The organism is Actinomadura miaoliensis (assembly GCF_039536785.1).
Lineage (GTDB): Bacteria > Actinomycetota > Actinomycetes > Streptosporangiales > Streptosporangiaceae > Spirillospora > Spirillospora miaoliensis.
Window position 1 is genome coordinate 193,435 of record NZ_BAAAZG010000047.1, and the last position, 112,890, is coordinate 306,324.

Consider the following 112,890-nt stretch of genomic DNA (forward strand, 5'->3'; position numbering starts at 1 on the left):
GGGCACGGCCGGTGCGGTTCCGGTGCGTTCGGTCGCCTCGGCGATCGCACGGGCGGCCGCGTCCCGCTGCGCGCGGCGCATCGGGGTCAGCACGGCCCGTGTCTTCTCGTCGCGGGCTGCTTGGGCGGCGAACTCCAGGCCCAGCTGACCGCGCCCGGTGTCCCCGACGATCCGCGCGGTGATCGTGCGGGCGACCCGGTCGATCACCGTGGCGGGGTCGCCGTCGAGCTCGGCGGTCACGGTGGCCAGTTCGTCCTCGGCGCCCTTGCCGAGGATCGCTCCGAACAGTTCCCGCTTGCCGCCGAAGTTGGAGTAGACGGCGCCCTTGGTGAAGCCGGCGGCGTGGGCGATGTCCTCGATCCGCGCGTCGGCGTAGCCGCGTTCGGTGAACACCCGCACCGCCTCGGCCAGCAGCCGCCGCCGCACCTCCTCACGTGGCACCCGCCGGGCGGGCCCTGGGCTGTCGGTCATGGCCGGAGTGTAGCATACTCGAAGTATTGAATACTTTCGGTATCGAATCGGGGGAACCCTGTTGAGCACCTCTCATCGCCGGCCCCTGGCGCTCACCGTCGGCGCACTGCTCGCGCTCGCACCGCTCACCGGCTGCGGCGCCTCCGCCGACGACGTCGAGCCGGAGCGGCGCGCCTTCGGCCCGGTCGGCGGCCGCCTCACGATCACCAAGGACCGAGGCGACCTGGACCTGCGGCCCGCCGACGTGGACGAGATCCAGGTGACCCGCTGGTTCGACCGGTGGGCGCTGATCGGCGGCAAGCCGGCCGCGACCTGGGAACTCAGGGGCGACCGCCTCACCCTCGCCACCGACTGCGGCAAGCTGGTCGGCGGCTGCGCGGTGCGCTACCGGATCCTCGTCCCCAAGAACCTCGCGCTGAGCGTCGAAGGCGAGAACGGCCGCATCTCGGCCACCGGCTTTGCCGCCGCGCTGAACATCCGCAGTTCCAACGGCGCGATCCGGGTCACCGGTGCCACCGGACCGCTGGACCTGCGCAGCGACAACGGCGAGGTGCGCTCCTCCTCCACCAGGTCGGAACGCGTCTCGGCCGCCGCGCAGAACGGGAAGGTCGATCTGTCGTTCGCCGCCGCGCCCCGGCAGGTGACCGTGACCACCGACAACGGCGAGGTCGCGATCGCGGTGCCGCGCACCACGTACAAGATCACGACCACCACCGAGAGCGGTGACGTGCGCGCCGGCGTCCCTGTGGACCCCGCCGCGCCCCGCTCGCTCGCGGTCCGCACCGGCAGCGGCGCCATCACCCTTGACACCGCGACGGGCGGCTGACCCCTGGCGCTCGATACCCAAAGTATTGAATACTTTGAGTATCGAGTTCGAGCGGAGGCGTCTCAAGTGCGCAAGAACCACATCGACTGGTTGAGGAACCTCGGAATCCTCTTCCTGTTCCCGTACCACGCGGCCCGGGTCTTCAACGAGGACGCCTCGTTCTACGTCAAGGGGGAGGTGAACGCGGCGGCGTCCGTCCTGGTCCAGCTCTCGTACTGGTTCATGCCGCTGCTGTTCCTGCTCGCGGGAACGTCCAGCCACTACGCGCTCCAGCGCAGGACGGCGCGCACGTACGTCGGCGAACGGGTCTCCCGCCTGGTGGTGCCGTTCGTCTTCGGGGTGCTGGTGGTCGTACCGCCGCAGGCGTACTTCGCGAAGCGGTTCCACCGCGGCTACGAGGGAAGCTACCCGGAGTTCCTCCGGAGCTACTTCACCGACTTCTCGGACTGGTCGGAGTACGAGGGCGGCATTTCGCCGGCGCACCTGTGGTTCATCCTGTTCCTGTTCCTCATCTCGGTCGCGCTCGTGCGGCCGATGGCCAGGATGGTCGCCTCCGGTCACTCGGCCGGCTGGATGCGGCACCCGCTGCTCATCGTGCTGCCCGCCGCCGGCGTCGTCGCGCTGTCCCTGCTCCCGGACGTCGCCGGAAAGAACATCTTCGTGTACGCCGCGTACTTCCTGCTGGGCTTCCTCATCGCGACCGACGACGCGATCATGGCCACCATCCAGCGGTGCCGGCGGCTCTACCTGTCCGCGGCGGGCGTCGGCGCGGCAGGCGTCCTCGCCGACCCGCACGCGCCCGCCCTCCTGGGGGAAGCGTGGAAGCAACTGGCGTGCTGGGTGACGCTGCTGGCGATGCTCGGCTACGGCCACCGGTACTTGAACGGGACGTCCAGGTTCATGACGTACTTCAATCCGGCGGCCTTCCCCGTCTACGTCCTCCACCAGACCTATCTGGTGATCGTCGCGTACTACGTGCTGGGGCTCGCGGACGGCGGTGTCGTCCCGTACGTCCTGATAATGACCCTGTCGTTCGCCCTGAGCATCGCGACATACGACCTCGTCCGCAGGGTCAACCCGGCCCGCGCCGTCTTCGGCATGCCGCGCCTACCGCGCCGGGAGGTCAGAACCGCAGGCCGCTGATCTCGTCCGTCCGTACTCCAGGCCGGAAGCGAGGACGGCGACGCGGCACGCGCCGCCGTGTGCTGTGACCAGGCTCATCGCTCCTCCCCCCGGGCGAGCGAGGAACGCCTCGCAGCCGACCGCCGGCCGGGACCACCTAGGTGACCGGCTCCGCGCGCCGTCGGCGCCACCACGGGCGGGACACCAGCGCGGCCAGCACGGCACCGAGCGTGTTGATCAGGACGTCGTCGGCCGACGAGACCCGGCCGAGGTCCAACGTCCACTGGGCCGTCTCGATCGCGACCGAGCCGGCGCACGCGATCACGCCGACCGCCGTCGCACCGAGCCGCCACCGGAGCGGAAGGAAGAACCCGAGCGCCGCGAACACCAGCAGATTCCCGACCACCTGCACCACGGCCGTGTCGGCGGACCCCCGGAGCACGTCGTACAGATCGACCAGCGGCACCAGGCGCACGCTTCTCGGCTCCGAACCCGGGGTCATGACCATCCACAGCCACGGCAGGGTCCCGGCGATGAGACCGACCTCGGCGATCGCGCCCAGCCACCGGCCGCCTCGTCCGCGGTGCCCCGCCGTCGCGCGCCACCACACCACGGCGGCGCACAGCGGCAGCCCCAGGACGGAGACGACGATGACCTGCCCCCAGCTCTGCCACACCTGTGCCACAGGCTGATGATCGCGCATCGCATCCCGCCGACGGCATGCCGTCAGCGAGCGGTAAGGCGCCTGACACCGCCGCTCAACCCGGCCTCCCGCCGCGCGAAGGCCACCACTTCGCCTCGTACTCCTGCCCGTCCCGCACGGTGAGAGCCGCCGCCAGGGTCAGCGCGGCGTCCCTGGCGTCGTCGGGGTCCATGACGTCCTCGGCGTCGCCGAGCAGTTCCCCGGACGGGTGAAAGCGGAACTGCCACCGGCGGCCGGTCTCGGCCGTCCGCACGCACACCACCAGCAGGGTCGGCCCCATCTGTGCGGGGTCCCAGCAGCGCAGCAGCGCCGGACGCAGGGTGTAGTCGATGATCCGCGCCCGCATGCCCACGTCGTCCAGCGCCCCCGCCAGCGCCAGCAGCTTGACCCTCCGCAGCCGGCGCGCCTCCTCAGAGATCACTTGTAGCCTCCAGGTGATCGTGTCGTCACTTTCCGTGAACCGCCCTCAAGGCTGCTGGCGCGGACCTAAGGTCCGGAAGTACGTGAGCAGATACACGCCCGCGGTAGATACGAGGAGCCCCCCATGGAGCCCGAACAGCGCGATTTCGACCCCAAGGGAAGCTGCGCCGCCGCGTTCGTCCAGCGCATGCGCCGCTACCGCGAACGCGACGGCCTCAGCCAGGCCGAGGTCGGCGCGGCCTGCAACGTCTCACCCAAGACCATCTCCGCCGTCGAGAACCTCCGCCGCCTCCCGACCCTCGACGTCAGCGTCAAACTCGACCGCCTCCACGAGACCGACTACTTCGAAGAGCAGTACTGGCACGTCATCCGCGAAGCAGGCCTGTCACTCACGTATCGCAACTACTCCGAACAGGAGGCCCAAGCCGACTCCATCCGCGTCTACGAGCCGCTGAACGTGCCAGGCCTGTTTCAGAACGAGCAGTACGCCCGGCTGGTGCTGAGCACGGGGCAAGGCCCTGAAAACCTGGACCGGGCGGTTACCGCTCGGATGGGCCGCCAGGACATCCTCCACCGTGAGGACCCTCCGTTCATCACCGCGTTGATCAGGGAAGCGGCGCTTCGTGAGCCGGTCGGAGGCCCAGAGGTGATGCGCGAACAACTCGCCCACCTGCTCAAGATGGCCCGCGAAGCCCGCAATACTGTGCGAGTCATCCCCATCGGCGCTCCCGTCTACGTGGCCAGTGGTTTCACCGTCCTCGGCTTCGCGGAAGGCAATGACGTCGCCTTCGTGGAGGGTGCGGAGGGGCTGGGGCAGGTGGTCGTACGGCCTATCGACGTGCACCGCCTAGCGGTACGCTTCGACATGATCGGGGGTGAAGCACTCCCGGTCGGCGAGTCCGAGATGCTGATCACATCCATTCTGGAGGCGCTATGAATCGCCCCGTCCCGCACTGGCGCAAGTCCAGCTATTCGGGCGATAACGTCAACAGCAACTGTGTCGAAGTCGCCGCTCTACACGCGGTGATCGGCATCCGGGATTCCAAGGACCCCGACGGCTCTCACCTGCACCTCACCCGCTCCGCGTTCGCTGCTCTCCTCTCGGAGATCAAGTCCGGCGTCCGCTGAGGTTGCGCGTCCGGCCGTCCTGTGCATTCGCTGAGCAGCCGTTAAGCGGGAGCGGAGCGTGTTCGGAGGAGTACGGTCATTGTCATGATGGTGGCTGTGGTGCCGCCGAGCAGCATGATCGTCGACAGGGACGTGCGGTCCACGATGATGCCTCCGACCATGGCGCCGGTGGAGAGCGTCGCCTGAAACGACGCCGTGAACAGCACGGACGCGGCCTCCGGTGCGTGGGGGGCCGCCTTGGCGAACCACGTCTGCGAACAGACCGGAACGGCGCCGTAGCCGACGCCCCACACGATCAGCAGCGCGATGGCACCCGCGTCCCATTGCCCGAGAAGAGGAAACATCAGCGTGGCGAAGGCGATGAGACCCCCGGCGATACCGAAGGCCGCGTGCGGGTGACGGGCGACGGCCGCACCCGACAGAAAGTTGCCGAGGATTCCGGCGACGCCGTAGGTCAGCAGGAACACCGTGATCAGCCCCGATGACACATGCGTGACCCGCTCAAGGAAGGGCGTCACATACGTGTAGGTGCCGAAATGCGCCATGACGACCAGAAAGGTCACCAGCAGCGCGAACCGGGTGCCGACGTTCCGGATCATGCCGCGCAGCACGTCGAGCCGGGTGGCCTGCTCGGCGGGCAGCGGCGGCACCAGCACGGCGAGCGCGATGAGCACCGCCGTGGACAACACGCCCATCACCACGAAGCTGACCCGCCACCCTGCCAGGTCCCCGATCAGCGTCCCCAGCGGCACACCGAGGACCGACCCCAGCGGGACGGCAGAGAAGATCACCGCGGTCGCGCGGCGCGTCGAGTCTGCGGGCACCAGCCGGTCCGCCAGCCCGGCGCCGATCGACCAGAAGCCGCCGATGACGATCCCGACCAGAACACGCGAGACGAGCATCGCCCAGTAGTTCGGGGCGGCGGCCGCGATGAAGTTCGCCGACGCCAGCAGGAACATGCAGGCGCACAGCATCAGCCGGCGGTCGACCCGCGCCGTGGCGACGGTGACCGTGGGGGCCGCGACCGCCGCCAGGTATCCGGGCATGGTCATCATCAGTCCGGCGGTCCCGTCGGAGACGGTGAAGCCGGAACCGATGGACGTCAGCAGCCCGATCGGCAGGATTTCGGTGGTGACGATCGAGAAGATTCCCATCATCACCGAGAGCACCGCCGCCCAGCCTGTCGTTGACGAGCGGGACGACGTGGCGGTGCCGACTGTGGACATCGATTCCGTCCTGTGAGTGAGGAAGCGCCAGTGGAAGTGCATCCCACCCAACAGTCGTCACCGGCGAAGATCTGGCGGGTTCGCGCCGTCATCCTGCCCGCCGAAGGATGATGTCGCGTTCCCGCGAGCCGGACGTCCAGTCACTGCCCCGCGACGATCAGGCCGCGTCCCGGATGTCCACGGAGACCCGATCGGTTCCACCCTGCGCGCCATCCCGGCCGGCCGTTGCCGACCGGCCTTGGGATCGCCCTGCCGAGTGGAAACTGCATGACACGTATGACTTGTCTCGCTCGTCACCCGGTTTGCGTTGGTCGCAAGGCGGCGGCCGCCTCACCGAGGCGAGTGCGGGTCATCCGCTGGTGCCGCTCGCATCCCACGGCCGCGCTCGATGGGCGGGATCGAGCACGCGGGCGGCGCCTGCGTGCAGCAGGCCGACGACCTCGGCGGAGAGCCGGACGCCCGGGACACCGTCGGCGCAGCGGAATGCGGTCCGCCTCCGGGACGTGGAGCGGTTCTCCCGGACCTAGCCACCGACGGCGATGCCGAACCCGCCGTACACAGCGCGGACCTCGGTGCGGGCCTCAGCCGAGCCGAGCGTGACGCCGAACGGTCTGACCAGCGCGGCCGGTGATGGCCGAGGCCGCCGATCTGCGCGGCCCGGCCGACCTGCTCGGGTTGCTGGTCAAGGCGAGCCCCAAGGTCAGAGGGCGCTGCGGCGACAGAGGTCGAGTGCTGCGTCATGCCAACGGTTCTGCAAGCGGGCTTCGCCGGGATACTTTTCGGCGAGCGCCCGCAGCAGGTCGGCCGCCGCCTCCGCGTCTCTTGTACGGACTGGGCCCCACGTGACGCGTTTCAAGGTCGGCACATCCTGGGCAAGGCTTGCTGATTACGCTCACCTTGCCCACCGCGGGGAGAACTCCACATGGAACTGGTTCCAGCCGTGCTCCACCAGATCCTGCCAGTCGTAGAAACTGCGGCAGACGTGGTAATTGCAGCCGCCGGGCAGGTAAAGCTCCGTCGCGGCGCGGGGCGGCCCGTCGGTGGTGACGGCGAAGATGTGCCGTGCCGCCTCCCGGAACGCCGTCGTGCCGCCCGTCAGGAAAAGGGTCTCCGCGTAGACGGCCTGGCGAAGCAGGGTGCCGTGCCTGGGATGGCTTCGTTCTGACGGGTCGAACTCGTGGTCGGCCGGTAGGTCTCTTGCCGGGATGCTCGCGGTGCGCAGCTCTCGGGGAGCGTTTCCCGCGTTGATGCGCTCGCGCAGTTGCTTCCATCGCGAGGGCCGGAACTGCACCGCGCGATGCGCCAGTACGAGGTCGAACGGCTTCTCGTTGTCCCAGCCGATCCCGGGAGCAGTCGGGGTGGTGCGCATCGGCAGGTAGATCAGGGATCGCGGGGATCGGGCCGCGAGCAGCATCAGGGTGCCAACGCGTCGGCCGTCCGTCCGGTCCACGTACATCTCGTACCAATGTGGGGCCTTGTAGAGCGCCCCGTTCTTCAACGGTCTGGCCGGTCGGATCACCCGGAAGGCCGTGCCGTCGAGCCGCCCGCGCTGGACAGTGACCTTGAGCTTCAGGTCGTCGCGCGTGAGGGCGGCTCGCGAAGCAGCCATCCAGTCGTCTCCTCTTATATTTCGGGCTCCCCATCGGCATTGTCTCGATCATGGGCGAGGAGGACCACTCGATTAACAGCGGGCGGCCCCAGGTCGAATCGAACGTGCGGGGAGTCGCCGCGTTGGACGGGAGCCGTGTCGTCGCGTCATCGTACGATCAGGCGGTCAGATGAGGAACGGAGCGGGGATGAGAGGCAGAGGGCTGTTGCCTGGGCGGTGTGATGTCTGCCGTGGCTGGACCCGTGGCGCCCACGAGTTTCCCGGCTCCTTTCTGATGGTCAATACGTCGGCCGGCGAGCGGGTCGCGGTGTCGCGGCGGATATGCGGCGGCTGCTGGCAGCGGCACCTGGATCTGGAACCGGCCAGAGAAGAAGAGCGGCGGCGGCACGGCAAGCGGGTCGACGGTTACCGGCGGTGGCTGGAGAAGGCTCCGAATCGAGTTCCCGCCGCCCCCGACATGACGCCTGACCCGGTTGAACAGCATTGGACGCCGCTGGCGACACCGCCGCGGCCGGGGCAGGAACCGGCGGGGCGCCCCTTCGAGGATCTCGTCCTGGAGCGAACCGTGTGGTCCGGAGCCGGCACCGAACACTGGGTCATGGAGATCGATGTCGCCGCGGCCGACTTGGCGCTGCACGAGTCGCGCGGTGCCGGCCAGTTCCTCCAGGGGCCGAGCCTCGACGACGAACTGGAGGTCGGTCCGCGGCGCGGTCACAGGGATGCGCTCAGGATGCTGTACGGGTTCGACGGCGGGACCCGCCTTGAGTATCGAGGCAGCGTCTTCCGCGTCGACTCGGATCGGATCCTTGTCGAGTGGAAACTGCATGAGACGTATGACCTGTCTCGCTGATCCGTGGCCGTCACCCGGTCGCGCTGGTCGCAAGGCGGCGGCCGCCTCACCGGGGTGAGCGCGGGCCATCTGCGGGTGGCGCCCACGGCCGGGCACGATGGACGGGATCATCACGGGGCCGGGTGGTGGGGCAGGCGGGCTCACACCTTCAACAGCTTCAGGGCCGTCAGACCGGGGGGTCTGACGGCCCTGTTCGGCCGGGTCATGGTCAGGCCTTGTTGAAGGTGTTCTTGGCCCAGAGGTAGGAGACGGCGGCGATGCCGGCGCACCAGGCGGTGGCGATGGCGGCGCTGTTGCCGATCGGGGTGCCGAGGAGGAGGCCGCGGACGGTCTCCATGATCGGGGTGAAGGGCTGGTACTCGGCGAACCAGCGCAGGACGGTGGGCATGGAGTCGGTGGGGACGAAGCCGCTGCCGAGGAAGGGCAGGAAGACCAGGGGCATCGGGGCGTTGCTGGCGGCCTCGGGGGTCGGGGACTTCAGGCCGAGGGCGACCGCGAGCCAGGTGATGGCCAGGACGAAGAAGGTGAACAGGCCGGCGGCGGCGAGCCATTCGACGGGGGTGGCGTTGGGGCGGAAGCCGATGGCCAGGGCGATGCCGATGACGACGGCCGTGCCCAGGAGCTGCTGGATGACGCTGGCGACGACATGGCCGGTGAGGACCGAGGCCCGGGAGATCCGCATGGTGCGGAAGCGGGCGATGATGCCCTCGGTCATGTCGGTGGCGACCATGACGGCGGTTCCGGTCGCGGCCGTGGCGGCCGCCATGAGCAGGATGCCGGGGACGACGTAGTTGACGTAGGCGTCCCGACCGCCGGGGCCGCCGCCCAGGCCGTTGCCGAGGGTGCCGCCGAAGACGTAGACGAACAGCAGCAGGAGGATGACGGGCGTGATGACCAGTTGCACGGTCATCGACGGGTAGCGGATCAGGCGCTTGAGCTGGCGCCGGACCATGGTGGAGGAGTCGCGTGCGGCGAGGGTGAGGGTGCTCATCGGAGGGCCTCCTTCTGCTGCTGGCCGGTGAGGGTGAGGAAGACGTCGTCGAGGTCGGGGGTGTGGACGCTCATCTCGGCGACGTCGATCGAGCGTTCGTCCAGCAGGGCGAGCAGTTCGCGGACCGCGCGGACGCTGCCGTCGCTGGGCACCTGCAGGGTGAGCGCCTCGGGGCCGGCGGCTTCGGCGCCGGCCCCCGCGCCGACCAGGTGGCGGGCCGCCTCCAGCTGGTGCGCGTCGGCGAAGGTGAGCTGGATGTGGCCGCCGGGGATGAGCCGCTTGAGCTCTTCGGCGGTGCCCTCGGCGATCAGCCGCCCGTGGTCGAGCAGGGCGATCCGGTCGGCGAGCTCGTCGGCCTCCTCCAGGTACTGGGTGGTCAGGAAGATCGTGACGCCGCCGGCGACGAGGTCGCGGACGATGTTCCACATGGAGCGGCGGCTGCGCGGGTCGAGGCCGGTGGTGGGTTCGTCCAGGAAGATCAGCCGCGGGTCGCCGACCAGGGTCATCGCCAGGTCCAGCCGGCGCTGCATTCCGCCCGAGTAGGTGGCGGCGGGCTTGCCGGCCGCGTCGACCAGGTCGAACCTCTCGAGCAGCTCCCTGGCCTTCTTCCTGCCCTCGCGCTTCGGCAGGTGCTTGAGGTCGGCCATGAGGAGCAGGTTCTCCTCGCCGGTGAGCAGCTTGTCGACGGCCGAGTACTGCCCGGTCACCCCGATCGCGCCGCGCACGTCGTCGGCCTGACGGTTCAGGTCGTATCCCGCGACCCAAACCTCGCCGCCGTCCGCCCGGATCAGCGTGGACAGGATCTGCACGGTGGTGGTCTTGCCGGCGCCGTTGGGGCCGAGCAGGGAGAAGATCGTTCCTTCGGGGACGGCCAGGTCGACGCCGTCCAGCACGACCTTGTCGCCGTCCTTGCCGCGGTAAGACTTGCGCAGCCCGTTCGCCGCGATGGCCAGGTTCGTCATGTGCTGCTCCTTCAGAGGCTGCGGGCGGCGATGTCGCCGTAGGAGGTGGTGGCGTGGATGTCGAGCTCGGCGGTGCCGTCGTTCTTGAGGGCGTTGGTGACGCGGCCGTGGCCGGTGCCGGCGTCCAGGGAGGCCGAGACGCCGGGGGCGGCGCCGACCGAGATGTCGCCGGACTGGGTGCGGAGCACGACCGTGCCGCGCACGGCCTCGGCGATCCGGATGTCGCCCCGCTGGGTGCTGATCTCCGCGGGGCCGCCCAGCCGGCCGACCTCGACGTCGCCGTCGGTCGCGGTGAGGCGGACGCTCGCGGCCTCGTCCAGCTTGATCTGGTGGTACGCGCCGTCGAAGGCGACGTCGCCGAGGCGGCCGACGGTCCGGAACTCGGCGCTGCCCGCCTTGCCCTCGACCCGCGAACCGGCGGGCAGCTGGATCGTCACCTCGATGGCTCCGGAGGGGCCGAGGTACTGGTTCTTCGCCGAGCTCTCGATCCGCAGGACCCCGTCGGCGTACTCGATCCGGGTCTGCTCCGCGGCCTTCACGTCGCGGCCCTTGGAGGCGTTCGCGGGCAGGACCTCCACCGCGGTGTCGGCCCGGTCCGCGGCGATGACCTGGATGCGCCCCGCGGGGACGTCCAGGACGGCGGTGATGGGGGCGGGGGTGTCGAAGCGGTGCATCGTGCTCTCCCTTGCGCTTGCGGCTCGTTTTTTCGAACGATGGAAACGCTACGTTGCTTTCCAAATCTCTACAACAACGACTTTGCATTGGAGTGACGTCTATGCAGGTCAGAGCGTGGAAATCATTGCAACGGTCTATCGTTTAACGCAACGACAGGCCTGTCGATCGTTGCAATGCAGTGAAGGTGAACGCTATGGTGCAGGCGTCAGGGAACAGCGAGCGGCGCCATGGAGCACCCGTGGGGCATGAAGGGGGTCGTGATGCCGGGAGGCAGGCTCACCCAGCAGGAGCGGCAGCAGATCGCGGCGGGGCTGGCCGACGGCCTGGCCTACGCCGAGATCGCCCGCCGTCTCGACCGGCCGACCTCCACGATCACGCGTGAGGTGATGCGCAACGGCGGCCCCACCGCCTACCGCGCCGACCTGGCTCACCACGCCACCCAGCGCCGCACCCGCCGGCGCGGGCCCGCCTCCACCCGAGGGGCGCAGTCGGCCCCCCTGCCGCACGGACGCGACGCCGAGGCCGTGCGCGAGTTCGAGGAGGTTCTCACCACCGTCTTCATTGCCTCGGGCATGCCGAGGATGACGGCCCGGGTGCTGGCCTGCCTCTACACCACCGACTCCGGCAGCCTCACCGCCGCCGAACTCGTCCGGCACCTCCAGGTCAGCCCGGCGTCCGTCTCCAAGGCGATCACCTTCCTGGAGGAACAGGACCTCGTCCGCCGGGAACGCGACGAACGCCGCCGCGAGCGCTATGTCGTCGACGACGACGTCTGGTACCAGTCGATGATCGCCAGCGCCCGGTCCCTCGCCCAGGTCGCCGAGACCGCACGGCAGGGCGTCGGCATCCTCGGCCCCGGCACCCCGGCCGCCGCCCGCCTGGAGGGCGCCGCCCGTTTTCTCGACTTCGTCGGCGAGAACACCGTCCGCGCCGCGGAGCAGGCCCGCGAGGTCCTCCACACCAGAGCCGCCACGAACGCGGAGGCGTCGCCCAGTTCGGCCGGCGGCCAATAGATCAGCTCGCTCGCGGCCGGGTGGGGCACGTTCGCCTCGAAGAGCCGCAGGTAGTAGTCGGTCTCCGGACCGGCGGCGGGGTCAGGCGCCGTGGTAGGAGAAGGGCGCCCACAGGTAGGGGGTGCCGTGGCTGATACCGCCGGGGGCGCGGAGTACGAGCAGTTCCCAGCAGCGTTCGGCGACCGGATGGGGAAGCCATGACTGCGGGTCGGCCATGAGGCGGGCGAAATACTCGGTCTTGGCGCCGTCGGTCGTGGTGCGCAGCCATTCGACGGCGGCGGCCCACGCGTCGGCGGGAGCTTTCCCCTGGATGCGCCAGGCCTCATAGAAGGCGATGCTGAACAGCAGAGCGCCGTCGTCGGGCACCCGCCACATCGTGGCGAGCACCCCGGCGGCGCCCGCGTGCAGCAGGCTGGTGGGCAGGCCGACGACCTCGTCGGGGAGCCGGACGCCCGGGACACCGCTGGCGCAGGCCGTCAGCATCACCAGCCGAGCGACGAGCCGGTCGGCCGACAGGTCCCGTGCGGTGAGCATCTCGCCGCCGGTCAGGACCAGGCCGCTGTCGAGCGGGGCGAACGGGGCGGCCAGCCCATGACAGGCCAGGTGCAGCACGTCCGTGTCGGCGGCGCGGCGGCGGACCTCGTCACGGGTCGCCGACTCCCGTTCCAGCGCCGCGTCGGGGTCGCCGAACAGCGCCGCCACGAGGTCGGCCTCCAGCCGCGCCGCCGCCAGCGGCGGCAGGCCGGTGCCCGCCGGGTCGGCGACCGCGAGGGCGCGCTCGGCGCCGCGGGTGCGGGCCCGGCCGGTGGCGACGCGCAGTGCCAGGGCGCTCGGGCTGTAGGTGGCCGTGATGCCGGTCATCGCCGCGGCCGCGTGCAGCGGGAGCTGCGCCAGGTGTCCGACGGGGACCAGCACGACGCGGGCGGTGCCCGGCAGGTGCTCGGCGAGGACGTCGAACACCGTGGCGCGCAGCCAGTGCACGATCTCGTCGACGAGCGCGGCGGCGGCCCCGTGGTCGGGGGCGGCGTCGGGGTGGGAGACGTCGAGCAGGGCCGAGACGCGGGTGATCGACTCCTCTTCGGTCAGGTCGGGCAGCCACACGGGGGTGACGTCGTCCGGGCCGCGCGAGACGAGTGCCAGGCCGCGTTCGGCCGTGGCGGTCACGTAGATCACGGGTGCGCCTGGGGCCGCAGTGTCCGGATCCGGCGGAGCCGGGCGCGGGAAGTCCCGGTGGCGCGGGTCCGCGCGGATCTCGGCCAGAACATCCTCCAGCTTGCGGTGGGCGACGGCGAGCCGGTCCGACAGGTCGATGCGGCCCGGGACGACGTCGTCCGGCTCCTCCGCCTGCAGCACGGCGATCCGCCGGGTGACCGCCTCCCAGCGGTCGGCGACGTCGTGGCGTCCCGCTGCGCGCAGCTCCGCCACGTCGGCGTCCGCCAGCTCCAGTGCCTGCGCCAGCAGGACCGCCCGGCCGCGTTCCAGCACGGCGACGGCCTGCGCCGGGTCACCGGCGTGCACGTGGGCGACGGCGGCCCGCGTCGGCACACCCACGGCTTCACGCAACCAGCCTTCCTTGTTGCCGCGCAGCCGTTCCCCCCGCACCGCGATCGTCAGCGCCTCCATGCACCGCGCGTAGGCCGCGCAGGCCTGCTCCCACCGGCCGCCGGCGGCGTGCGCGTTACCGAGGAGCTGCGCCCCCAGCACCGTCCCCTGCCAGGGCGGATCGGTGCGCAGCAGGTCCTCCAGGGTCCGCACGGCCTCCTCACGCGGCGCCGCGTCTTCCGTGAGCCGGTGCTTGAGGAGCAGCGCGCTGCACATCGGGACGGTGTACATGGCGCGGAACACCGAGTTGCCCACCCGGTCGAGCGCCCGCCGGAACGCGCCGACCGCCTCGTCCAGGACGGCGGGGTCCCGCCGGGCCTCGCCGAGCGCCTGCAGGGCGTTGGCGAGATTGAACACCCGTCGGGGCCAGTAGGGGGAGGACTCGGCGGTCGTCTCGGGCGCCTCCCGCAGGACCGCCACCGCACGGCGCAGGTCGTCGTCCCCGTCGGCCACCAGCATGTAGCGCTGCAGGAGCGCGTTGCCGAGATTCGTCAGGCGGCGTGCACGCTGGTCGGCGGCCCGCTCGTCCCCGCCGCCGGAGCCCTCTCCTACGGCGGCCTCGTCCAGCAGCGACACCGCCAGATCGGCGTTGCGCACCTCGCCGGTGACCCGGGCGCGGAGCATCAGACGGCTCGCCAGGCTCATCGCCACCGCACGCCAGTTGAAGCCGTGGCGGACCAGCAGATCCAGGGCGCGCTGCGCGGAGTCGATCGACCGGTCCAGGTCGCCGAGGTCGCCCTCCGCGACGTAGCGGTCGCTGTAGAGAACGGCGAGCTGCTGGAGCCGGTGCGCGCGGACGACCCGGTCGCTGCCCGCGTTCCCCTCGGCGAGCGCGACGGCCCGGCGGAGCGTCGCCCGGTCGCCGGTCAGCTCGTAGACGAGCCGGAGAGTGTCGACCCATTCCAGGACCAGAGCGGGACGGACCTGTCCGGACGGTTCCAGCTCCGCGCCCTCCTCCAGCGCGTCCATGCTGCGGCGCAGGTCGGTGGGGTCGCCGTCCGCCCGGTAGCGCTCCCGGTAGGCGCGGCCGATCAGCAGCAGCGTGTAGGCGTGGCGGTCGACGTCGGTGCGCGTGTGGTACCGCTGCGCCTCGTACGCGGCGCCCAGCGCGTCGCCGTGACTCGCCGAGCCCAGGCGCGCCTTCTTGGACACCAGGTCGGCCAGCAGCAGCGCCAGCAGGCCGCGGCTCTCGACGTCGTCGCCCGCCGCCTCCACGGCCTCGTCGATGGCGGCCTCGGCGCGGCCGACGTCCATGGAGAACTCGGGGATGGCGGCGACGAGGTTGGTGACCAGTTCGAGCCGTGGTCCGAGGGCACGGGGGTCGGTACGCACGCCGCGCTCGCGGAACTCCAGCAGGCGCTCCAGGTCGGCCTGGCCGCGCGTCAGGTCCCAGCGGGCCTCCAGCAGGTGCCCGTGCGCTGCACGCAGCGCGTCGGCGAGTCCGCCGCCGGACGGCCCGGCGGTCAGGCGGGCGGTCAGGTCCAGCGCGTCGTCGATGACCTCCACCGAACGGGTGCGGCGGGCGAGTTCGGCGGCCACCTCCCCGAACTGCGTCACGGCCATCTCCCGCAGCCCGGGCGCGTCGCCGGCCGCCGACGCGGGGTCGACCACCTGCTCCAGCAGCCCCACCGCACGTCGCAGCGGATCGGTTCCGCCGCCGCCCGCGACCGCGTGCTGGTACAGCAGCACGGCGAAGTTGAACAGGTCGATGGCGCGGCGGTGGTACGGCGCTCCGCCGGCGAGCGCGGTCTCGAAATGCCGCACGGCCCGCTGGAAGTGCCGCTCGTCCCGCGTCTCGATGTAGAGCGCGAAGCGCAGCTCCCCGGCGAAGCCGTACGCCCCCGCTCGCATGCCGGGATCGGACGGGCCGCGCAGCGCCGCCACCGACTCGGCCATGACGGCCGCGACCGCGAGCTTCTGCGGCGTCCCGCCCGAACGGAACCGCTCGGCGAACTGCGACGCGGACTCGGAGAGGGCGTTCACCGCCTCTTCGAGGGTGCCCACGGACGCGAACACCACCGCCGTCCCCTCGGTGTGGCACTGCCGCAGGAGCGCGGCGTGCGACCCGCCGGACAGCCCGAACGTCTCGAGCAGCTCGGCGACGGCGGGTTCGGCGAGCGGCGGCTGAGCCTCGATCAGCGCCCAGGCCCCGCCCATGTCGGCGACGTTCAGGAACGCCGCGACGACCTCGGCCACGTCCTCCTCCGCGGACGCGGCCGCTTCGTCCACGGCGGCCCGCGGCCCTGCCACGGCCGCGCGCCGGGCCACGGACTGGCGGCGCGCGGCGCGCACGGCGGTCAGGTCCTCGCCCGCCGAGCGCGCCGACATGATCCGGTGGGCGAACCCGCTCCACGCGTCCTCGTCGAGCAGTACGGGATGGTCGTTGAGGACCGCGAGCAGTTCCTCCTCGCCGTCCGCGTCCAGCAGCCGGTCCACCGCCTCCTGGACGCCGGGCCGCACCAGCGGCTCCAGCGTCGTCAGGTCGAGGATCCGGCCCGTGGCGCTCTCCTCGGCGAACCGGCGGCGGAAGTCGAGGGCCGCGTCCAGGGACGCCGGGTCCAGGCCGCCGTCCCGTCCGACGGCGCGCACCACCTCGTCGGCCACGGGCTCACGCAGTTCCGGACGCTGCTGGAGCAGTGACGCCCGCTCGTCGTCGTTCGCCGCGGACAGGTACTCGCGGGCGGCCCGCTCGGCGAGCGCGCGCACGGCGCCCGACTCGCGGCACCGGGCCAGGAACGGCCTGAACCGGCGGACCCGCTCGGCGGTCTCCTCGTCGTCCTGCATCGCCGCAAGCTCCTCGATGACCTGCGGCATGCCGTGGTGAAGCAGCAGGGGACGCTCCGCGATGACGCCCATCCAGTCCTCGCGAGGGGTGGTCACGAACTCGGCGAGCTGGTCCACGACGTACCCCACGTCCTCCGTCAGCCCCTCGCCGGACTTGGCGATCTCGTAGGCCAGCAGGGCACGGTCGAGGCGGACGCGCAGACCGTCGCCGTCTCCTTCGCGGGCGCGTACCAGCAGGTCGCGGTGCCATGCGAACACGTCGCGCATGGTGGGGTCGCCCGGCCCGGCCTCCTCGATCAGCTCGGCCAGGACGTCCAGGGCCGCGTCGGTGAGCAGCACGGGGTGCCGTTCGGCCAGCCGCACGGTGGCGCGCCAGCTCTCGGCGGCGCACATGTCGACCACCAGGTTGCGCAGCCCGCCGACGACCTCGGCCTCCGCACCGCACGACATCAGGTCGCCGTTCCCTTGCTCTCGACGTTCGTCTCGAACAGCAGGTGCTCGGGGGCCAGCCCCTGCCACACGTACCGGGTGACCTGCTCTCCCTGCGCCCGCTCACCCTCCGGGCCGATGGGCAGCGGCCACCGGAGCGCCTGGTAGAGGCGGGGACGGAACAGGTCGAACGCCGCCTCCACCAGGTCGCCGTAGGTCTGCGCGGCGCCGAGCAGCCACCCGTAGTAGACCGCGACCGCCAGCAACGGGCCCAGCGGAAGCGCCCACCAGGCCAGCGGGGTCCAGACGACGATCGCCAGGCTCCACCACACGGTGTGCGCCGCCATGTCCATCTCGGCGCGGCCGCGCGCGATCTCCGACCGCACCCGGTCGTCCAGCAGCAGCCACAGGTGCGGCCAGCACGCGACGGTGTCGAGCCCGTGCTTGGCGCCGGGACGCAGCTCGGCGGCGCGCAGCCGGTTGCCGAACCGGGTCGGCATCGTCTGCTCCAGCGTGCCGGGGGCGTTGCGCAGCCTGAGCTGGAGGCGCGCCAGTTCGTCGGCCTCGCGGGCGGACAGCCCGCCCGCGAGGCGCCGGGCCTCCAGGCGGCCGGCGCGCCGCTGGTCCTCCGTGCGGCGGCGGTGCAGGCGGCGCCGCAGCCGGTCGCCCCGGCCGCGCGGCCAGTAGCCCTCCAGCAGGCGCGTCAGCGGCACCGACAACCGCTGCGTGACCAGCGCCGACACGATGATGGCGAGCGCCACCACCACGACGGCCGTCAGTTGCAGCACGGCCGGATGCTTGGCGAAGTCGGTGCCGAGCCGGGTCAGCCCGCCGGAGCGTTCCCGGCTCTCCCGCCACGCCCACGCGGCCAGCCCGGCGAACCAGAACACCGCCACCGGCGTCAGCAGCCGGGCCATCGCCTCGCCCGTCAGCCGTTCGCCCGCCTTCTCCCAGACCTTCGACAGCATCAGCGGCCCGCCATCTCGACCTGACCCGTCATTCCGTCACCGGCTCGTAGGGCACCTCGTCGTCCGGGCACGACGGCACCTCGTCGAGCACGCTGAAGCGGTACCACTCCTGGCCGCAGCGCGGGCACGCGTACCGGACGGCGGGCAGCCGTGTTCGCCCCGGGTGCGGCTGGAACGTCCGGTACTTCGTGGGCACGTCCAGGGCTCGGCGCATCCACTCCCGGGTGGCGTCGTACCCCGACAGCAGGCGCAGCACCGGCACCTTGACGGATTCGCCCGCCCTGCCCCGCTCCAGCAGCGCGCCCAACTCGCGGTCGAGTTCGGGGGCGGCGTCCCCCACGAGCTCCGGAAGGAACCGGCGCAGCGCCTCAGCCGCCCGCAGCACGTCCTCGTCCTCCACCGCCCCTCCGCTCCGTCCTCGGTGATTCACCCCACCCTGAGGCCCATTCAACCGCGATTGGTGACATCCCCGGCGTGCGCCGCGACTTTTCTGCTTTCGCGACACGCGGCATGAACCGAATCGGCCGGCCGGTTCTTCGGTCGTGGCTCACGTGGTCGCCTGCCGGGGGACCGGAACCGGGTTGTTGTCGCCCTTCGCACGCTGATTTGATCGCGTGGTGGCGCGGTGCCGAGAACGTTCGGAAGCGAAGTGGGGGGTGCCATGGGCGGCGGCGACCTGCCCTCGTCGGAGAACACGCGGGAACGCATCGCTGAGCTGGTGACCTGGCCGGTGGTGCGGAGCGAGTCGCCGGAGAGCGTGGCGCGGCGGCTGTCGGATGTCCCCGTGGACGCGCTCGTCGACGTCGTCGTCGATGCCGGCGAACCCGGGTGGCGCAGGCGGGCCTGCGCGCAGGCGTTGCTGGGCCGCGTCACCGTCGATCGCGCGATGGGACTGGTGGATCGTGTCCAGGGCAGCGACCTCGGCGGTGACCTGCGTGCGGCATTGCTCGACATCCTGAGCGTGTCGGGCCGGCCGGGCTCGGACGAGGTGTTCCGGTGGCTGCGGGAGCAGGAGGCGAGCCTGCGTGAACGGTGGCCGTACGGCTTCGCCGACAAGGTGCTCGCTGAGCGCGCGAGGCTGGGCGACATCAGCGCGGCACGCCCGCTCGCGGTACTGGCGGCGGAGCCGTGGCGGCATAGGCGCGTGGCCGGTGAAGAGTCGATCGACGCGCTGGTCGAGGCCCATGGCCTTCCCGCCGTCCTCGCCGAGTACGGGGCCGACTCGCCCGAGACGCTCGCGACCCGGGGATCGTCGGTGGCCGAGCGGCTGCTCGGGCTGAGGCTGCTGTGGCGGCGAGGCGGCGACATCACGGCTTCGCTGGCCGACGACTCCGTCCTCGTCGCCAGGGCGGCGTACGAGCTGATGGCCGGGACCTCCGGTGACGACGACGCGCTCCTGGCGATGGTCGAGGAGCGACGGCCGGGACACCTGTGGGCGCTGGCGGTGCTGCATCGGCGCGGCCATGACATCCGGGCCGCCTGGGAGGCGCTCGGCCCGCCCCGCGTCGAGTTGCCGGGGGTGCCGTCCGACGTGCGCAAGGCGATCCTGCGCGAGTACACACCCGGCCAACGGGGCACGGACCCGCGCTGGCTGCTCGAAGCCGCATGCCTCGAACCGGAGGGCGCCGACGAGGACGTGCTCCGGCGTGCCGTGGACGAACTCGACGCCGCCGGGCTGCGGCCGGAGAAACCGCGCCCCGCGGCCGAACATCAGGGTGTGGGGTCAGGCACCTACCACGTCATCGCCACCACGGCGGGGAAGGTCAGGGTGAGCACGCTCGGGCCCTTCTTCTCCCTGATCGGTGAGCACGAGGACGCCAGGGTGATCACGGCCATGCGGGCGGCGGGGCTCCGGCACATCGACGGCGACCTGGCGGCGACGCGTTTCACCGGGCTCCACGTCTACTACTTCGGCGCCCGCGAGCCCCTCGACGTGGGCACCCTGCTGTTCTACTGGCAGGACTAGAGGTCGCCTGCACTCGTTGACGGGCATCCGGCCGAGACGCCGACCGGTGGGGCGGGGTGGGTCAGCCGACCGTCATGGTGACGGTGCCGGGGAGCGCGGCGAAGGCGTCGCGGAGGCGGGCGGCGAGGTCGTCGCGGTCGGCGGGGCCGGGACGGGACGTCCAGCCCTCCAGCGCGCAGTGGAAGGCCGCGACACTCATGTCGATGGCCAGCCGAAGCCGCAGGTCGTGCTGGTCGGACAGGTCGAAGCGCTCGCGCAGGGTCGTGATCGCGGCGCGGCTGGTGCGGTCGCAGAACTGCAGGCCGTGGGCGTTCATGGAGGGGGTCCGGTCGGCCAGGCGGCGGCTGAGCAGGACGCGGTCCGTCCAGCCCTCGGCGGGCATCCGGTCGAGCGCCGCCAGCAGCGCGTGCTGCAACAGCGCCAGGAGCGGGCCGCGCTCCAGGGGGCGGGTCCGCAGTTCGTCAAGGAAGGCCGTCCACAGGTCCTGGGTGGGCGCCATCGCCACGTCTTCCTTGCTGTCGAAGTAGCGGAAGAAGGTCCGCTTGGACACCTCGACGGCGGCGCACAGGTCGTCCAGCGTCGTGCCGTCGAACCCGTTCGCCGTGAACCGCTCCAGGGCGGTGTCGATCAGCGCCTGCCGGGTGCGGAGCTTCTTGCGTTCGCGCAGCGGCAGCTCACTGGGGATCACGGTGCTCATCGCCCCCGAGTGTATCTCCCGGCGGCGTTCGCCTCCTGTAGGCTTTCGCCACTCAGTGGCATTTACCCCTCGGTGAAGGCAGGATTCTCATGCGTGCATTGATCGTGGACCGTTCCGCGCCCGGCGGCCTGCGGGTCGGTACGGCGCCCGACCCCGTACCGGCTCCGAACCAGGCGCTGATCAGGGTGACGGCGACCTCCCTCAACTACGGCGAGGTGGCGTTCGGCATCGCCGGGGCCCCGGAGGGGACCGTTCTGGGCTGGGACGCGGCGGGCATCGTGGAACGTGCCGCCGCCGACGGCTCCGGCCCGGCCGCCGGGACGCCGGTGGTCACGCTCGGCGCCGACGGCGCCTGGGCCGAGCTGCGCGCCGTCGACACCGATCTCATCGGAACGGTGCCCGCCGGTGCCGACCTCGGTGCGATCAGCACCGTCCCGGTGGCGGGCGCCAGCGCGCTGCGGGCGCTCCGCCGGATCGGTCCGATCCTGGGCAGGCGTGTGCTGGTCACCGGTGCGACCGGTGGAGTGGGACGGTACGCCGTGCAGCTCGCCCACCAGGGCGGGGCCGAGGTGGTGGCCTCCACCGGCGACCCGGCGGCGCACGGCGACGGCCTGCGGGCCCTCGGCGCGGACGAGGTGGTGTCCGGCCCCCACGAGGTAGCCGAGCGGGTGTACGGCGTGGTGGACATGGTGGGCGGCGACCAGCTCGTGGCCGCCTACGAACGGCTGTCCGAGGGCGGCACTCTGATCGCCGTCGGCCACTCGACCGGCGGCGGCGAGAACTTCCCCTTCGGCGCCCTCTTCGGCAACGAGGGACGGCACGACCGCTCGATCGTCAGCTTCTACCTGCTGGACGAACCCGGCCTGGCGTCCGACCTGGCCTGGCTCGCCGCCCGGGTCGCCGCCGGCCGGCTGGACCCGCAGATCTCCTGGCGCGGCTCGTGGGACCGGGCCGCCGAGGCGGTCGAGGCCCTGCTCGGCCGCCGCCTGCACGGAAAGGCGATCCTGGAGATCGAGCCGGGCTCGTAGGACGCAGCTCCGCACGACACGAGGCCGCCCGTCCGCTCGGCGGGGCGGTCTCGACTCCGGCTGCCGCAAGCCCGGCGCAGTGGCGCGGGGCGTGCAGGCCCGGGAGGCGCCGGAAGCGGGGGGGGTGCGCCTGGTCAGTGGCCCTTGTAGACCGGGGGGCGCTTCTCACGGAAGGCGCGGGTGCCCTCCTTGGCGTCCTCCGAGCCGATGACGGGCCAGCCGAGTTCGTCGGAGATCTTGAGGGCCTCGGACTCGGGCAGGTGCTCGGTCTCGCGGTGGACGCGGAGGATGGCCTGGACGGCGAGGGGGCCGCAGGCGGCGATCTGGTCGGCCAGCTCGCGGGCGGCGGCCAGGGCGCCGCCGGGCGGGACGACCTTGTTGATCAGCCCCATGGCGAGCGCTTCCCGCGGGGTGACGGAGCGGCCCGTCAGCAGGAGGTCCATGGCGTGGGCGTAGCCGATCTGCCGGGGGAGGCGGATCGCCGAGCCGCCCATGGGGAACAGGCCGCGGCGCGCCTCGTACAGGCCGAGGGTGGCGTCCTCGGCGACGACGCGCAGGTCGGTGCCGACGAGGAGTTCGGTGCCGCCGGCGACGGCGTAGCCCTCGATGGCGGCGATCAGCGGTTTGGTGGGCCGGCCGTCGCGCAGCAGGCCCTTCCAGTGGAAGTCGGAGATCTGCCGCATGCGCTCGGCGACGCGCGGGTCGGACGGCGGGGCGCCCATCGCCTTCAGGTCGGCGCCCGAGCAGAAGTGGCCCTCGGCGCCGGTGAGGATGCCGACGCGGACCTCGGGGGTCTCGGAGATGTAGGTCCAGGCGTCGGCGAGGCCGACGAGCATGGTCGAGCTGAGCGCGTTGCGGGCCTCGGGCCGGTTCATGGTGACGGTCACGACGTGGCCGTCCTGCTCGACCGTGCAGTGCTCGGTGGAGATGGGCAGCATGGTTCCCTCCTAAACGAGAACGGATTCTAGTAACAAGATCGGCGCACCGACAGGGCTTGCTCGGACAAATGAGAACGTGATCTACTTTTTCCGCCGGGCGTCCGCGTCCGGAGAGATCCGAGGCGATCACCGAGGGAGAACCGATGGGATCGTTGGGCTTCTGGCGGCTGGCGCAGGCCGATCCCGGGTGGGTCGCGGCCGTCGACCCGGACGGCACCGAGTACACCGCCGGTGAGCTGCTGGCCCGGGCGAACCGGCTCGTCCACGGGCTGCGCGGGCTGGGGCTGGGCAAGGGCGACGGCGTGTGCGGGCTGGTGCCCAACGGCGTGGACGGCCTGGTGCTGTACCTGGTGGCGCTGCAGGCGGGCTGGTACTACACGCCGGTCAACTGGCACCTGACGGGCCCGGAGATCGGCTACATCGTGGCCGACAGCGAGGCCAAGGCGTTCTTCGTCCACGAGCGGTACGCGCGGGAGGGCGCGCGGGCCGCCGAGGAGGCCGGGCTCGACCCGAGGCGCAGGTTCGCGTTCGGCGACGTGCCGGGGTTCCGGTCCCATGAGGAACTGGTGGAGGGGCAGCCCGACAGCCTGCCCGACGACCGCAGCAACGGCGCCACCATGCACTACACGTCCGGGACGACCGGGCGGCCCAAGGGCGTGCGGCGCGCGCTGGCCGGGATGGACCCGGACGACAGCTACGAACTGCAGACGTTCCTGCTCACGCTGTTCGGCATGGGGCCGGGGCGTCCCGCCGGGCAGCCGCCGCAGGCGCACCTGGTGACCTCGCCCAACTACCACACGGCGGTCACCCAGTTCGGCGGCAGCGCCCTGCACATGGGGCACACGCTCGTCTACATGGACCGGTGGGACGCCGAGGAGTGCCTGCGTCTCGTCGAGAAGTACGCGATCACCAACACGCACATGGTGCCGACGCACTTCAAACGGCTGCTGTCGCTGCCGGAGGACGTGCGCGGACGGTACGACGTGTCCTCGATGAAGTGGGCGATCCACGCGGCCGCGCCGTGCCCGGTGCCGCTCAAACAGCAGATGCTCGACTGGTGGGGCGACTGCATCTGGGAGTACTACGCCGCCACCGAGGGCGGCGGGACGATCGCCAGTCCGGAGGACTGGCGCAAGCACCCCGGCACGGTCGGCAAGGCATGGCCGATCAGCGAGCTGCTGATCGTGGACGACGACGGCAACGAGGTCCCCCCGGGGACCCCAGGCACGATCTACATGAAGATGGCCGGGGTCGAGTTCGAGTACAAGGGCGACCGGGAGAAGACGGAGAAGAACCGCCTGCGCGGCTTCTTCACCGTGGGCGACATCGGGTACCTCACCGACGACGGATTCCTGTTCCTGTCCGACCGCAAGGCCGACATGATCATCTCCGGTGGCGCCAACATCTACCCGGCCGAGATCGAGAACGAGATCATCCTGCATCCCAAGGTCGCCGACGTCGCCGTGTTCGGCATCCCGGACGAGGAGTGGGGCGAGCAGATCAAGGCGGTGGTCGAGCCGGCCGAGGGCGTCGAGCCCGGTCCCGGGCTCGCCGAGGAGATCCTGCGGTCCCTGGAGGGACGGCTGGCGAAGATGAAGTGGCCCAGGTCGATCGACTTCATCGACGCGATGCCGCGCGAACCCAACGGCAAGCTGCTCAAGCGCAAGCTGCGCGCCCCGTACTGGGAGGGCCGCGAAAGTGTCATCTGAGGCCAATCACGTTCTGGAGTTCCCCGGCGGTTACACGCGGTCGGTGGGGCCGGTCATCGGACGGTTCCTGACCGAGCTGCGCGACGGCCGCCTGGTGGGGGTGCGCACCGCGAACGGCCGGGTGCTCGTCCCGCCCACCGAGTACGACCCGGACGACGGTGAGGCCGTGACCGGCGAGTTCGTCGAGGTCGGGCCCGCCGGGACGGTGAAGAGCTGGTCGTGGGTGCCGAGGCCGCGCGCCACGCACCCGCTGGACCGTCCGTTCGCGTGGGCGCTGATCCAGCCGGACGGCGCCGACACCGCCCTGCTGCACGCGCTGGACGTGGGCGTGTTCGAGGAGGGCGCCGACCCGCCGCGCTTCCTCAAGACGGGCATGCGCGTGCGGCCCAGGTGGCGAGGGGAGCGCACGGGCGCGATCGGCGACATCGAGTGCTTCCGCCCCGAGGTCACGATGATCAACGCGCCGACGCGGCTGGAGTACCGGCTGCGCGCCGGCCGCGCCCTCGACCGGTTCCTCGAAGGCATCGCCGAGGGCCGCCTCCTCGGCCACCGGTGCCCGGTGTGCGGGCAGGTCATCGTGCCGATGAAGGGCATGTGCCCGCGCGACGGCGTGCCGACCACCGAGGAGGTGGAGGTCGCCGACACCGGCACCGTCACCACGTTCGCCGTCAACAATCTGCCCGACCCGCGCGCCCCCGAGGTGCCGTTCGTGTCGGCGTACATACTGCTGGACGGCGCCGACCTGACGATGCTCGCGCTCGTCGCCGGGATCCCCGCCGACCAGGTCCGCATCGGCATGCGCGTCAAGGCCGTGTGGCGACCGCGCGAGGAGTGGGACAAGACCATGGCCAACATCAGGTGGTTCGAGCCCCTCGACGAGCCCGACGTCCCGTTCGAACGCATCAAGGACTACGTGTGACCCGCGGCCGGGAGGCGAGGCCATGAGCAGCGAGTGGCCGCGCGGCGGCTGGACTGAGGAGCGCAGGGAGCGAGGGACGAGCGACCGGAGCGACGAGGGAAGCCGTCGTGTGAAGCCGGCCGCGAGCCGCCGAGCGGAGGCGAGGCCATGAACACCGAGATCGCGGTGGTCGCGTTCGTGCAGACGCGGCATTCCGCGCAGGACGACGGGCTGGCCGAGGTGGAGATGCTCGCGCCCGTCATCAGCGAGATCAAGGAGCGGACGGGCCTGAACCGGTTCGGGTTCACCTGCTCGGGGTCGTGCGACTACCTGGTGGGGGCGCCGTTCTCGTTCGTGTCGGCACTGGACGCGGTGGGCGCGTGGCCGCCGATCTCCGAGAGCCACGTGGAGATGGACGCGGCGTGGGCGCTGTACGAGGCGTGGGTGCGGCTGCGGCACGGCGACGTCGACACCGCGCTGGTGTACGGGTTCGGCAAGGGCAGCCAGGGCGTCCTGCCGGAGATCTTCACTCAGCAGCTCGATCCGTACTACCTGGCGCCGCTGGGCGTCGACCAGGTGTCGCTGGCGGCGGTGCAGGCCCGCGCGTACCTGGAGCGGGCGGGCGCCAAGGAGGACGACCTGCGCGCCGTGGCGGCCAGGTCGCGGGCGGCGGGCCGCGACAACCCGTACGCGCTGCACCTGCCCGACCCGGGCGACGAGGGCTACGAGGTGGCGCCGCTGCGGCCGTCCGACGTCGCGCCCGTCACCGACGGCGCGGCGGCGATCGTGCTGGCGGCCGGCGACAAGGCGCGTGAGCTGTGCGAACGCCCCGCGTGGATCACCGGCATCGACCATCGCGCCGAGGCGCACTCGCCGGGCGCGCGGGACCTGACGCGGTCGGAGTCGACACGGATCGCCGCGCGGAAGGCGGGCGCGGACGGCGTCCAGGTCGCCGAGCTGCACGCGCAGTTCAGCCACGAGGAGCTGATCCTGCGCGAGGCCCTCGGCCTGGACGACTCGGTGGCGGTGAACCCGTCCGGTGGGGCGCTGTCGGCGAACCCGGTGATGGCGACGGGCCTGATCCGCATCGGCGAGGCCGCCGCCCGTGTTCACGACGGGACGGCCACGCGCGCGCTCGCCCACGCCACGTCCGGCCCGTGCCTGCAGCAGAACCTGGTGTGCGTCCTGTCGGGAGAGAGCAATGGGTAACCCGTGTGCCGTCATCGGGGTGGGCCAGACCGCGTACAAGACCAAGCGGCTGGACGTGTCGGTGGCCGGGCTGGTCCGGGAGGCGGCGCGGCACGCGCTCGACGACGCGGGGCTGACGTGGAAGGACATCGACGCGGTCGTCATCGGCAAGGCGCCCGACCTGTTCGAGGGCATGGTGATGCCCGAGGCGTACCTGGCGGACGCGCTCGGCGCGCACGGCAAGCCCATCATGCGGGTGCACACGGCCGGGTCGGTGGGCGGCAGCACGGCGATCGTCGCGGCGAGCCTGATCCAGGCCGGGGTGCACGACCGGGTGCTGACGGTGGCGTGGGAGAAGCAGTCGGAGTCCAACGCCACCTGGGCGCTGACCGTCAACACGCCGTTCTCCACGTCGCTGGTGGTGGGGGCGGGCGGTTACTTCGCCCCGCACATCCGCGCGTACATGCGCAGGTCGGGCGCGCCCGACCACATCGGCACGCTCGTCGCCGTCAAGGACCGGCTGAACGCGCTGAAGAACCCGCACGCGCACCTGAAGATCCCCGGCATCTCGCGGGAGATGGTCGAGTCCACGCCGATGCTGTGGGAGCCGATCCGCTACCTGGAGACCTGCCCGTCGTCCGACGGCGCCTGCGCGATGGTGCTGGCCAGTGACGACGCGGCGAAGGCCGCGCCGAACCCGCCCGCCTGGGTGCACGGCACCGCCATGCGGTCCGAGCCGATCTTCTTCGCCGGACGCGACACCGTGAATCCCCAGGGCGGCAAGGACTGCGCCGCCGACGTCTACCGGCAGGCCGGGATCACCGACCCGCGCCGTGAGATCGACGTGGCCGAGGTGTACGTGCCGTTCTCCTGGTACGAGCCGATGTGGCTGGAGAACCTGGGCTTCTGCGGCGAGGGCGAGGGCTGGAAGCTCACCGAGTCGGGCGCCACCGCGCTGGACGGCGACATCCCCTGGAACGCCTCGGGCGGCGTGCTGTCGTCCAACCCGATCGGCGCGTCCGGGATGATCCGGTTCGCCGAGGCCGCGCTGCAGGTGCGCGGCATGGCCGGGGACTACCAGGTGGACGGCGCGCGCCGCGCCCTCGGGCACGCCTACGGCGGCGGCGCCCAGTTCTTCGCGATGTGGATCGTCGGCTCCGACAAACCCTGAACCGCCCCGCGGGAGGCGCCCCGATGGAGTTCAACTACGCCGATCTGTTCGAGGGAGTCGCCGACGCGATCGGGGAGCGCGTCGCGCTGGTGTGCGCCGGCCCCGACGGGGACGGTCCCCGCCTCACGTTCGCCGAGCTGGACGCGCACGCCAACCGGCTCGCCCACCACCTGGAGTCGGCGGGGGTGCGGGCGGGGCAGCACGTGGGCGTCCAGCTCTACAACTGCCTGGAGTACGCGGCCGCCATCCTGGCCGCGCTGAAGATCCGCGCCGTGCCGATCAACGTCAACTACCGGTACGTGGAGAACGAGCTGCTCTACGTCTACCGCGACTCCGACATGGTGGCGCTGCTGTACGACGTGGAGTTCGAGGAGCGGGTGGCGGCGACCGTCCCGCGGGTGCCGGCGCTGCGGCACCTGATCGCCGTCGGCGGCCCGCCCGGTGTTTCCGGGGCGGTGGCCTACGACGAGGCGTTGCGCGGCCAGCCGGAGACGCGCGGGTTCCCGCCGCGTTCGGCGGACGACACGTACATCATCTACACCGGCGGCACGACCGGCATGCCCAAGGGCGTCATGTGGGGCATGAAGGACATGCTGCTGGCGTTCTACAACCCCACGCAGCCGCGTCCGGACCGTCCCGAGGACGTGGTGGAGCAGGCGCGGGCGGGCGGCCCGCTGGTGATGATGCCGGTGGCGCCGCTGATGCACGGCGCCGCGCAGGTGGCCACGTTCATCGGCTGGTTCATGGGCGCCACCATCGTCTACCTGCGGCGGTTCGACCCGGACGCGGTGTGGCGGACGATCGCGCGGCAGAAGGTGAACTCGCTGACCGTCACCGGCGACGCGATGGCCCGGCCGATGGCCGACGCGCTGGCGCGCGGGTCGTACGACACCTCCTCGCTGCTGGCGTTCGTGTCGACCGGCGCGATCCTGACCGGGGCGGTGCGCGACCGGCTCGGCGAGCTGCTGCCGGGGGTCGTCATCATGGACCGGTTCGGGTCGACCGAGTCGGGGTCGACCGCCGAGGCCGTCGCCGGCTCCACGCCGGAGAAGGGGCTGCGGTTCTCGGCGGACGTGGACGACCTGGCCGTGCTGGACGACCGGCTCGAACCCGTCAAACCGGGTTCCGGTGTCATCGGGCAGGTCGCGCGCACCGGGTACATCGCGCGCGGCTACTACAACGACCCGGAGAAGACCGCCCGCACGTTCCCGGTCGTGGACGGCAGGCGCTGGCTGCTCACCGGCGACATCGCCACCGTCGAGGCGGACGGCAGCATCGCGGTGTTCGGACGCGGCTCGCAGGCCATCAACACCGGCGGGGAGAAGGTGTTCCCGGAGGAGGTGGAGGCCGTCCTCAAGGGGCATCCCAAGGTGTTCGACGCCGTCGTCACCGGCGTCCCGGACGAACGCTGGGGCAGCCGCGTCGCCGCCGTCGTCCAGCCGTACGGCGGCGAGCGTCCGACGCCCGAGGAGCTGGACGCGCACTGCCGGACGAACCTGTCCGGTTACAAGGTGCCGCGCACGTACGCGTTCGTCGCGGAGATGAAGCGTTCGCCCGCGGGCAAGGCCGACTACCGTTGGGCCCGGCAGGTCGCCGAGGCGGCCGACCGGTCCCCCTGATCCGGTCGCGCGCCGCGTGTAACGGGGATCCGCCGAGCGACTAGGATGGCGTCACAGGAGTGACTCTGAACAAGAGTCTCTCGCTATCAGAGTTTTCCGGTGGATGAGGTGAGGGCGTGTCGACCCCGGAGCGCGACCGGCTGGAGCGCGAGCTGCAGGAGGCCACCCAGCGCAGCACGATGTGGACGGTGCTGCTGCACCACGCCACCGCGTCCAAGGCGGGCCTGAACGTCACCGACGCGCAGGCCATCAACGCGCTCGTGCTGGACGGCCCGCAGACCCCCGGACGGCTCGCCCAGCTCATGGGCATCACCACCGGCGGCGCCATCACCGCCGTCATCGACCGGCTGGAGAGGGCCGGCTGCGTCAAGCGCACCCGCGACCCCGACGACCGCCGCCGCGTCATCGTCGAGCCGGTGCCCGAGAACGTGGCGCGCTTCTCCCGCTACTTCGAGCCCATCGCCCGCCACTTCGGTGAGCGCGTCGAGAACTGCTCCGACGAGCAGCTGCGCTTCCTGCTCGACTGGGTGCGCGGCATGAACGCCACCATGCCGGACGTCGTCGACGAGATCCGCCGCCTGGAGGACTAGCCCGAGGGACTAGCCCGAGAACCGGCCGGCGATGCGGCCGCGCAGCAGGTCCATGAGGGTGGCGTGCACGTCCTCCAGCGGCCGGCCCGGCTCCAGGGTGCGCCAGTGCAGCGCGACCGTCAGCACCATGCCGAACACGGCGGCCGCGGCCGTTTCGACGTCCAGGTCGGCGCGCAGGTCCCCGGCGGCCACCGCCGAGCGCAGCACGTCCGCGACGACCCCGATGGCGCGTTCGCGGATCAGCAGGGCGGCCTGGTGCCAGGCGCCGCCGCCCGACCGCCACGCCTCGGCGATCAGCAGCCGGGCGAACGGCTCGTGCTCGCCGATGAACGCCAGCTCCGCGCCGACCACCGCCTCCAGGGCGTCCAGCGGCGCCCGGCCCGCGGCGGCCTCGCGCAGGCGGGCGCCCAGCCGGTCCACGCCGTAGTCCAGCAGCGCCGTGAACAGCGCCGCCTTGCTGCCGAAGTTGTAGTAGACGGTGCCCTTGGCGACACCGGCGCGCTCGGCGATCTGGTCGACGGTGGTCGCGGCGAAGCCGTGCTCGGCGATCAGCTCGACCGCCGCGGTGAACAGCCGCTCCCGGGTCGCCGTCCGGCTCATCGCTCTTCGCTCCCGCCTGTCCGTCAGCGCGTCACAGTTTCAGCGCGGGGTGCAGCCGCTTGACCGTCCACACCCGGTTGTGCCGCGCGGCCAGGGCGGTCAGCGCCAGCCCCCCGGCCAGGAACGCCGCCAGCACGGCACCACCCTGCCACACCGCGGCCGGGTCGCCGCCCGCGATCAGGTGCCGGACGGCGCGCACCGCCCACGGCATCGGCAGGTACGGCTGGATCGCCTGGAAGAACCCCGGGCTCGTCTCGATCGGGTACGTGCCCGCCGCCGAGGTGAGCTGCAGCATCAGCAGCGCCAGCGCCACGATGCGCCCCGCCGGGCCGAACCGCGCGTTCACCCACTGGATCACGGCCAGGAACGCCGCCGAGGCCAGCGACAGGAACGCCACCAGGCCCACCCAGTGCCGCGCGTGCAGGCCCAGGCCGAAGTGCAGCACCGCCAGCACGACGCAGACCTGCCCGATCCCGATCGTCACGGCGGGCAGCCATCCGGCGAGCGCCACCCGCCAGCCCGGCGCCGTGCCCGCCAGCGCCCGCGGGTTCAGCGGGCGCAGCAGCATGTAGACGACCATGCCGCCCACCCACAGCGCGAGGGGCACGAAGAACGGCGCGAAACCGGTGCCGTAGTTGGCGACCTTGTTGTCGTTGGTGCTGGCCAGGCGCACCGGGCTGCTCATCATGTCGGCGCGGGCCTGCCGCTCGTCCTTCCCGTACGCCGGGACCTGCCCGGCGCCCTCGTGCAGGCCGTCGGCCAGCTCGCGGTTGCCGTCGGAGATCTGCGCCAGCGCCGTCCCCAGGTCGACCGCGCCGCCCGACAACCGTCCCAGCCCCGACTGCAGCTCGCCCGCGCCGCCCGACAGCGTGCCCAGCCCGCCGGTCAGCTGGGACGCGCCCGACAGCAGCCTGCCCGTGCCGTCGTTGACCTGCGCCGCTCCGGCCGCGGCCTGCGCCGCGCCCTTGCCGAGCCGGTCCACGTCCCGCCGCGCCCTGTCGATGCGGTCGGCCAGCGCCGGCGCGTCCGCGGCGATCTTGCGTGCCGAGCGCTCCACGGCCCTGGCCTGCGTGGCGACCTTGCGCAGGTCACCGGTGTGCTCGCGGACGTAGGAGTCGACCTGCCGGGCCACGGCCACCACCTCGCCGGCGGCCTGCCGCAGCTTCTGCCGGGTGTCGGCGGGGATCTCGGGGTGCTCGCGAAGCGTCCGCTCCAGGTCGGCCTGCGCCCGCTCGGCGCGCCGCACGGCCTGGCCGGTCTGCGCGGGCAGCGTGTCGGCGGCGTCGGCGAGGTCGTCGGCGGCGTCGGCCACCGCCAGCGCGCCGCGCCGGATCTCGGGGGCGTTGTCGCGCAGCAGCGGGACGGCCACGTCAGCGGCCTGGTCGACCCGCGCGACAAGCTGCTGCACGCCCGCGTTGAGCTGCCGGTTCCCTTCCGCGAGCCGCTGGGTGCCGTCGTGCAGCGTGTCCAGACCCGAGGTGAGCCGGCGGCTGCCCGACTGCGCCTCGCCGATGCCGTTCTTCAGCTTCCCGGCGCCCTGCTCGGCCTCCTGCGCGCCCTTGGCGAGCCTGTCCGCGCCCTGTTCGGCCTGGCCCGCGCCGTCGGCGAGCCTGCCCGCCCCGTCGGCCGCCCGGCCCAGCTCGCCGTGCAGCTTCCCGAACGACACGAAGATCTGGTCGAGGTAGCCGCGGGTGGCGTCCTCGCCCGCCGCCGCGCTGATCTCCTTGAACGCCGACTCCGCCAGCGTGCCGATGACGTAGTTGTTGGCGTCGTTGAGCTGGAGCCGCAGCGCCGCGGCGGCGGGCGTGCCGTCGCCGGACGGCGCGGCGATCCGCGCGCTGAAGTCGGACGGGATCGTCAGCGCCATGTAGTAGCGGCCCGACCGGACGCCCTCGCGCGCCTCCCGCGCGTCCACGGTCCGCCAGTCGAACACCTGGCGCCTCTTGAGCTCGGCGGCCAGGTCGGCGCCCGCGTGGACGGTCCGGTCCCCGGCCTTGGCGGGCCTGTCCTCGTCGACCAGCGCGACCGGCACGTGGCTCAACCGCGCGTAGGGGTCCCAGAACGACCACAGATACAGGCCGGCGTACAGCAGCGGCAGCAGCACCAGCGCCGCGAGGGCGATCCGGGTCAGCCGGTTCCGCTGGAACCGCCGCAGCTCCAGCCCGGCCGTCGACACGGCGGGCAACCTCATCGCAGGGCCTCCTCACGGGACTCCGAAAGCCGCACGACCTGGGCCAGTCCTTCGGCGGGCGCGGCGTCATGGCAGGCCGCGACGATCGTGACGCCGGAGTCGGCGAGCGCGCGCAGCCGCCGCCACAGCTCCCGCTGCCGCTCGAACGGCAGCCCCTCGTCGACGTCGTCCAGCAGCAGCAGGCCCGGCTCGCCGACCAGCGCGAGCGCGGCGCCGAGCAGCCGCGTCTCCTCGGGCGTCAGGTCGGCCGCGAGCGTGCGCGGCGCGACGCCCAGGTCCACCCGCTCCAGCGCCCGCCGGATGCGCGCCTCCCGGCCGCGCCACCGGCCCAGCAGCCCCTCCCGCAGGTCGAGCGCCTCGCTCACGTGCTCGCGGACGGTCAGCGCGGGATCGAGTTCGTTGACGCCCGGCACCACGCCCAGCGCCGCCCGTCGCCGCGCCTCGCCAAGGCCGCGCCGCCGCCCGTCGAGCAGGACGGTGCCCGACGCGGGTTTCATCCGCCCGCCGAGGGTGAGCAACAGAGACGTACGACCGGAGCCGGCGACCCCCGCGACGGCGGCCAGCCCGCCCGCCGGGACCTTCAGGTCCACGTCGCGGAACACCCAGCCGCGCGGCCCGCGCACCGACAGGCCCCTGGCCTCGACGGCGAGCCCCCCGGCCGGGCGCCCGCCCGTCGGCTCCGATGTCATGACGGCTCCCCTCCGGCGTTTTTAGACTGACCAGTCAGTGCAAATTTAACCCCGGACGGCACCCGCCTCATCCCGCTCGCGCGGTGAACTCGGCCACAGGGAGGCTGCCCGTTCGCCCCCCGGCCCCGCCGGATGCGGGCGTCAGGGACGGGCGTGTGGCCAGTACTGCTCGGCGAACAGCCGGGCGACCAGTTCGCCCCTGCTGGACACCTCCGCCTTTTGGAAGATCGCCTTCAGGTGGTCGCGGACGGTGTGCGGGGAGATGAACAACCGGGCGGCGATCTCGCCGGTGTGCAGGCCGCGCGCGACGTGCTGGGTGATCTCCAGCTCGCGCGGGGTCAGCTCGTACGCCTCGGCGACGATCGTCGCCAGATCGGACGCGGCCGCCGGCTCGATCACCAGCGCCACCGGTCCCGGCCGCCCGTCCGCCCCGGTCAGGCTGGAGGCGTGGCAGACCAGCCACCGGCCGTCGACGGTCCTGATGCGCACGCGGGCACCGCCGTGGTCGCGTCCCCGCGCGACCGCCCTGGCCTGCAGCGCGGTGCCGATGACCCAGATCGGCAGCCGCACACCGAGCGCGGACGGCACCGACGGCCCCTGGGGCAGGCGGGCCAGGTGCTCGCGGGCCTCGTCGTTGATCGAGGTGGCCGCGCCGGACGAGTCGAACAGCACCAGGCCCGGCGCGGGCGCGCTCGGCAGGGCCTGCGGTTCCGACGGGCGCGCGAAGCGCCGCAGCCGCGCGGCCATCGGGGCCGACAGGCCGGCGACGAGGTCGACCTCGTGCCGGTCGAACGGCCGGCCGGGCTCCGCACGGAACAGGCTGACCACGCCCCAGGGCCGGTCGCCCGCGCGGAAGACCGCGCGCAGCTCGTCGTGGAGGCCCTGGCCTCGCAGCAGCCTGCGGAAGCGTGCGCTGCGTCCCGGGAGATCGCCGGTCGCGGCGCGCAGTCCCGCCGCCGGGACGGGGGAGCGGGCCAGATCCCGGAACGGGACGACGTTCTCCTCCAGGAGCTCGCTCTCCCAGTAGTCGGCGCAGCGTTCGCGGTCGCCCAGGTCCTGCACCAGCATCGGCGCCGTGATGAGCCCGGTCTCGGGATCGGTCGCCGCCCACACCGCCGCGTCGAACGGCACCGTCCGCCGCAGCCGCGCCGAGACACGATCGAACAGAGCGCCGGGGTCGGCCGCCCGGGCGGCGTCGGCGGTCACCTCGACGTCGTGGCGCCGTCCGCCCATGGAGCCCTCCCCGTATGTCGACCCGGCCTCAGCCTGCGCGGCCGTCCCTCACCCGCGCAACCCCTCAAACGAGGGGGGCGTTCCGGGGAGATCACCCACGGCGAGGGGATGGGGCATGCCCCCGTACGGTGCCGAGGCTTGGGGCATGGACATCGCGATCATCGGAGGCGGCGCGGCCGCCGTGGGAGTGCTGGACGCCCTGGCGAGCGCCGCCCCCGCACGAGGCTCGATCAGGGTCTTCGGGCCGTCTCCCCACCTGTGGCGGGGCCGCCCCTACGGGCCGGACCTCGACTCCGTCCTGGTCAACGCCCCGCCCGCCATCATGTCGATCCGCCACGCGGACCCCGGTCACTACGGCGCCTGGCTCGGCGGGCGGGGCGACGCGTACCTGGACGAACGACTCGGGCAGCCGCTCGTGCCGCGTGCCGTCTACGGTGAGTACCTGGAGCAGACGGCCGAGAAGGCTCTGGCCGTGCTGCGTGAACGCGGCCGGTGGACGGAGGTCGTCGCCGCGCGGGTGGTCGGCGCGGCGCGGTCCGGCGGTCGCCTGGTCCTGCGCACCGAGGACGGGGGCGAGCACGTCGCCGACCGGGTCGTGCTGTGCGTGGGCGGCGGCCGGCCCCACGACCACTACGGACTGGCAGGCGCGCCCGGGTTCGCCGGCGACCCCTATCCGCTGGCCGGGACGCTGGAGAACGTGGCGCCGGAAACCGATGTGGCCGTGATCGGGAGCGGCCTGACGGCCGTCGACGTGGTGGTGTCGCTCGCCGCGCGGGGACACACCGGGCGGATCAGCATGGTGTCGCGGACCGGCATGCTTCCCCACGTCTGGCAGCGGCCGGGCGCCCACCGGCCGCGGCACGTCACCACCGAACGGGTGAGGGCGCTGCTGGACGACCACGGTGCGGTCACCCTCGACGGGCTGGCCGGGCTGCTGCGCGCCGAACTGGCGGACGCCGGAGAGGACTTCGACGCCCTCCTCGCCGATCTGCGGGCGGCGCCGCGCGAGGACCCCGTCGGGCGGTTGCGGCGCCAGATCGCCGCGATCGACGCGCCGGAGATCGGCCGCCGCGTCCTTCAGGAGACGTCGCACACCGTCGGGCCGTACGCCTGGCGGCTGCTCGCCGACGACGACAAGGACCGGTTGCGGGCGCTGTTCCGCGTCGCCACCAGCGTCGCCTCGCCGATGGTGCCGGTGAACGCCGCGCGGCTGCTGGAGCTGTTCGACTCCGGCCGGCTGGACGTCGTCCGCGGGGTGGAGCGGATCGAGCGCGTGCACGGCGGGTTCCGTATCGACGCGCGGGGCCCTGACACGCGGCGCACCTCATGGATCGCCGGCCGGGTCGTCAACGCCGTCAACCCGCCGCCGCACGCGATCGGGCAGGACGCGGCCGCCCTGGTCGCCGCACTGGTGGCCGAAGGGCTGGTGGCGCCGTGCCCCTCCGGGGGCGTGCTCGCGGCCGACGCCCGCGTGCGGATCGTCGGCGACCTCGCCGGGGACGGGCCGTTCGTCACCTCCGGCATTCCGGGCGTCGCCGCGCAGGGGGCGGCGGCCGCCCGGGCGGTTCTCGCGGCGGCCCCCTGAACCGGACGGCGGGGCGGGCCGGGCGCGGACGTTCAGGCGTGGTCGATGCGGGTGTAGGTGACGGTGAAGTCGGACGTCCAGGTCGTGCCGTCCTCGGAGGACTCCCAGCGGGCGTGGATCGTGTCACCGGCCGGGTTCAGTTCACCGGTGAAGCGCTGGTGGAAGCCGGGGGCCGCACGCCACATCCGCCAGACTCCGTCGGCGAACGTCATCTGGTAGACGCGGTGAACGCCGCGGCCGTCGGCGTACAGCATGGTGAACTCGCCGGTGGCGTCGTCCAGCCCGATGAGCGTCGTGGTGGGGAACGGGGCGTTGTCACGCCACGCCTGGGGCGCGGTGGGCGGGAGCTCGTCGATGTCGGAGTACTGGCGCAGGTAGGCGCCGTCGTCCTGCCAGGTGAACTCCGTCCAGGCGGAGCCGAGGCCGGGGACGTCCGGCCGGACCGTCCAGCGGCCGACGAGCGGTTCGAGGCGTGCGAGCGCGGTCGTGTGCGTCATGCCCATGCTGACCATCGGCGCGGCCGGAATTCATCGCGTGCGGCCGGAATTCATCGCGTGCGGCCGGAACTCATAGCGCGCGGCGGTGCTCCCGCCGGGGGGAGGGGACGACGGGAGCACCGCGGGGGAGGAGGAGCGCGTCAGCGGGCCTGCTCGGCCTTCGTCTCGATCTTGGACTGGGCGGCGCGGAGCTTGGCCAGGCTGGTGAAGGCCGACGTCTCGCTGTAGCCGCGGAACTTGGCCATCGTCTCGAAGACGGCGGTGCTCGTGCCCGCCTTGGCGGGCAGTCCGGCGCGGAAGTCGGCGATGCCGTTGAGCAGCCCCCACGGGCCGCAGCCCGTCGACTTCGGCACGCTGAAGGCGTTGTCGACCACCGTGGAGGTGAACACGGTCGGGTCGTCGGGGTGCGGCTCGATGCCCCGGCCGGTGATCGGCTTGTTGGGCGCCGGCGGGTTGGTGGTGCCGAAGGTGAGATTCAGCGTGATCGGGTCCTTGTCGGAGCCGACGTAGCAGGTGTCGCCGAGCAGCGGGTTGATGTTCTTGATCTTCAACCGCATCCGGTAGGCGATGTTGGGGTCGTCCTCCGGGCTGACCTGCGGGTCCCCGGCCAGCTGCGACTGGGCGTGCAGCTCCAGGAACGGCAGCACGTCGGAGCCGGGGATGCCGAGCACCCCGCCCGGCACCTTCAGTGGCTCCCCCTTCAGCGGCCGGAACACGAACTTCTGCTCCAGGGTGACCGGGTCGAAGCCGTTGGCGTAGGTGAGCGCGAGCGGCTTGTCGATCTGCTGGTCGATGTTGCCGAACTGGAGCCGACCGCCGGTGATCACCACGACGCTGCACAGCCAGAAGTTCGGGTCGGCGCCCTCGGGCAGCTCGCTGAGCGCGGGGCAGTCGTTCAGGTTCACCTCCGGCGGGATCGGCGCGGCCTCGGCGCTCGCGGGCGGCGCCGTCGCCACCAGCGCCGACGCGGTGATCGCGGCCGCGGCGGCCGCCGCGGCCCGCCGCCGGTTGAACGGTCCTGTCATCTGTGCTCCAAGGGGGTCGTGGCCCGCACGCCCGGGGGGAGCCGGGACGTGCGGGCCGCAGGCGCGGACGGGCCGCGCCGGTTCCGGTGCGTTCAGCGGGGAGACCTGGGTGTCAGCGCCGCAGCTCGGTGTACGGCTTGGAGCTGACGTACTGGTTGAAGATCGCCGCGTTGTGCCCCGCCGCCGCGGGCAGGCCCGCGTACAGGTTGATCGCCCAGTTCATCGATCCGCCCGCGCCGCACTGGCTCGCTCCGGGCACGGCGAAGGCGTTGTCGACCACGGTCGTCTTCAGCACGGGCGGGTCGTCCTGGACGACCTCCGGCGGGGAACCGGAGATCGGCTTGTTGGGCGCCGGCGGGTTGGTGGTGCCCACGGTGAGGTTCAGCTTGATCGGGTTGCCGTCGGTGCCGATCGAGCAGTTGCTGCCGAGCAGCGGGTTGATCACGCCGAGCTTCAGGTTGAGCTGGAGATTGCCGTCCTTGAGCCCGACCGATCCGGCGTAGCGCGGCTGGGCGTAGACGGCGGTGAGGAACGGGTCGCCGAAGATGCCCGGCTGCACCAGCATCCGGTCGGCCTTGAACCCCCCGAAGACGACCTTCTCCTCCAGGGTGACGGGGTCGAAGCCGTTGGCGTAGGTCAGCGTGATCGGCTTGGTGATCTTCTGGTCGAGGCCGCCGAGCTGGAACGTGCCGCCGGTGGTGATCGCCACGTTGCACAGCCAGAAGCTCGGGTCGGCACCCTCGGGCAGGTCGGGGCAGGCGGCGAAGCTGAAGTCGGGGATGTCCTCGGCCGCGGCGGGCGGGGCGAGGACGCCGCCGGCCAGCCCGGCGCCGAGCAGCAGGCCGGACGCCGTCGCCAGCAGGCGCCGGAGGGGTGATCTCATGCGTGCTCCACGGGACTCGGGGTGGGAGGGAAGGGAGGGGGACGGGCCGCCTCGGGGTGAGGCGGCCCGTCCGTCACGGGGCGTCCGCTGCGCGGGCGGCTCGTCGGTTGCGGGACGCGGTCACGGGTGCCGCGTCCGTCCCGGGGATGGGCGAGTGGTCGGTCAGGGGCCGACCTGCAGGTCCGCGCCGCTCGGGTGCGCGAGGATCTGGAAGTTGCCGTTGGCGGAGACCGAGGCGGGGCAGCGGGCGTCGGGCGCCGGGCTGGTCCGCCGCTGCAGCGACTGGCCGGCGAGCTTGCCCTGGCCGTGGGTGTTGGTGATCACGGGCCGGTTGGGGTTGTTCCGGTTGAACAGGTCCAGCACCAGGGGGGTGGACGTGGTCAGGCCGTAGTGGCAGGTCAGCGACGGGATGCCCAGGGTGGGCAGGGTCAGCACGGCCTGGATGTGGACGTTGGGGTTGGGCGCGAAGATGGTCAGCGTCGAGTCCCGGCCGCTCGAGACGGGGGCGTAGTCCACCTGCCCGCCGGTGTAGGGCAGGCCGATGGCGGTGATCGTGGTGGTGCCGCCCCGGTTGTTGGTGCAGCCGGACAGGTTGACGGTCTTGAGCGAGCCGCCGGTGCCGTTGGAGTTGGTGTAGGCGTCGAGGGTGCCGCTGGTGCAGGTGGTGACGATCGAGCCGAGCGCGCTGACACCGGTCAGGGTGACGTTGCCGAGGTTGGTGGCGCGCACGTCACCGCTGTAGGGGGTGCCGTCGGCGGTGGTGATCGTCGCGGAGGCGAGCGCGGCGGTGGCGGACGCGATCACGAGCGCCGAGGCGCCCAGGGTGGGGAGAGCGAGTCTGCCGAACTTTTTCATTCCTGCCTCACTTCGGGCTGACGGAATGGGGGACGAGAACGACCTCCGGAACGGTCTGGGCCCCGGCCGTCCCGGTGATCGGGGGCATTGGGACAGAATCATGAATGATGGTGTTTATCAAGCGGTCCCTACTGGCCGGTAAGTTCGCGGCTCCATTTGTTCGGGCAGTAATCCGGATTCGTGGCCGGGCGTTATCGGTGACGGTCCGGCGTGAACCAGGTCACGTTCCGTACGGCGCCGCAGGTTGATGTGGCCTTCGTCACGCCCGATTTCGGACACGCCTGCTCTCCCCGCCGCGTGCCCGGCCTGTCCGCAAGCGGCCACCCCCCACCCCGCCCCTCCCCGCCCGCGCACGCGGGGCGCTTTGCGGACGGACGGTTACCCCTCGGCGAGGCGGGCGGGGAAGCCGCCGGTCGCGACCGGGCTCCACCGTTCGGGGGTGACGCGGATGATGGACTTGCCCTGCTTGATCATCGCGGCGCGGTACTCGTCCCAGTCCGGGTGCTCGCCCGCGATGTTGCGGTAGTACTCGACCAGCGGTTCCACCGAGTCCGGAGCGTCGATGACCTCCGCCGAACCGTCCACCTGCACCCAGGGACCGTTCCAGTCGTCGCTCAGCACGATCAGGCTCACCTTCGGGTTCCGCCGGGCGTTGCGGGTCTTGGCGCGCTCGGGGTAGGTGGAGACGACGATGCGTCCGGAGTCGTCGACGCCGCACGTCACCGGAGAGCCCTGGACGCCGCCCTCGCCGCGGGACGTCAGCAGGATCGCCCGGTGCCGGGGCCGCACGAACTCCAGCAACTCGTCCAGATCCACGGTCGTGTTGGTTGCGATCTGAGCCATTTCGAGCCCCCATTCCAGTCGAATGTCCGCCTCATGTTGGCATGCGCGGATTGTGTGCCCGTCCGGTCGAAGGGGGATGCCGCCGGCCTCGTGTCCTTCGAGGACGCGGGTCACTGGGCGGGGGCAGCGCCGGGGCCCCAGCGGTCGGGGTCGGGGACGGCGAAGGCGGCCAGCAGGCCGGTGAGCAGGCGGGGGAGTTCGGCGGTCTCGCCGCGGCGGATACGGGTGTAGGCGACCTCGTAGATGCCGCCGACGATCGTCTCGGCCATGAGCTCCGGCTCGGGGTAGTGGGGGAACAGCTCCCGCATGTTGTCCACCACCACCTGGGCGAACGCCTGCTTGGCGGCGTCCCGGCGGGCCGCCGCGGCCGGGCCGGCGGCCAGGCACTCCACGATGCAGGTGCGGGCGGCCAGCGGTTCGGCGGCCAGGAACTCCAGGAAGGCGGCCAGGCCCGCGCGCAGCCTGCCGTCGGCGTCCGTCTCGCCCTGGTAGGCGTCGGTGACGTGTTCCATCAGCCGTTCCACGGTCGCGTCATAAGCGCGGAGAAAGGCGTCTTCCTTGTTCTTGAAATGGACGTAGAAAGTGGCCCGGGAAACTCCGGCGCGGGCGATGATGGAATTGACGGTGAGTTGCGCGTAGCCGGCCGTTCCGGTGACCTCGATGACGGCCGCGACGATGCGGGCCGTCTGGTGCTGGGCGACGAAGTCGCGGGACAGGCGGTGCCGTCCGGAGGGCAGCCTGGCCAGGTCCCGCGCCCGCCCGGCACCGCCCTCTGCCTCGGTCATGTCTCCCCCGACGCCCGCACCGGCCCTGTCCGGCGATCTTCTCACGCCCGGCGGGACGGCGGGCCGACGCCGGCCGGGCCGCGGCGGGGCTCAGCGGACGGTGATGATGGCCGAGCCGTGTCCGAACAGGCCCTGGTTGACGGCCAGGCCCACGCGGGCGCCGTCCACCTGGCGGCCGTCGGCGCGGCCGCGCAGCTGCCAGGTCAGCTCGCACACCTGCGCGATGGCCTGCGCCGGGACGGCCTCGCCGAAGCACGCCAGCCCGCCGGACGGGTTGACGGGCACCCGGCCGCCCAGCGCGGTGGCGCCCGAGCGCAGCAGGTGCTCGGCGCCGCCGGGCTCGCACAGGCCGATGTCCTCGTACCAGTCCAGCTCCAGGGCCGTGGACAGGTCGTACACCTCGGCCAGCGACAGGTCCTCGGGGCCGACGCCCGCCTCCACGTAGGCGGCGTGGGCGATGGACGCGCGGAAGGGCCGGTCCGGCGGCGGGACCGCCAGGGCCGAGTCGGTGGCGAAGTCGGGCAGGTCCGGCACCGTCTTGGGGAAGGTGGGCGTCACCGTCGACAGGCCGCTGATCCGCACGGGGGACGTGACGCCGCGCGAGCGCGCGAAGTCCATCGAGGACAGCACGAGGGCGGCGCCGCCGTCGCTGGTGGCGCAGATGTCCAGCAGGCGCAGCGGGTCGGCGACCACGGGGGAGGCGGCGACCTCCTCGGCGGTCACCTCCTTGCGGTAGCGGGCGTTGGGGTTGGCCAGCCCGTGCCGGGCGTTCTTGACCTTGACGGCGGCGAAGTCGTCGGGCGTGGCGCCGTGCACGGCCATCCGGCGCCGGGCGTACAGGGCGAAGTACACCGGGTTGGACGCGCCGAGCAGGCGGAAGCGCAGCCAGTCGGGGTCGTCGGGACGGTCGCCGCCGACCGGCCGGAAGAAGCCCTTGGGGGCGGCGTCGGCGCCGACGACGAGCGCCACGTCGCACAGGCCGGCGAGGATCTGCGCGCGGGCGGCGTTGATCGCCTGGGCGCCGGACGCGCACGCCGCGTACGAGCTGGAGACGCGCGCGCCCGACCAGCCGAGCGCCTGGGCGAAGGTGGCGCCCGCGACGAAGCCGGGGTAGCCGTTGCGGATGGTGTCGGCCCCGGCCACATACTGGATCTCCGGCCAGGCCAGCCCGGCGTCGGCGAGCGCGGCGCGCGCCGCGGACAGGCCGTACTCGACGAAGTCGCGGCCCCACTTGCCCCACGGGTGCATGCCCGCCCCGAGGACGGCGACGTCGGCGCTCATGCCCGCCTCCCGCTCGGCCGCCACATCCAGACGGTGTACTGCGTCTCGTCGTCCTCGTACAGGACGCCCTCGGTGAGCTCGACCTCCATGCCGACCGCCAGGTCCTCCGTCCCGACGTCCGGGACGACCTGGCCGAGCACGACCATCCGTTCGGCCTCCAGTTCCACGGCGGCGATGGCGAACGGGCGGAACGGGTCGGCCGCGACGTACGGGGGCGGGGGCTTGTAGCGGGCGTCGGTGTAGGACCAGATCCGCCCGCGCGGCGACAGCGCGTGCTCCTCCAGCTCCGAGCCGTCCTTGGGGCCGGCGCAGCCGGGGTTGCGGCAGGCCAGGTCGTTGCGCGGGAAGTAGGGGGTGCCGCAGGCGGTGCACCGGGTGCCGAGCAGCCGGACGCCCGGCCCGTCCGGCGCGCCCCCGGTGGTGAACCAGCCCTCGACGGCCGGACGCCGTTGTTCAGTGCTCACCGCCGAAGCTTAACAAGCAAGCGCCCGTTCAAATCAAGGGTGACGACCAGGGCGACGGCCACCAGCGCCAGGACGTACACGCCGGTGCCCGTCCAGCCCGAGTGCTCGTAGGCCAGCCCGCCGGCCGTGCCGCCGACGCTGCTGCCCAGGTAGTACGCGCACAGGTACAGGGCGGACGCCTGGGCGCGGGCCGTCGTGGCGCGGGCGCCGACCCATCCGCTGGCCACCGAGTGCGCCGCGAAGAACCCGACGGTGAACACCAGCAGGCCGGCGCCGACCAGCGGCAGGGACGGCGGCAGCGTCAGCGCCAGCCCGGCCGCCGTCATCAGCAGCGCCCCGAGCAGCACGGGACGGCGCCCGACCCGGTCGGCCAGGCCGCCCGCCCGCGCCGAGCCGATCGACCCGCCGACGTACATGACGGAGATCAGCCCGACGACCGCCTGCGGCAGGTGGAACGGGGCGGCCAGCAGCCGGTAGGTGAGGAAGTTGTAGACGGTCACCATGCCCGCCATCAGCACCAGCGCGATCAGGTAGAGCCCGCGCAGGTCCCGGTTGGCCAGGTGGTCGAGCAGGGCGCGGTGCTCGATGCGGGACGGGCGGAAGAACCGCGACGGCGGCAGCAGCGCCCAGAACAGCACGGTGGACGCCAGCACGACCAGCGCGACGGCCGCCACCGCCCACCGCCAGCCGACCGCGTCGGTGAGCGTGCCGGGGATCACCCGGCCGAGCAGCCCGCCGAGGGACGTGCCGGCGATGTACCGGCCCATCGCCCCGCCCAGCGAGCCCGGGTCGACCTCGTCGGCGAGGTAGGCCATCGCGACCGCCGGGACGCCCGCCAGCGCGACGCCCTGGACGGCGCGTACGGCGGCCAGCGCGCCGAACGTCGGGCACAGCGGCAGCAGCAGTCCCACCACGGTCGCGGCCACCGACGACACCAGCATGACGCGGGTGCGGCCGAAGCGTTCCGACAGCGAGCTGACCGGGATGACCGCGACCGCCACCGCGCCCGTGGCCAGGGACACCAGCAGGCTGGCCCGGCTGGGGGAGACGCCGAAGTCGCGCGACATGTCCGGAAGCAGTGCCTGGACGCAGTACAGCGACATGAACGTCGACAGCCCGGCGGCGAACAGCGCGAGGTTGACGCGGCGCAGGCCCGGCGTGCCCAGCCGGTGACGTTCGGCGGTGGCGGGATGAGCGGGGGCGGGATCGGCGGGGGCGGCGCTGGAAACAGACATCCCTTCAAGGGTGGGACGACCGGCGGTGATGCGTCCAATGAGTCTTTGCAAACCAACTCATGCGCGATATGCATGAAGGGTGGATCTGACGACCGTTCGCTGGTTCCTGGCCGTCGCCGACCACGGGCACGTGACGAACGCGGCCGCCGAGCTGCGCGTCTCCCAGCCGGGGTTGTCGCGGGCCGTCGCCCGCCTGGAGCGCGAGCTGCGCGTGCCGCTGTTCGACCGCGTGGGCCGCACCGTCGTGCTGAGCCGGTACGGGGAGGTGTTCGCCGAGCACGCGCGGCGGCTGGTGGCCGAGGAGGAGGCCGCGCGGCGCGCCCTGGCGCAGGCCGCCGATCCGGACCGCGGCGAGGTGTCGCTGGCGTTCCTGCACACCCAGGGTCCGTCGTTCGTCCCCGACCTGATCCGCCGTTTCCGCGAGCGTCACCCGGGGGTGTCGTTCCGGCTGCACCAGGACCGGGCCGGTCTCGTGGCCGCCGCCGTCCGGGAGGGACGCTCCGACCTGGGCATCACCAGCCCGCGTCCCGACGACCCCGAACTCGAATGGGGCCCCCTGGTGACCGAACGGCTGCGGCTGGCCGTGCCCGCGACGCACCGGCTGGCCCGGCGGCGGCGGGTACGGGTCGCCGACGTGGGGGACGAACCGCTGGTCGGCCTCCGGCGCGGCGCCGGGCTGCGCACGATCTCCGAGGAGCTGTTCGCCGAGGCCGGGATCCGTCCGGAGATCGTGGTCGAGGCGGAGGAGCTGGGAACGGTGCGGGGCCTGGTCGCGGCGGGGCTCGGCGTGGCGATCGTGCCGCCCGCCGACGATCCGCCCGGCGTGCGGCACGTGCCGCTGGACGACCCGGGGGCGACGCGCACGATCGGGCTGACGTGGGCGGCGGCGCGGACCCGTCCGCCCGTCGTGGAGCGGTTCCGCCGTTTCGTCCTGGACGATCCCCGGGGCTAACTGACTCGTCAGTCACTTCGCTACAGTGACAGGAAACCGAGTCGGATTCGGCCGCTACGGCGATCGTCCGTCACCGAGCAACGAGGAGTGCGCATGCGGACCGGACTGGAGGGAAAGACCGCCCTGGTCACCGGGGCGTCCCGGGGCATCGGCAAGGCCATCGCGACCGCGCTGGCCGCCGAGGGCGCCAACGTCGTGCTGTCCTCGCGCAAGCAGGACGCGCTGGACGCGGTGGCCGAGGAGATCAGGGCGGCGCACCCCGGCGTGGGCGTGCTGGCCAAGGCCGCGCACGTGGGCGACGCCGACCAGGCCGCCGCCTGCGTCGACGCGGCCGTCGCCGAGTTCGGCGCCGTGGACGTGCTGGTCAACAACGCCGGCACCAACCCCTACTTCGGCCCCATGGTCGACATCGACCAGGCCCGCGCCGACAAGACCGTGCAGGTCAACCAGTTCTCGATCGTCCAGTGGACCGGCCTGGTCTGGAAGCGGTCGATGAGCGCGCGCGGCGGGGCGATCGTCAACATCGCCTCGGTCGGCGGCCTGGTCACCGAGCACGGCATCGGCTACTACAACGCCACCAAGGCCGCCGTGATCCACCTCAGCCGGCAGTTCGCCATGGAGCTGGCGCCGAAGGTCCGGGTCAACTGCATCGCGCCCGGCCTGGTCAAGACGCATCTGGCCCGCGCGCTGTGGGAGAACAACGAGGAGCAGATCAGCAAGTACATGCCGCTCGGCCGGATCGGCGAGCCCGAGGACATCGCCAGCGCCGCGGTGTTCCTGGCGGGCGACACCGCCTCCTGGATGACCGGCCAGACCATCGTCGTCGACGGCGGGTCCAGCATCCGCCCCTCCATCGCCTGACCCCGCCGACACGCCGGAACCGCCCGAAAGGAGACGCGCATGTCCCGCTGGGGCCTGACCATCCCGATGACCGGGGTGCCGCTGGCCGAGCACCGCGAGATCGTCGCCGGGCTCGCCGACCTCGGCTACACCGACGCCTGGTCCGCCGAGACCAACGGAGCCGACGCGTTCACCCCGCTGGCGCTGGCCTCGCAGTGGGCGCCGCGGCTGCGCCTGGGCCCGGCGATCGTGCCGGCCTACACGCGCGGCCCCGCGCTGCTGGCCCAGCACGCCGCCACCCTCGCCGACCTGGCGCCCGGACGGTTCGTGCTGGGCATCGGCACCTCGTCCGAGGCGATCGTGCACCGCTGGAACGGCATCGCGTTCGACGAGCCGTACAAGCGGGTCCGCGACACGCTGCGCTTCCTGCGCCGCGCGCTGGCGGGCGAGAAGGTCACCGAGGACTACGCCACGTTTTCCATCAAGGGTTTCCGGCTGGAGAAGGCCCCCGGCACCCCGCCGCCGATCGTGCTGGCCGCGCTGCGTCCCGGCATGCTGCGGCTGGCCGCCCGCGAGGCCGACGGCGCCATCACCAACTGGCTGGCGCCCAAGGACGTGCGGACGGTGCGCGGCGTGCTCGGCGACGAGCCGGAGCTGATCGCCCGGCTGTTCGTCTGCCCCACCGCCGACGCCGACGAGGCCCGGAGCGTCGGCCGCTGGATGATCGCCGCGTACATGACCGTCCCGGTCTACCGGGCGTTCCACGAGTGGCTGGGACGCGGCGAGGCCCTGGCGCCCATGAACGAGGCGTGGGCGGCGGGCGACCGCAAGAAGGCCCTGGAGCTGATCCCGGACGAGGTGGTGGACGACCTGATCGTGCACGGCCCGCCCGAGGCGTGCCGCGAGCGGATCCGCGAGTACGTCGACAACGGGCTGACCACGCCCATCGTGGCGGTCGTCCCCGGCGGCGGGCTGTCGCCCGCCGAGGCGGCGCGCGCGCTGGCCCCCGGCGCCTGACCGGATATTTCGGCGGGGCGACGTTTACGGCGGGGGGTGACCGGGGAGGGTGGGGCGAACAGGTTCGCGGGGCCTGTCCCGCCGACCTGCCTGGCCAGAAAACGAGACGTGAGGAGCCCATCGTGCTCACGCTGACCAGTGGGGCCGTCCAGGTCATCCGCACCGTGACCGCCGACCCCGAACTGCCGCCGGAAACCGGGATCCGCATCGAGTCCGGTGTCGACGGCTCGGACGCCCTGCGCCTGTCCGTCGCGCCCGCCCCCGAGGAGGGCGACCAGATCGTCGAGGAGGAGGGCGCCCGGGTCTACCTGGAACCCGACGTGGCGCAGCTGCTGGACGACAAGACCCTGGACGCGCAGGTGGACGCTCAGGGCGAGGTGGCGTTCACCCTCGCCCAGGCGTCCGCCTGACCACTCCGTCCCAGGGGGGCCCGCCGGGGACGCCGTCGGTGGTGCGGCGGCGCGTCGTCCTGGTCCCACCCCGCTCGACCAGGAAACCGGCGGAGTGCACGCCGGGGCGCCGGTCCGGTCACGGCCGGACGGCGCCCCGGCGTCTGTCTTCCGCCCTCCCCTGCCTTCTTCTGCGACACTGGCCGGGTGAGCCGGAACAGGTCATCGTGGCGCGACCAGCCGCGCGGCCTGGCCTGCGCGGTCATCGCCGCGTTCCTCCTGCTCACCTTGGTCGCGTTCGGGCTGGCGATCGGCGCGTTCGTCGCCGCCCTCACCTGAGCGTTCAGGCGCCGGGGCCGAACGACGGGTGCGGGCCCAGCGCCCAGTACTCGAACAGGCCGTACCCGGTGTGCGCGGGCGTCGGGGCCGAGCCGTCCAGGTACTCGTAGCGCGCCACCGCGTCGACCATGCCCCACATGCGCGCCGCGTCCTCCGGGTCGCGCGTGTCGTACGAGACGCCCTGCACCTTCAGCTCCGGCCCCTGGTACATGCCGTGCTTCCAGTCGGGCTCCAGCCCGTACCCGGTGCCCACCATCAAATGCACGGGCAGCAGCGGAGTCGCGCGGATCTCGAACGCCTTCCCGCCGGGCGGGGCGAACGCCAGCGTCGCGGTCACCACGTCCCGCGTGCCCGGCGCGTACGACGGGCGGTACTCGGGCCGTCCCAGGAACTCCTCCTCGCGCCCCGACCCCTCCGGCCACACCCGTACGGCCTCCTCCAGGACGCGGCGGCCCTTCTCGTCCTCCTGGACGATGCACAGCACCGCGTGGTCCTCGAACTGGATCGGCGCGTACAGCCAGTAGAAGGTGCCGGAGTTCTTGACCTGGATGCCGGGCGGCTCGGGCTCGCCCACGGGCCGGATGCCCCAGGAGCGGTCCCGCGAGCCCCACCAGCGGTCGGGCGTCACCTCGACGCGGTCGCCGCCGACGTCGATCCAGCCCCTCCACCGCCCGGTCTGCGCCAGCCGCCGCGAGTCGAACACCACCCGTTCCTGCCAGCGCAGGTAGTGCGGCGGCTCCAGGGTCGCCGGGACCGTCCCCTCCCAGGTCAGGTCGAACGCCAGCCCGTGCCCGCCGTCGTCGAGCGCCACCCGCAGCCGCCTCAGCCCCTCGATCACCTCCACGCGGAACGGCCCGACCGCGGTGTCCATGCGGTCGGCGCCCAGTTCGCGGGACGCCCGCACCACCCGGTGCAGGGGGCCGCGGCGGACGACCGCGAACGCGTCGGTGACCCCCAGGTTCGGGTACTGCCCCATCCCGATCAGCATCATCAGCTCGTCCGAGCAGGCGTGGACGTTGAAGTAGTACCGGTCATAGAAGTTGCGGTCGGAGGTGGTGACGTGCCGCATGACCTCCGGGGCCTGGTGCACCGGGTAGTCGTCGAGCGGGGAGAGCGTCATCGGGATCCTCCCAGGATCCGGTCGAGCAGCCGGGTGCAGTTGTTGTCGTACGGGAACGTGTTCTCGTGCTCGATCCAGCCGAAGTCGATCATCGCCTGGCCGACCCGGGCCATGATGACGGCGAACTTGAAGCCGGACAGCACCTCGTAATAGGCAAGGTCGCGCACGGGACGGCCGAGCAGTTCCTCGTAGCGCGCCACGGTCTCGGCGTAGGAGGGGAAACCGGGGAGGCGGGGCACGCCTATGCCGTCGCTGTGGTGGCGGTCCAGGAACATGAACCACGCCAGGTCCTCCTCGGGCGCCCCCAGCGTCGCGGTCTCCCAGTCAAGGACGGCGCGCGGCTCCCCGTCGTCGAAGACGACGTTGCCGATGCGCGCGTCCCCCCACAGCAGTACGGGCGGGTCCGGCTCGTCCGGCCGGTTGGCCCGCAGCCACCCGAGCGCGCGCTGCGCGACCTCCTGCGGCCCGTCGTACGCCCAGCGCATGTAGTGCTCGTAGTAGTTGAGGCGCTGTTGCAGGCCGGTGGCGCCCCACTCGGGACGGTCCACGAAGTCGAGCCCCAGGGCGTCCACGTCGAGCCGGTGGACGCGGGCGAGGATCTCCAGGGTGGACCACCACATCGCCGCCCGCTCCCCGGGCGGCACCTCGGTCACCCAGCCGTCCATGTGGTACGGGGGCATGTCGGTGGGGACGCGGCCCTCCGCCCGTCCCATCACGTAGAACGGGGCGCCCAGCGGTTCGGCGGACGGCTCGTACCAGCGGATGGGCGGCACCGGGATGTCGGTGTGCGCGTCCAGGATCCGCATCAGCCGGTACTCGTCGGCGAACCGCGGTTCGGGGAAGACCTGGTAGTTGATCGGGGCGACCCGGGCGACCAGCGCCTCCCGGCGCCCGGCGCCGTCCTCCCCCGGCCACACCGCCTCGAAGATCAGCGTCTCGTTGGAGAAGCCGCTCGTGCCGGGCGTGTCCATCCGGGGGATCCGCACGCCGGGCAGGTGCCGGTCCAGCCAGCCGGCCAGGGCGCGGCGGGTGATCTCGGGATCGCGCTGTTCGGGCACGGGCATCGCTGCCTCCTCGCGGCCGCATCCCAAATTGAAACGTGTTCTATCAACGGGTGGCGGGCGGGTCAATGGCGGGTGGACGGCGGGCGGCGACCCGGCCCCGACGTGCCGGGGGACGGCCGGGCGGCGGCGCGACCCGGCGTGAAAAAATGTGGCAATGCGTCTCACCAAGTTCGGACACGCCTGCGTGCGGATCCAGAAGGACGACCGGACCCTCGTCATCGACCCCGGGGCGTTCACCCCGGAGGCCGACGCCCTGGCGGGCGCCGACGCGGTCCTGATCACCCACGAGCACCCCGACCACTTCGACGCCGACCGGCTGCGCAAGGCCCTCGCCGACGACCCGTCCCTGGAGGTGTGGACGTCCCGCGTCGTCGCCCGGAGCCTGGCCGACCTGGGCGGCCGCGTGCACGAGGTGGGGCACGGCGACGCGGTGACGGTGGCGGGCTTCGACGTGCACGTCTACGGGGAGGACCACGAGATCCTGCACCCGGACGTCCCGCCCATCCCCAACGTCGGCTTCCTCGTCGACGGCGAGGTCTTCCACCCGGGGGACGCGCTGACCGTCCCCGGCGAGCCCGTGCCGACCCTGTGCCTGCCCGGCAACGCGCCCTGGCTGAAGGTGCCGGAGATGTACTCCTACGTCCGCGAGGTACGGCCCGAGCGGGCGTTCGTCGTGCACGACGGGCTGCTCAACGACTTCGGCCTGAACGTGATGATGAACCACGTCACCACCGCCGGCAAGGAGGCGGGCAAGGACTTCCGCCGCCTCACCCCCGGCGAGTCCGTGGAACTCGGCTCGTCGTGAAGCCCATCCAGGCGGTCTTCTTCGACATCGGCGAGACCCTCATCAACGAGGGTGAGATCTACGGCCGCTGGGCCGACTGGCTGGGCGTGCCCAGGCACACGTTCCTGACCAAGCTCGGCGCGGTGCTGGCCACCGGCGGCGACTACGCCGACCTGTTCGCCTACTTCCGTCCCGGGTTCGACCTGGCCGTGGAGGAGAAGAAGCGGGCCGAGGCGGGGGTGCCCAACGGGTTCGGCCCCGACGACCTCTACCCCGACGCGCGCGCGTGCCTGTCCGCGTTGCGCGCGCAGGGGCTGTACGTGGGCGTCGCGGGCAACCAGCCCGCCGAGGCCGCCGAGCAGTTCGCCGCCCTGGGGCTGGAGGCGGACGTGGTGGGCATCTCCGCCGTGTGGGGCGTGGAGAAGCCCTCCCAGGAGTTCTTCGCCCGGTGCGCGGAACACGCCGGTGTGCCGCCCGCACACGTGCTGTACGTGGGGGACAGGATCGACAACGACGTTCGGCCCGCGCTCGCCCACGGCATGCGGGTCGCCTTCCTGCGGCGCGGTCCGTGGGGCCACATCCAGCGCGACGACGACGCGCTGCGCCGCTGCCAGTTCGTCCTGGACGACCTGGCGTCCCTCCCCGGTCTCGTCGCCGCACGGAATGACGGCGGCGGCTGAATCGTCGTCCCGTAAGGGTCATCCCCTAGTCCGTGGGTAGGGGGCGAGGACAGGCCGTTCGGCCGATCCGGACCGGGACTCCCCGTTCGTAGCGTGGTGAACGTGACCCGCAGACGGCGGGGCACCCGGCCGCACAGGCACGGTTCGATCGACAGGGACGAAAAGGACAATGGAAGGTCTTCACCGCCCTCGCCACGGACGGATGATCGGCGGAGTGTGCGCCGGGCTCGCCCGCCGGTTCGGAATGAGCCCCGGGACGGTCCGGCTGCTGGCACTGCTGTCGTGCGTGCTGCCCGGCCCCCAGTTCGTCGTCTACCTCATCCTGTGGGTGATGCTGCCCAACGAGGACAAGCACGCCGCCCGCACCTACTGACCCGTCCCCGCAGCCCGGGCCGCCCCCGGAGGGCGCCCCGGACCACGGGGCGGGCGGCGGCCATGGAGTCCGAGCCCGGCCCGCGCGGTGCCACCCGGCGACGCCCCCGTTCGGGTCGCCGAGGCTCCGCGCGAGCGGAAGAGTTCCCCCGTGCCATGGCCGCCGCCCGGCCCTCGATCCCGTCGCGTTCCCCGGTTTCCCGATTCCCCGTGACACTTTCCGCGACCGGGATCGATACGAGTTTCTAGCAGGCCGGGGGCCGCGACGATCTCGATTCGCCGTCATTTTCTCCTGGTCATTTGGGGTGATCTCAAGGTCATTTCGCCGCACTTGGAGCCGGACGTCCCGCAGTGTTAGATCGGGACGTCGGACAGGCGGGGGCGCGCGGCGGAGGGAGGGCCGTGGACACCAGGGGCGGCGCGGCGGACGCGTCCGGGCTGCTGCGGTTCCTGCGCGACCTGGCCCGTGTGCGGCGCGCGCCCGCCCGCGACGCGGGCGCCCGGCGCGAGCGCGTCCACTGGCTGGCCGAACTGCCCGGCGACGTCTACGTCGAGACCGACGCCGGGCGGGGCGACGTGCTGTTCAGCGTGCCGTTCATCCCGCTGACGCCGCCCGCCGTGCTGGAGGAGTTCGACGGCTGGCTGGCCCTGCGGCACTGGTACCGGACGCTGCGCGAACTGGCCGAGCTGTCGTCCGGCGGCCACGAGGTGGTGCTGGCGGCGGGGCTGCTGTCCTGGCGTCCGGGCGGCGGTCCGGCCGTCCGCGGCCACCTGCTGAGCACGCCGGTGAGCGTCATGGTGGACGAACGCACCGAACGCGTCGACGTCGTCCTCACCGGGCCCACGACGTTGCGCGACCGCGAACTGCTCACCGGGACGCCGGGCTTCCGCGCCGGGCATGCCGGTCGGGTGCGCGACGCCGTCCGGGCCGGTCAGGGGTTCGGGCTGGGCGCGTCCGTCTGCGACGTGCTGCGCGCGTGGGGCGCGGCGGCGTTCGAGGGCGGCGTGCCCGTCCGCGCGGACTGGCCCCCGGACGATCCCGCGTCGCCCCCGCCGGAGCCGCGCGTGCGGCTCGCGCCCGCGCTGGTGATCCGTCCACCCGGCCGCGCCGCCCTCGCCGACCACTACGAGCGGCTCCTCGCGCAGGGCACGACGTCCCGCGGCCTCGCCCGCCTCCTGGACCCCTCGCTCGGCGGCAGGCCGCTGATGCACGTCCCCGAACGCGGACCGGGCACCGTCGCCGACCTGCTCGCCGGGCTGCTGGTGCGCGGCCGGCGCGTGCTGGTGGCCTGCGCGGACGCACAGGCCGCGCGGCGGCTGCTCGCCGGCCTGCCCTCCGGCGTCGCCGGGCTGTGCGCGGGGGCCGGTGACGGCGACCGGGTCGCCGAGGCCCTGGCCGCCCGCGCCGCCGGACACGACCCGTCCCGCCACCGGCGGCACGTCGCCGACCTCGAACGGCGCCGCGACGACGCCGCCCGCGCCGTCGCCGAGCTGCGTGAACGTCTCGCCGTCACGCTGGCCGCCGACCGCTGCGACCTCGCCCCCGGATACCGGGGCACCCGCGCGGAGGTGGAACGGCGGATCGCGGCCGAGGCGGCCGACCACTCCTGGCTGCCGCCCCGTCCCGGCCTGCCCGGGACGCCGCCGCTCACCGCCGCCGAGGCGGCCGAGCTGGTCCGGCTGCTCGCCGGTGAGACGCCCGCGCGGCGGGCCCGTCCCGCGCAACGCGACGTCGATCCCGGCACGCTGCCCAGCCCCGCCTACGTGCGGACGCTCATCGACGAGGAGGCGAAGGCCCGGGCGCACGCGGAGGAGGCCGAGACCGTCCTGTCACGGCGGCTGCGCGACGTCGACGTCGCCGCCCTCGCCCGCCTCGACGCGTGCGCGACGGCGGTCACCGCGACGCTGCGCGACCTGGGCCTGAGCGAGGACCCGGACGACTGGGACGCGAGCGACCAGGCCGTCCGCGCGTTCACCGACGCTCTCGCCCGGCGCCGTACCAGCGCGTGGGCGCGTGTCGCCGCGCTCGCCGCGCGGGCCGAGGAGGCCGCCCGCGCCGCCGCGCCCACCACCGGACGCCGCGTCCTGCTGCCACCGGGCGACCCGCGCGAACTGGCGGACGCGGCGGAGGGCCTGCGCGGCTACCTGGCCGACGGCGGCACCCTCAAACGCGGCCCGCTGCGCCCGGCCCCGCAACGCCGCGCCGAGCCGCTGCTGTCGGGCGCCCGCGTGGACGGCCGGCCGCCCACCACGCCCGACCGGCTGGCCGTGCTGTGCGCGCACCTGGAAGCTCTCATGGCGTGCCGGGAGCTGCAGCAGGCGTGGGAGGCGACCGGGGCCCGGTTCCCCGCCGACGCGCCTCCGCACGAGCGCCTGGCCCGGTTCCGCCGCGCCCACGACCGGCTGGCGCGCGTCCGCGCGGCCCTGCCCGCACTGGAGGAGACCGGCGCGTTGCTGGACGGCGCGGGCCTGGACGTCCCCCTGCACCAGCCGCGGCTGTGGCACGAGTACCTGACCGGCCTGCGCAGCGCCCTGCTGGGCGTGGACGCGGGACGCGCCACCGCCGACCTGACCGCGCTGCGCGACTCCATCCCCAGGGGCGAGGACGACCCGCCCGAGCTGCGCGCCGCCCTGGCCGCCCTCGACGACCGCGACGCCGACGCCTACGCCCGCGCTCTCGGCGACCTGGCCGGCGCCCGCCGCGAACGCGACCTTCAGGTGCGGTGCGAGGCGCTGCTCGGCCGCGTCCGCGCCGTCCACCCCGACCTGGCCGACTCGCTCGCGACCACCGCCCACGACGACGCCTGGACGGAACGGGCCGCGCGCTGGGACGAGGCGTGGACGTGGGCGCACGTGTCCGGCCGTCTGGCCGAGCACGCCCGTTCCCCGGCGGAGACCCGGGTGCGCCAGGCGCTGGCCGAGGCCGAGGCGCGGCAACGCGATCTGGACGCCGAACTGCTCGCCGCCCGCGCCTGGGGGGCGGCGCTCGCCCGGCCGCACCTGGTGCCGGCCTGGGTGCTTCCGCTGTGGGACGTCCCGGACGCGCTCGCGCCCGACCCCGACTCGTTCGACGTCGTCATCATCGACGGCGAACACGGCGCCGGGGCCGAGGCGCTGTTCCTGCTGTGGCAGGCGCCCCGCGTCATCCTGGTGGGGGAGAGCGGCCCGCCGCTGCCCATGCCCGACGGCGCGCCGCCCGCCCCCGAGGACATCCCGTCCGATCTGCGAGAGGTGATCAGCCCCACCGCGCCCCTCTTCGCCGTCCTGCTCGGCGCCCTGGGCGACCGCCCGCCCCCGGCGTCACCACCGGCCGTGCCGGGGGCGCGCTCGGGGCGTTCCATCGCCACCTACAAGCGCGGGGAACTGGTGGACCTGATCGGCCGCATCGCCCGGCACGACCCGGACCTCACCGACGACCAGCTCGTCACCGTCGCCCGTGCCCGGCTCGCGTGCCCGCCGGACGAGCACGACCTCGTCGAAGCCCGCCTCCGCTTCGCCCTGGACGTCCACCGCGGCTCGTCCGGGGAGCGCGGCGGAGGCTGAGGGGCTCAGGAGCCCGCTTCCCGCGCGCGCACGATCTCGGCGAGCGTGTCGGTGATCCACTGTTCGGCGGCGGGCTTGGTGACGCCCAGGCCGGCCAGCAGCCGCCCGCCCGCCTCCTCGTCGCTGAGCAGGGCCAGCAGGATGTGCTCGGTGCCGATGTAGTTGTGGCCGAGCCGCAGCGCCTCCCGGACGGTCAGGTTGCGCACCCGCTTGCCCGCGACGCCGAACGGGACGTCGCCGGTGACGGCGGTGCCGGTGGACGGGGGCAGCGCGGCGCGGGCGGCCGTGCGCACCGCGTCGAGCGACACGCCCTGCGCCTCGATCGCCTTGGCGGCCAGCGCCTCGGGTTCGTGCAGCAGGCCCAGAACGATGTGCGTGCCGTCCACCTGGTCGTGCCCGGCCTGCCGGGCCTCCTCCTGCGCCTGCTCCAGGACGTGGCGGGTGCGCGGGGTCAGCCGCGCGCCGATGCCGCTCTCCGGCGGGCCGGGCTCGGCGCCGGGCCTGGGCACGAAGCGCTTCTGCGCGGCCTGCTTGCTGACGCCCATGCTGCGGCCGATCTCCGTCCAGGACGCGCCGGACCGGCGCGCCTGGTCGACGAAGTGCCCGATGAGGTGGTCGGCCAGCTCGCCGAGCCGTTCGGACAGCAGCATGGCCGTGGCCAGGTGCTCCAGCGGCCCGGCCTCGTCGGGGGACGCGATGACGACGACGTCGATCAGGTCGTCCAGCCGTACGGGGAGTTGTTCCATGCGTCAACCGTAGGTTGACGATCCCTGCTCGTCAACCCTGAGTTGACGATTGACAGGCAACCTTCTGGTTGCCTATGGTGGCGACAGGCAACCAGAAGGTTGCTATCCCAGGTGAGGACGATGGACGCGATATTCAAAGCGCTCGCCGACGCCAGCCGCCGCCGGCTTCTGGACAGCCTCAACAGCCGTAACGGCCAGAGCCTGCGCGAGCTGTGCGCCGACCTGGACATGACCCGGCAGGCCGTGACCAAGCACCTGGCGGTGCTGGAGGCGGCCTGGCTCGTCACCACGATGCGCCGCGGCCGGGAGAAGCTGCACTACCTGAACGCCGCGCCCATCAACGACATCGCCGAACGCTGGATCGGCCGCTACGACCGCGAACGCGCCCGTGCCCTGGCCGACCTGAAGACCGCATTGGAGGCCGCCCCGATGACCGACAACCCGTTCGTCTACACGACCTACATCAAGACCACGCCCGAACGGCTCTGGCAGGCCCTGACCGACCCCGCCTTCACCCGCCGCTACTGGAACATCGAGTTCGAGACGGACTGGAAGCCGGGCTCCACCATGGCCTGGCTGGACGAGGACGGGCGCAAGACCGTCGACTCCGAGCAGGTGGTCCTCGAGGCCGAGCCCTACCGGCGGCTCGCCTACACCTGGCACACCTTCACGCCCGAGTGGGCGCAGGCCGCCGGGATCGGCGACGACGTGTTCGCCAAGCTGGTCGCGGAGCCGCGCTCGAAGGTCACCTTCGAGATCGAGCCCTTCGGGGAGGAGATGGTGAAGCTGACCGTCGTGCACGACGGCTTCGGACCCGACAGCACCATGCGCGCGATGATCAGCGAGGGCTGGCCGGGCGTGGTGGCCCTTCTCAAGACCCTGCTGGAGACCGGCGAGGTCCCCGCGGTCCCCCAGCACTAGGAGACCCGCGGCCCCGCGCGGGGGGAAGGCTACCGATCGCCCCGCACGATCTGGTCGGCGTGCGTCCACAGGAGCGCGCCGCCCGCCTCGGGAAGGAAGTGGCGGCGCGCCCCCGGGATGCGCCCGGCCAGCGTCGCGCCGAAGTCGGGGGAGTGCGTGGGGTTGGTGTCCTGGCCGCCGTACCACAGGTCGACGGGGACGGCGATGTCCGCCACGTCGAACGGCCAGCGCGACATGTGCAGCACCGTGTCGCGCGCGTAGCCGCCCGCGCCCTGCGCGAACCCCTCCGACAGCGCCCGCCGGAACGCCGACTCGAAGTCGGGCCGCAGGTACACGTCGCGGTCGACGGCCGGGCTGCCCTCGATGCTCATCCGCCACATCGTGTCGGGGTCGCCGAACGCGGCGAACTCGGCCTCGGCGGCGGCCGGGTCGGATGCCACCAGCTCGACCAGCCCGCGGATGTCCGGCGGCAGGCGGTCGGCGAACACCGGATGCGCCAGCTCGTCGCCGCCGGACACGACCGTGGCCGCCGCCGCGACGCCGCGGACGGCGCACGCCAGCGCGAACGGCGCGCCCTGCGAGAAGCCCACCACGCGCGGCGCGTCCAGCCCGAGCTCGGCGACCAGGTGCGCCACGTCGTCCGCCCAGTCCAGCAGCGTGCGGCCGGGGCACGGATCGGACGCGCCGAGCCCCGGCCGGTCGACCGTCACCAGCCGCACGCCCGGCGCGTCGAACCCCAGCCACCTGCTCCACCCGGCGCCCCCGCACAGCAGCACCGGCGCGCCGTCGGATGCCCCCCGCTCGGCCCAGCCGAGCACGCGCCCGCCGGGAAGCTCGATCGTGCCCAGCCGGTCCGGTCCGGTGATAGTCACACGCATGATCGACAATGCTGCCCCAGCCGCCCCGTCCCGCGCATCCCGAGAAAGGACGCCGGCCGAGGCCGGTGGCCGCGCTCCGGGCACGACCACCGGCTGGGGGATCAGCCGATCGCGGCCAGGTCCACGATCTGGAACGATCCCTTGATCGTCCTGATGAGGTACCGGTCGAGGACCGAGCCGGAGCCGTTCTGCCGTGCGCTCGGAATGGTCTGCGGGACATCACCCTCGTGGCCGGGGCCGAGGTCGAACAACTTCCCCGTCGCCAGGTCATAGACCGCTTCGTGCTTGTTGTGGAGCGTTCGATTGATGAATCGGTCGTACATCACCGGCAGCCCGGTGACGGGCAGCTTGTCGGCCGGCAGCGCGCGGCCGGTGCCCCCGGCCAACGGAAGGATGCGGGTGTCGGGAACGCGGTCGAGTGTGACGCCGATGGGCGGTCCCCCCAGGCACCAGCTGATCCAACATGTCCAGGTGTTCGGAGCCTTGGGGGGCTGGATGCTTCGGGTCTGCCCCGTCTCGAGGTTGCGCAACTCCTTGAAGTCGGTCTCGCCGGCCTGCCCCTTGGTGGTGCCCGGTGTGCCGATCCAGGGCCAGGAGAGGATGCGGTACCCCTCGGTTCCGGGGATCATCCGCGCGCTGCCACCGGCGAGCGGCGCCTCGTACACCGCGGACTGCCGGTCACCGTCGGCGCCGCCTCGGACGTCGGCCGCCGCGTCGGCGCCGGCAGGGGAGAGGCTCCAGCGGAGCTTGCCGCCGCCGACCACCAGTTGCCCGACCTGCGCCTCCTTCGACGCGGCGTCCATCGACAGGACCCTGCGGGCCTTTCCGCCGCGCAGCGGCGCGGCCCATATCTCGGTCGCCGACCGGCCGCCCGGCTTGGCTCCGTTCGCCCACACGACCTGACCGTCGCCGACGGCGAAGTCGCTAGTGATCTCCGGCGGTCCGGCCGGCTTCGGGACATCCGTGACCTTGGTGGCCTGGCGTGTCCGGGGGTCGTACCGCCACAACCGGTCGGGCACATCGTCCCTGGACGACGTCGAGACCAGCAGCGATCCGTCGTCCAGCGCCACTTCGGGGTTGTACGCGCGGCCGTCGGGCAGCGTGTCCGGCACGGTCAGGATCGCCGCCTTCGGGACCGGCACGGGCGATGGGACGGTCCTCGGCGGCAGGGCGCCCGCGTTCCGTCCCGAGAACGCTCCGGCCCCCGGCCCGGTGTCGGCGACGAACGAGGTCCCCGCGGTCACCGCCATCGCCGTGGTGATCGCCGCCGCCACGGGCACCATGGCCCGGTTGCGCCTGCGCGCCCGCCCGCGCCTCACCACCCGGTCGAGCAGTTCCGGTGCCGCGTCCGGGGCGTCCAGCGAGGCGGCCCTGAGCGTGTTCCTCAGGGCCTGCTGAAGGTCATCGGTCATGGTGGGCTCCCATCGTCGGGGTCGGTGCGGGACGCCAGTCCGCCCGGAGCTTGTCGAGAGCGCGGGCGGCCTGGCTGCGCACCGTCCCCCGCGAGATGCCGAGCACCTTGGCTATCTCCTCGTCCGGCAGGTCTTCGTAGTAGCGCAGGACGAGCACGGCGCGTTGCCGCTTCGGCAGCGCCGCCAGGGCCCGCCACAACCGGGGGTCGCGTTCCGCCTGCTCCAGTCCCCTGTCCACGTGGTCACGCTCGGGCACCTCGCGGACGAGGTGCTCGCGCCTGCGCCGCCGCCACATGCTGATGTGCTTCCGCGCCATGATCGTCCGCGTGTAGCCCTCCGGGTCGTCCTTCCTGACGACACGCGGCCACGCGGCGCGCAGCCGGATCAACCCCTCCTGCACGAGATCGGCCGCGTCGTGCGCGTTGCCGGTCAGCACATAGCCGTAGCGGAGGAGCGTCGAGGCGCGGTCGGTGACGAACCGCTCGTAGGTCAATGCGTCGTCATCATCCACAGGCCATCCCTTCTGTCATCACCGGGACGCCGCAGGCCCGCGAATCTGTTGCATCCGCCGGCCGGCCACGGGATGACCAGGGATGTTCGGATTCCGGCCCCCCGAGAACGGTCGGGGAGTGGACCAAGGGGAGGGAGCCGCGTGAGGAACCTCTGCCGGCCTGCAAGCCGCACAGGAGCCGTCCTGAGGACGGCCGGCGAGGGCGCCGATGCCGTGGGCGGCACGAGTGTCCGCAGAAGTGGCGTTTCCTGTACAGGACGTCGCGTCCCCCCTGTAGAAACGGACTGTGACGGGATGGGACGAGCCGTCGCTGGCGCGGTTGCGCGCGGCGGCGTACCGCTGGGACGGCGCCGCGGGCATGGACGTCCTGCGGGCCCGGCCGCTCGGCCCGGTGCTGCAGTACGCCGGGGACGTCCTGGTCGCCGCCCTCGAACAGGACGTGTCCGGCGCCGAGGCGATGGCCCGCAAGTGCCTGGAGGAACTGGACGGCCGCGACCTTCCCGGCGACGCCGAGCTGGCGGACGAGCTGTCGGCCGCGCTCGGGGCGCCGCGCGGCCCGGAGCTGACGCGGGTGCCGGTCGACCTCGGCGCGCTGGCCGCCGCGCTGGACGACCCCGGTCCGCACGCGGTCGACCTGCGCACCGGCGACGTCGTCCCCGCCGACGAGGCCGGCGCGTCGTTCACCGACAGCCTGGAGTACGAGCCCGAACGGTGGCTGGCGCTGTGGGGCGAGCCGGGCGGCGACCGCGACGAGGACCGGCGGCGCGGTCGGGCCCGGCGCTGGCTCGCCGAACGCGGCTGCCGCCCCGGCCCCCGCACCCTCTGAGCACGGCCAGGACCCCCAGGACGGCGGGGACCGCCTACGACCCCGGTTTGACCAGCGGGAACGGGATGGTCTCCCGGATGCTGCGGCCGGTCAGCGTGATCAGCAGCCGGTCGATGCCCATGCCCATGCCGCCGGCGGGCGGCATCGCGTACTCCAGGGCGCGCAGGAAGTCGCTGTCGAGCTCCATCGCCTCCGGGTCGCCGCCCGCCGCCTGCAGCGACTGCTCGGTGAGCCGCTGCCGCTGCAGGATCGGGTCGATCAGCTCCGAGTACGCCGTGCCCAGCTCCAGGCCGAACACGATCAGGTCCCACTTCTCCGCCAGCCGCGGGTCGGCGCGGTGCGGGCGGGTCAGCGGCGAGGTCTCGGCCGGGTAGTCCCGCACGAACGTCGGCGCGACCAGGGTCTCCTCGACCAGCGCCTCGAACAGCTCCTGCACGATCTTTCCCTGGCCCCAGCCGGGGTCGACGTTCACGCCCGCCCGGTCGGCCAGCTCGCGCACGGTGCGCTGCGGGGTGTCCGGGGTGACCTCCTCGCCGAGCGCCTGCGACACCGACCCGTACACGGTGATCTCCCGCCACGGCTCGGCCAGGTCGTACTCGACGCCGTCGCGCACCACCACCGTCGTGCCCAGCGCCGCCTTGGCCGCCGCCGTCACCAGATCGCGGGTCAGCGCGGCCATGGTGTCGTAGTCGCCGTACGGCTCGTAGGCCTCCAGCATCGTGAACTCGGGATTGTGCTTGTTGGACACGCCCTCGTTGCGGAAGTTGCGGTTCAGCTCGAACACCTTGCCGACCCCGCCGACCAGCAGCCGCTTGAGGTACAGCTCCGGCGCGATCCGCAGGTACAGCTGCATGTTGTAGGCGTTGATGCGGGTGGTGAACGGACGGGCCGCCGCGCCGCCGTGGATCGGCTGCAGCATCGGCGTCTCGACCTCCAGGTAGCCGCGTTCGCGCAGCGTGTCGCGCACGGCGGCCACCGCGTCGCCGCGCATGCGCAGCATCCGGCGGGCCTCGTCGTTGACGATGAAGTCGACGTACCGCTGCCGCACCCGCACCTCGGGGTCGGCCAGCCCGGTCCGCTTGTTGGGCAGCGGACGCAGGCACTTGGCGGTCATCGTCCACGACGCGGCCAGCACCGACAGCTCCCCGGTGCGGGACGTGACGACCTCGCCGGTCACCCCCACCAGGTCGCCGAGGTCGACCAGTGACTTCCAGCGCCGCAGCGCCTCGGCGCCCACCGCGTCCTCGGCCAGCATGACCTGCAGGTCGCCGGTCTCGTCGCGCAGCGTCGCGAACACCAGCCGGCCGTGCTCGCGGGCCAGCACCACCCGCCCGGCGATCGCGACCTCCTCGCCGGTGCGGGTGTCGGGCGCCAGGCCCGGGTGGCGGGCGCGGATCTCGGCGGCGAAGTCGGCGCGGTCGAACCCGAGGGGATAGGGGTCCATGCCGCCGGCGCGGATCTGGTCGAGCTTGGCGTGCCGCACCCGTTCCTGCTCCGACAGGCGGCGCACCGGCGGGCGCGGTCCCTTGGCCGCGTCCTCGATCTCCTGGATGCGGGCGACGACGTCCGGCGGCGGCACGGTGCGGGCGGCACGTTCCAGCTTGGGCCGGTTGAGGTTCGGCAGGAAGCCCTCGGCGCGCGCGTACGCCAGGCCGAGCCGCACCAGGTGCCGGCTCTGCTCGTAGCAGATGAACCGCGGCCGCCACTCGGGCATGTACTTGGCGTTGGCCAGGTACAGCGACTCCAGCTGCCAGAACTTGGACGCGAACGACAGGAACCGGTACGACAGCCGCGCCACCGGACCCGCGCCGATCTGCGAGCCGCGCTCGAACGCCGACCGCAGCATCGCGAAGTTCAGCGACATGTGCTTGGCGCCCAGCCCGGCCACCTTCTCGGCCAGCTTGGCGACCATGTACTCGTTCAGCCCGTTCTCGGCGGTGCGGTCGCGGCGCATCAGGTCCAGCGACAGGCCGGTGCGGCCCCACGGGACGAAGCTGAGCAGCCCGCGCAGCCGGCCTTCGGCGTCGAACGCCTCCACCATCACGCAGCGGCCGTCGGTCGGGTCGCCCAGCCGGCCGAGCGCCATCGAGAAGCCGCGCTCGGTGTCCTCGCCGCGCCAGGCGTCGGCGCTGCGGACCAGTTGCTCCATCTCCCAGTCGGGGATCTGCGAGTGCCGCCGGATGCGCACCGAGTACCCGGCCCGCTCGACCCGCCGCACCGCCTGCCGGACCTGCCGCATCTCCCGGCCCTCGAGGTTGAACTCGGTCAGGTCGATGATCGCCTCGTCGCCGAGCTCCAGCGCGGTGAAGCCGTGCCGCTTGTAGATGTGCGCGGCGCGCTCGCCCACGCTGACCGCGCCGGGGATCCAGGCGTGCGCCCGGCACTCGCTCAGCCACGCCTCGATCGCCTGGTCCCACGACTCGGGGTCGCCCAGCGGGTCGCCGCTGGCCAGCGACACCGAGCCCTCCACCCGGTAGGCGATGGCGGCCTTGCCGTTGGGCGCCACGATGACGTCCTTGTCGCGGCGCAGCGCGAAGTAGCCGAGGGAGTCCTCGTCGCCGTACTCGGCCAGCAGGGTGCGCGCGGCCAGCTCCTCCTCGGCGCTGAGCACCGCCTCGCGGCGTCCCGGCCGGAACATCGCCCAGAAGGTGATGACCAGCAGGCCGGTGCCCAGCACGCCGATGGCGGTGTCGACCCAGCCGGGCACGTTCACGTCCAGGTCGCCGCCGGTCAGGCCGGCGCCCAGCACCGTCTGCAGCACCACGTAGGCCGGGTGGGTCCACCCGCTGCCCTCGGCGTCCCGGTCGGTGACGGAGACCAGCAGCGTGCCGATGCCGCCGCTGACGACCAGCCACACCGAGAACACGATGGCGGCCAGGCGCCGGTTGGCCCGGTCGGGCAGCGTGGTGAACTGCCCGCGCGCCGCGATCAGCAGGCCCAGCACGGCGCAGTACGACACGGCGGTGACGATCTCGCCGCTGGCCGTCGGCTCGGCCGGGTCGAGCACCACGGCGATCAGGATCAGCACCGAGTACGCCGCGTACAGCCCGAACAGCACCATCAGGATCCGCCAGGCGGCCTTCTTGCGCCGCCGGATCCCCATCGACAGCAGGATGTACAGCAGGCCGAGCGGCAGGCTCGGCGACAGCCCGAGGTAGTAGATCCAGCGCAGCGCCCAGATGTCGGCGATGCGCAGGATGAGGTCGGACGACAGCCACGACAGGATCGACAGGATGCCCGACAGCCGGGTGTACCAGAAGAAGACCGTCGGCACCGACTCGATCAGGCTCCGCCACGCGCCGGGCAGGCCCCTGTCCGTCATGCTGCTCCCATCGCGACCATGCCGCTCGTCACCAAGCCGCCCGTGCCGATGCCGCTTGTGATCGAGCTGCGTTCTCTTCTTTGTACCGGCTGTCACGTCTTCACGCCTCTGTCCGCCGCGCGGCGTGACCTGCCCGGAGGCGGCCGCGCGGATTCCGCCTGTGATCGGTGCGAACTTCGGGGGCGCGGCGGACGTCCTACCCCGAGAGGGCTCCGGCCGCCGAGCCGGGTCCAAGGTTGTCAGCAAAAGTCGATATGGTCGCCGATATGCCGAACGAGACCACCGGGGAGCGGTTGCTCGCCCGCCGTTACCGACTGGTGACCCCGGTCGGCCGCGGCGGCATGGGCACGGTCTGGCATGCGCACGATGAGGTCCTCGGTCGTGACGTCGCGGTGAAGGAGGTCATCCTCCCGCATGGTCTCACCGACGAGGAACGCGCCGTCCAGCACAAGCGCACCTTCCGCGAGGCGCGCACCGCGGCCCGGCTGGGGCATCCCGGGGTCATCACCGTCTACGACGTGGTCGAGGAGGACGGCCGGCCCTGGATCATCATGGAGCTGCTCCGGGCGCCGTCCCTCGACCAGATCATCAAGAGCGAGGGCCCGCTGGAGCCGCGCCGCGCCGCCGAGCTCGGCCGCCAGATGCTGGCCGCGCTGCACGCCGCGCACGAGGCCGGGGTGCTGCACCGCGACGTCAAGCCGTCCAACGTGCTGGTCAGCCGGGGCGACCGCGCGGTGCTCACCGACTTCGGCATCGCCACCTCGGCCGGTGACGCCACGCTGACCCAGACCGGGCTGGTCATGGGCTCGCCCGCCTACATCGCGCCCGAACGGGCCCGCGGCCGCACCGCCGGGCCCGCCTCGGACCTGTGGTCGCTGGGCGTCACGCTGTACGCGATGCTGCACGGCAAGTCGCCGTTCGAACGTTCCGAGCCGATGGCCGCGCTGGTCGCCGTCATCTCCGAGGAGCCCGATCCGCCCGAGAACGCCGGGCCGCTGACGCCGGTGATCGAGGGCCTGCTGCGCAAGAACCCCGACCAGCGCATGGACGCCATCGAGGCGGGGGCGCTGCTGGACGACATCGTCCGCATGGAGACCGTCGACACCCAGCGCACGCTGGCGGTCGAGGTGCCGCTGGAGGAGCTGCTGGGCCGTCCGCCCGGCCGCGCGTCCGAACCGGCCGACGGCGACGCGGCCGGTACGGCGGTGGACGAGGCGTCCGGCACGGCGCGGCCGTACGCCGACCCCTCCGCGGACCCCTACTCCAGCCTGTACGCCGACAAGCCGGGCGGCGGCGAGCCGTCCGGCGGCGGCGAGTCCGGCGGGTCGTCGTCCGGGCTCGACACCCAGTCGCACCGGCGGGACGACCTGCCCGGCGGCACCCGCCTGAGCCCCGCCATGGACGAGGCGGGCGCGCACGCCGTGCCGGGAGGTTCGGCGCCCGGCACACGGCCCGTCGGCGGCGGGGCGGCGCCCACCGGCCCCGCGCGCCGGCCGCCCGCCCTGGGCCGCGGCGTCGTGATCGCCGTGGTCATCGTGGTGATCGTGCTGGTCGCCGTCGCCGGATACGCCCTGGCCAGGGTCGGCAAGGACGACAACGAGGGCGCCACGCGCGGCGCCACCCAGCCGCCCCCGTCCGCCACGGCGCAGACCCGCTCGGCGCCGAACACGACCGCCCCCGCGTCGTCCTCGCCCCCGGCCACGCCGACGACCGCCTCCCGCGTCCCGGAGGGCTTCCGCCTGTACCGCGGCAAGAACTTCTCCACGGTGATCCCCGAGGACTGGAAGGGCCCCGAACGGCGCAGCACGTCCCCCACCAGCGTGTTCTTCACCCCGCCGAGCGGCGAGGGGTACATCCAGATCGACCAGACCTCCGACCCGAACGAGAGCGCGCTGAAGGACTGGGAGAACCTCGCCCCCTCGGCGCGCGGCCGGTTCCCCGGCTACGACGAGATCAAGATCGCGCCGGTGACGGAGGGGGAGCCGGTCAGCGACCCGTCCGGCGCCGACGCCGCCGACTGGGAGTGGACCTACAACGGGAAGTCGGGGCGCCTGCACGCGCTGAACCGCGGGTTCGTCATGGACGACTTCGGGTTCGCGATCCTGCTGGTGGCGCCGCACGACGGATGGGACGGCACGCTCGCCGAACTCGCCCCCGTCTACGAGAAGTTCGAGACCGACGACTGACGTCCGGGCCCGCGGCCCGGCTCCTCGTCCCCTTAGGGCCGTATTTCACGAACATGAGCGGATCTGACTACGGAGATCGGTAGGGTCGCCACACATGTCGCAGGGGGACAACACGGAAGCGGGCGCCGGACGGCTGCTGGCCGGGCGCTACCGGCTGGTCTCGGTGGTCGGGCACGGCGGCATGGGCACCGTCTGGCGGGCCCGCGACGAGACCCTCCACCGCGACGTCGCGGTCAAGGAGGTCGTCGTGCACGCCGCGGTGAGCGACGAGGAGCGCCGCGAGCGGCACGTCCGGACCCTGCGCGAGGCGCGGGCGTCGGCGCGGCTCAACCACCCGGGCGTGGTGACCGTCCACGACGTGGTCGACGAGGACGACCGCCCGTGGATCGTCATGGAGCTGCTGCGCGCGCGGTCGCTGCAGGAACTGGTGGACGAGGACGGCCCGCTGCCCCCGGCGCGGGCGGCGGGGATCGGCCGGCAGATCGTGTCGGCGCTGCGGGCCGCGCACGCCGTGGGCATCCTGCACCGCGACATCAAGCCCGCCAACGTGCTGGTCGGCGACGATGACCGGGCCGTGCTGACCGACTTCGGCATCGCGCACGTGGTGGGCGACGCGACGCTGACCAAGACGGGCCTGCTGGTGGGGTCGCCCGCGTACATGGCGCCCGAGCGGCTGCGCGGCGACCGCGCCGTGCCCGCCTCGGACCTGTGGGCGCTCGGCGCCACCCTGTACACCGCGTGCGAGGGCAGGCCGCCGCACCACCGCACCGACGCCATGGCCGTCCTCGCGGCGATCATGACCGAGGAGCCGCCCCCGCCGCGCAACGCCGGCCCGCTGACCGCGGTGCTGCTGGGCCTGCTGGAACGCGACCCGGGCAGGCGGATGACCGCCGAGCAGGCCGAGCCGCTGCTGGCACAGATCGCGGCCGGGTCGACGGCGGTGGACGTCCCCGCCCGCCCGGCGCCTCCGCCCGTCCCCGCGCCGCCCGTCGCCGCGCCGGGCGGCCCGGCGCACGACGCGACCGCGCATGTTCCGCACGGTGGCCAGGTGTGGTCACCGCACGACGCGGTCACCACGTCGCCGGGCGGCGGCGAACCGGGGCGTGCACGGCGTTCCGACCGCCATCTGGTGCTGATGACGGTCGGGGCCATGGTCGCGGTCACGGCGGTCGCGGTCGCCGTCACGGTCGCCCTGTGGCCCGACCGCGGACGCGGCGGCACCCCGCCGGCCACCCGCACCACGCTCGCCGGCGCCCCGACCGGCCGGGCCGCCACCGACCCGGCGCGGAATTCGCCGGACCCCGAGACGTCCAGCCCCGACCCGACCCCGTCCGACCCGCCGCCCCCGGCGGCACCGCCCGGGTTCCGCACCGCGCGCGGCCCCGGCTTCACCGTGGCCGTCCCCAACGGCTGGGTGCGCACCGAACGCGGCGCCAGCGTCTTCTGGCGCGACTCGGCGACCGGCGCGTACATCCAGATCGACCGCACGCCGTGGTCCGGCGAGCCGATGGCGCACTGGCGGCAGTGGGAGCGCGAGGTCGTCGCCAGGAACAGCCTGCCCGGCTACCGCCGCCTGGACCTGCGGAGCACCAGCGTGGACGGGCATCCGGCGGCCGACCTGGAGTTCACCTTCAACATGCGCGGCGGCGTGCGCGCCGTGGACCGCGGCGTGAAGGCCGGCGGCAGGTCCTATGCGGTGTTCGTCGCGGTTCCGGTGTCGAGGTGGAACCAGTACCAGGAAACCGTGAACAATGTCCTGGACACGTTCCGCCCGACAGGGGTGCGATGAACCACGGGACGGCCGGAGGCGTCCCAGTACCACACATGTCCGCGACGTGCGCGTCGGGAGGGGACCCGATGCGGCGCGCGGCGCGACGGGGGACCATGGGGTCATGGGAGAGGGTCATCTGCTGGCCGACCGCTACCGGCTCGACGAGGTGGTGGGCCGGGGCGGCATGGGCACGGTATGGCGGGCCTATGACGTCACGCTGGACCGCGAGGTCGCGATCAAGGAAGTGGTGCTGCCGCCGGGGCTGAGCCCCGCGGAGCGGGACGTGCTGTACGAGCGCACCTTCCGGGAGGCGCGGGCCTCGGCCCGGCTCAACCACCCGGGCGTGGTCACCGTCCACGACGTGGTGCAGGAGTCCGGACGGCCGTGGATCGTGATGGAGCTGGTGCGCGCCCGCTCCCTGCAGGACCTCATCGAGCGGGCGCCGCTGGAGCCGCGCCGGGTCGCCGAGATCGGGCTGCAGACGCTGTCGGCGCTGCGGGCCGCGCACGAGAAGGGCATCCTGCACCGCGACGTCAAGCCGAGCAACGTGCTGATCACCGACTCCGGCCGGGTGGTGCTGACCGACTTCGGCATCGCGCAGGCCGAGGGCGACTCCACGCTCACCCAGACCGGGCTGGTCATGGGCTCGCCCGCGTACATCCCGCCGGAGCGGGCGCGCGGCGAGCGGGCCGTGCCCGCCTCGGACCTGTGGGCGCTGGGCGCCACCCTGTACGCGGCGGTGGAGGGACGCTCCCCCTACGAGCGGTCGGACGCGATGTCGTCGCTGGCCGCCGCGCTGAGCGAGCCGGTGCCGCCGTCCCGCAACGCCGGTCCGCTGGGGCCGGTGCTGGACGGGCTGCTGGCCCGCGAGCCGGCGTACCGGATGACCGCCGCGCAGGCGATGCCGCTGCTGACCAGGATCGCCTCGGCGCCCCCGCAGCCTCCTCGGCCGACGCGGGTGCCCGCGCCGCGTCCGCCCGCCGAGCGGCACACGCCCGCGCGCTACCCGGCGGACGGGCCCCGAGCGTCGTCCGGCCGGGGGCGCGCCGACGAGACCGTGGTGGACGACACCGCGCTGGACGATCCCGGCAGCGGTTACGGCGCGGCCGCCTCGTCATCGGTCCCGGCTCCGGCGTGGGTGGTCGACGACAGGCGCGGCGCCGACGAGACGGTGCTCGACGCGACCGAGTTCTACGGGGACACCCGCGACGACACGGGTTCGGCGGCCTCCCCGTCGCCTCAATCGTCCCCCTCACCTCGGTCGTCCCCGTCACCTCAGTCGTCCCCGTCCCCGTCTCACTCGCCGTCGCCGTCGCCGTCGTACCGGTCGGGCGGCGGGGCGCGTCCGTCCGCGGGCGCCGACCCCGAGGCGCGCACGCTGCTGGAGAGCGACTGGGAGGCGGCCACGCGGCAGGCGTCGACGCCGCTGACCACGCCGCCGCCGGCCTCGCCGTCGTGGGAGCGGTCCGCCGAGCCGCACCGGCAGTGGGAGCCGTCCTCGGCCGCGCGACGCGACGACGTCCGCGAGCAGGTGCGCACGCTGGTGTTCGTCGTCGTGGCGGTGGTCCTGGTGGTGGGCGCCGTGCTGGCCGGGGCCTTCATCCTGCGCAACAGGCTCACCGGCGGCTGACGCGCCGCGCCGGGCGGGCTAGTCGCCGGGGAAGAGGGCGTCGAGGGCCTCGCGCAGGTCGCCGACGTGGCTCTCCAGGCGGTCGAGGTCGTCGTCCGGGGCCGGCGGGTCGGCGCGGCGTGAGCGCAGCCGCGCCACGTCGTCCTCCACCCGGGCCAGCCGTTCGCCGAGCGACCGCAGCAGCCGGTCGCCCTCGCCGGTCTGCGGGTCGCCGCCGGACACGGCCCGGCGCAGCAGCTCGGCCTGCTGCCGCAGCCGCACGTGGCGGCGGTGCAGCTCGACGAACACCGACACCTTGGCGCGCAGCAGCCACGGGTCGAACGGCTTGGTCACGTAGTCGACGGCGCCGGCCTGGTACCCGCGGTAGACCTGCTCGTCGGCCGAGCCCGCCGCGGTCAGGAAGATGATCGGGATGTCCCGGGTGCGGGGGCGGCTCTTGATGCGCCCGGCCACCTCGAAACCGTCCATCTCCGGCATCACGACGTCCAGCAGGATCAGTGCGAACTCGTCGTTCAGCAGCTCCTTGAGGGCGGCCGGACCGGACGAGACCGGCACCACCTCGACCGGCAGCACGTCGAGCACCGCCGCGACAGCGACCAGGTTCTCCTCGCGGTCGTCGACGGCCAGGATCCTCGTGGCGTGCGTCACCTGACTCCCTCAACCCGGCGGCGGACGACTCGCGTCCACCCTGTCATGTCCGCGCCCCCACCGAACAGCGCGCAGCGGACATCGAATTGCCACAGACTGAGAATTTCTAGGGCAGCCAGCCGGGTTTGACAAGTCCGGACTCGTACGCCAGCACCACGAGCTGGGCCCGGTCGCGCGCGCCGAGCTTGACCATGGTGCGGCTGACGTGCGTCTTGGCGGTCGCGGGGCTCACCACCAGCCGCTCGGCGATCTCCTCGTTGCTCAGTCCCTCGCCGACGAGCGCCATCACCTCGCGCTCGCGGTCGGTGAGGGCGTTCAGCCGGGGGGAGGGCGCGGGCTCCTTGGCGCGGGCGGCGAACTCGACGATCAGCCGGCGGGTGACGCTGGGCGACAGCAGGGCGTCCCCGGCCGCCACCGCCCGCACCGCGTGGATGAGCTCGACCGGTTCGGTGTCCTTGACCAGGAAGCCGGACGCGCCGCCGCGCAGCGCCTCGAAGACGTACTCGTCCAGCTCGAACGTGGTGAGGATGACGATCCGCACGCCGTCGAGCCGCTCGTCGGAGCAGATGCGCCGGGTGGCGGCCAGGCCGTCCAGGCGGGGCATGCGGATGTCCATGAGGATGACGTCGGGGCGCAGCCGCCGGGCGGCCGCCACGGCCTCCTCGCCGTCGCCGGCCTCGCCGACCACCTCGATGTCGGGCTGGGCGGCCAGCAGCGCGCGGAACCCGGCGCGGACGAGCACCTGGTCGTCGGCGAGCACAACCTTGATCACTCGGCACTCCCTGGGGTGTCCGGCCCGCGCGCCGCGGCGCTGGAGACGTCGGCGGGGGCGTCCGGCGCGGGCTCCTCGATGATGGGCAGTGTCGCACGGACGCCGAACCCTCCGCTCGGCCGCGGGCCCGCGGCGAACGTGCCGCCGAGCGCCGCGGCGCGTTCGCGCATGCCGCGGATGCCGCTGCCGCCCGCGTGGTCGTCCAGCAGGGACACCCCGCGGCCGTCGTCCTCCACCCGCACGGAGATCTCGTGCTCGCCGTAGCCGATGCGGACCCGCACCGTCACCGGGCCGGGCCCGGCGTGCCGCGACACGTTCGTCAGGGACTCCTGGACGATGCGGTAGGCGGCCAGGTCGGTGCCCGCGGGCAGCGGCCGCCGGTCGCCGGTGATCTCGGCGCGGACGTCCAGCCCGGCCGAACGGGCCCGGTCGAGCAGGTCCTCCAGCCGGTCCAGCCCGGCGGTGGGGGAGCGCGGCGCGCTCTCGCCCTGCGAGCGCAGCACCCCGATCACCGAGCGCATCTCGGTGAGCGCCTCCTTGCTGGCCTCCTTGATCGCCGCGAGCGCGGTGCGCGCCGCCGCCGTCCCGGTCGGCCCGGGGTCGTCGTCGAGCAGGTGCAGCGCCACCCCGGCCTGCACGTTGATCATCGAGATGTTGTGCGCGAGGACGTCGTGCAGCTCCCGGGCGATGCGCAGCCGTTCCTCGCTGGCCTGCCGCTTCTCCTCCTCGGCGCGGGTGCGCGCGGCCTCGGCCAGCTTCTGCCCGCGCATGCGGATCAGCTCGGCGGCGATCAGCACCACCAGCGCCCACGCCACGGTGAACGTGATGATCCCGAGGGTGGGCTCCTCCACCGGGAACGGCGCGTCGCCCTGGCCGCGCCGCTCCAGCGGCACGCCGATGACCGCGGTGAGGGAGAAGTATCCGGCGAGGGCGGCGGCGGTGCCGCCCCAGGCGATCACGCGGTGGCCCGCCAGGACCGCGCCGAGCGTCGCCACGGCCACCGCGACCGGTGCCGGGCCCATGACGTAGCCGCGCAGGAAGTACAGGCCCGTGATCACGCCCACCACGGCCAGGGTGAGGACGGGACGGCGGCGCCGCAGCAGCAGCATCGCCGGGCCCGCCACGAGCAGCGCCACACCGAAGGCGTCCAGGTGCTGGAAGGGGTAGTCGTGGCCTCCGCCGTGCCCCCACGGCCCCTGCTCCGTCCAGGGACCTCCCTGCGGCCCTCTGCCGCTCTCCCCGCTCTGCGCGCCGAAGGAGCCGCCGACCTGGAGCAGGGCCACGAACAGCGGCGCCAGCCACACGGGCCACTGCGACGGCGTGGGCCAGTGTGCCCGGACGTGGGCGCCTCCCGCGGTAGTGCTCATTCCTGCAGGCTAAGGGGGATCCGGGCGGCCCGGCATCGGCTCCCAGGAGTGATGCGCGGTACTCCCTGGGGTGTACCGGGCGGGGTCCTGTGGTGTGCCGGAGTCGCGGCGGGCCCCGGCATGCCAGGAGGTCAGCCGGCCAGCCATTCGCCGGTCTCGACGCTCACCAGGCCGTGCCGGGCCGCCTCGATCACCGCCTCACGCTGCGAGTGCACGCCGAGCTTGCCGAGCACGCTGCGCACGTGGCTGCGGGCGGTGCTGCGCGTGACGCCCATGGCCTTGGCCAGCGCCTGCGTCGACTCGCCGCGGGTCAGACGGGTGAGCACCTCGCGCTCGCGCGGGGTGAGGAACCGCGCCGCCCTCTGCGCCTGGCGGCGCGGCCGCCGCACGGCCCCGGCATCGCCGTGCGTCGCGGCGTGGTCGACCACCACCTCGCCCGCTTCGACCCGCTGGAGCAGGGCCAGGATGTCGTCCGCCTGGCGGCCCTTGTCCGCGAACCCGCGCACGCCCGCCGCCAGCCCTGCCTCCAGGATCGGCCGGTCGAGATAGCCGGTGAGCACGACGAACCGCGTGCGCGGCGCGGCGCCCCGCAGCCGGGGCATCCACTCCAGCACGTCGCCCTGGGGGAAGCGCAGGTCGACCAGGCACACGTCGGCGTCGCGGCCGCGCAGCACCGGCAGCAGTTCGGACGGCGAGTAGGCCACGCCCACCACGACGTGGCCCGCGTCGGCCAGCACCAGCGAGAGCGAGTCGGCGAACATCGCGTGGTCGTCGCACACGATGAGCCTCATCGGCGAGCCCGTCCGGGTTCGGCGGACGCGGCGGCCGACGCGGTGGCGGGCGCGGGCGGCGCCGACGGCAGCAGCAGGCGGACGCGGGCGCCGCCCGTCTCGCCCGTGCGGATCTCCAGGCTGCCGCCGTGGCCGGACACGATGTCGTGCACGATGCCCAGCCCCAGGCGTCCCGGCAAGGGCGCGTGCCGCGCCGCGGCCGTCCGGGCGCCGGCGGAGCCGAAACCGGGGCCGTCGTCGTCCACCTGAACGATCACCCAGCCGCCCTCGGCCGTGACCCGCACCTCGACCCGGCTCTCGGCCACCCGGCAGGCGTTGTCCAGGACGTTGCGCAGCGCCCGCCACAGCGCCACCGCCTCCATGTGCGCCCACGCCTCGGCGCCGCCGAACAGGATGCGGCGCGGCGTGGCCAGACGCAGCCCGGTGACGACCTCGGCGGCCAGCTCGTCCACCCGGACGCGCTCGGGCCCGGGCGGCGGCCGTGTGCCGTCGGCCGGGCCGTCGTCGGCCTCCAGCCGCCGCAGCAGGTGGTCGAGCCAGCGCGTCTCGCCCAGCAGTTGCTCGACGCGGGCGCGGCTGCCCGCCCCGATGTCGTCGGCGGTCGCCACCGCCGAGGCGAGCATGATGATCGTGCCGAGCTCATGGCGGATGTCGTGGCGCAGCCGGCGCCGCCACAGGTCGCCGTCGGCCGCCGCGTCGGCGTCGGCGTCGGCGGCCCGCACGCCGCGTGCCCGCTCGTCGTCCCCGGCGGCCGGCGGCGGAGCGGCGGAAAGGGCCGCCGGCCGCACCGGTTCCGTCGGGGACGACCGAGACTGCCCGTTGTCCATGGGGTGACCCCCGTCCCGTTTTCAGCACCCAGTAGACCGTCGCCCGCGCCACGTCGCATGTCCAGTCAATTGACCGCAACCGACCAGGGGCTGACCAGAAGCGGACAGGGTAAAAAATCAGTAAACCGATTCTATTGTTAGTGAGACGGATGGTTGTTGCCGTAGCCCCGCCGACATCATTTCCTCTCCTCGGCGTGGCCGGTATGAGCATTCCGGCGGATGTGGTCCGGGTGCCCTTTGGCAATCGCCTCGAAGCTACGGTTACCTTTCCTTGAAGCTGTCGCACTGGTGCTCAGTGTGGCGGTGTCTTCGCTGCTCACAGCTCCGTGACGGGCTTCGAGAGGTCTTCCTGGACGCCGGTGCCGGAATCGAAGATGATCACCTTGATGTTTCGCGGGCGCTGGACGCCGGGCGGGTGGCCGGCCCTCGCGAACACCTCGATCCCCGGGTGAGCGAACGGCCTCCAGAACGCGCGCGCATCCTCATTGCGTGCCGCCCGGAGTCGGCCTTCCGAGGTCGGACGCCGCGCGCCGCCGGACCCGCCAGGTAATAGAACTCCAACCCTGGCAGCAATTCCCGCTCGACAATCGCGGCTCCTGGATCGCCGCGATTCCCGAGTCGTCGCCGATGTGCCACGACGCCGCCTTTCTTCCGGACGTCGACGGCCGCGCGGTGCTGAACTGCAACGACGCCCGGCTGGTCGCGGTGCCGTCCCGGCGGACCAGGCGCCTGGCCGACAACCGCCCGGACGTGATGGCGCTGCGGCCCACGAGCCTTCTGGCATCCGGTTCGCTCCACGTACCCGCCTGCCGTGACGGCGAGCGGCGGCCTGGAGGCGACGTGCCCGGCGGGAACCCGGCGCCCCGAAACTCGGTTGACATTGGGGGGTTTTGTAACGGAATGTCCGGGGAGGGGGTTGTTGATCGTGTGCGCCCGCGTTCGTTTTGAATGCGGGTGGATCTTGTACTGTGTAGGGTCTTGCCTGCTTGGCAGGGTTGTGGGCGCCGGGGGGAATGAGTGCGCAGGCTTGGTGCGGTGGGGCACCGGATCGACGTGACGGCACGCGCGATGCGGCGGATGTCCCGCCTGCGGCTCGGTCTGATGATCGCCGCGTTGACGTTGGTCGTGGTGGGCATGGAGGTCGCCGCGCTGCAGCTCGGCTCGTTCGAGCTGCCGCTGCCCAAGAACCAGGCGGTGGCCGACCCGGCGGGCGGCGGCCGCTGACGCCTCTGCGGCGGCGCCCCGGTGCGGTCACGCGACCGCATCAGGGCTACCGGCGGGCGTTGTGCTCCCGCATGACCGACTGGAGGTCGGGACGCCCGGCACGGCCGTCGGCGTCGGCCAGAGTGGGGCAGGCCGACTTCCGCTGGCGGCCCCAGGAGTAGGACACGTCCATCGGCGGGTCCGGCACCAGCCGGTCCCAGCGACGCAGGATGGCGCGCAGCTGCCCCTCGGTCGGCAGCCGGAACCGGTACGTGCCGTCGGCGCAGCTCTGCCCGAACGTCTGGAAGACCGGGACGATCACCCGGCGCGGTATCCCGGCGGCGCCGGCCATGCGGACCATCCGGTCGATCTCGCCGAGGTCGCAGCCGGGACGCGGCCGCACGCACGGGTACGGGTCGAGCCCGACCAGGTCCACGCCGGTCCGGGCGGGCGCGACCGCGCGCATCGGCTGCCAGTCGGTGAGCGAGACGAACGAGACCTGGCCGGGGGCGTGCCGCCGCACGTACTCGGCGCGGCGGCGTATCTCCCCGGCCACCCAGGGGCACGCACCGGGGTTCGGCTCGTCCGACAGGTACCAGCCGTACACCCCGGGATGGCCGGCCAGGCGGCGCACGGCCGCGGTGAACTCCTCGAACGGCAGCTCGAACGGGCCGCACGTGGAGTTGCCGACCCACAGCAACGCCCGCATGCCGTCCGGGACGCCGCGCACCGGCCACTCGTCCGGCTTGACGTCCACCACGTCGTAGCCGAGCGCCCGCAGCCGTGCGAAGTCGTGCGGCGCGGTGTTGAGCGCGAGGTGGCGGGTGCCGCCCGGCCGGGCCGCGGGACCGCCGGGCGTGGCGGGCGGCCCCCGGTACGACCCGCCGCTGTCGGACGGGCCGCGCCGGGCGTGCACCACCAGCCCCGCCACCAGCCCCGTCACGAGCACGGCGAGCGTCACCGCCGCGGCGACCCCGGACCTGACCCGCATCGGGCTTGCGCGCCGGGAACCGTCAGGCCGCCGAGCCGGGTTCCTCGGCCGCCCGGGGAACCGGGTCCGCGAGCACCGCGCCAGGTCCGCCCGCGACCGGCCGGGGCAGGGCGGGCACCCTGAGGCCGAGGACGTGGCGGGCGGTGTGGACGAGCGTCCGCAGGGTGGCGCGCAGCGACGGGTCCCGCAGGTAGAGCGCGTCGACGGCGGCGCGGGCGGGCACGACCTGCCGGATGTACTCCGTCAGGTCCACCTCACGGCCCGGGGTCAGCACGGCGTCGTCGGACAGGCGGACCTGCGAGAAGCCGGTCATGCCGGGACGGTGGTCGAACACCCACCGGTGCGCCTGGTCGTAGTACACCGCCAGCTCGTAGGTCTCCGGACGCGGGCCGACCAGCGTCATCTGCCCGCACAGCACGTTGACCAGCTGCGGCAGCTCGTCCAGCGACCACGCGCGCAGCACCCTGCCCACGCGCGTCACGCGCGGGTCGTGCCGGGCGGTCACCGTGAGACCCGCGGCGTCGCGCCGCATGGAGCGGAACTTGTACATGGTGAACGGCCGCCCGCCCTGCCCCACCCGGACCTGCCGGAAGATGCCGGGGCCGCGGCTGGTCGCCCGCACCAGCAGGTACAGCAGCAGCAGGGGCACGCACAGCAGCACCAGCCCGGCCGCCGCGCCCGCGACGTCCAGGGCCCGGCGGGCACGCGACGGCGGAACGCCGGCGGACGGGACGACCGGACGGGCCACGAGCCCGCCTTCCGAGACCGGCATGGCGGTCACCTCTTCCCTGTGAGTCTCTGGTTCCGGACGGCCCTGTCGACGCGGGCGAACCACGCCAGCAGCGCCGCGGTGGTGGCGACGAACGACACGGAGGTGGCGACGGCCGCGCCCACCGCCCCGTAGCGCGGGATCAGCAGCGCGCCGCACGCGACCACGACGACCAGGCCCACGGCCTGGCCCATGGACGCCGCGCCCGGCCGTCCCACCCCGTACAGGCAGGCCGTGACCAGGCCGGTGACGCCGAAGGTGACGACCCCGGCCAGGCGGATGTGGGTGGGCGTCACCGCGTCGTGGAACGCGTCCCCGAACACCCACGGCAGCGCGGTGCCCGCGACCAGCGCCAGTGGCAGCGCCGCCAGGACCGACACGCCCAGCGCGGGCAAGATCAGGCGGCGGGTGCGGCGGATCGCCTCGGCCCGGTCCGCCCGGGCGAAGTCGGGATACAGGACGTAGTTGACGGCCAGGCCGGGCAGCTGCACCAGCTCGGCGAACTTGCTGGCGACCGTGTAGACGCCCAGCACCTTCGGCCCGGCCAGCCCGCCCAGCAGCGCCATGTCGAACCGCAGTTGCAGCAGGTCGATGAGCTGGCCGAGGTAGCCGCGGTAGCCGTACCCGACCATGTCGCGGGCCAGGCGCGGGTCGAACCGGCCCCAGCCGCGGAAGAACCCGCGGCGGGCCAGCCGCGCGGCGATCCACGCGGCCGCCGCCACGTCCGCCAGCACCAGCGCGGCGACCAGCGCGCCCGGCCCGTGCCAGCCGACGAGGATCACCAGGTAGAAGGGGAGGAACACGAACTCCTCCACAGCGATCGCCAGGTTGGCGCCGTTCAGGTCGTCGCGGCCCTGCAGCAGCCCCTTGCCGACCGACACGAACCCCTGCGTGACGCACGGCGCGGCGGCCGCCAGCGTCACCCAGTACGGGAACGCCTTGAAGAACGCCATGTGCAGCAGCGGCGCGGCGGCCAGCCACACCAGGCCGCTGAGCAGCGCGCCGGCGACCGTCAGCCAGACCAGGGTGGGACGCACCCGCGTCCCGTCGTGCTCGCGTCCCGACAGGAAGTACGGCGCGGCGACGGGCAGCCCGGCGCCCGCCAGGTGGCAGACGAGCGCGGGCAGGATCCGCACCAGCGTGAACGCGCCGACCAGCGCGGGCCCGCCGACCCGCGCGACCAGCACCGTGGCCAGGCCGAGCGAGGCCAGCGCGCCGAGGCGTCCGGCCATGTTCCCGGCCATCAGCGCCAGCACCCTGCCCGTGACGGTGCGCCCGGCGGTGCGCGCGGGGGGCGTCTCCGGGGCCGCGGGCCTGGGGCGGGCCTCGGTCATCGCGTCGCCTCCGGACGGCGGCCGAACGACTCGACCGCGGCGATCAGGCCGAAGAACGCCCAGCCGTGCCGGTAGTGGAGCACCTCGTAGAACAGCCCGGAGACCAGGAAGACGACGACCAGCGCGCCGAACAGCTCCGGCCGGGGCACCAGCCGCGCGTACTCGGGCGCGAGCCGCGGACCCGGACGCGCGATGCGCACGCATCTGAGCAGCAGGAGGAACACCAGGACGATCAGCGCGATCCCGCCGAGGAACCCGCGTTCCAGCACGGCCGCGATGTAGTCGTTGTGCGCCTCACGGACGTAGGCCTCCTGGTTCTCCAGCGTCCGGGCCTCGGTCTGCGCCGGGCCGATGCCCCACGGATGCGGCTGCTCGCGGATCATGCGGAGGGTCGTGCCGGTCACCGTTCCGCGCGACTCGGCGCTCTCCCCGGTGCTCCGCCCGATCGAGTCGCGCAGGACGGGCGAGGCGGCGCTCGCCCGGTCCAGATACGGCTGGACGTCGACCTGCGACAGCGCGGCCACGGCACCGCCGCCCAGCAGCGTCACCAGGCACCCGGCGGCGACGGCGTGGTGCGCCCTGCCCTCCCGCACCATCCGCCACAGGCCGCCCGCGACCGTGGCGAGGACGAGGGCGAGCACGCCGCCGTTGGAGCCGGTCAGCAGCTCCGCCGCGATCAGCACCGCGCACACCGCCCACCGCCGCCACGCCGTCTCGGGGAACCGTGTGGCGCGCGCGATGAACAGCGCGCAGATCAGCCAGTTCGCGGCGTAGTTGGCGTCGCCGAAGGTGAACTGCAGGCGTTCGCCGTCGGGCTGCTTGCCCGACAGCGCGTCCTGGCCGGTCACGAACCCGGCGAGCATGAGGACGGCGGAGAACACGCCGGCGCACACCCAGGCGCGCAGCGCCACGCGCAGCAGCCGCGGGTCCCGGCCGAGGTTGGCCAGGCTCACCGCCCACAGCAGCACGAACAGATCCTTGACCAGCGTCAGCGGGCCGACGTCGTTCACCACCGCGGCGATGCCGCCCGCCACGACCGTCAGCAGCGTCGGCACCAGGAACGGCCAGCGCACCGGGACGCCCAGCGACGCCGCCCACAGCAGAGTCGTCACCGCCAGCACGACCAGCACCAGGTCGGGCAGGCCGGTGTTGCCGGGGCCGGGCGGCAGCCCGAACGGCATGAGCAGCGGCAGCGAGGCGATGCCCGCGACCAGCACCAGCGCGACCACCGGCAACCCCCGAGGCCGCTCGCCGGGCGGCTCGTCCGCGCGGAGGGTCCCGGGTCGCGGCGGCCCGGCGGCCATCGTCGTCCTGATCATCGTGTGGTGCCGTCCCGTCACCGCCGGTACGGCCGGGTGGACGCGCCCCGATACGTCTCGTCGAGCACCTCGCCCAGATGGCGCGGGCTGAACCAGTCGCCCACGTGGGCGCGGGCGCGGACGGCCATGCGGGCGGCGGCGGACGGGTCGTCCAGCAGCGCGGCGATCGCGACGGCCAGCGGCTCGGGATCGTCCGGCGGCACCAGCAGGCCCGTCTCGCCGGGCAGCACCAGGTCGTGGTTGGACGACACCGCCGTGGCGACCAGCGGGATCCCCGCGCCGATCGCCTCGACCAGCACGCACGGCAGCCCCTCGGTGTACGTCGGCATCGCCATGACGTCGAAGGCGGGCAGCACCTCGGCCACGTCGTCGCGGTGCCCGAGCCAGCGCATCCGGCCGTCCACGCCCAGCCTGGCGCTGAGCCTGGCCATCTCCTCGGTGAGCGGGCCGCCGCCCACCCACAGCCCGAACACGTCCTCCGGCAGCCGCGCCAGCGCCCGGGGGAGCAGGTGCGGCCCCTTCACCGGGGCGAGCCGTCCCACCGACCCGACGACCTTGACGCCCAGCGGCAGGTCGAGACGCCTCCGGGCCTGGGCACGCGCACCGGAGGCGGCGGCGTAGGCGTCGACGTCCACGGCGGGGTAGGACAGGCGGATCCGTTCGGGCGTGGCCAGTCCGAGCCGCAGCGCGGTGGTCGCGGTCTGCGACCCGACGGCCAGGAACGCGTCGGTGTGTTTGGCCGCCACATGCTCCAGCCGGATGTAGGCGCGGCGCCGCGGCCACGACTGGTAGTCGTGGAAGGGGAAACCGTGCCAGGTGTGCACGATGCGCGGCACACCCGCCCGGGCCGCCGCGAGCCGTCCGATGAAACCGGCCTTGGAGCTGTGGGTGTGGACGACGTCGTAGCGCCCCTCGGCCAGGACGCGGGTCAGGGTGCGCAACGCGGTCAGGTCGTCGCGCGGGGAGATCTGCGGCACGAGCGGCCGCACCTGCGCGACCTGCATGCCCGCCGCGTGGGCGCGCGCGGTGAGGTCACCGGTCGCGGCGTTGGCCACCGCGTCGTCCCCGTAGCGGACGCCGGCGCGGTCTCCGCCGGACGCGCCGGCGGCCTTGCTGTCGATGCCGACGCCGCCGGTGAACACGGTGCGTTCGTAGGCGTCGGGGTCCAGGGCGAGCAGCCCGTTCAGGGCCACGTGACCGGCCCCGCCGTTGAAACGGGTGATCACCGTCGCCACTCTCAGCTTGCGGTCGTTTCGCACGGGCACCTCACAGAGCGGGCAGGGACGGACGCGCGTGCCCGCCGGACGGACGCGGGCGCCGCACGGGCCGGTACTCGGGCAGCAGGCGGCACAGCAGCAGCCGCACCCGCGCGTCGTCGCCGTGTCCGGCGGCCTCGGCGAGTTCGTCGAGCAGCGGCGGCAGCCCGGCGGGCGGCGGCGCGGGCCGGGTGCCCCAGATCCGCGGATGCGCGGTGGGGACGCGCCGCTCGCAGTCGGCGAACGTCTTCTCGGTGAGCTTCTCGCCCGGCCCCAGGCCGCTGAACCGGATCGTCACCTCGGGCCGCCGCAGCTGCGCCGCGTACCGGTGCACCAGCTCCACGACCGGCAGGGGGCTGCCCATGTCCAGCGCGAACGTCTCGGCCTCCTCGGCGAGGGCGGCGGCCTCCAGCAGCAGCCCGGCGGCCTCCGCGGCCGTCATGAAGTGGCGCGCCACCTCGGGGTGGGCGATGTCGACGACCTCGCCGCACGAGATGCGGTGCGCCACCGCGTCCAGCAGCGGCCCGCCCGCGTCGATCACGTTGCCGAGCCGCACGGCGGCGAAGCGGGTGGGGCCGCCGGTCGCCGCCTGGAGCAGCAGTTCCCCCAGGCGCATCGTCGCGCCGAGCACCGAGGTGGGGTCGGCGGCCTTGTCCGACGACACCAGCACCAGCCGCGCCGCCTCGTGCCGCAGCGCGCCGTCGACGACGTGCCGGGCGCCGACGACGTTGTCGGTCACGCCGCGGCACGGGTCGTGTTCGACGCTGGGCAGCTCGTTGCGCGCCGCCGCGTGGAACACCAGCTCCGGCCTGGCGTCGCGGAAGAACCGTTCGACGGCGGCGCGGTCGCGCACGTCGGCGCGCACAGGCCGCGCCCCGGGCAGGTCGACGGCCAGCCGGGACAGGCCGTCGGCGTCCTTGTCGACCAGGCACAGCGCCGCCGGTCCGAGCGGGGCGACGCCGCGGCACAGCGCCGACCCGACCGTGCCGCAGGCACCGGTGACCAGCACGCGGCGTCCGCGCACGTGCCGCCGCGCCCGCACGCCCGGCACGGGCACCTCGGCGCGGCCCAGCAGGGCGGCCATGGGGTCCTGTTCCCGGGACGGTTCCCGGGACTGTTCCGGGGGGTGCCGCCGGGCGGTGGGACGGCGGCGACGCGGGAGCCCTGCCATGTCAGCCTCGCGACCGCAGGGCGCCGGCCAGCGCGTCGACCACCCGGTCCTGCGCGGCGTCGCCGAGCCGCGGGTACAGCGGCAGCGACAGCAGCCCCTCGGCCACCCGGTCGGTGGCGGGCAGCGGGCCGAGCTCGTGGTCGTCCAGCAGGTCCCGGTACACGGTGAGCTGGTGCGCCGGGATGAAGTGCACCGACGTCGACACGCCCGCCTTCTCCAGCTCGGTGATGACCGCCTCACGTCCGGGCACCCGCACCTGGTAGAGGTGCCAGGCGTGCTGGACGCCGTCGCCCAGGTCGCGTTGCGGCAGGACGACCCCGGGCAGGCCGCGCAGCGCCTCGTCGTAACGGGCGGCCAGCTCGGCGCGTCGCCGCTGCCACTCGGGCAGGGCGTGCAGCTGGGCGCGTCCGATGGCGGCCTGGACGTCGGTCATGTTGGCCTTGAGCCCGAGCTTCTTCACGTCGTACGACCAGCTGCCGCCGGGCAGGTAGCGGCGCCAGGAGTCCTTGCTCATGCCGTGCAGCCGCAGCGAGCGGACCCGTTCGGCGAACGCGGCGTCACGGGTCGCCACCGCGCCGCCCTCGCCGATCGGCAGGTTCTTGGTGGCGTAGAAGGAGAAGCACGCTGCCTGCGAGTCCGCGCCGACCGGCACGCCGCCGCGCGCCGCGCCCGGACCGTGCGCGACGTCCTCCACCACGCGCGAGCGGTCCAGCCCGGCCGCCCCGGCCAGCGCGGGCACGTCCACCGGGTAGCCGGCCTGGTTCTGCACCACCATCGCGGCGGGCCTGGCGCGGGCGGCGGCGGCCTCGACGGTCGCGGGGGACGGCACCAGCGTGTCCTCGTCGATGTCGACCAGCACCGGGCGGTGCCCGGCGTGCAGGATCGCGTTGATCGCGCCGCAGAACGTCAGGCTCGGGGTGAGCACGGCCGAGCCGGGCGGCAGTTCCAGGGCGCGCAGGCTCAGCTCGATCGCCGCGGTGCAGGACGCCACCGCCACCACGTGCTCGGCGCCCAGGAAGTCGGCGAAGTCCTGCTCGAACTCGGCGGTCTGCGGGCCGGTGGTCACCCAGCCGGAGTCCAGCACCTTGACGACGGCGTCGCCGACCTCGGCGGCGAACGAGGGAAGGGAGAACGGGACGGTGGTCTGGCCGGCGCTCGTGCTCATATGTGCGTCACCCCTGGCTGGTGGTCCTGTGCGTGCTGGTCGTGCGTGTCGCGGTCGTGCGTGTCGCGGTCGTGCGTGTCGTGGCCGTTGCGTGCGGTGGTCCGGCGGGAGAGCGACCTCCCGCGGGAGACGGCGACGACCCCGAGCAGCGGCCAGCCGGACGCGGCGACCAGGTCGCGCACCGACTCCAGCGCCGCCGCCCGGGTCAGCGGGCCGACCACCGCGACCACGCCGGTCCGCTCGCCCGCGCCCGGGTCGACGTCCTCGAACGCGTGCACGTGGCACAGGCCCTCGCCGGCGACCCTGCCGTTGGGCGTGGACGAAGCCGGAGCGGCGACCGTCGTCCGGTCCCCGTACACCGCCGCGGCCACCGTCGACACCAGGTCGGCGGGCAGCGGCCCGGACCCGGTGGTGACCAGGGCGACCCGGCGGACCCGGACGCGCCGGGCCGACAGCCGCATCCGCCGGCCCAGATCGGCCCGCGCCGCCGGGCCCCGGTCGGCCCACCCCAGCAGCGGCGCGCCCAGCCGCCGCGCCACCCGCCGCTGCCCCGGGACGGTCGGCCGGAACATCTCGATGACGACCGCGACCAGCACCCCAGTGACCAGCCCGGTCAGCCCCGCGACCGCCGACATCATCACCGCCGGGTTCGACGGCGGCTTCAGCACCGCGGGCTGCACGAACGACGCCGTCCCCGAGGTGGTCAGCCGGGTGCGCAGCTCGGTGCGGGTGGTGCGCAGGTCGCTCAGCTCGGCCTGGACGCGTTCGCGCTCGTTGGCCGCGTCGATGTCGGGCGGCGTGGCGGCGGCGCGCCGCGACAGCGGGCCCAGCCGTCTCTCCAGGTCGCGCATCCGCCGCTCGATGTCGGCGAGCTGGGTGCTGATCGGGCCCTGGTCGGACCGGTTGATCTCGACGACGACGGCCCGGCCGAGGGCGTCGGTGAGCCGCCGCGCCACCCGCGGGTCGGTGTCGCGCACCGACAGTTCGACCACCGTGGAGGCGCCCAGCCCGGCCACCGTGATCCGCTCGGCGACCGCGTCCGGATCGCGGACGACGCGCTGCTCGCCGAGCACCCGCTCCAGCAGGGCGCGGCCGGTCGCGAACGCCTTGACCTGGCTGACCGCCATGCTGACGCCCGCGTCGCCGGCGGCGGCGTCGGCGGCCCGCCCGCCGGCCTGCAGCCGCGCGGTCGCGGTGTGCTGCGGCTCCTGCCGTCCCACCACGACCGCCACCAGGACCAGCGGGACCAGCAGCATGCCCAGCAGGAGCGGCCAGTACCCGCGGACGACCCGCGCGGCGACTTCGTCGATCTCCACGATCATCCCTCCGGCGTCCTCGCGCCGAGGGTCTCAGCGCCCGCCGGGCGGCGGATCACCCATCGATACGAGCGCGCCCTACGTCTTTTGCAGGGGCCCGAGGGATCGCGCAGGTCGGTGGGACGGGATGGACGCGCCGCCGTTAGCCGCGGTCGCCCGGGCGCATGCCGGCGCGCATCGCCAGCGTGATCGCCTCCAGCACCGAGTGGACGTCCAGCTTGGCCAGCAGGTTCTGGGTGTGGGTGCGGACGGTGTTGGCCGACAGCCCCAGCCGCGCGGCGATCTCCGCGCGGTTCAGCCCGTCCACCAGGCACTGCAGCACCTCGCGTTCGCGCGGGGTGAGCCCGGCCGGCAGCCGCGTGCCGCCCTGCCCGGCGTCGTCGTCCAGCAGCCGCCGCAGCACGTCGCCGAGCACGTCCGGCGGGATCCAGCCGCCGCGCCGGGCGGCGCCGCGGACCACCCGCGCCACCAGATCGGCGCCCTCGGTCTTGACCAGGAACCCGACCGCGCCGCGCCGCACCGCCCGCACGATCGCGTCCACCTCGTCGGTCGCCGTCAGCACGACCACGCGGACGTCCGGGTGCCGCTCGCGCACCCTGTCCAGCACGTCCAGGCCGCTCTCCGCGCCCAGCGACAGGTCCAGGACGATCACGTGCGGCCGTTCGGTCGCGGTCAGCGCGAGGGCGCGCCGCCCGTCGGGGGCGACGGGCAGGACGACGAGGTCGGGTTCCCGGCTCAGCCGGGCCGCGAGGGCCTCGGCGAACAGCGCGTGATCGTCCACGATCAGGACGCGGATGGGGGGCTGCATGCCAGGACGATGCCCGCCCCGCGGCGGGCGCGAATCCTGCGAACGCCGTTCCACGGCCGGGTCCGGCCTGGGAATCTCACGGGCCGCATTCTGGGCGTGCCGTTCGGTGGCCGGGGAACGGGGCGTAAGGAGAGGCGTGGCGGCGTTCTGCGGACATGCCGGGCACAGGGGAAGAACTGCGTGCGCGGACGCCCGAGGCGGGGCGCAAGTTGACGCCGGTCCGGAGGCGGCCAGGCGCGGACGGCGGACATTGACCCCTCACGGTCCGTTGCCGAAGCTTTTTCCTGTCGAGAAGGCGCGAGGCAGGGGGAACGACCGTGAAAGTCCTGATCACCGGTGGTGCCGGTTTCATCGGCAGCACGATCGCGTCGGTGTTCGCCGAGCGCGGGGTCACACCAGTCGTGCTGGACAGCCTGGTCACCGGACGGCGGGAATTCACCGACGGCAGGATCTTCTATCGCGGGGACGTGGGCGACGGCGCGCTCGTCGACCAGATCTTCCGCGACCATCCCGACGTTTTCGCGGCGGTGCACTGCGCGGCGCTCATCGTGGTGCCCGAGTCGATGGCCGATCCGCACCGCTACTACCAGGTCAACCTGTCCAAGACCATCGAATTCACCGGTCATCTGGTGCGCAACGGATGCGACCGGCTGATATTCGCCTCCACCGCCGGAATGTACCGGCCCGAGGACGACCTCTCGGTGCGGGAGACCTCGCCGCTGGAGCCGAAGAACCCCTACACGCGCTCCAAGATGATGGCCGAGCTGGCACTGGCCGACTTCGCCGCCGCCTACCCGCTGCGCGTCGTCTCCCTGCGCTATCTCAACCCGATCGGCGCGGACCCGCGGCTGCGCACCGGCCTGCAGCACCGCCGGCCCTCGCACGCCCTCGGCAAGATGATCGAGTCGTACGAGAACGGCGAGCCGTTCACCATCACCGGCGTGGACTGGGCCACCCGCGACGGCACGGCGATCCGCGACTACATTCACGTCTGGGACATCGCCCGCGCCTTCTACGAGACGGCCGTGCGGTTCGACTCGGTCCTTCCCCCGCTCGGACCGGGCGGCCCCGGAAAGCCTTCCGGCGGCTACGAGGTCATCAATCTCGGCACCGGCGACGGAATCACCGTGCGGGAGCTGGTCGACGCCTTCCGCGTAGTCGTCGGCGACGAATTCCAGGTGCGTGAGGCGCCCGCTCGTCCGGGGGACGTGGTGGGCGCTTTCGTCGATCCGGCCAAGGCCGAGGAACTGCTCGGCTGGAAACCCGAATACAGCGTCGAGGAAGCCATCCGCCATTCCCTGGAATGGGCGCGCCAGCGCCGCGCGCTCGACGTGGTCTGACATTTCCCGACCGTGTCGCGGCGCGGCCCGTCATGGGCGGCGTGGCCCGTTCTGGGCGGCGCGGCCCGTCACGGATCGCGGCGGGTGAGCGTCACCGGGAACTCGGTCACGCCGCGCACGAACGCGTTGCGCAGGATGCGCGGGCCCGTGTCGTCCGCCCACCGCGCGTCCGCCACCCGCGCGACGAACTCCTCGAAGAAGATCCGCAGCTCGAGGCGGGCCAGCGAGGCGCCCAGGCAGAAGTGCGGGCCCAGGCCGAACGCGATGTGGTCGCCGGGCGCGCGGGTCACGTCGAACTCGTCGGGACGGTCGAACACCGCCTCGTCGCGGTTGGCCGACCCGTACATCAGCAGCACCTGCGCGCCCGCCGGGATGGTCACCCCGGCCACCTCGGCGTCGCGCGTGGCCGTGCGGCACATGTTGAGGATCGGCGTCGTCCACCGCACGAACTCCTCCACCGCGCCCGGGATGAGTGACGGGTCGCGGCGCAGCAGCTCCCACTGGCCGGGATGCCTGATCAGCGCGTCCAGCGCCGTCGCGATGACGGTGCGGGTCGTCTCGGCGCCGCCGACGAGCAGCAGCAGCGCCTCGTGCGCCAGATGCTCGTCGTCGTACACCGGCTCCCCGGGACCGGCGTTCGACCACACCGAGAGCAGGTCGCCGGCCGGGCAGCCGCGCCGCTCCTTGGCCATCTCCAGCACGGCCAGCGCGAACTCCGCCGCGGCCTGCGTCGCGTCCGCCGTGACGTAGCGCAGCCCGCCCCCGGCGAACACCGCCGTCTCCGACCAGCGCACCAGCTGCGGCCACGAGTCCTCGGGGAAGCCCAGCAGCCAGCCGATCACCCGGGCGGGCAGCGGCGCCGCCAGCGCCGGGACCGCGTCCACGGTGCCGCGCTCCAGCGCGTTCTCGACGCAGTCCACGGCGGTCGCGCGGATCCGGTCGGCGTAGCGGTTCACGCCGCGCGGCGTGAACCGCTGGTACACCATGCGGCGGCGCAGCATGTGCTCCGGATCGTCCAGGCCGATCATGGACGGGTCGGACGGCAGCTGCGGACGGTAGCCGCCCGCGTTGCTCCACAGCCGCGGGTCGCGTTCGATGGCGAAGACGTCCGCGTGCCGGGCGACGCCCCACAGCCCGTTGGCCTCGTCGTGGTACACGGGCGCCTCCGCGCGCAGCCGCGCGTACACCGACCACGGGTCCGTCGCGTACATCTCACCGTCGAGCAGGTCGACCCTCATGGCTCACCCAAGCAAGCGATAGGTTGTGTTCTCTGCCATCCTGACCGGCCGCCCCGCCCACGGCAAGGGCCCCGCGCGTATGCTTCCCGGGCCCCGTCCGGCTTCCCGCACCACCGGAGATCCACACGGCGCCGGATGCGAGAAGATGGGACGATCCCGACAAGGAGGCGCAGTGACCGGCGATGTGCGGATCACCGTGACGCGGACGCTGAGCAAGGAACAGCAGGCCCGCCGCGAACGGCTGCTCGACGCGGCCCGCCGGCTCGCGCACGAGGGCGGCTACCACGCCGTCACCATGCACGACGTCGCCGACCGCGCCGGGGTGGCCCGCGCGACCGTGTACCGCTACTTCGCCACCAAGGACCACCTGCTCACCGAGGTGGCCGCCACCTGGGCGCACCGCATCACCGCCGACATCGACGCGCTGGCGGTCGGGGAGACGCCGGTGGAGCGGCTGACCGCGCTGCTGGAGCGGATCGTGCGCGTGGCCGCCGAGGAGCGCACCCTCACCTCGGCCATCATCCAGGCGGTGACGTCGGACGACCCCAGCGTCGACGACGCGCGCACGGTGCTGTTCCTGTTCGTGCGCGACCGGCTGTCGGCAGCGATCGGCGGCCCGGTGCCGGAACGGGACGAGATCGAGATCGTGCTCGGGCACGTCCTGCTGGCCGCGCTGGTCAGCCTGTCGTCGCTGCGCCGCCCGGTCGAGGAGGTCGCCCTGATGGTCCGCACCGCCGGCCGGATGGTGCTCGCCGGAGCCCTCGCGGCCGCCCCCGCCCGTCCCGAGACGCCGGACAGCCACGAGAACTAGGCGACGGAAGACTGCGCGCCGGGGAGCCTGGCCCCGGGGAGCAGGGTGCGGCCGATTGGACCGACGTGCCGGTGGCCGATTGGACCTTCGACGCGGAAATGCGCCGGGCATAACGTCGCATGTCGTGAGTCATCCGCTGTTGTTCCTACTGGCCGCCACGACCCTCGTCGTCATCCCCGGCCCGAACCACCTGTACATCATCACCCGCAGCGTCGCCGAGGGACGGCGCGCCGGCGTCGTCTCCGCGCTCGGCGTCGAGAGCGGCACGCTCGTGCACGTCGCCGCGGCCACCGCCGGGCTGTCCGCGCTGGTCGCCGCGTCCGCCACCGCGTTCTCCGCGCTGCGCTACGCGGGCGCCGCGTACCTGCTCTACCTGGCGATCCGCACCTTCCGGGCCGGGGACGAGGGCGACGCGACGCCCCTGCCGCCGCAGCCGCTGCGCCGCGTCTACCTCGACGGCCTGCTGGTCAACGTGCTCAACCCCAAGGTCGTGCTGTTCTTCCTGGCGTTCCTGCCGCAGTTCGTCGACCGCGGCGCCGCCGTCCCGGTCCCGGCCCAGATCGCCGTGATGGGCCTGGTCACCGGGCTGATCGGAGTGGTCAGCGACATGGTCTACGCGGTGGCGGCCGGATCGATCGGCGCCTGGCTGCGGGCCCGTCCGGCCTTCCGGCGGCGGCAGCGGCACGCCACCGGCGTCATCTATCTGGGCCTCGGCGCGGCCGCCGTGCTCGCGGGACCACGCCGCGCCTGACGCCCCGCCCGGTTGGTACGCCCGTTTGTCACCCGACTGACAAACGGCGCGGTCCAATGGTGCGATCCGGCAGAAGCCTCACCGGATACGGACGAGTACTTTCAGTAGTCCCCGCTTCGCACGGGCATGGGAGGTGCGCACGGTGACCACGTCCGTCGGCGAACGCTCGCCCCTCAAGTCCTGGGCCGGCGTCCCCCCGGAGATCGGCGAGATCTTCCGTCCCCATCTGGACGCCCTGGCCGAGGAGATGATCGCCGAGATCCTGCGCGGGATACCCGAGTACGCCCGCCCGCAGGACGAGGAGTACGCCCGGCTGGTGCGGCTGGCCGTGGAGGGTGCGCTGCGGCAGTTCGTCGACCTCATCGCCGATCCGGACGCGTCCTGGGAGTCGGTCGCCGCCGTCTACCGGGAGATCGGCTGGGCCGAGGCGCGCGAGGGCCGCAGCCTGGACGTGCTGCAGACCTCGCTGCGGCTGGGCGCGCGGGTGGCCTGGCGGCGCCTGGCCGCCGAGTCCGAGCACTACAACATCTCCCGCCGCGCGCTGGCCAGCATCGCCGAAGGGATCTTCGCGTTCCTGGACGAGATCGCCCAGGCCGCCGCCGAGGGCTACACCAAGGCGCGCGAGCAGGAGGCGGGCGAGCTGGAGCACCGCCGCCGGCGCCTGCTGGACCTGCTGCTGGCCGAGCCGCCCGCCGCGCCGCAGGCCATCGCCGACATGGCCCGCCTGGCGCAGTGGCGGGTGCCCCGCACGGTCGCCGCCGTCGTGCTGTACGAACGCAGCCGCCAACCCTTCCGCCAGCCGTCGCTGCCACCCGACGTGCTGTCCGACGTCAACCGGCGCGAACCCTGCCTGCTCGTCCCGGACCCCGACGGCCCCGGCCGCGCCCGCATGCTGGAGACGGCCCTGCGCAACTGGGTCGCCGCGCTCGGCCCCACCGTGCGCACCGAGGAAGCGGCCAAGTCGCTGCGCTGGGCGCGCGAGGCGCTGCCGCTGGCCCGGCGCGGCATCCTGCCGTCCGACCGGCTCATCCGCTGCGCCGACCACATGCCCACGCTGGTGGTGTTCAACAACGAGGAACTCGTGCGAGCCGTCGCCGACCGGCGGCTGGCGCCGCTGAAGGCGGTGCGTCCCCGGCACCGCGAACGGCTGGCGCGTACCCTGCTGGCCTGCCTGCAGAACGGGTTCAACGCCACCGAGGTCGCCGGCCGCCTGCACGTCCACCCGCAGACGGTGCGCTACCGCCTGCACCAGCTGGAGGAGCTGTTCGGCGACCGGCTGTACGCGCCCGAGACGCGGCTGGAACTGGAGATGGTGCTGACCGTCTGGCTCAGCGCCCCGGACGTCGCCGACGACAAGGAGAGCGCGGTCGCGGTGGAACATCCGAACCGCGGCCCGTACGCCTCCCGCGCCGCCGCCGACCAGTGACGCGTCCGCCCGGCGCCCGGCGGCTTGGCTCGCTCGCCGGGCGCCGTTCGGGATCTACGACAGGCGCAGGAGCCGCTTGAGGATGGACGGTTCCTTCAGCTCGCCGCCCACGGTCAGGGGAGTGCTGGCGGCGCCCGCCGTCACGGCGCCGAGTTGCGTACCGTCGGCTGCCTGACGCGGCGGATCCCCGGTGACGCGGACCGGCACGGTGAGCCCGGGCCACCCGACCACCGTGACGGGGGCGGAGGCGCGCAGCGGCGTCTCCCCACCCAGACCGTCGTCGACCACCGCGACCTGCGCCCCCGCCGGGGCCAGCGTGACCGAGGTCAGCGTGTTCTCGGCGGCCACGACCAGCCGCTGCGCGACCGTCAGCGCGCCCATCGCGCTCGGCGTCCGCTGCCCCATGACCGCGCCCACGATCGTGGTCGGGACGTTGCCCACCCGCTTGCGCGCGGCGAAGACGTAGTTGCCGCCCGCCGCGTCGGTGTAACCGGTCTTGCCGCCGAGCACCCCGTGCTGCCCCACCAGGATGTTGCCGCCGGGACGCGCCGGCCGCCCGTCGTTGGGGACGTAGGTGCGGTTGGCCACGATCTCGGCGAACGCCGGGATCTTCATCGCCGCGGTCAGCAGCTTGACCTGGTCGGCGGCCGTGCTGACGGTGCGCGAGTCGTAACCGCTGGGGTCGGTGTAGGTGGTGCTGGTCATCCCCAGCGACCGCGCGGCGTCGTTCATCTTGCGCACGAACGCCTGCTCGTCGCCCGAGTCCCAGCGGGCCAGCTCGTGCGCGATGTTGTTCGCCGACACGATCATCAGCGCTTCCAGCGCCTTGCGCTGGGTGAACGGCTGTCCCGCCACCACCTCGACGAGCGACTCGCCGCGCTGCTTGCGCGCGGGAAGCTGCGCGGCCTCCTGCGGGGAGATCCTGAACGTCGGACCCGGCGCCCCCGGCTGCAGCGGGTGGTCGCGCAGGAAGACGTACGCGGTCATCACCTTCGCCACGCTGGCCGTGGGGGTCGGCGCCTGCCCGCCGGACGACCCCATGGAGCCCACCCCCTCCACGTAGAGGGTCGCCTGCCCCTGCCGTGGCCACGGAAGCGCCGGGGCGGCACCCCCGAAGGTGTGCTGGGTGGTCGGCAGGGTCAGACGCAACGTCGGCTCGGGGGTCGGCCGTATGAGCTGCCCTCCCACCAGCCCTGCGAGCAGCACGAGCAGGGCCACGACGGTGATCAGGCCGCGGCGCCGCCGCTTGCGTGGTCCCTTCGCGGGGGGCTGCTCGGGCTCCTGCGTTGCGGGCGGCTGGGCGGCCGCAGGCGGACCGTCTGGGGGTGGTGCCGTCTGCGGTGGGGGCGCTGTGTACGCCGGTGCCGCCGCAGGCGAGACGGTCTCGGGCAGGGGATCCCGCTGCGTCGTCTCCGTGAAGCCCTCGGGAAGGAACGGAGGAGCCTCCGGCAGCGGCTGCTCCACCGTTGGCTGAGCCGAGCGGAATCCCTGGTGGGACGGCGGCTGCACCCGTACGGGCCACGACGGGGGAGCATTCCCCGGCTCGGGTGCTTCGCGCTCGGGGGCGGGACGGGTGAGCGCGGCGTCCTCAGCGGCAGGCGCGGGCTCCTGCGGTGCGGCCTGCTGCGGTGCGGGCTGCTGTGGTGCCGGGCGTTGCGGTGCTGGATGCTGCGGTGCCGAGTGCTCTGCGGGCTGCGGTGCGGGCTCTGGCTTCTCCTGAGCGGGCCGCTGGGGCGTGCTCTGCCTGAACTCGGCGTCAGCCGGCCGTTCCCTGAAGAACACCGGGCGTGGCAGGTCCGGAACGGTGGCATTGCTGGACGCGGCGGGCGGCTCCGCCTTGGGCGGAAGCCGGAACTCCGTGGTGGGCGTCCTACCGCCGTCCTCGCCGTCCTCGCCGTCCTCGCCTTCTTCCTCGTCCTCTTCGACTTCGTCGGCGTCCGCCTCGTCGGTCTCCTCGGCGGCGGAGCGGGGCTCGTCCTCGGGCTCCTCGCGGTCATTGGATTCGTCGGATTCGCCGGGTTCGTCTGCCCGCTCTGGGTGCTCGTCCTCGACGGCCTCGCCCTCGGGCTCAGCCGGCTCGGCGGATTCCGAGGACGGCTCCGGCTCCTCGTCGGCCTGCTCCTCGTCGTCGCGGCCCTCAGCGTCGGCTTCCTCCTGCCGCCGCTCGGCTTCGGAGTCGGCCTCCTCTTCCTCCTGCTCGGACTCGTCCTCCGCCTGCTCGGGCTCGGCGGCCTCGGACGGCTGCTCCGGCTGCGCGTCCGCCTGCTCCTCAACGCCGTCCTGCTCCTCAACGCCGTCCTGCGCCTCGGCATCGTCCTCCGGCTCGGCGTCGTCCTGCGGCTCAACGCCGTCCTGCGGCTCGGCGTCGTCCTGTGCCTCGGCGTCGTCCTGTGCCTCGGCGTCGTCCTGTGCCTCGGCGTCGTCCTGTGCCTCGGCGTCGTCCTGTGCCTCGGCGTCGTCCGTGGTCTCAGTCTCGGGCTCGGCCTCCGCCTCCGGCCGTGCCTCAGTGCCGGCCTCGGGCTCCGCCTCCGCGTCCGCCTCTGCCTCGGGCTCTCGTTCGGTTTCCGAGGAGCCGCCCTGGTCGAAGTCGGTGTCCGGTTTCGCGTCGGGTGCGGGGCCGTCCTGCGGGGGCGTCCCCGCAGGATCGTGCCGTGCGTCGTCGTCCAGCTCACGCGACGCGTCATTCACGGCGCGACCTCCTCGACTTCATGCCGGGCAGTTGGAGAAAAGACCGGGCAGGCGGGCGGAACGGTCTCGCCGACGACCCCCGTGCATCTGTCAAGATGCGCGGGTCCGCCCCCGGGTTCACACACATACGAAGCCTTGATCCGATTGTTGGTCAGGGCCGGTGTCCCCAGAACGCGTCGATGTCGGCGAACGAGCGCAGCGCGTCCTCCAGCGGCGCCGGGGTGACCTTGACGTTGCCGGTGAAGGGCACGTTGACCTCGTAGAGGAGGAATACCACGAACGCGACCGTGGCCGCGCCCACGAACGCCAACACGACCCGAACCGCCGGACGCGGATCGCCCCGCAGCATCGGCAGCACCACCACCAGCAGCCCGGTGGAGATGAGCGCGACCCACATCAGCGGGGGAATCCTGGTCCCGGCCAGCGACTCGCGTGAGCGCCGCGCGTCGAACAGGACGCTCACCGCTCGCAACGCGTCCTGGTACCGGATGGTGGCGCCGCCCGGCTGTGGAGAGACGTGCGTGATCTCGTAGCGCAACTGCCTCGCCAGCTGCCAGGAGCGGGGGTGCAGCTCCCCCGTCTCGGCCATGGCCGGCCATTCCACGCGGATGACATGGGTGGTGTAGTCGCGCAGCTCGCTGCGCAGCCGCACCTCCTCCGGGCCGTCGAGCGTCTGGGCGTACCAGTACAGGTCGAGGACGGCGTCGGCCTCCTGCACCACGCTGTGGCTCGCCTGGTTGATGGTCAGCCAGACGAACAGGCCCATCGTTATCGCCGTCAGCAGGAACGCGGACACCACCAGGACGGTGGTGAGCGCCCCGTACATCCCGAAGTCGTACCGCACCCGGGCGGGGACCGTCCGCTGGATCAGCAGCGCCCCCGCGACCGCCGCCGCTCCCGTCCCGAAGACGGCCAGGCAGCCCAGGAGCACGGTGTTCATGCGCTCGACCCTTCCCGGCGTCCACCGGCGATCGCAGGGGCAGGGCAAGGCTTTGCCGACTCGGGGTGGTCCGCTGGGAGCATCCGGACGCGGGAACGCGGTCGGGCCAAGAGTTGTGAGTGATCCGCGATCGCCCGGGTAAGGCCGAGATCGATCGGATCTGCAGAGACATCGACAGGGTCAACCTCAAGGGGTGAACGATGGCCACCAAGATCCGCGACATCATGACCGGTTCCCCGACCGCGGTCTCGCCGCAGGACGACATCGTCAGCGTGGCGCGCCGGATGCGCGACGAGGACATCGGCAACGTCCTGGTCGCCGAGGGCGACGAGCTGCGCGGCATCGTCACCGACCGCGACCTGGTGGTGCGCGGTCTCGCCGCGGGCGGCGACCCGGGCAGCACCAAGGTCGGCGGCCTGTGCAGCGACGTCACGGCCACGGTCGGGCCGGACGACCCGCCCGAACGGGCGGTCGAGATCATGCGTGAGCGGGCGGTCCGCCGCCTGCCGGTGATCGAGAACGGCCGGCCGGTGGGGATCGTCTCCATCGGCGACCTGGCGGTGGAGAAGGAGGGCTCCGCCCTCGCCGACATCAGCGCCGCCAAGTCGAACCTCTGAGTGGGGTGGTGGAGGGCCCGGGACGCAGCTCCGTGCGTCCCGGGCCCTGTCGCGTCCGCTAGGCGGGACGCGGCAGGGCGCGCAGCAGGCGCTCCACTTCCTCTTCCGTGTTGTAGTAGTGCACCGACGCCCGTACGGCACTGACGGCGCCGCTGGGATCGAAGCGCTGCTCCCCGCTGGTGACGCTCACGTTGACGCCCTGCTCCCGTAGCGCGAGCTTGACGTCGGCGGCCTCGTGCCCGTCCACGGTGAACGTGACGATGCCCGAACGACGCGCCCCGCGGTCCAGGACGCTCACCCCTGGACGGGCCGCGAGCTCGTCACGCAGCCCCGCGGCCAGGGCGGTCACACGTTCCTCGATGGCCGCGACACCGAGCGCGACGGCGTAGTCGGCGGCCACGCCCAGGCCGATCTGCCCGGCGACGTAGCGTTCCCACGTCTCGAAACGGCGGGCGTCGTCGCGGACGACGTACTCGTCCGGGGCCGTCCAGGCGGCCGAGTGCAGGTCGAGGAACGGCGGCTCCAGCGTCCGCAGGACGTCCCGCCGCACGTACAGCAGGCCCGTGCCGCGCGGCCCCCGCAGGAACTTGCGGCCCGTCGCCGACAGCATGTCGCAGCCGATCTCCCGCACGTCCACGGTGAGCTGCCCGACCGACTGGCACGCGTCCAGCAGGTACAGCGCGCCCGCCGCCCGCGTCAGCCGCCCCACCTCGGCCGCCGGGTTGACCAGGCCGTTGTGCGTCGGGACGTGGTTGAGCGACACCAGCCGCACGTCTCCCTTGGCCAGCTCGGTCTCCAGCGCCTTCAGGGAGATCTGGCCGTCGGCGTCGTCCGGCACCACCTCCACGCGGGCGCCGCGCGCCCGCGCGACCTGCTGGTAGGCGATGCCGTTGCTGGCGTACTCGCTGGTGGTGGTGAGGATCCGGTCGCCGCGACGGAACGGGATCGCGTAGAACACCATGTCCCAGGCGCGGGTGGCGTTCTCCACGTAGGCGATCTCGTCGCGGTCCGCGCCCAGCAGCCCGGCGACCGCGTCGTAGAACCGCTCGACCGCCGCGGACGCCTGCTCGTAGGCCTCGTAGCCGCCGGTCAGCGCCTCCAGCTCCAGGTGCCCGTTCACCGCGTCGATCACCGGCCGGGGCGGCAGTGCCGCGCCCGCGTTGTTGAAGTGCGCCACCCGCGCGCAGCCCGGTGTGTCCGCCCGCGCCTTGTCGATGTCGATGTCCACGTTGTCCGCTCCTCGTCGCCGCCTCGGATATTCAAGCCGTGTGGCCGTGGCCGCGCAAAGTGTCGGACCCCCGCGAGACGATGCCACGCGACGGGGGCCTTGACCTCGACCATTGTTGAGGTCCCACCATCGGAGGTCGGACCTTCCTCCTCCGACCAGATCGGCGGTACCCAATGGACATGGAAGTCACCGCGTGGATGTCGCTGCACCACGCGATGAACGCGCAGGACGACCGGCGGCCCTTCTCCCGCGCCACGCTGCGGCGCATTTGGGGCTTCGCGCGGCCGCACCGCGCGCTGCTGACGTGGTTCCTGCTGCTCAGCGTGGTCATGGCCGTCCTGGCGGTGGTCACGCCGGTGCTGGCCGGACGGGTCGTCGACGCGATCGGCGAGGGCGCCGCCACCGGCACCGTCACCCGGCTGGCCGTGCTGATCGCCGTGATCGCCCTGGCCGAGGGCGGGATCGGGCTGCTCAACCGGTGGCTGTCGGCGCGCATCGGCGAGGGCCTCATCCTCGACCTGCGCACCGCCGTGTTCGACCACGTCCAGCGCATGCCGGTCGCGTTCTTCACCCGTACCCGCACCGGCGCCCTGGTCAGCCGCCTCAACAACGACGTGATCGGCGCCCAGCGCGCCTTCAGCGACACCCTGTCGGGGGTGGTCAGCAACCTGGTCACGCTGGTGCTGACGTTCGCGGTCATGGTGGGCATCTCCTGGCAGATCACGCTGCTGGCGCTCCTGCTGCTGCCGGTGTTCGTGCTGCCCGCCCGGCGCATGGGCACCCGCCTGGCCCGCCTGCAGCGCGAGGCCGCGGCGCACGACGCCGCCATGAGCACGCAGATGACCGAGCGGTTCTCCGCGCCCGGCGCGACGCTGGTGAAGCTGTTCGGACGGCCCGCCCGCGAGTCGCGGGAGTTCGCCGTGCGGGCCCGGCGCGTCCGCGACATCGGCGTGCGCACCGCGATGGTGCAGCACGTGTTCATCACCGCGCTCACCATGGTGTCCGCCCTGGCGCTGGCCCTGGTCTACGGCCTCGGCGGGTACTTCTCCCTGCGCGGCCAGCTCGACGCCGGCGCCGTGGTGGCCCTGGCGCTGCTGCTCACCCGCCTCTACGCGCCGCTGACCTCCCTGGCCAGCGCCCGGGTCGAGGTGATGAGCGCGCTGGTCAGCTTCGAGCGCGTCTTCGAGATCCTCGACCTGCGTCCGCTGGTCGCCGAACGCCCCGACGCCCGCTCGGTGCCGGACGGTCCCGTCTCCGTGGAGTTCGAGAACGTCCGCTTCTCCTACCCGTCGCCCGACAAGGTGTCCCTGGCGTCCCTGGAGGAGGTCGCCGTCCTCGACACGCGCGGCGGCGCCGAGGTCCTGCACGACGTCTCCTTCCGCGCCGAACCCGGCCAGATGGTCGCCCTGGTCGGCTCCTCGGGCGCCGGGAAGTCCACGATCGCGAGCCTGCTGCCCCGCCTCTACGACGTCGACTCCGGCGCCGTCCGGCTGGGCGGCGTGGACGTGCGCGACCTGAGCTTCGCCGCCATCCGCGACACCCTCGGCATGGTCACCCAGGACGGCCACCTGTTCCACGAGTCGATCCGGGCCAACCTGCTGCTCGCCCGTCCCGAGGCCACCGAGGACGAGCTGTGGGAGGTCCTGCGCCGCGCCCGCCTGGACGACCTGATCGAGAGCCTGCCCGACGGCCTGGACACCATCGTCGGCGAACGCGGCTACCGGCTGTCGGGCGGCGAACGCCAGCGCCTGACCATCGCCCGCGTCCTGCTGGCCCGTCCCCGCGTGGTCATCCTCGACGAGGCGACCGCCCACCTGGACTCCACCTCCGAGGCGGCCGTCCAGGAGGCCCTGACCGAGGCCCTCGACGGCCGCACCGCCGTGGTGATCGCCCACCGCTTGTCCACGGTCCGCGCCGCCGACCTCATCCTGGTCGTGGAGGACGGCCGCATCGTCGAACGCGGCACGCACGACGAACTCCTGGCCGCCGAAGGCCGCTACAGCGAACTCCACCGCACCCAGTTCCAGCCCCCCACCGTCGAAGCCGTCGCCTGACCCCGAAGCCCGTCGCGCCACCGGCCACAACCCCCGCCGGCGCGACGGGCACGCGGCCTCCTACCCCCCGGGTCGAGAGGATCACCTGCCGTGTTCCGGCCATGGTCGGGGTAAAGCCGGTCGTCAGGACTCTGTAAGCCGTCTTCAGGCTCTCGATGATCTGCTGGTGCCCGCCGGCATCCTGTGGCGGGTGGCGTCGCGGTGATGCCACACGTCGCCCGGGCGGCGTTCGCCACAGAGCCGTTCCGTCGTGAAGGAGCATGATGTTCGGAGCAACGACGAAACGACTTTCCCGCGGCTCGCTCGCCGCCGCGATCGTGGCGGCGGCGGCCTTCACCGGATCGTCCGCCCTGGCCGTCCCCGCCGCACAGGCGGAGGTCTGCCGGCATCGCACCGGCGTCCAGCACGACGGGGGCGTCTTCCCCGAGCCGTTCACCGAGGACTCGCTCTGCGGCAATGCGGCGGGCGCATCCGTGTACGCCTCCCCCTCCAAGGACTCCGCGCAGGTGGGCGTGCTGGACACGACCACGAGCTGGTTTCTGTGCTGGAGGCGCGGTCAATCTCATGAGGGCGGCAACGACGTCTGGTACTACACGCAGGGAGACCGGGCGCTGGGGGACCCGGCTCGGCGCGGTTTCGGATTCGTCCCCGCGTCCAAGCTCCACACGACGGTGGACCCGGGGGACTCGCTGCTCGCCCCCTGCCCCGACGTGCCCTCGGAACCGGCGGTCGGCTACATGGTGCTCGACCGGAAGAGCGGCGCCTCCCTCCAGAACGCCGAACACCGGCGGTTCCGCTCAGCGTCTCTGATCAAGCTGCTGATCGCGATCGACTATCTGGAGAAGCTGGGGCCCGGCCGGCCGATCCCCGAGGGCGACGCCGGGCGACTGCGGAACATGCTGCGCTCCAGCGACGACGACGCCGCCAGCGCCCTGTGGACCCGCAGCGAGGATGCCGGACCCGCCATCGTCACAAGGATGGCGACGAAGATCGGCCTCACCGACACCTCGCCTCCGGCGGACGCGGGGAAGTGGGGGTACACCGCCACCAGCGCCGCGGACGTCGTCAAGACCTACCGCTACATCCTGGAGCAGGCCGACCCGGCGTTCCGCGACCTGGTCATGGGCCACCTGCACCAGGCCACCCGCTGCGCGTCCGACGGCTGGGACCAGTTCTTCGGCATCCCGTCCGCCCTCCCCGGGCCGTGGGCCGTGAAGCAGGGCTGGTCCGGCTTCGGCGCGGCGCCGCCCGACCAGCGCTGCACCACGAGCGCGCCGTCCTCGCGCGGTACGGCAGGGATCGAGCTCGGCGGGGTCGCCATGCACACCTCCGGCACCTACTGCGCCGACGACCGGAAGATCATGGCCGTGCTCAGCCTGAGCCCGGCGGGCACCTCATGGCAGACCTCGGGCCGGCGCCTCACGAAACAGGCCGGAGACCTCTACCGGGCCAGTCCGTGCTGACCCCTCGCGTCCGTGACCCGCGTAGCCGCCGGTCGCCGAGGCGGCCCGCCGAGGCGGCCCGCCGAGGCGGCCCGCCGTGGCGGCGCGGCGCAGCGCGTAGCGGCGGAAGCGGGCGGGGACGCGTCTTCGCACGATGGCCTGCCTTCGCGCGGGGCACCACGTCCGACGGCAAGGGACGCGCCCCCGGGTCAGGGGCGGGGGATGGTGGCGTGGGCAAGGCGCGTCCAGGTGAAGGGGCGGAGGGCGTCGGTCCGGGTCCACGTGGACGGAGGGACGGCGTCATGCATGGTGACGTGGTCGAGGACCTCGAGGCCGTGGCGCTTCATCAGCGTGGTGACGTCGTCGGGCGACAGGAAGGTCAGGTAGGGCTCGTTGCTCTCGCGGACGACCTCGGCGGCGATGGCGGCGTACTCGTTGCCCGTGGCGTCCCGTAGTTCCGCGGGCAGGGCGTATTCCATGACGAGTTCCGAGCCGGGGGACAGGCGGCCGAGTTCCGCCAGGGTGGCGGAGATGGCGTCGCGGGTGAGATACATGGTGACGCCCAGCCAGCCCACGAGGGCGGAGCGGCGCGGGTCGAATCCGGCGGCGGTGAGCCGGTCGAGAAGGGCACCGGATTCCAGGTCGACGGGGACGAAGGCGAGGTGCCCGGGAATGGGGATGCCCGCCCGCGAAAGAAGCGCGCGCTTCCATTCCTGTGTGGCCGGGTGGTCGACCTCGAACACCCGGACGCCGGAGTGGCGGTGGGCGAACGTGTCGAGGCCCGCGCCGAGGATCACGTACTGGTCCGGTGAACGGTCGGCCAGCAGCCGTTCGGTGTAGGCGCCGCGGGCGGTGACCAGGGCGCGTGTGCCCGAGAGCACCAGGTGGTCGCCGTGCGCGCGGTGGTAGCCGAGCATCTCCTCGGCCCGGTCGCCGAGCAGGGCGGCCGCGACGGTGTCGTGAAGGATGTGCGGTTCGTGGTCGACGACGAGATGCGCGGCGCGTGCCGCCGCGGTCGACAACGCGGTCCGGCTGGGCTGTCCGTCCTGCATCGTGTTCCCTTCCGTAGGGCTCGGGGAAACGCGATGCTAATGACGACAGACAACATCTCAAAACTAGGGTAGCAGATAAAGATAAATTCCCAATAACTCCAACATCGCGATGTCGTTGCGATTAATCGGCCGGCGTGGAAGAAGGGACGATTCGTACGCTGCGAGGGTCGTGCCGGGGAGGTCGCCCATGCAGATGCATCGCCGCGCCGGGCTGAGGGTGCTGCGCCGCAAGGGTGAGGCGGTCATGCGGGCGGAACTGGCCGTCGGAACGGCCCTGGGCGAGGCCGCCGCCCGATGGGACGGCGTCCCCGAGGGCGGCGTCCTGTCCTGGCGCTGGTGACATCGTCGTTTCCCGGTATGTCGCTGTTCATCCTTTTTGTTGATGACATTCCTCTTTTTGGATCGGTAGAACCGCCGGAACGCGGGGTGCGTACCACACCAGGGGGAGTCGGCTCGCAGGCAGGCGGTGAGGAGGACGGCGCGTGCGGTTCCACAAGGCGAGAAGGCCGAGGAGGGGTCCGGGGGAGCGCTTCGCCGGCGTGGTCGAGGACACGTGGTGTTCTGCCTGCAAAACACTGTGATCCGCGACATAATCGCGCAATCGCCACGAAGGACCATTCCACCCAACTGAGGACCTGATGGAGCAATCCCTCTTGGTGGCGGCGCTCGTCGGCGCCGCCATCGGCATCGTCGTCCTCGCGGTCGTGCTCGTCCGTCAGCGGCACGTCTCCGACCGGTACCGCGGGCGGACCGAGGCACTGCTGGACGAGCTGCGGCGGCGCGACGAGGAGCTGCGGCATCTGGCCGGCACGCGGCTCCCCGAGCTGCGCGACCAGCTCGACGGGCGGCCGGTGACGGTGTCCAGGCCGCTGCACGAGCAGTGGCTGACCGGCACGCCGTTCGGGCAGGACGTGCAGACGGTGCTGGACCTGTTCACCGAGAGCGTGGAGCGCGCCCGGGTCCGCGCCGACCGGTCGGCCAAGGTCACGCTGCGGGCGATGATGCGCACCGTGCAGAGCCTGACCAACGAGCAGCAGCTCGCGCTGACCGACATGCAGGACCGGCACGACGACCCCGAGGTGCTGGCGGACCTGCTGCGCCTGGACCACATGAACGCCCAGCTCGGACGGCGCGCCCAGGCCACGGCGGTGCTGTGCGGGTCGTGGCCGGGCCAGCAGCGGCAGGCGTCGGCGCTGTCGGACGTGGTGCGCGGCGCGGTCTCCCGGATCCGCGACTACCTGCGGGTCCAGCTCACCTCGGAGGTCAACGTCGCGGTCGTCAGCCGCGCCGTGGAGCCGGTCGTGCTGGTGCTCGCCGAACTGCTGGACAACGCCACCCGGCACTCCCAGCCGAACACCACGGTCGAGGTCAACTTCCAGATGGCGCACAACGGCGTGGCCATCATGATCGATGACGCCGGGGTGGCGATGAACGGGGAGGAGATCCAGCGCGCCACCCGGCTGCTGAACGGCCGCGAGAGCGTCGACATCAACCGGATCGGCGACCCGCCGCAGGTCGGCTTCGCCGTCGCCGGGGTGTTGTCGGCCCGCTACGGGTTCACCGTGTCGGTGGACACCCGGTCGCCGTACGGCGGCGTGCGCGCGGTGGTGTTCCTGCCGAACACGCTGCTGACCGCCGTCCCGACGAACGAGCAGGAGGGACCCGCCGTGTCGCCCGAGCCTGACGTGTCGTCCGTCCGAGCACAGCCGGCGGGGGTGGGGGCCGCCGGACGTCCGGAGCCGGTCGCCGAGGAGGCCACGGCCGGCGGCCTGCCCAAGCGCCGCCGCGTCACCGCCGCCGCGCCGGCGCAGGCGGCGGAGGAACCGGCCGCCGGGAACGGCGCCGCCGCGGGCGCGGAGCCGCCGTCGCGCCGGAGCGCCGCGGGACTGGGGGCGTGGCAGCGCGGAACGCGGTCCGGTCGTGCCGCGTCCGTCCCCGGTCCGGCCGAGGGGGCGGCCGGCCAGCACGAAGCCGACAGTGAAGGGAACATCCGGTCATGACCGATTTCGTGGACAACAAGCTCGGCTGGATGCTCGACGACGCACTGCGCATGCCGGAGACGCGGTACGCGATCCTGCTGTCGGCCGACGGGCTGCTGATCGCCCACTCCGCGCAGATCAACCGCGACGAGGCCGAACGGCAGGCCGCGGGGATGGCGGGGCTGCAGTCGCTGGCCCGCAGCACCGCCGAGTTCTGCGGCAACCCGAACACGATGTGGCGGCAGACGGTCAGCGAGTTCGACGACGGCTACGTGTTCCTCGTCGCCGCGGGGCCGGGCGCGTACCTGGCCGTCTCGGCCACCCAGCACGTGGACATGGAGGCGGTGTCGTTCCGGCTGCAGGAACTGGTGCAGCGGCTGGGCAAGGAACTGTCGACCCCGCCGAGACGGGGTGCCGACGCATGATGACGCCGCGCAACCGGCGGGCGCTGGTCCGGCCGCACGTGGTGACCGGCGGCCGGGCGCGTCCGACCCGCAACATCTTCGACCTGGTGACCCTGGTGACGGCCGCCGGAGATCTGCCGCTGACCGGGCTCAGCCCGGAGAAGCGCCGCATCGTGACGCTGTGCCGGGGCGGCGCGCTGTCGGTGGCCGAGGTGTCCGGTCATCTGGGCCTGCCGGTGAGCGTCACCAAGGTGCTGCTGTCCGACCTGGTGGACAGCGGCCACATCACCACCCGGGCCGCGAGCCCGGACTCGTCGCGGCCCGAGCAGCTGGGGCTCCTGCAGGAGGTGCTCGATGGACTCCGTGCTCTCCTCTGAGAGCGTCGCCGCGGGCGCGCCCGGCACGGGCGCCGGCGGCATGTACGTGCGCGACTCGGTGCGCCAGTCGGTGAAGCTGCTGATCGTGGGGCACTTCGCGGTCGGCAAGACGACGCTGGTGGGCACCCTGTCGGAGATCCGGCCGCTGCGCACCGAGGAGCGGATGACGCAGGCCGGGGCGCCCGTCGACGACCTGTCCGGCGTCCCCGACAAGACCCACACCACCGTGGCCATGGACTTCGGGCGGCTCACCCTCAGCGACCGGCTGGTGCTGTACCTGTTCGGGACGCCGGGGCAGGGCCGGTTCAAGCGGCTCTGGGAGGACCTGTCGCGCGGGGCGCTCGGCGCCCTGGTGCTGGTCGACACCCGCCGCCTGGACCAGTCCTTCGAGATCATGGACCTGGTGGAGCGGCACGGCCTGCCGTACGCGGTGGCCGTCAACGCCTTCGACGGCGCCCCGGTGTTCCCCGAGGCCGAGGTCCGCGAGGCCCTCGACCTGCATCCCGCCACCCCGCTGGTCACCTGCGACGCCCGCGACCGCGCGTCGTCGGCGCGGGCGCTGATCGCGCTGGTGGACCACCTGATCGCCACCGACCGGGAGGCGTCATGACGACCGAACGCCTGGACGACGACCAGACCCGTGCCGCCGCGGCCCCCTCCCCGTACGGGGCGGGGGCGTCGGGGTGCCCCGTGCACGCCGGCGGCCGGATGCCCCTGTACGGGCCCGAGTTCGCCGCCGACCCGCACGGCGCCTACGCCAAGCTGCGCGCCCACGGGCCGTTCGCGCCCGTGGAGCTGGCGCCGGGCGTCCCGGCGATGCTCGCCATCGGGTACGACGCGGCCCTTGAGGTCCTGCGCGACGACCTGACGTTCATGCACGACCCGCGCGGCTGGCAGGAGACGGTGCCGCCCGACTGCCCGCTGCTGCCGATGATGGGGTACCGGCCGAACGCGCTGTTCACCGACGGCACCGTCCACGCGCGGCTGCGCGGCGCCATCACCGACGCGTTCGCCCGGGTCGACAACACCACGCTGCGCGGCTACGTCGAGCGCAACGCCGACAAGCTGATCCGCCTGATGGGCCCGATGGGCGAGGCGGACCTGCTCAAGGACTACGCCGTCGTGCTGCCGCTGCTGGTGTTCATGGAGCTGTTCGGCTGCCCGCCGGACATCGCCCAGCAGCTGATGTACGGCATGAGCGCCATCTGGGAGATGGAGGAGGCCGAGAAGGGCAACGCGGCGCTGGCCGACGGCGTCCAGCGGCTGGTCCAGCTCAAGCGTCAGCGTCCGGGCGCCGACATCACGTCCTGGCTGATCGCCCACCCGGCGCGGCTGACCGACGAGGAGATGGCGCACCAGCTGGTGGTGCTGATGGGGGGCGGCACCGAGCCCACCCAGAACCTCATCGCCAACGGGCTGCGGTTGCTGCTGGCCGACGACCGGTTCGCCGGTGACCTGTCCGGCGGCAGCATCCCCGTGGAGGACGCCCTCGAAGAGATCCTCTGGACGGACCCGCCGATCGCCAACTACGCGGCCCGTTACCTGGCCCGCGAGATGGAGTTCATGGGCACGGTGCTGCCGGCCAACCAGCCCATCGTCATCAGCTTCGCCGCCGCCAACACCGACCCCGCCAAGGCCACCGACCAGCGGACGGGCAACCGCGCCCACGTCTCCTGGGGCGCGGGGCCGCACGCCTGCCCCGCCAAGAGCCACGCGCGGCTCATCGCGTCGGTGGCCATGGAGCGGCTGCTGGACGGCCTGCCCGACATCGAACTCGCCGTCCCCGCCGAGCAGTTGCAGTGGCGGCCGGGCCCGTTCCACCGGTCCCTGCAGGCACTGCCGGTGAAGTTCCCGCGTGTCCGGAACGCCGACCAGTCCTGGGGCGCGCAGAACGACGCGCTGGAACAGGGGGCAGAACCCGCCGAGGCACCGCCGCGGCCGTCCGTCTACGCCGCGGCGGGCGCCGTCCACCAGCCGCCGCCCGCGCCGGTCCCGGCTCCGCGTGGCGGCTTGCGGGCCGCCGTCGCCCGCTGGTGGAACGGCGAGTAGGGGGTCACCGGTCGCGGGCTCGGCAGGGGCCGGGCGCCCGCGCGGGAGCGCGGGGCGCCCGCCCGGCTCACACCCGGGCGGATTGGCGGATGCGGTCGTACTCGTTGTGCGCGTCCACGAGCGCCAACGCGCCGACCAGCCACGACAGCTCCTCGTGGCCGCCGCCGCGGGCCACGTCGCGCAGCAGCGTGTCGCCGTCGGACGGCAGGTGCAGCCGTTCGGCGGCGCGGACGGCGTGCCGGTCCATGAACGGCCCCGCCTCCGGCCAGAACATCTGGGCGTCGCGGAGGAAGACCGCGCGGCCCGCGTCGTCCATGCCGGGGATCTCCGCCAGCAGCTCGACCAGGCGGTCGTGGTCGCCGCCCGCGGCCCTGCGCAGGTTGCGCAGGTCGCCGTCGTAGCGGTCCATGATCATGCGGGTCGCCTCGCCGAGCAGCCGGGCGGCCCGGTCGGCGTGGGGGTACCCGGCCTGGGCGATCACCTCGGCGCGCCCCCGGTCGTCGGTCTTGCTCATCTCGGGCGCGCTGTCCCAGCGGCGCGACAGCAGCGCGCGGGTGGCCTCGACCGCCTCCCGCGACGGTGCCGCGTCGTCGGCCAGGACCGACAGGCACAGCAGCCGGAACAGCCCGGCCGCCGTGGCGGTGACGGTGAAGCCGGTCTCCTCGGCGACGTAGCCGCGGGGGTGACGGTCCAGCAGGGCGCGCACCGTCGCCTTCGTGCGCTCGTCCATCGGCATGGCCGCTCCTACCCCTGCTTGCGCGCGATGGCCTCGGCCAGTTCCTCCTTGGACATGCGCGAGCGACCCTGCACGTCCAGCTTGGCGGCCCGCTCGTAGAGCTCCTGCTTGGAGTGGCCCTCGACGTCGACGCCGCCGAAGCTCTTGCCCTTGCCCTCGCGGGCCCTGGGGTTCTTGGCACGCGGGTCGGACGGGCCCTTCTGGGCCTTCTTGACCCAGCGGTCGCCCCTCTTCTCGAACTTGTGCTTGAGCGCCGCGTACGCGGTGCGGTGCGCCCGCTGGCCCTCGCCGTACGTCTCGACCGCGCTGTCGTGGGCCTTGGCGAAGGTCTCCTGGGCCTCCTTGTCGGAGCGCTGGAGGGTGCTCGGAAGCTCTTCCTTCCGCGGCTTGCCGCTCTTGGTCGTCTTCGGCATGGCTCCTCCTTTCCTCCCTCTTCGATCCCGCTTTCCAGAAAGGGCGGCCATAAACCGGGAGCGCGCGGCGGCAGGTGCGGCGCCTGTCACAAGGGCGGGGGGCGTTCCGGGGGGCGCGCGGGAAGAGAACGACGGGTTCCGCTCACGGAGAAGGCACGCCCGCGGGCCGGCGGGTGGGCGTGCCCCCTCCCCCCTCCGTGGCCGCCGGGGCCGGGCATACGGGGCCCATGGGCACCGGTGCGGGACGGTTGCCCGTCGGCTCCGCCGACGGTGCCTCCCCCGAGGACTCCTATGACCGGGGCGCCCGGCGACTGCAACGAAAATAGGCACTACGCCCGGGTATGTTCGCGCGACCGCCGTCCCGTGCGACGAGCGGCCGGATTCCTGCGACGAGTGGTCACCCGATCACCCACCGCTACGGCGGGCGGGAGTCGCCCGGTATCCGCGGTGCTCAGAGCTGGGGCGCTGAATCCGGGATGCTCAGTAGTCGTGGCGGGTCATCAGCCAGCACACGGCGACGATGCGGACGAACTCCCAGTCACGGGTGTCGCCGGGGGTCCAGCCGCGTTCCAGCGCGGACTCGGTGAAGCCGACCAGGTAGTCGCCGAGCGACGCGGCGTCGAGCGTCTGGTCGGACGCGGCGAGGAGGTCGCGCACCGCGGCGGCGTGCTGGTCCACCGCTGCCAGCAGCCCGGGTATGCTCGCCATGGCTGTCATCCCGGCGTTGCCCACGCTGCGGGCGACATTGGCCAAGGCATGCGACGGCTTGTCTCGCATGGCCTCGACGTTAGCAAGGCTTTTCCGGCGCTTGACCGCTTCCCCGCCCCGTCCACAGGGCTTTGAGCAGCGGAAACCCCCCAGTCAGAGGGGGATCGCGCACGTCGGACGGCACGCCCGCGACGCCCGATCTTTTACTTCATTTTTTACTCGACGGCGGGTTGATCAGGCGGGCACCCGGGAACGCGCCAGCGCACGCCGGTACACCTTGACGGTCTCCAGGGCGATGCGGTCCCACGAGTAGCGGGAGCGGGCCCGGTCGCTGCCCGCGAATCCCATGGCCGCGCGGCGGGTCGGGTCGGCGAGCAGCGCGCGGATGACGCGGGCGGTCTGCTCGGGTGTCCGGGGCGCGACGTGCACCCCGGTGACACCGTCGATGACGGTGTCCAGGTGACCGCCGACGGCGGTGGCGACGACCGGCACGCCGCAGGCCATCGCCTCCAGCGGCACCATGCCGAACGGCTCGTACCAGGGCAGGGTCACCACCAGGTCCGCCGACCGCAGCAGCCGGGGCACCTCCGCCCGGGTCACCCGTCCCAGGAACGCCACCCGCCGGGCGACCCCGGCCTCCTCGGCCACCCGGCGCAGCCGCCGCACGTCCGGGTCGTCGTCGATCCGCTCGTACGGCGGGCCCCCGGCGACGATCAGCTCCGCGCCGGGGATCCGGTCGAGCGCCCGGATCGCGGTGTCCACGCCCTGGCGTTCGCCCAGCCGCGACAGCATGAGCAGGCGCCGTCCCCGCCGGGACGGGTCGGCCGGCCCCTCCGGGCTGAAGAACTCCAGGTCGACCCCGCAGGGCACGATCGTGATGCGCTCGCGCGGCACCCCCATGCGCACCAGCTCCTCGGCCTCCTCGGAGCTCGTCGCGATCACGGCGTCGGCGGCCTGGCCGATGGCACGTTCCAGCCGGATGCGTCCGGCCGGCCCGGTGTCCTCCGCCCCGCCGTGGCGGTGCTCGACCGTGCCGAGCGCGTGGTACGCCTGCACCATCGGGACGCGCCGCCCGCCGAGATGCCGGATGGCCTGGACCGTGGCCAGGCCGCTCATCCAGAAGTGCGCGTGGGCGATCTCGGGCTGGTCGTCGACCCAGCGCTGTCCCAGGTAGCGGCCGAAGTCGGGGATCCAGGGGAGCAGCTCGTCCCGGGGGATCGGCTCGGCCGGCCCGGCGGGCACGTGCTCGACGGTCACCCCCGGCTCCAGCCGCACCCGCGCGGGCAGGGCCGGGTCGTCGCGGCGGGTGTAGACGGTGACGTGGTGACCCTGCGCCCCGAGACGCGCCGCCAGGTCGGCGACGAACACATGCTGCCCGCCGGGGTCGGCGGGGCCGTTCTCCGCCTCGCCCTCCTCGTCCGGGTCGACGGCGCGGACGGCCAGCGGGCTGGCGTGTTCGGAGATCATGGCGATCTTCACAGGGTCACCTCCGGGAGCAGTCGGCCCCACTCGCGCGGCACGGTGGTCACCCGCGGGCCGCCGGGCCCGCCGGGCCGCCGGCCGCCCGACCGGCCGATCACGCCGGCCGGTCACCGCGATGGGGAAGAAAAGGACTTTCGTGATGTTCGGGGGTGCGGATGGTGGGCGCACCGGGCCGGAACCACGGAGGACTGTGCTGACCCTTCGCGCCGGCGACGTCGCCGGACGAACCGGCCACGTCGCCGCCGAATCGGCGCGGTCGTCGCCTGCCCGTCCCGGCTCGGCGCGTTCGGGCCGGCGGGGACGGGGCGCGCTCACATGGACGCGCGCTGCGCCTCTTCCCGCCTGTCGCCGTGGGTCGCGGCGGCCCAGTCACGCCGGTGCGTGCTCGGCCGGGCGAACCAGGAGCGGAGCATCGCGATCGCGGCGATCGAGCCGGCGAGCGTGACGACCGCGGTCAGCCCGGTGGCGCTCCACTTGGCCCACGTGCCGATCCGCGACGTCCTGCGCTGCGGCCGACGAGCCTTGTTCGACGACTTGCGTGCCTTGTTCGCCTTCATCGCGGGTCCCCTTCATGAGCACGGTTGTTCGCACGCAGGGCATGACGGCCACACCCCCGTGGCGAAAATCGACGGTTACGGCCCCGTTCCGAGACGGACGAGGGAACGAGGCCCGCGCACAGATACCTTTCAGTAACGGGCCGTGCTCAAACTGTTACCGATAAAAATCGGCGCCAGGTTACGGGCCGATCTTCGTTAAGGACGGCCGGGGATGCTGGCGTCCGGGCGCGTCCTCCGGCACGGCTCGCGGCGAACCGCAAGGCTCGCGGCGATCCGCACGCATGGCCGCGCCGAGCCCGAGCACAGCCGGCCCGCCCTCAGCGCGGGCAGGGGTGTCTCAGGCGCGGCGGGGGCGTGCCGTGGCGGCCCTGGGGGCAGGGCGTGAGGTCCGATGACGTTGTCGCGGTCGTTCAGGGTGTCGCGGGCGTTCAGCGGGTGCCGTAGTAGCGCTTCAAGCCGAGGAAGTCCCCCCGGCCCAGGGTGCGCCAGTGGAACTCGCAGGCGCCGACGGCCGGGAACATCGTGAGGTTGCGGTGAGCGGCGCCGTCGACGTGGGCGAGCCCCATGTGGTGCAGGTTCTCGTGGGCGGCGACGCCGACCGCGTCATAGGTGTCGCCGCGGCAGCGCCCGCTGCCGGTCGTCCAGGTCACTCCGCTGGCGTTGAGGGCGACGTCGCCCTCGATCACCTTGCCCCTGCGGAACCACTTGCAGGTGAGGCCGAGCATGGCCTCGCCCTGGTCGAAGCGCATCCAGCCGCGGACGTTGCGCCCGTCGGCCAGGCCGCACGCTCCGCTGGATATGACTCCGGGCGGACGCCAGGTGTGCCCCATCAGGGACTGGCGGACGGCGATCCGGCCCAGGCGGCAGTTGTTGCGTCCTTCCACGGCGATGCGGACCCCCAAGGTGAACGCCCTCTTCTGCTGCGCGACGCTCAGCCTCCGCACCCGGCCGTCGCCCGGGTAGTACCACCATTTCAGCACCGCGCGGCCGCGGCGTGCCGACGGGAGCGGGGCACCGTCGCGTCGGTAGGCGGCGTCCTTGCACGCCGGGATGGGCGCGACGGCCGGAGCCGGGGTGCCGGGAGCGGGCGAGGCGGCCACGGCGCGGACCGTCTCCGGCTCGCGGGCCGCCGGCCCGCCGGAGGCGTCCAGCGGGCCGCCGGGCGCGTCCCTCGGGCCGCCGGGCTCCTGGTCGGACACGACGACCAGCTTCCTGGCGAGGTCCACCCGCACGACCAGCGTCCGCATGCTCTCCCCGGGGGCGGTGCCGAGGCTGGACGCCGCCACCGAGGAGCCGTCGGCGGGCACCACGGCGCCCAGGCCGTTCGGCCCCTCCAGCAGCGCGGACCGCGGGTCGCACCTGGTCATGTCGATGACGTAGGGCATGCGGGCGACCCGCAGCGTCTCCCTCGGGCACGGTTCGGCGGCGATCCTCGACCCGCGCGTACCCGGCTCCGTCCCCGCCGCGGCCGGTGGGTCCGGCGCGCGGCTCGGCGTCGCCCGGTCCGCCGGCGCGGGCGCGCGTTCCGCCGGACCCGCCGTGACCAGGGCGCCGAGCGCCGCCAGCGCCGCCAGGCCCATCGCGATCGTGCGCCCGTGGGCGCCCGCCCGGCGGTGCCGTGTGCTGTCCATGCTCACCCCGCATTGCTCTTGGCCAGGACGACCAGCCGTTGCCTGTCGGAGCCCGGCGGATGGCACGTGACGAGCGTGAGCGACCGGGTGCGCGGTGCGGCGTCCGGCTGGAACGGGACCGGCGCGAGCACCGAGCGCCGTCGCGGCGACATGATCGTCTTCCGGTACACCCGGTAGGTGTGCCGCCGCGCCCCCTCCGCCAGCACGAGCCGGTCACCGTCGCGCAACCGGTGCAGCAGCCGGAACGGCGCCGAATGCGTCGTGCGGTGGCCGAGCAGCACCACGTTCCCGATCGCGCCGGGGCGCGCCGTCCCCGGGTAATGGCCCACCCCGAGGGCGAGCACGCGCGGCGACACGCCTTCCCTGACGCGTAGCCGCTTGTGCAGGCGCGGAATGACGAGAAACGTCGTCGCGGAGCGGCGGCCGGGGCCGCGCGCCAGGGCCGTCGCGGGTTTGGCGGACGCGGCGGGCGTCTCCGTCGTCGCGGGTGCCGGTGGTGCCGTGGGCGGGGCCGCTTTCGCGGCAGCCGTCGGCGCGCCGGGCGCGAGCGCCGTGCCGAGCGCGCCGGCGAGCGCCGCCGCGATGCCGAATCTGACGAACCAGTGAGCAGACAATTCCACTTCCAGCCGAGGATGCGGGAAACATGGGCGCCACACTCCGGCCATTCGGGTCGCCGGCCGCGGGGTGCGTTTCCACTAGCCTGAAACGGGTTGCCGGCTCGGACGCACCACCGGAATCCGGCGGCCGGTGAACAATCGCCGGGCCTGTCGCCCGTGGTCATACCCACCTTCCACGCCGGGGCGGCCGTATTGGTGTCTTGTTGGCCGACTGATTGCCGGGCACGGGAGAGAGGATGACGCCGGGACTGTTTCCGGTCGCGGCGCGGAGGGACGCGGAGTGGACGGCTTCGAACGTGATCGGCTGAGCCGCTTCGGCTGGGCGCGTAAACCGCCGAACCGGATGACGATCGAAGAACTCGGACAAGCCCTGACATTCCTGGAATCCTGCGATATGACCGACGACCCGCTCGCCCACGCGCTCGCCGCCGAGCTGGCCAGGCGCATGGCCGCCAGGGTCCTGTGGAACGGCAACGGGCACACGACCGCCCTGGGCTGAGAAGAACCACGGGACTTCGAGCGCATGGTCCGGCGCGCGGCCCGGCGCGCGATGGCGCCGGTTCGGTTCGTCGAGTCATCTGGCTGATCCCGGCCTGTGCGGATGAATCCGAGTGCGCCCATGTGCCGGTGTCGGCCTGATCAGGTGGGGGATGCGCGATTGTCGCGCCGGAATGTCGGTGGCGGCATAAGCCGGGATTCGAGAAAATCATCGCCTGTGCCCGCCGGGGTGCGCGCGTATGTCTGGTGTCGGAAGAGACGCCGCGCTCATCCGTGTTGCGGTCCCGATGGCGGTTGCGGCGTTTTTCGGGGACTTCGAAAAGGCGCGTCACCGCGGTTCGCGCGGGGTGCGAAAAGGACGCGCCGGGACATCGGTCGTCTTGATCAAGAGAACGGTCGATCTTGTTAAAGAAATCAGGTGGCCAGGTGTACTTCGCCGCTCCGGTGTCATCCTGATTCACGGGCCCGCCGAAAGGAAACGGGCACCGGCCGGGCGGTGTTCGGATACCGCTTTTTACGGCCTCATTCATCGTTCTTGGACGTCACTCGCCAGTGAGTTCTTGTCTTTGAAGGGATGCGTGAGATGGGAGCCCAGGGGCTGAGTGCGAAGACCGTTCCGCAGCGAACCGGGCGGACGGTTCCCGCGACGGCGGCGCTTTCGACGGAGGAAGTCGACACCAGTGTCGCCGCCGTTCCAGCCGTTTCTCGATCCGCCCGCGGCGGACCGCGAAAAAGCGTTTTCTTCTCTTTCCTCCTGCCCGCGGTGGACGGGGCAGCGATGACGCTCGCGGCCCTGTCGGCAGGGGCCGCGCGGCCTGTCGCGGCATTCGGGGCGGCCGCCGTGACGGTCGCCTCGTGCGGCCTTTCCGGGGGCCTTTACCAGCGTCGCCGAGTGCTTTCTCTGGTGGACGACCTGCGGGCGATGCTGATTCCCGCGCTCGTCGCCGGAATGTTGGCCGCCCTGGCTTTCCTGGGCAGTCCGTGGACACCTTTTCCCGACACCTGTGCGCTCGGCCTGTGGGTCGCTCTCCTGTTCTGCGTGACATCGCTGGCGGGCCGGTCC

Annotated in this window: 104 protein-coding genes (2 of these 104 cut by a window edge); 45 read left to right on the plus strand and 59 right to left on the minus strand. The window is 73.1% G+C overall.

The genetic code is table 11. The features are described from left to right. Window positions 1-471, minus strand: the 5' portion of a protein-coding gene (locus ABD811_RS30170; RefSeq protein WP_344954542.1) for a TetR/AcrR family transcriptional regulator. It extends 150 nt beyond the left edge of the window; the window shows 471 of its 621 coding nt (coding positions 1-471); its start codon is at window positions 469-471; its stop codon lies off the left edge, out of view. A gap of 61 nt (window positions 472-532) precedes the next feature. Between ABD811_RS30170 and ABD811_RS30175 the strand changes: the two genes are divergently transcribed. Next, entirely contained in the window at window positions 533-1,297 is a 765-nt protein-coding gene (locus ABD811_RS30175) for a DUF4097 family beta strand repeat-containing protein (protein WP_344954544.1), read from the plus strand. Between the two features lie 66 nt (window positions 1,298-1,363). Beyond that, a complete protein-coding gene (locus ABD811_RS30180; RefSeq protein ID WP_344954546.1) occupies window positions 1,364-2,440 on the plus strand; it encodes an acyltransferase family protein in 1,077 nt (358 codons plus the stop codon). Window positions 2,441-2,576: 136 nt separating this feature from the next. On the opposite strand, the gene ABD811_RS30185 is transcribed toward ABD811_RS30180, so the two are convergent. Together ABD811_RS30185 and ABD811_RS30190 are read right to left on the minus strand one after the other, a co-directional pair. Continuing rightward, a complete protein-coding gene (locus tag ABD811_RS30185; RefSeq protein ID WP_344954548.1) occupies window positions 2,577-3,104 on the minus strand; it encodes a VanZ family protein in 528 nt (175 codons plus the stop codon). Window positions 3,105-3,177: 73 nt separating this feature from the next. Continuing rightward, window positions 3,178-3,543 (minus strand): hypothetical protein, encoded by a 366-nt coding sequence (locus tag ABD811_RS30190; protein ID WP_344954550.1) that lies wholly within the window; start codon window positions 3,541-3,543, stop codon window positions 3,178-3,180. Window positions 3,544-3,666: 123 nt separating this feature from the next. Between ABD811_RS30190 and ABD811_RS30195 the strand changes: the two genes are divergently transcribed. Then, window positions 3,667-4,479 (plus strand): helix-turn-helix domain-containing protein, encoded by an 813-nt coding sequence (locus ABD811_RS30195; protein ID WP_344954552.1) that lies wholly within the window; start codon window positions 3,667-3,669, stop codon window positions 4,477-4,479. Continuing rightward, window positions 4,476-4,670 (plus strand): DUF397 domain-containing protein, encoded by a 195-nt coding sequence (locus ABD811_RS30200; RefSeq protein WP_344954554.1) that lies wholly within the window; start codon window positions 4,476-4,478, stop codon window positions 4,668-4,670. The genes ABD811_RS30195 and ABD811_RS30200 overlap by 4 nt, the downstream gene beginning before the upstream one ends. A gap of 41 nt (window positions 4,671-4,711) precedes the next feature. Here the strand turns inward: ABD811_RS30200 and ABD811_RS30205 are convergent, their stop codons facing one another. After that, entirely contained in the window at window positions 4,712-5,938 is a 1,227-nt protein-coding gene (locus ABD811_RS30205) for an MFS transporter (protein ID WP_344954556.1), read from the minus strand. A gap of 850 nt (window positions 5,939-6,788) precedes the next feature. After that, window positions 6,789-7,505, minus strand: a complete 717-nt coding sequence (locus tag ABD811_RS30210; protein ID WP_344954558.1) for a hypothetical protein — start codon at window positions 7,503-7,505, stop codon at window positions 6,789-6,791. Between the two features lie 274 nt (window positions 7,506-7,779). On the opposite strand from ABD811_RS30210, the gene ABD811_RS30215 reads away from it, so the two are divergent. After that, the gene (locus tag ABD811_RS30215) at window positions 7,780-8,355 is read left to right on the plus strand and encodes a hypothetical protein (protein WP_344954560.1); all 576 of its coding nucleotides are present in this window, start codon (window positions 7,780-7,782) and stop codon (window positions 8,353-8,355) included. Between the two features lie 208 nt (window positions 8,356-8,563). On the opposite strand, the gene ABD811_RS30220 is transcribed toward ABD811_RS30215, so the two are convergent. From ABD811_RS30220 to ABD811_RS30230, 3 genes are read right to left on the minus strand one after another with little or no spacing between them, the layout of a single operon-like run. Continuing rightward, window positions 8,564-9,346: an ABC transporter permease gene (locus tag ABD811_RS30220; protein WP_344954562.1), complete on the minus strand. Its 783-nt coding sequence runs from the start codon at window positions 9,344-9,346 to the stop codon at window positions 8,564-8,566. Next, window positions 9,343-10,308 (minus strand): ATP-binding cassette domain-containing protein, encoded by a 966-nt coding sequence (locus ABD811_RS30225; RefSeq protein WP_344954564.1) that lies wholly within the window; start codon window positions 10,306-10,308, stop codon window positions 9,343-9,345. The genes ABD811_RS30220 and ABD811_RS30225 overlap by 4 nt, the downstream gene beginning before the upstream one ends. Before the next feature lie 11 nt (window positions 10,309-10,319). Next, window positions 10,320-10,982: a DUF4097 family beta strand repeat-containing protein gene (locus ABD811_RS30230; protein WP_344954565.1), complete on the minus strand. Its 663-nt coding sequence runs from the start codon at window positions 10,980-10,982 to the stop codon at window positions 10,320-10,322. A 261-nt stretch (window positions 10,983-11,243) separates the two neighbouring features. On the opposite strand from ABD811_RS30230, the gene ABD811_RS30235 reads away from it, so the two are divergent. Further along, window positions 11,244-11,996: a GbsR/MarR family transcriptional regulator gene (locus ABD811_RS30235; RefSeq protein WP_344954981.1), complete on the plus strand. Its 753-nt coding sequence runs from the start codon at window positions 11,244-11,246 to the stop codon at window positions 11,994-11,996. Between the two features lie 81 nt (window positions 11,997-12,077). Here the strand turns inward: ABD811_RS30235 and ABD811_RS30240 are convergent, their stop codons facing one another. The 3 genes from ABD811_RS30240 to ABD811_RS30250 are packed head-to-tail and all read right to left on the minus strand — an operon-like array spanning window position 12,078 to window position 18,179. Then, window positions 12,078-16,832 (minus strand): CHAT domain-containing protein, encoded by a 4,755-nt coding sequence (locus ABD811_RS30240; RefSeq protein ID WP_344954567.1) that lies wholly within the window; start codon window positions 16,830-16,832, stop codon window positions 12,078-12,080. Continuing rightward, window positions 16,832-17,779: a hypothetical protein gene (locus ABD811_RS30245; protein ID WP_344954569.1), complete on the minus strand. Its 948-nt coding sequence runs from the start codon at window positions 17,777-17,779 to the stop codon at window positions 16,832-16,834. Before ABD811_RS30245 ends, ABD811_RS30240 begins: the two co-directional genes overlap by 1 nt. Window positions 17,780-17,807: 28 nt before the next feature. Beyond that, entirely contained in the window at window positions 17,808-18,179 is a 372-nt protein-coding gene (locus ABD811_RS30250; protein WP_344954571.1) for a hypothetical protein, read from the minus strand. A 261-nt stretch (window positions 18,180-18,440) separates the two neighbouring features. Between ABD811_RS30250 and ABD811_RS30255 the strand changes: the two genes are divergently transcribed. Further along, a complete protein-coding gene (locus ABD811_RS30255; RefSeq protein ID WP_344954573.1) occupies window positions 18,441-19,745 on the plus strand; it encodes a hypothetical protein in 1,305 nt (434 codons plus the stop codon). Window positions 19,746-19,806: 61 nt separating this feature from the next. On the opposite strand, the gene ABD811_RS30260 is transcribed toward ABD811_RS30255, so the two are convergent. Then, window positions 19,807-20,442 carry a TetR/AcrR family transcriptional regulator gene (locus tag ABD811_RS30260; RefSeq protein ID WP_344954574.1) on the minus strand — a complete coding sequence of 212 codons (636 nt, stop codon included), beginning with the start codon at window positions 20,440-20,442 and terminating at the stop codon, window positions 19,807-19,809. Between the two features lie 89 nt (window positions 20,443-20,531). On the opposite strand from ABD811_RS30260, the gene ABD811_RS30265 reads away from it, so the two are divergent. Next, window positions 20,532-21,470, plus strand: coding sequence for a zinc-binding dehydrogenase (locus ABD811_RS30265; protein WP_344954575.1), 939 nt, complete (start codon window positions 20,532-20,534; stop codon window positions 21,468-21,470). 134 nt (window positions 21,471-21,604) lie between these two features. Here the strand turns inward: ABD811_RS30265 and ABD811_RS30270 are convergent, their stop codons facing one another. Then, window positions 21,605-22,408, minus strand: a complete 804-nt coding sequence (locus ABD811_RS30270; protein WP_344954576.1) for a crotonase/enoyl-CoA hydratase family protein — start codon at window positions 22,406-22,408, stop codon at window positions 21,605-21,607. Window positions 22,409-22,551: 143 nt separating this feature from the next. Here ABD811_RS30270 and ABD811_RS30275 point away from each other — a divergent pair, with 143 nt between their 5' ends. The 6 genes from ABD811_RS30275 (at window position 22,552) to ABD811_RS30300 (ending at window position 29,583) form a co-directional block, all read left to right on the plus strand. Then, window positions 22,552-24,117 (plus strand): acyl-CoA synthetase, encoded by a 1,566-nt coding sequence (locus ABD811_RS30275; protein WP_344954577.1) that lies wholly within the window; start codon window positions 22,552-22,554, stop codon window positions 24,115-24,117. Further along, window positions 24,107-25,036, plus strand: coding sequence for a Zn-ribbon domain-containing OB-fold protein (locus ABD811_RS30280; RefSeq protein WP_344954578.1), 930 nt, complete (start codon window positions 24,107-24,109; stop codon window positions 25,034-25,036). Before ABD811_RS30275 ends, ABD811_RS30280 begins: the two co-directional genes overlap by 11 nt. A gap of 147 nt (window positions 25,037-25,183) precedes the next feature. Continuing rightward, entirely contained in the window at window positions 25,184-26,224 is a 1,041-nt protein-coding gene (locus ABD811_RS30285) for a thiolase domain-containing protein (RefSeq protein WP_344954579.1), read from the plus strand. Continuing rightward, window positions 26,217-27,374, plus strand: coding sequence for a thiolase domain-containing protein (locus ABD811_RS30290; protein ID WP_344954580.1), 1,158 nt, complete (start codon window positions 26,217-26,219; stop codon window positions 27,372-27,374). The genes ABD811_RS30285 and ABD811_RS30290 overlap by 8 nt, the downstream gene beginning before the upstream one ends. A 23-nt stretch (window positions 27,375-27,397) precedes the next feature. After that, window positions 27,398-28,993, plus strand: coding sequence for an acyl-CoA synthetase (locus ABD811_RS30295; protein ID WP_344954581.1), 1,596 nt, complete (start codon window positions 27,398-27,400; stop codon window positions 28,991-28,993). 116 nt (window positions 28,994-29,109) lie between these two features. Further along, a complete protein-coding gene (locus tag ABD811_RS30300; RefSeq protein WP_344954583.1) occupies window positions 29,110-29,583 on the plus strand; it encodes a MarR family winged helix-turn-helix transcriptional regulator in 474 nt (157 codons plus the stop codon). Between the two features lie 9 nt (window positions 29,584-29,592). On the opposite strand, the gene ABD811_RS30305 is transcribed toward ABD811_RS30300, so the two are convergent. The 4 genes from ABD811_RS30305 to ABD811_RS30320 form a co-directional block, all read right to left on the minus strand. After that, the gene (locus ABD811_RS30305; RefSeq protein WP_344954585.1) at window positions 29,593-30,183 is read right to left on the minus strand and encodes a TetR/AcrR family transcriptional regulator; all 591 of its coding nucleotides are present in this window, start codon (window positions 30,181-30,183) and stop codon (window positions 29,593-29,595) included. Window positions 30,184-30,214: 31 nt separating this feature from the next. Continuing rightward, window positions 30,215-32,374 carry a YhgE/Pip family protein gene (locus tag ABD811_RS30310; RefSeq protein WP_344954587.1) on the minus strand — a complete coding sequence of 720 codons (2,160 nt, stop codon included), beginning with the start codon at window positions 32,372-32,374 and terminating at the stop codon, window positions 30,215-30,217. After that, complete coding sequence (locus ABD811_RS30315) at window positions 32,371-33,063, minus strand: ABC transporter ATP-binding protein (RefSeq protein WP_344954589.1); 693 nt, start codon at window positions 33,061-33,063, stop codon at window positions 32,371-32,373. Before ABD811_RS30315 ends, ABD811_RS30310 begins: the two co-directional genes overlap by 4 nt. 141 nt (window positions 33,064-33,204) lie before the next feature. Further along, entirely contained in the window at window positions 33,205-34,296 is a 1,092-nt protein-coding gene (locus ABD811_RS30320) for a LuxR C-terminal-related transcriptional regulator (protein ID WP_344954591.1), read from the minus strand. A gap of 145 nt (window positions 34,297-34,441) precedes the next feature. Between ABD811_RS30320 and ABD811_RS30325 the strand changes: the two genes are divergently transcribed. Continuing rightward, window positions 34,442-35,881 carry an FAD/NAD(P)-binding protein gene (locus ABD811_RS30325; protein ID WP_344954593.1) on the plus strand — a complete coding sequence of 480 codons (1,440 nt, stop codon included), beginning with the start codon at window positions 34,442-34,444 and terminating at the stop codon, window positions 35,879-35,881. Window positions 35,882-35,913: 32 nt separating this feature from the next. On the opposite strand, the gene ABD811_RS30330 is transcribed toward ABD811_RS30325, so the two are convergent. The 9 genes from ABD811_RS30330 to ABD811_RS30370 all read right to left on the minus strand — a co-directional run bounded on the left by ABD811_RS30330 (window position 35,914) and on the right by ABD811_RS30370 (window position 43,749). Continuing rightward, on the minus strand, window positions 35,914-36,378 hold the full coding sequence (locus ABD811_RS30330; RefSeq protein WP_344954595.1) for a hypothetical protein: 465 nt from the start codon (window positions 36,376-36,378) through the stop codon (window positions 35,914-35,916). A 140-nt stretch (window positions 36,379-36,518) separates the two neighbouring features. Beyond that, window positions 36,519-37,403 (minus strand): hypothetical protein, encoded by an 885-nt coding sequence (locus ABD811_RS30335; RefSeq protein WP_344954597.1) that lies wholly within the window; start codon window positions 37,401-37,403, stop codon window positions 36,519-36,521. Between the two features lie 112 nt (window positions 37,404-37,515). Continuing rightward, on the minus strand, window positions 37,516-38,286 hold the full coding sequence (locus ABD811_RS30340; protein WP_344954599.1) for a hypothetical protein: 771 nt from the start codon (window positions 38,284-38,286) through the stop codon (window positions 37,516-37,518). A 162-nt stretch (window positions 38,287-38,448) separates the two neighbouring features. Next, window positions 38,449-39,141 carry a hypothetical protein gene (locus tag ABD811_RS30345; RefSeq protein WP_344954601.1) on the minus strand — a complete coding sequence of 231 codons (693 nt, stop codon included), beginning with the start codon at window positions 39,139-39,141 and terminating at the stop codon, window positions 38,449-38,451. 378 nt (window positions 39,142-39,519) lie between these two features. After that, window positions 39,520-39,984 carry a PPOX class F420-dependent oxidoreductase gene (locus ABD811_RS30350; RefSeq protein ID WP_344954603.1) on the minus strand — a complete coding sequence of 155 codons (465 nt, stop codon included), beginning with the start codon at window positions 39,982-39,984 and terminating at the stop codon, window positions 39,520-39,522. Window positions 39,985-40,094: 110 nt separating this feature from the next. Continuing rightward, on the minus strand, window positions 40,095-40,769 hold the full coding sequence (locus ABD811_RS30355) for a TetR/AcrR family transcriptional regulator (protein ID WP_344954605.1): 675 nt from the start codon (window positions 40,767-40,769) through the stop codon (window positions 40,095-40,097). A gap of 90 nt (window positions 40,770-40,859) precedes the next feature. Continuing rightward, the gene (locus ABD811_RS30360; RefSeq protein WP_344954607.1) at window positions 40,860-42,050 is read right to left on the minus strand and encodes a lipid-transfer protein; all 1,191 of its coding nucleotides are present in this window, start codon (window positions 42,048-42,050) and stop codon (window positions 40,860-40,862) included. Then, entirely contained in the window at window positions 42,047-42,514 is a 468-nt protein-coding gene (locus tag ABD811_RS30365) for a Zn-ribbon domain-containing OB-fold protein (RefSeq protein WP_344954609.1), read from the minus strand. Before ABD811_RS30365 ends, ABD811_RS30360 begins: the two co-directional genes overlap by 4 nt. Then, window positions 42,511-43,749: an MFS transporter gene (locus tag ABD811_RS30370; protein ID WP_344954611.1), complete on the minus strand. Its 1,239-nt coding sequence runs from the start codon at window positions 43,747-43,749 to the stop codon at window positions 42,511-42,513. Before ABD811_RS30370 ends, ABD811_RS30365 begins: the two co-directional genes overlap by 4 nt. Before the next feature lie 79 nt (window positions 43,750-43,828). Here ABD811_RS30370 and ABD811_RS30375 point away from each other — a divergent pair, with 79 nt between their 5' ends. From ABD811_RS30375 to ABD811_RS30395, 5 genes are all read left to right on the plus strand, one after another. Continuing rightward, window positions 43,829-44,701: a LysR family transcriptional regulator gene (locus tag ABD811_RS30375; RefSeq protein ID WP_344954613.1), complete on the plus strand. Its 873-nt coding sequence runs from the start codon at window positions 43,829-43,831 to the stop codon at window positions 44,699-44,701. A gap of 93 nt (window positions 44,702-44,794) precedes the next feature. After that, window positions 44,795-45,562: an SDR family oxidoreductase gene (locus ABD811_RS30380; RefSeq protein WP_344954615.1), complete on the plus strand. Its 768-nt coding sequence runs from the start codon at window positions 44,795-44,797 to the stop codon at window positions 45,560-45,562. A gap of 39 nt (window positions 45,563-45,601) precedes the next feature. Beyond that, complete coding sequence (locus ABD811_RS30385) at window positions 45,602-46,558, plus strand: LLM class F420-dependent oxidoreductase (protein ID WP_344954617.1); 957 nt, start codon at window positions 45,602-45,604, stop codon at window positions 46,556-46,558. 122 nt (window positions 46,559-46,680) lie between these two features. After that, window positions 46,681-46,968 (plus strand): Fe-S cluster assembly protein HesB, encoded by a 288-nt coding sequence (locus ABD811_RS30390; protein ID WP_344954619.1) that lies wholly within the window; start codon window positions 46,681-46,683, stop codon window positions 46,966-46,968. A gap of 186 nt (window positions 46,969-47,154) precedes the next feature. Further along, window positions 47,155-47,286: a hypothetical protein gene (locus ABD811_RS30395; RefSeq protein WP_344954621.1), complete on the plus strand. Its 132-nt coding sequence runs from the start codon at window positions 47,155-47,157 to the stop codon at window positions 47,284-47,286. Window positions 47,287-47,290: 4 nt separating this feature from the next. Here the strand turns inward: ABD811_RS30395 and ABD811_RS30400 are convergent, their stop codons facing one another. Together ABD811_RS30400 and ABD811_RS30405 are read right to left on the minus strand one after the other, a co-directional pair. After that, the gene (locus ABD811_RS30400) at window positions 47,291-48,406 is read right to left on the minus strand and encodes an Rv3169 family protein (RefSeq protein WP_344954623.1); all 1,116 of its coding nucleotides are present in this window, start codon (window positions 48,404-48,406) and stop codon (window positions 47,291-47,293) included. Next, a complete protein-coding gene (locus tag ABD811_RS30405) occupies window positions 48,403-49,470 on the minus strand; it encodes a phosphotransferase family protein (protein ID WP_344954625.1) in 1,068 nt (355 codons plus the stop codon). The genes ABD811_RS30400 and ABD811_RS30405 overlap by 4 nt, the downstream gene beginning before the upstream one ends. 154 nt (window positions 49,471-49,624) lie before the next feature. Here ABD811_RS30405 and ABD811_RS30410 point away from each other — a divergent pair, with 154 nt between their 5' ends. From ABD811_RS30410 to ABD811_RS30425, 4 genes are all read left to right on the plus strand, one after another. Next, window positions 49,625-50,275, plus strand: a complete 651-nt coding sequence (locus tag ABD811_RS30410) for an MBL fold metallo-hydrolase (RefSeq protein ID WP_344954627.1) — start codon at window positions 49,625-49,627, stop codon at window positions 50,273-50,275. Continuing rightward, entirely contained in the window at window positions 50,272-50,934 is a 663-nt protein-coding gene (locus ABD811_RS30415) for an HAD family hydrolase (protein WP_344954629.1), read from the plus strand. The genes ABD811_RS30410 and ABD811_RS30415 overlap by 4 nt, the downstream gene beginning before the upstream one ends. Before the next feature lie 169 nt (window positions 50,935-51,103). Further along, the gene (locus tag ABD811_RS30420) at window positions 51,104-51,307 is read left to right on the plus strand and encodes a PspC domain-containing protein (RefSeq protein WP_344954631.1); all 204 of its coding nucleotides are present in this window, start codon (window positions 51,104-51,106) and stop codon (window positions 51,305-51,307) included. A 401-nt stretch (window positions 51,308-51,708) separates the two neighbouring features. Continuing rightward, window positions 51,709-54,849: a hypothetical protein gene (locus ABD811_RS30425; protein ID WP_344954633.1), complete on the plus strand. Its 3,141-nt coding sequence runs from the start codon at window positions 51,709-51,711 to the stop codon at window positions 54,847-54,849. A gap of 5 nt (window positions 54,850-54,854) precedes the next feature. Here the strand turns inward: ABD811_RS30425 and ABD811_RS30430 are convergent, their stop codons facing one another. Continuing rightward, entirely contained in the window at window positions 54,855-55,595 is a 741-nt protein-coding gene (locus ABD811_RS30430) for a Clp protease N-terminal domain-containing protein (protein WP_344954635.1), read from the minus strand. A gap of 120 nt (window positions 55,596-55,715) precedes the next feature. On the opposite strand from ABD811_RS30430, the gene ABD811_RS30435 reads away from it, so the two are divergent. After that, window positions 55,716-56,516: an ArsR/SmtB family transcription factor gene (locus tag ABD811_RS30435; RefSeq protein WP_344954638.1), complete on the plus strand. Its 801-nt coding sequence runs from the start codon at window positions 55,716-55,718 to the stop codon at window positions 56,514-56,516. Window positions 56,517-56,545: 29 nt separating this feature from the next. Here ABD811_RS30435 and ABD811_RS30440 read toward each other — a convergent pair whose 3' ends face one another. The 3 genes from ABD811_RS30440 to ABD811_RS30450 form a co-directional block, all read right to left on the minus strand. Then, window positions 56,546-57,394 (minus strand): alpha/beta fold hydrolase, encoded by an 849-nt coding sequence (locus ABD811_RS30440; protein WP_344954639.1) that lies wholly within the window; start codon window positions 57,392-57,394, stop codon window positions 56,546-56,548. Between the two features lie 101 nt (window positions 57,395-57,495). After that, on the minus strand, window positions 57,496-58,806 hold the full coding sequence (locus ABD811_RS30445; protein WP_344954640.1) for a TolB-like translocation protein: 1,311 nt from the start codon (window positions 58,804-58,806) through the stop codon (window positions 57,496-57,498). Continuing rightward, entirely contained in the window at window positions 58,796-59,317 is a 522-nt protein-coding gene (locus tag ABD811_RS30450) for a SigE family RNA polymerase sigma factor (RefSeq protein ID WP_344954642.1), read from the minus strand. The genes ABD811_RS30445 and ABD811_RS30450 overlap by 11 nt, the downstream gene beginning before the upstream one ends. Window positions 59,318-59,603: 286 nt before the next feature. On the opposite strand from ABD811_RS30450, the gene ABD811_RS30455 reads away from it, so the two are divergent. After that, on the plus strand, window positions 59,604-60,143 hold the full coding sequence (locus tag ABD811_RS30455; RefSeq protein WP_344954643.1) for a hypothetical protein: 540 nt from the start codon (window positions 59,604-59,606) through the stop codon (window positions 60,141-60,143). A 34-nt stretch (window positions 60,144-60,177) separates the two neighbouring features. On the opposite strand, the gene lysX is transcribed toward ABD811_RS30455, so the two are convergent. Beyond that, window positions 60,178-63,465 carry a bifunctional lysylphosphatidylglycerol synthetase/lysine--tRNA ligase LysX gene (gene lysX / locus ABD811_RS30460; RefSeq protein WP_344954645.1) on the minus strand — a complete coding sequence of 1,096 codons (3,288 nt, stop codon included), beginning with the start codon at window positions 63,463-63,465 and terminating at the stop codon, window positions 60,178-60,180. 266 nt (window positions 63,466-63,731) lie between these two features. Here lysX and ABD811_RS30465 point away from each other — a divergent pair, with 266 nt between their 5' ends. From ABD811_RS30465 to ABD811_RS30475, 3 genes are all read left to right on the plus strand, one after another. Further along, on the plus strand, window positions 63,732-65,651 hold the full coding sequence (locus ABD811_RS30465; RefSeq protein WP_344954647.1) for a serine/threonine-protein kinase: 1,920 nt from the start codon (window positions 63,732-63,734) through the stop codon (window positions 65,649-65,651). A gap of 94 nt (window positions 65,652-65,745) precedes the next feature. Next, window positions 65,746-67,440, plus strand: coding sequence for a serine/threonine-protein kinase (locus ABD811_RS30470; RefSeq protein WP_344954648.1), 1,695 nt, complete (start codon window positions 65,746-65,748; stop codon window positions 67,438-67,440). Between the two features lie 103 nt (window positions 67,441-67,543). Continuing rightward, the gene (locus tag ABD811_RS30475) at window positions 67,544-69,052 is read left to right on the plus strand and encodes a serine/threonine-protein kinase (protein ID WP_344954650.1); all 1,509 of its coding nucleotides are present in this window, start codon (window positions 67,544-67,546) and stop codon (window positions 69,050-69,052) included. 18 nt (window positions 69,053-69,070) lie between these two features. Here the strand turns inward: ABD811_RS30475 and ABD811_RS30480 are convergent, their stop codons facing one another. From ABD811_RS30480 to ABD811_RS30500, 5 genes are all read right to left on the minus strand, one after another. Next, window positions 69,071-69,700, minus strand: coding sequence for a response regulator (locus tag ABD811_RS30480; protein ID WP_344954651.1), 630 nt, complete (start codon window positions 69,698-69,700; stop codon window positions 69,071-69,073). Window positions 69,701-69,806: 106 nt separating this feature from the next. After that, the gene (locus tag ABD811_RS30485; RefSeq protein ID WP_344954653.1) at window positions 69,807-70,472 is read right to left on the minus strand and encodes a response regulator transcription factor; all 666 of its coding nucleotides are present in this window, start codon (window positions 70,470-70,472) and stop codon (window positions 69,807-69,809) included. Further along, window positions 70,469-71,839 carry a sensor histidine kinase gene (locus ABD811_RS30490; RefSeq protein WP_344954654.1) on the minus strand — a complete coding sequence of 457 codons (1,371 nt, stop codon included), beginning with the start codon at window positions 71,837-71,839 and terminating at the stop codon, window positions 70,469-70,471. The genes ABD811_RS30485 and ABD811_RS30490 overlap by 4 nt, the downstream gene beginning before the upstream one ends. A 131-nt stretch (window positions 71,840-71,970) precedes the next feature. Further along, entirely contained in the window at window positions 71,971-72,630 is a 660-nt protein-coding gene (locus tag ABD811_RS30495; protein WP_344954656.1) for a response regulator, read from the minus strand. Continuing rightward, a complete protein-coding gene (locus tag ABD811_RS30500) occupies window positions 72,627-73,418 on the minus strand; it encodes a sensor histidine kinase (protein WP_344954657.1) in 792 nt (263 codons plus the stop codon). The genes ABD811_RS30495 and ABD811_RS30500 overlap by 4 nt, the downstream gene beginning before the upstream one ends. A 1,074-nt stretch (window positions 73,419-74,492) precedes the next feature. Between ABD811_RS30500 and ABD811_RS30505 the strand changes: the two genes are divergently transcribed. Next, a complete protein-coding gene (locus tag ABD811_RS30505; protein WP_344954659.1) occupies window positions 74,493-74,681 on the plus strand; it encodes a hypothetical protein in 189 nt (62 codons plus the stop codon). 46 nt (window positions 74,682-74,727) lie between these two features. Here ABD811_RS30505 and ABD811_RS30510 read toward each other — a convergent pair whose 3' ends face one another. The 9 genes from ABD811_RS30510 to ABD811_RS30550 all read right to left on the minus strand — a co-directional run bounded on the left by ABD811_RS30510 (window position 74,728) and on the right by ABD811_RS30550 (window position 84,789). Further along, window positions 74,728-75,651 carry a hypothetical protein gene (locus ABD811_RS30510; protein WP_344954660.1) on the minus strand — a complete coding sequence of 308 codons (924 nt, stop codon included), beginning with the start codon at window positions 75,649-75,651 and terminating at the stop codon, window positions 74,728-74,730. Between the two features lie 22 nt (window positions 75,652-75,673). After that, entirely contained in the window at window positions 75,674-76,423 is a 750-nt protein-coding gene (locus tag ABD811_RS30515; RefSeq protein ID WP_344954662.1) for a sugar transferase, read from the minus strand. A gap of 5 nt (window positions 76,424-76,428) precedes the next feature. Then, window positions 76,429-77,754, minus strand: a complete 1,326-nt coding sequence (locus ABD811_RS30520) for a lipopolysaccharide biosynthesis protein (protein ID WP_344954664.1) — start codon at window positions 77,752-77,754, stop codon at window positions 76,429-76,431. Further along, window positions 77,751-79,073, minus strand: coding sequence for an O-antigen ligase family protein (locus ABD811_RS30525; protein ID WP_344954666.1), 1,323 nt, complete (start codon window positions 79,071-79,073; stop codon window positions 77,751-77,753). Before ABD811_RS30525 ends, ABD811_RS30520 begins: the two co-directional genes overlap by 4 nt. 17 nt (window positions 79,074-79,090) lie before the next feature. Beyond that, window positions 79,091-80,332 carry a glycosyltransferase gene (locus ABD811_RS30530; RefSeq protein ID WP_344954668.1) on the minus strand — a complete coding sequence of 414 codons (1,242 nt, stop codon included), beginning with the start codon at window positions 80,330-80,332 and terminating at the stop codon, window positions 79,091-79,093. A gap of 7 nt (window positions 80,333-80,339) precedes the next feature. Then, a complete protein-coding gene (locus ABD811_RS30535) occupies window positions 80,340-81,413 on the minus strand; it encodes a polysaccharide biosynthesis protein (RefSeq protein WP_344954670.1) in 1,074 nt (357 codons plus the stop codon). 88 nt (window positions 81,414-81,501) lie between these two features. After that, a complete protein-coding gene (locus ABD811_RS30540) occupies window positions 81,502-82,665 on the minus strand; it encodes a DegT/DnrJ/EryC1/StrS family aminotransferase (protein WP_344954672.1) in 1,164 nt (387 codons plus the stop codon). Next, window positions 82,662-83,981, minus strand: coding sequence for a YveK family protein (locus ABD811_RS30545; protein ID WP_344954674.1), 1,320 nt, complete (start codon window positions 83,979-83,981; stop codon window positions 82,662-82,664). Before ABD811_RS30545 ends, ABD811_RS30540 begins: the two co-directional genes overlap by 4 nt. A 142-nt stretch (window positions 83,982-84,123) precedes the next feature. Next, window positions 84,124-84,789, minus strand: a complete 666-nt coding sequence (locus tag ABD811_RS30550; protein WP_344954676.1) for a response regulator — start codon at window positions 84,787-84,789, stop codon at window positions 84,124-84,126. 317 nt (window positions 84,790-85,106) lie between these two features. Here ABD811_RS30550 and galE point away from each other — a divergent pair, with 317 nt between their 5' ends. Then, complete coding sequence (gene galE / locus ABD811_RS30555) at window positions 85,107-86,129, plus strand: UDP-glucose 4-epimerase GalE (protein WP_344954678.1); 1,023 nt, start codon at window positions 85,107-85,109, stop codon at window positions 86,127-86,129. A gap of 68 nt (window positions 86,130-86,197) precedes the next feature. Here galE and ABD811_RS30560 read toward each other — a convergent pair whose 3' ends face one another. Continuing rightward, window positions 86,198-87,367 (minus strand): cytochrome P450, encoded by a 1,170-nt coding sequence (locus tag ABD811_RS30560; protein ID WP_344954680.1) that lies wholly within the window; start codon window positions 87,365-87,367, stop codon window positions 86,198-86,200. A 172-nt stretch (window positions 87,368-87,539) separates the two neighbouring features. On the opposite strand from ABD811_RS30560, the gene ABD811_RS30565 reads away from it, so the two are divergent. The 3 genes from ABD811_RS30565 (at window position 87,540) to ABD811_RS30575 (ending at window position 90,355) form a co-directional block, all read left to right on the plus strand. Further along, window positions 87,540-88,178, plus strand: a complete 639-nt coding sequence (locus ABD811_RS30565; RefSeq protein ID WP_344954682.1) for a TetR/AcrR family transcriptional regulator — start codon at window positions 87,540-87,542, stop codon at window positions 88,176-88,178. 124 nt (window positions 88,179-88,302) lie between these two features. Further along, the gene (locus ABD811_RS30570; RefSeq protein WP_344954684.1) at window positions 88,303-88,929 is read left to right on the plus strand and encodes a LysE family translocator; all 627 of its coding nucleotides are present in this window, start codon (window positions 88,303-88,305) and stop codon (window positions 88,927-88,929) included. A 142-nt stretch (window positions 88,930-89,071) separates the two neighbouring features. Continuing rightward, on the plus strand, window positions 89,072-90,355 hold the full coding sequence (locus tag ABD811_RS30575; protein ID WP_344954686.1) for a PucR family transcriptional regulator: 1,284 nt from the start codon (window positions 89,072-89,074) through the stop codon (window positions 90,353-90,355). Between the two features lie 54 nt (window positions 90,356-90,409). On the opposite strand, the gene ABD811_RS30580 is transcribed toward ABD811_RS30575, so the two are convergent. Beyond that, window positions 90,410-93,043, minus strand: coding sequence for a hypothetical protein (locus ABD811_RS30580; RefSeq protein ID WP_344954688.1), 2,634 nt, complete (start codon window positions 93,041-93,043; stop codon window positions 90,410-90,412). A 151-nt stretch (window positions 93,044-93,194) separates the two neighbouring features. Further along, window positions 93,195-93,983 (minus strand): bestrophin-like domain, encoded by a 789-nt coding sequence (locus tag ABD811_RS30585; protein WP_344954690.1) that lies wholly within the window; start codon window positions 93,981-93,983, stop codon window positions 93,195-93,197. Window positions 93,984-94,183: 200 nt separating this feature from the next. Between ABD811_RS30585 and ABD811_RS30590 the strand changes: the two genes are divergently transcribed. Beyond that, on the plus strand, window positions 94,184-94,600 hold the full coding sequence (locus tag ABD811_RS30590) for a CBS domain-containing protein (RefSeq protein ID WP_344954692.1): 417 nt from the start codon (window positions 94,184-94,186) through the stop codon (window positions 94,598-94,600). Between the two features lie 58 nt (window positions 94,601-94,658). On the opposite strand, the gene ABD811_RS30595 is transcribed toward ABD811_RS30590, so the two are convergent. Beyond that, window positions 94,659-95,828, minus strand: a complete 1,170-nt coding sequence (locus tag ABD811_RS30595; protein WP_344954694.1) for an aminotransferase class V-fold PLP-dependent enzyme — start codon at window positions 95,826-95,828, stop codon at window positions 94,659-94,661. 173 nt (window positions 95,829-96,001) lie between these two features. Here ABD811_RS30595 and ABD811_RS30600 point away from each other — a divergent pair, with 173 nt between their 5' ends. Further along, window positions 96,002-97,882, plus strand: a complete 1,881-nt coding sequence (locus tag ABD811_RS30600; RefSeq protein WP_344954696.1) for an ABC transporter ATP-binding protein — start codon at window positions 96,002-96,004, stop codon at window positions 97,880-97,882. Between the two features lie 260 nt (window positions 97,883-98,142). Then, window positions 98,143-99,345, plus strand: coding sequence for a serine hydrolase (locus ABD811_RS30605; protein ID WP_344954698.1), 1,203 nt, complete (start codon window positions 98,143-98,145; stop codon window positions 99,343-99,345). Between the two features lie 188 nt (window positions 99,346-99,533). Here ABD811_RS30605 and ABD811_RS30610 read toward each other — a convergent pair whose 3' ends face one another. Then, window positions 99,534-100,376, minus strand: a complete 843-nt coding sequence (locus tag ABD811_RS30610; protein ID WP_344954700.1) for a class I SAM-dependent methyltransferase — start codon at window positions 100,374-100,376, stop codon at window positions 99,534-99,536. Between the two features lie 187 nt (window positions 100,377-100,563). Here ABD811_RS30610 and ABD811_RS30615 point away from each other — a divergent pair, with 187 nt between their 5' ends. The 6 genes from ABD811_RS30615 to ABD811_RS30640 all read left to right on the plus strand — a co-directional run bounded on the left by ABD811_RS30615 (window position 100,564) and on the right by ABD811_RS30640 (window position 105,185). After that, window positions 100,564-100,716: a hypothetical protein gene (locus ABD811_RS30615; RefSeq protein WP_344954702.1), complete on the plus strand. Its 153-nt coding sequence runs from the start codon at window positions 100,564-100,566 to the stop codon at window positions 100,714-100,716. A gap of 298 nt (window positions 100,717-101,014) precedes the next feature. Further along, window positions 101,015-102,376, plus strand: coding sequence for an ATP-binding protein (locus ABD811_RS30620; RefSeq protein WP_344954704.1), 1,362 nt, complete (start codon window positions 101,015-101,017; stop codon window positions 102,374-102,376). Continuing rightward, window positions 102,373-102,780: a roadblock/LC7 domain-containing protein gene (locus tag ABD811_RS30625; RefSeq protein WP_344954706.1), complete on the plus strand. Its 408-nt coding sequence runs from the start codon at window positions 102,373-102,375 to the stop codon at window positions 102,778-102,780. The genes ABD811_RS30620 and ABD811_RS30625 overlap by 4 nt, the downstream gene beginning before the upstream one ends. Further along, window positions 102,777-103,136: a DUF742 domain-containing protein gene (locus ABD811_RS30630; RefSeq protein ID WP_344954708.1), complete on the plus strand. Its 360-nt coding sequence runs from the start codon at window positions 102,777-102,779 to the stop codon at window positions 103,134-103,136. Before ABD811_RS30625 ends, ABD811_RS30630 begins: the two co-directional genes overlap by 4 nt. Window positions 103,137-103,176: 40 nt before the next feature. Next, window positions 103,177-103,746, plus strand: coding sequence for a GTP-binding protein (locus ABD811_RS30635; protein WP_344954983.1), 570 nt, complete (start codon window positions 103,177-103,179; stop codon window positions 103,744-103,746). Then, on the plus strand, window positions 103,743-105,185 hold the full coding sequence (locus ABD811_RS30640) for a cytochrome P450 (RefSeq protein ID WP_344954710.1): 1,443 nt from the start codon (window positions 103,743-103,745) through the stop codon (window positions 105,183-105,185). The genes ABD811_RS30635 and ABD811_RS30640 overlap by 4 nt, the downstream gene beginning before the upstream one ends. 67 nt (window positions 105,186-105,252) lie before the next feature. On the opposite strand, the gene ABD811_RS30645 is transcribed toward ABD811_RS30640, so the two are convergent. From ABD811_RS30645 to ABD811_RS30675, 7 genes are all read right to left on the minus strand, one after another. Further along, complete coding sequence (locus ABD811_RS30645; protein WP_344954712.1) at window positions 105,253-105,915, minus strand: HhH-GDP family DNA glycosylase; 663 nt, start codon at window positions 105,913-105,915, stop codon at window positions 105,253-105,255. 14 nt (window positions 105,916-105,929) lie between these two features. Beyond that, window positions 105,930-106,334, minus strand: a complete 405-nt coding sequence (locus ABD811_RS30650) for a ChaB family protein (protein WP_344954714.1) — start codon at window positions 106,332-106,334, stop codon at window positions 105,930-105,932. Window positions 106,335-106,814: 480 nt separating this feature from the next. After that, window positions 106,815-107,042, minus strand: coding sequence for a DUF6401 family natural product biosynthesis protein (locus ABD811_RS30655; RefSeq protein ID WP_344954715.1), 228 nt, complete (start codon window positions 107,040-107,042; stop codon window positions 106,815-106,817). A gap of 234 nt (window positions 107,043-107,276) precedes the next feature. Further along, on the minus strand, window positions 107,277-108,521 hold the full coding sequence (locus ABD811_RS30660; RefSeq protein WP_344954716.1) for a glycosyltransferase: 1,245 nt from the start codon (window positions 108,519-108,521) through the stop codon (window positions 107,277-107,279). 314 nt (window positions 108,522-108,835) lie between these two features. Then, window positions 108,836-109,081, minus strand: coding sequence for a hypothetical protein (locus tag ABD811_RS30665; protein WP_344954717.1), 246 nt, complete (start codon window positions 109,079-109,081; stop codon window positions 108,836-108,838). 428 nt (window positions 109,082-109,509) lie between these two features. Beyond that, a complete protein-coding gene (locus ABD811_RS30670) occupies window positions 109,510-110,712 on the minus strand; it encodes a hypothetical protein (protein WP_344954719.1) in 1,203 nt (400 codons plus the stop codon). A 2-nt stretch (window positions 110,713-110,714) separates the two neighbouring features. Beyond that, window positions 110,715-111,377, minus strand: coding sequence for a class E sortase (locus tag ABD811_RS30675; RefSeq protein WP_344954721.1), 663 nt, complete (start codon window positions 111,375-111,377; stop codon window positions 110,715-110,717). A gap of 232 nt (window positions 111,378-111,609) precedes the next feature. Between ABD811_RS30675 and ABD811_RS30680 the strand changes: the two genes are divergently transcribed. Both ABD811_RS30680 and ABD811_RS30685 read left to right on the plus strand, forming a co-directional pair. Further along, complete coding sequence (locus tag ABD811_RS30680; protein ID WP_344954722.1) at window positions 111,610-111,828, plus strand: hypothetical protein; 219 nt, start codon at window positions 111,610-111,612, stop codon at window positions 111,826-111,828. Between the two features lie 777 nt (window positions 111,829-112,605). Beyond that, window positions 112,606-112,890, plus strand: the beginning of a protein-coding gene (locus ABD811_RS30685) for a sugar transferase (protein ID WP_344954724.1). Its footprint extends 1,005 nt past the window's final position; the window shows 285 of its 1,290 coding nt (coding positions 1-285); the start codon lies at window positions 112,606-112,608; the stop codon falls past the right edge of the window.

Bases quoted from the DNA above. Each gene is read 5' to 3' on its own strand.
- ABD811_RS30195 (WP_344954552.1), top strand. From the start codon at position 3,667: ATGGAGCCCGAACAGCGCGATTTCGACCCCAAGGGAAGCTGCGCCGCC.
- ABD811_RS30200 (WP_344954554.1), top strand. From the start codon at position 4,476: ATGAATCGCCCCGTCCCGCACTGGCGCAAGTCCAGCTATTCGGGCGAT.
- ABD811_RS30205 (WP_344954556.1), bottom strand. From the start codon at position 5,938: ATGCACTTCCACTGGCGCTTCCTCACTCACAGGACGGAATCGATGTCC.
- ABD811_RS30210 (WP_344954558.1), bottom strand. From the start codon at position 7,505: ATGGCTGCTTCGCGAGCCGCCCTCACGCGCGACGACCTGAAGCTCAAG.
- ABD811_RS30215 (WP_344954560.1), top strand. From the start codon at position 7,780: ATGGTCAATACGTCGGCCGGCGAGCGGGTCGCGGTGTCGCGGCGGATA.
- ABD811_RS30220 (WP_344954562.1), bottom strand. From the start codon at position 9,346: ATGAGCACCCTCACCCTCGCCGCACGCGACTCCTCCACCATGGTCCGG.
- ABD811_RS30225 (WP_344954564.1), bottom strand. From the start codon at position 10,308: ATGACGAACCTGGCCATCGCGGCGAACGGGCTGCGCAAGTCTTACCGC.
- ABD811_RS30230 (WP_344954565.1), bottom strand. From the start codon at position 10,982: ATGCACCGCTTCGACACCCCCGCCCCCATCACCGCCGTCCTGGACGTC.
- ABD811_RS30235 (WP_344954981.1), top strand. From the start codon at position 11,244: ATGCCGGGAGGCAGGCTCACCCAGCAGGAGCGGCAGCAGATCGCGGCG.
- ABD811_RS30240 (WP_344954567.1), bottom strand. From the start codon at position 16,832: ATGTCGTGCGGTGCGGAGGCCGAGGTCGTCGGCGGGCTGCGCAACCTG.
- ABD811_RS30245 (WP_344954569.1), bottom strand. From the start codon at position 17,779: ATGCTGTCGAAGGTCTGGGAGAAGGCGGGCGAACGGCTGACGGGCGAG.
- ABD811_RS30255 (WP_344954573.1), top strand. From the start codon at position 18,441: ATGGGCGGCGGCGACCTGCCCTCGTCGGAGAACACGCGGGAACGCATC.
- ABD811_RS30260 (WP_344954574.1), bottom strand. From the start codon at position 20,442: ATGAGCACCGTGATCCCCAGTGAGCTGCCGCTGCGCGAACGCAAGAAG.
- ABD811_RS30265 (WP_344954575.1), top strand. From the start codon at position 20,532: ATGCGTGCATTGATCGTGGACCGTTCCGCGCCCGGCGGCCTGCGGGTC.
- ABD811_RS30270 (WP_344954576.1), bottom strand. From the start codon at position 22,408: ATGCTGCCCATCTCCACCGAGCACTGCACGGTCGAGCAGGACGGCCAC.
- ABD811_RS30275 (WP_344954577.1), top strand. From the start codon at position 22,552: ATGGGATCGTTGGGCTTCTGGCGGCTGGCGCAGGCCGATCCCGGGTGG.
- ABD811_RS30285 (WP_344954579.1), top strand. From the start codon at position 25,184: ATGAACACCGAGATCGCGGTGGTCGCGTTCGTGCAGACGCGGCATTCC.
- ABD811_RS30290 (WP_344954580.1), top strand. From the start codon at position 26,217: ATGGGTAACCCGTGTGCCGTCATCGGGGTGGGCCAGACCGCGTACAAG.
- ABD811_RS30295 (WP_344954581.1), top strand. From the start codon at position 27,398: ATGGAGTTCAACTACGCCGATCTGTTCGAGGGAGTCGCCGACGCGATC.
- ABD811_RS30305 (WP_344954585.1), bottom strand. From the start codon at position 30,183: ATGAGCCGGACGGCGACCCGGGAGCGGCTGTTCACCGCGGCGGTCGAG.
- ABD811_RS30310 (WP_344954587.1), bottom strand. From the start codon at position 32,374: ATGAGGTTGCCCGCCGTGTCGACGGCCGGGCTGGAGCTGCGGCGGTTC.
- ABD811_RS30315 (WP_344954589.1), bottom strand. From the start codon at position 33,063: ATGACATCGGAGCCGACGGGCGGGCGCCCGGCCGGGGGGCTCGCCGTC.
- ABD811_RS30320 (WP_344954591.1), bottom strand. From the start codon at position 34,296: ATGGGCGGACGGCGCCACGACGTCGAGGTGACCGCCGACGCCGCCCGG.
- ABD811_RS30325 (WP_344954593.1), top strand. From the start codon at position 34,442: ATGGACATCGCGATCATCGGAGGCGGCGCGGCCGCCGTGGGAGTGCTG.
- ABD811_RS30330 (WP_344954595.1), bottom strand. From the start codon at position 36,378: ATGACGCACACGACCGCGCTCGCACGCCTCGAACCGCTCGTCGGCCGC.
- ABD811_RS30335 (WP_344954597.1), bottom strand. From the start codon at position 37,403: ATGACAGGACCGTTCAACCGGCGGCGGGCCGCGGCGGCCGCCGCGGCC.
- ABD811_RS30340 (WP_344954599.1), bottom strand. From the start codon at position 38,286: ATGAGATCACCCCTCCGGCGCCTGCTGGCGACGGCGTCCGGCCTGCTG.
- ABD811_RS30345 (WP_344954601.1), bottom strand. From the start codon at position 39,141: ATGAAAAAGTTCGGCAGACTCGCTCTCCCCACCCTGGGCGCCTCGGCG.
- ABD811_RS30350 (WP_344954603.1), bottom strand. From the start codon at position 39,984: ATGGCTCAGATCGCAACCAACACGACCGTGGATCTGGACGAGTTGCTG.
- ABD811_RS30355 (WP_344954605.1), bottom strand. From the start codon at position 40,769: ATGACCGAGGCAGAGGGCGGTGCCGGGCGGGCGCGGGACCTGGCCAGG.
- ABD811_RS30360 (WP_344954607.1), bottom strand. From the start codon at position 42,050: ATGAGCGCCGACGTCGCCGTCCTCGGGGCGGGCATGCACCCGTGGGGC.
- ABD811_RS30370 (WP_344954611.1), bottom strand. From the start codon at position 43,749: ATGTCTGTTTCCAGCGCCGCCCCCGCCGATCCCGCCCCCGCTCATCCC.
- ABD811_RS30380 (WP_344954615.1), top strand. From the start codon at position 44,795: ATGCGGACCGGACTGGAGGGAAAGACCGCCCTGGTCACCGGGGCGTCC.
- ABD811_RS30385 (WP_344954617.1), top strand. From the start codon at position 45,602: ATGTCCCGCTGGGGCCTGACCATCCCGATGACCGGGGTGCCGCTGGCC.
- ABD811_RS30400 (WP_344954623.1), bottom strand. From the start codon at position 48,406: ATGACGCTCTCCCCGCTCGACGACTACCCGGTGCACCAGGCCCCGGAG.
- ABD811_RS30405 (WP_344954625.1), bottom strand. From the start codon at position 49,470: ATGCCCGTGCCCGAACAGCGCGATCCCGAGATCACCCGCCGCGCCCTG.
- ABD811_RS30410 (WP_344954627.1), top strand. From the start codon at position 49,625: ATGCGTCTCACCAAGTTCGGACACGCCTGCGTGCGGATCCAGAAGGAC.
- ABD811_RS30420 (WP_344954631.1), top strand. From the start codon at position 51,104: ATGGAAGGTCTTCACCGCCCTCGCCACGGACGGATGATCGGCGGAGTG.
- ABD811_RS30430 (WP_344954635.1), bottom strand. From the start codon at position 55,595: ATGGAACAACTCCCCGTACGGCTGGACGACCTGATCGACGTCGTCGTC.
- ABD811_RS30435 (WP_344954638.1), top strand. From the start codon at position 55,716: ATGGACGCGATATTCAAAGCGCTCGCCGACGCCAGCCGCCGCCGGCTT.
- ABD811_RS30440 (WP_344954639.1), bottom strand. From the start codon at position 57,394: ATGCGTGTGACTATCACCGGACCGGACCGGCTGGGCACGATCGAGCTT.
- ABD811_RS30445 (WP_344954640.1), bottom strand. From the start codon at position 58,806: ATGACCGATGACCTTCAGCAGGCCCTGAGGAACACGCTCAGGGCCGCC.
- lysX (WP_344954645.1), bottom strand. From the start codon at position 63,465: ATGACGGACAGGGGCCTGCCCGGCGCGTGGCGGAGCCTGATCGAGTCG.
- ABD811_RS30465 (WP_344954647.1), top strand. From the start codon at position 63,732: ATGCCGAACGAGACCACCGGGGAGCGGTTGCTCGCCCGCCGTTACCGA.
- ABD811_RS30470 (WP_344954648.1), top strand. From the start codon at position 65,746: ATGTCGCAGGGGGACAACACGGAAGCGGGCGCCGGACGGCTGCTGGCC.
- ABD811_RS30475 (WP_344954650.1), top strand. From the start codon at position 67,544: ATGGGAGAGGGTCATCTGCTGGCCGACCGCTACCGGCTCGACGAGGTG.
- ABD811_RS30490 (WP_344954654.1), bottom strand. From the start codon at position 71,839: ATGAGCACTACCGCGGGAGGCGCCCACGTCCGGGCACACTGGCCCACG.
- ABD811_RS30495 (WP_344954656.1), bottom strand. From the start codon at position 72,630: ATGAGGCTCATCGTGTGCGACGACCACGCGATGTTCGCCGACTCGCTC.
- ABD811_RS30510 (WP_344954660.1), bottom strand. From the start codon at position 75,651: ATGCGGGTCAGGTCCGGGGTCGCCGCGGCGGTGACGCTCGCCGTGCTC.
- ABD811_RS30515 (WP_344954662.1), bottom strand. From the start codon at position 76,423: ATGCCGGTCTCGGAAGGCGGGCTCGTGGCCCGTCCGGTCGTCCCGTCC.
- ABD811_RS30520 (WP_344954664.1), bottom strand. From the start codon at position 77,754: ATGACCGAGGCCCGCCCCAGGCCCGCGGCCCCGGAGACGCCCCCCGCG.
- ABD811_RS30525 (WP_344954666.1), bottom strand. From the start codon at position 79,073: ATGATCAGGACGACGATGGCCGCCGGGCCGCCGCGACCCGGGACCCTC.
- ABD811_RS30535 (WP_344954670.1), bottom strand. From the start codon at position 81,413: ATGGCCGCCCTGCTGGGCCGCGCCGAGGTGCCCGTGCCGGGCGTGCGG.
- ABD811_RS30540 (WP_344954672.1), bottom strand. From the start codon at position 82,665: ATGAGCACGAGCGCCGGCCAGACCACCGTCCCGTTCTCCCTTCCCTCG.
- ABD811_RS30550 (WP_344954676.1), bottom strand. From the start codon at position 84,789: ATGCAGCCCCCCATCCGCGTCCTGATCGTGGACGATCACGCGCTGTTC.
- ABD811_RS30560 (WP_344954680.1), bottom strand. From the start codon at position 87,367: ATGAGGGTCGACCTGCTCGACGGTGAGATGTACGCGACGGACCCGTGG.
- ABD811_RS30585 (WP_344954690.1), bottom strand. From the start codon at position 93,983: ATGAACACCGTGCTCCTGGGCTGCCTGGCCGTCTTCGGGACGGGAGCG.
- ABD811_RS30590 (WP_344954692.1), top strand. From the start codon at position 94,184: ATGGCCACCAAGATCCGCGACATCATGACCGGTTCCCCGACCGCGGTC.
- ABD811_RS30600 (WP_344954696.1), top strand. From the start codon at position 96,002: ATGGACATGGAAGTCACCGCGTGGATGTCGCTGCACCACGCGATGAAC.
- ABD811_RS30605 (WP_344954698.1), top strand. From the start codon at position 98,143: ATGATGTTCGGAGCAACGACGAAACGACTTTCCCGCGGCTCGCTCGCC.
- ABD811_RS30610 (WP_344954700.1), bottom strand. From the start codon at position 100,376: ATGCAGGACGGACAGCCCAGCCGGACCGCGTTGTCGACCGCGGCGGCA.
- ABD811_RS30615 (WP_344954702.1), top strand. From the start codon at position 100,564: ATGCAGATGCATCGCCGCGCCGGGCTGAGGGTGCTGCGCCGCAAGGGT.
- ABD811_RS30620 (WP_344954704.1), top strand. From the start codon at position 101,015: ATGGAGCAATCCCTCTTGGTGGCGGCGCTCGTCGGCGCCGCCATCGGC.
- ABD811_RS30625 (WP_344954706.1), top strand. From the start codon at position 102,373: ATGACCGATTTCGTGGACAACAAGCTCGGCTGGATGCTCGACGACGCA.
- ABD811_RS30630 (WP_344954708.1), top strand. From the start codon at position 102,777: ATGATGACGCCGCGCAACCGGCGGGCGCTGGTCCGGCCGCACGTGGTG.
- ABD811_RS30635 (WP_344954983.1), top strand. From the start codon at position 103,177: ATGTACGTGCGCGACTCGGTGCGCCAGTCGGTGAAGCTGCTGATCGTG.
- ABD811_RS30640 (WP_344954710.1), top strand. From the start codon at position 103,743: ATGACGACCGAACGCCTGGACGACGACCAGACCCGTGCCGCCGCGGCC.
- ABD811_RS30645 (WP_344954712.1), bottom strand. From the start codon at position 105,915: ATGGACGAGCGCACGAAGGCGACGGTGCGCGCCCTGCTGGACCGTCAC.
- ABD811_RS30650 (WP_344954714.1), bottom strand. From the start codon at position 106,334: ATGCCGAAGACGACCAAGAGCGGCAAGCCGCGGAAGGAAGAGCTTCCG.
- ABD811_RS30655 (WP_344954715.1), bottom strand. From the start codon at position 107,042: ATGGCGAGCATACCCGGGCTGCTGGCAGCGGTGGACCAGCACGCCGCC.
- ABD811_RS30665 (WP_344954717.1), bottom strand. From the start codon at position 109,081: ATGAAGGCGAACAAGGCACGCAAGTCGTCGAACAAGGCTCGTCGGCCG.
- ABD811_RS30670 (WP_344954719.1), bottom strand. From the start codon at position 110,712: ATGGACAGCACACGGCACCGCCGGGCGGGCGCCCACGGGCGCACGATC.
- ABD811_RS30675 (WP_344954721.1), bottom strand. From the start codon at position 111,377: ATGGCCGGAGTGTGGCGCCCATGTTTCCCGCATCCTCGGCTGGAAGTG.